Below are 96,533 nucleotides of genomic sequence, written 5' to 3'. Positions count from 1 at the left end.
TTCGTCTCATCAGGGGGATCAATGCTGGTTATTTTTGTTCTCCAGTGGGTCAATTTTATTTGCACAAAGTGGGTCAATTCTATTGACAATCAACACCCAGGAGGTATAACTCGATGATCTTGGCCGCATGAGTTTGACCGGGCCCCATATCGGCAATGTTTCCCCGAGTAGGCAAGACGATTCGATCGTGCTCTTTCATAAGACGCTGGATAACCCCGGGGGTGGACGCCTAGGAGAAAGGCGAGGTCCGGTTGAGTGAGAAGCCCGCCTTGGACCCTGGCCTGAGTGGTATAGCGCAGCATTCGTTCCCACTTCAATTTCGAGGAGGCGTCCAGGGTGGCTATCTCGAGGTCTCCCTCGCTGTAGTAGGATACTTGGACAGGTACGAGTTCACACTCACTGAGCGCCTTTCCAGGCGGCTCATGGTCTGCCACTGCGTAGTATACCACGACTTCCGGGGGTCGCTCCTGCGCCAGATTCTCCGCAGCCAGTTCCTCCAGTAGGGCTAAGTAGTTGTGGGCCTTGGCCGGTGAGAAGCCGTGTTGCGATTGCAACTCGGCCAGAAACAAGTTGCGAGCGTCATCAACCGCCAGGGGAAGAGGGTAGCCGTTAAGGAGTCGCCCGGGTAGCGAATCGGCCAGCTGGGTAGCGCCACCAGTCCGCTGTTCGAGTTCCTGGAACTCAGTGACCAGATTCGGATGAAGGCCAAGCTGCCGGCCAATGGTGCTGGCTTCCAGCCCGGCCCTGGTCAGTTGGGCTACGTGTAGGTAATCCATCTGATACTGCTGCCAGGTGGTGGGGCTTAACCAGAGCCGCTCACGGACTGTAGCAGGTTTTACACCGGCAAAGAACTGCTCCAGAGCGGCTGTGGCGCGGAACACCCGACCTTGGCGGTACTTCTTGGCCACCCCCGCTACCGGCAGCCGGATGCCCTCCTCCCATAGGGAAATAAGCCGTTCCCGGATGGACTTCGCCGTAATATTGGTGAGGAAACACAGCATGCTCGTGGACAGGGATGCATCTTGCCAGTAAGCCTCCTCGATGAGCCGGGCCAGACGGGCGTTCTGCAGTGCCTTCAGGCCGAATTCGCGGTATACCTCCAAGTCGTCGTGACTCCAGGGTGTGAGTACCACCTCCCGCCGGGGGAGTTCCTGGGCCGATCGCTTTCGGTGTACTTCTCGCCCAGCAGTGCGGGGAACACGATCTGTTCCTCGGAGCGCTTGACCAGCGAGCGCGTTAAGAGCAGGTACCCCTTCTGGGCTACAAGCCCTGCTTTGCCAGCCGCTACCCCAAAGCGTTCCCGCGTCTGGTGGAGCAGCCAGGAATACACGGTCTTAACGGCCACGGAGTCTACATGGCTGATGAGTTTCTGCCGGAAGAATTTGGCTCGACCCATGAGAGAACCGCCCCCTCTGTAAACTGGACACAAGCCTAGTATACCGGGGACGGTCCAAGAAGTCTATATTCTGTAAACGCCTTCTGGGCTCAATTCGGGCTATCTGGGTTGATGGCGGTGGTGTGAGAGGACGGGGGCTAGCCGCCCCCTCCTACTCGATTTGTTCTTGATTCTTGCTGGAAAAAGGAATATGCTACTAAGAGAAAATGGTACAAGCCCGACCGGACCCAAAAGACGGGTGTCTAGCTGTGGGCTGGTCATGTTTACTTATGTAAACACCTGTTTGGCGGCCCGGTGGCGAAAGCCTTTTCCGTCCATCCCGTTATTTCAAGCGGCACGCAATGTCTATGGCGAAGGCACGTTTTATCCCTCATTCCTCGTGGGGAAAGGCTTACAGGTTGTTGGAATTGCTGCCCTTGCAGGTCAAGTTAGAGTTTTCTAAAAAGTCAGGCATGGAACTTGCATGGGAGACTGATTGCCGGTTACCCAAAAGTTTTTATGGGGGAAAGGTGTTCAAAGCTCAAATTAAAAATCGAGACATAGAAAAGGGGAGAGATTTATGAACTTTATGCTCACGGAAGAACAACAATTGCTGCGCCAGACCGTACGCGACTTTGCCGAGAATGAGGTAGCTCCCAAGGCGGCCGAGATGGATGAAACGGAAGAGTACGACTGGTCTCTTTGGGATAAGATGGCTGAGATGGGTTTAACCGGCATTCCATTTCCCGAAGAGTATGGGGGAGCAGGTATGGACAACCTCAGTTATGCCATTGCGGTGGAGGAATTGAGCCGGGTTTGTGCTTCCACTGGGGTGCTGATATCGGCCCATACCTCCCTGTGTAGCTGGCCCATCTACGCTTTTGGTACCGAGGAGCAGAAGAGTAAATACCTGGTTCCCCTGGCGGAAGGGAAAAAAATTGGAGCCCTGGGTTTGACCGAGCCCTCTGCGGGTTCCGATGCCGGTTCGGTAAAATTAAGTGCCGTGCGGGACGGGGATGAGTACGTACTCAATGGAACCAAGATTTTTATTACCAATGGTGGGCGGGCGGACGTTTACGTTGTTATTGCCCGCACGGATCCGGACATGAGTAAAAAACACCGGGGTACAACCGCTTTTATTGTGGAAAAGGGTACACCCGGATTTACCTTTGGCAAGAAGGAGCACAAGATGGGTATCCGGGCCTCCTATACCTACGAACTGGTTTTTGATAATTGCCGCATCCCCAAAGAAAATATGCTGGGCAAAGAGGGTGAAGGCTTTAAAATTGCCATGGCCACTTTGGACGGCGGGCGGATCGGTATTGCCGCCCAGGCCCTGGGGATTGCCCAGGGGGCCTTCGAGCAGGCCCTGGCTTACAGTAAGGTGCGGGAACAATTCGGCCGGCCCATTTGTGCCAATCAGGGAATTGCCTGGATGCTGGCTGATATGGCCACCCGTATTGAAGCTGCCCGCCTGCTGGTTTACCAGGCTGCCTTTTTGAAAGACAACAAGCTGCCCTACGGTAAGGAGTCGGCCATGGCCAAGCTTTATGCCTCGGAAGTGGCCATGTGGGTGACCACCAAGGCGGTGCAGATTCACGGCGGTTACGGTTATACCCGGGAGTACCCCGTGGAGCGCATGATGCGCGATGCCAAGATTACGGAAATTTATGAAGGTACCAGTGAAGTACAGCGCATTGTCATTGCCAACTATCTGCTCAAATAGCTGATGCAAGGAGGGGGAAGATGAAGGTAGTAGTATTCACCAAACAAACCTTTGACACGGAAGCCAAAATCACCCTTGACGCGCAGGGCAAAATCAACCCGGAGGGCGTCAGCCTGATCATGAACCCCTACGATGAATTCGCCGTGGAAGAAGCCCTGCGCATCAAGGAAAAAGCCAAAGGGGAAGTAACCGTGGTCAGCATGGGCGGGCCGAAGGCCCAGGACGTCCTGCGCCAGGCCCTGGCCATGGGCGCCGACCGGGCCGTGCTCATCACTCCCGAACTGGAAGAAATGGACGAATACACCACGGCCGCCATCCTGGCCAGAGCCGTATCCCGGATGGAATACGACCTCATTTTAGGCGGCTGGCGGGCCATCGACGACGGCTCCGCCCAGGTAGCCGGGCGGGTGGCGGAAATCCTGGGACTGCCGGTGGTCAACATGGTGATCAAGCTGGAAATAGCCGGCGGCAAGGCCCTGGCCACCCGGGAAATTGAAGGGGGCAGCGAAGTGGTGGAAGTACCCCTGCCCGCGGTGATCACCGCCCAGAAGGGACTGAACGAACCCCGTTATCCCACCATGAAGGGCATCATGCAGGCCAAAAAGAAGCCCATGGAAAAACTAGCTTTGAGCGACCTGGGGCTTACTGCCGGAGAAGTAGCGCCCAGGGTGCGCGTTCTTAAATACTTCCTGCCCTCCCCCAGGGCACAAGGAAAAATCGTACCCGGAGAGCCGGCGGAAGCTGCCGCCGCCCTGGTACGGCTTCTGCGGGAAGAAGCAAAGGTAATCTAAGGAGGGTAGAAGGAAATGGGGAAAGGAATCTGGGTCTACGCCGAACACAAAAACGGCAAGGTTAAAAAAGTCACCTATGAAATGCTGGGTGCCGCCCGCCAGTTGGCTGACCAGTTTGCTGAAGAAGTCGCGGCTGTAATCATCGGCAAAGGGGTAGGCGAACTGGCGCCCGCCCTGGGGGAATACGGTGCCGACAAGGTTTACGTGGTGGAAAATGACGCCCTGGCCGAATACACCACCGACGGATATGCCAGGGCCCTGGCCCGGCTGGCCCTGGAACATCAGCCTACAGCCATCTTCCTGGGCTGCACCGTACAGGGGCGGGACATGGCCGCCCAGGTGGCCCAGCGGCTGCAGACGGGGCTGTGCACCGACTGCACGAAGGTGGAACTGCAGGACGGCCAGATTACCCTGACGCGGCCCATTTACGCGGGCAAAGCCTTTGTCCAGGCGATCTGTCCGGAAGCCCGGCCGGTGATGGCCACCATCAGGCCCAACGTTCTGCCGGTATCCCAGCCCCAGGGGGGACGCACGGCGGAAGTGGTACAGGTGGACGTGGAGCCGGGGGATATCCGCCAGATCATTAAAGAAGTAGTTCGCCAGGTATCTACCCGTCCCGAACTCACCGAAGCGGACATTATTGTTTCCGGGGGCCGGGGGATGAAATCGGCGGAGAACTTCAAGATACTGGAAGAGCTGGCGGACGTGCTGGGAGCGGCGGTGGGAGCCTCCCGGGCGGCGGTGGATGCGGGTTATGCCCCCCACAGCATGCAGGTGGGTCAGACGGGTAAGACCGTATCCCCGCAGCTATACATTGCCTGCGGCATTTCTGGAGCCATTCAGCACCTGGCGGGGATGGGCTCTTCCAAGGTGATTGTGGCCATAAATAAGGACCCGGAAGCCAATATCTTCAAGGTGGCCGATTACGGGATCGTGGGTGACCTCTTTGAAGTGGTACCCCTGCTTACCCGGGAGTTCAAAAAGCTCCTCGGGAAGGAAAAAGAGTGTTAGGAGATGAGCACCGGTGAAAGAAGTGGTTGTGGTTAGCGGGGTGCGTACGGCCATCGGCGCCTTTGGCGGTTCCTTAAAGGATGTACCGGTGGTCAAGCTGGGCAGTCTGGTAATTAAGGAAGCCTTAAAACGGGCCAGTTTAAGGCCCGCCTCCAGCCAGGAGCTTCTAAGTTACGGCCCCGACGCCCTGAAAGGTGAACCGGTAACGGATTTGGAGCAAAACTGCTGTGACTGGGATGACTCCCTGCAGGAAGTGCAGGTTGACGAAGTGATTATGGGGCATGTGCTCCAGGGTGGCAGCGGCCAGAACACCGCCCGCCAGGCCGCCATTTATGCCGGCATTCCCAAAGAATCCAGCGCCTTTACGGTTAACAAGGTTTGCGGCTCGGGCTTAAAGGCCATTGCCCTGGGCGCCCAGGCCATCATGGCCGGCGAGGCGGAGGTGGTGGTGGCCGGTGGTATGGAAAATATGAGCCAGGCGCCTTATGTCCTGCCCCGGGCCCGCTGGGGATACCGGATGGATGTAAACGCCAGGGGCGAATGCATTGACCTGATGGTTTACGATGGGCTGTGGGAAATTTTCTACGGCTACCACATGGGGAATACGGCGGAAAACATCGCCGCTAAATACGGAATCACCCGCCAGGAACAGGATGAGCTGGGCCTGCTCAGCCACCAGCGGGCCAGGGCAGCCATTAAAGAGGGGCTTTTTAAAGAAGAAATTGTGCCCGTACCCCTGCCCCAGAAGAAAGGCGAGCCGGTAGTCTTTGACACCGATGAGCGGCCCATGGATACCAGTATGGAAAAGATGGCTAAATTACGCCCGGTTTTCCGATCCGATGGAACAGTGACCGCGGGCAATGCCTCGGGCATAAATGACGCCGCGGCGGCAGTGGTGCTGATGTCCCGGGAAAAGGCGAGGGAGCTGGGGCTAAAGCCCTGGGTAGCGATTAAAGCCTACGCTTCCGGCGGGGTGGACCCGGCCTACATGGGCATCGGGCCGGTTCCAGCCGTCAGAAAAGCCCTCAAAAAGGCCGGACTAATCATCCAGGATATAGACGTGGTGGAACTGAATGAAGCCTTTGCCGCACAGGCCATAGCCTGTATGAGGGAACTTGGCCTCACTCTGGAAAAAACCAACCCGTTGGGCAGCGGTATTTCTCTTGGTCATCCCATAGGCTGCACGGGGGCCAGGCTTGTCGTCACCATTATGCACGAAATGAAGAGAAGAAATTTGCAAACCGGTCTGGTAACCATGTGCATTGGCGGTGGCCAGGGAATGGCCATGATTGTAGAGAATATTTAGGGGGGTTTAAAGGATTTATGGATGTAAAAAAGGTGATGGTTGTCGGTGCCGGCCAGATGGGTTCGGGCATTGCCCAGGTGGCGGCAGCGGCCGGTTGCCAGGTTATTTTAAATGATATTAAGGATGAATTTGTTCAACGGGGCCTGAGCAATATCGAAAAGAACTTAAGCCGGGATGTGAGCAAAGAGAGGTTGCAGGAGGAACAGAAGGCAGAAATCCTCGCGCGCATTACCCCTTCCACCAGTCTGGCCGATGCTAAAGATGTGGACCTGGTCATTGAAGCGGCTATAGAAAATATGGAAGTGAAATCCAGCATTTTTAAACAACTGGATGAAATTTGCCCCGCTCACACCATCCTGGCCACAAATACCTCGTCCCTGCCCATTACCCAGATTGCCGCGGCAACGAAAAGGCCGGAAAAAGTCATCGGCATGCACTTTATGAACCCGGTGCCGGTAATGAAACTGGTAGAAATTATCCGTGGACTGGCTACCTCCGATGAAACCTTTGCGGTGGTCAAGGCCATGAGTGAACGCATGGGCAAAGTGCCCGTGGAAGTCAACGATGCTCCGGGTTTTGTGTCCAACCGGGTGCTCCTGCCGATGATCAATGAAGCCATTTTCTGCGTTTACGAAGGAATAGCCACTCCCGAAGCAGTGGACCAGGTGATGAAACTGGGTATGAACCATCCCATGGGGCCCCTGGCCCTGGCGGATCTTATTGGCCTGGATACCTGTCTTTACATCATGGAAGTACTGCACAGGGAGCTGGGCGACAGCAAGTACCGGCCCTGTCCCCTCCTGAGAAAATACGTAGCCGCCGGCTGGTTAGGCCGCAAAACCGGCCGGGGATTCTACGTTTACAACCAGTGACTTCTGGCCTGAAGGTTTGCGGAACAGAGGAGGTTGGATAATGTCCTGGAACAATATTCTGGTGGAAAAGGATGGCCCGGTGGCCATACTCACCATCAACCGGCCGCAGGTGTTGAACGCACTGAATGCCGAGACGCTTACCGAAATTGACGGAGCCATTGAGGAGCTGGGGGCAGACCCGGCGGTGCGGGTGATCATTATTACCGGTGCGGGGGAGAAGGCCTTTGTGGCCGGGGCAGACATTGCCTTTATGAGCAAGCTGACCCCCCTGGAGGCTAAAGATTTTGCCCGGCTGGGACAGAAAGTATTGAGCAAGATTGAAAACCTGCCCAAACCGGTAATTGCTGCCGTCAATGGCTTTGCCCTGGGCGGTGGGTGCGAACTGGCCATGGCCTGTGATATTCGCGTTGCCTCGGAAAAGGCTAAATTCGGTCAACCGGAGGTGAATCTTGGTTTAATTGCCGGTTTCGGCGGAACCCAGCGTTTAACCAGACTGGTCAACCCCGGCCTGGCCAAGGAGATTTTATTTACGGCGGATATGTTTGATGCCGAAACCGCCAGGCGCATCGGCCTGGTGAATCATGTGGTTCCGGCTGAGGAGTTGCTTAACTTTTGCCGGGGGATGGCCGGGCGCATTGCCGCCCGGGGACCGGTGGCTGTACGGTTGACCAAGGAAGCCGTGAATGAAGGACTGGAAATGGACCTGGAAAAGGCCCTGGTCCACGAGGCCGATCTTTTCGGGCTGGTCTTTGCCACGGCCGACCGGGAAGAAGGTATTACGGCCTTTTTAAACAAGCGCAAGCCGCAATTCCAGGGACGTTAGCATTTGCGGTGCAAATTTGGGCTTTTGGGCAAAACAATTATTATAACTTCCGGTTCCTCCTTTTAACTCGGGAGCGAAAAAAATGCAGGCTGGGTTATCACCAGAACAGCCTGCTTTTTTTACATGCATACCCGTGTCTTAAAAAATGATATAGTATAATTATGATTAGAGATACTGCATGACAACGCGCCCGGGTAGTTCGGCAATGCTGGAGGGGGGTGGGGCTTGTGGATATCACCTGGCTTTTCCTGTTCCTGTGTCCGTATATGCTTTTGTATTTTTACCTGTGGGACTTTACAACCTGGAACCGCCGGAAAATAGTGATCTTCTGGGTGGCTGGCCTGTTTATTTTAATCGGCATCTATTCTTTAATTAATTATTTTAATCCCGTCCATCCAGTTTTTCCCGGACTTTTTTAGATGATTAGTTATCATATTTCCGTAACGGCATACTTGCAAAACCGCTTGCACTCGGGAACAAAATATTCGGAAACGCAGTACTCAGGAAAGCCGGGCAGGCTCTGGAAACATGCCGGTGTATTTTTAACCCTGGCCAGCGGACAAACGGCACAACTGGGAGAGCAGCCATAGCGTACGCATATCTCTCCCCGGGAGCCTACCGGTACCGGGTGGTAGCAGGGTGGGCAATTGGGGCGGTTTTCCTGAACCAGCGCTTTGGGGTCACTCAATGAGGTTCACCTCGCTTCCACATCTCTACCTGCTATTTTATCATATCTAAATGAGCCAAAGACACAAAAGTATCTAAAATTGAAGGCAAGCAACATATCTGAAGAAAGGCTGGATTTAAGCGGTGTCTCTTGCAATCAACAGAAGCAAAGACCGTTGTTTAATAAAATCCCCGCTGAAATGGGCCGGGGGAAAGGGGCAGCTTATTCCCCAGTTTGAACCCCTTTTCCCGCCAAATGTACGGGAAATGGCCGAGCCGTTTGTCGGTGGTGGTGCCGTTTTCTTTCACTTGCGACCCCCCCGGGCCTTTCTGGTAGACAGTAATGAAGAGTTGATCAACTTTTACCTTGTGATAAGGGATCGCCTGGAAGAACTGCTGGTGGACCTTCGCTGCCATAAAAACAGTGCCGAGTACTACTACCGGATCAGGGCGGTTGACCCGGCTACGTTGAACCCGGTACAGCGAGCATCGCGCTTTCTGTACCTGAACAAGACGGGTTATAACGGTTTATGGCGGGTAAACAAAAAGGGCCAGCATAACGTTCCTTTCGGTCGTTATAAAAATCCCAAAATCGTGGACGAGGAACAGCTCTCGAAGGCCAGCGCTGCCTTGAAAAATGCTGAAATTAGATGCGGAGATTTTTCTCTGGTGCTCGAGGTTGCCCGGCCGGGAATGTTTATCTACCTGGATCCCCCCTATCACCCCCTTTCGCAGACGTCCAATTTTACCAGTTATACCCCCGGCCAGTTTAACGAAAGGGACCAGCTGAGACTGGCGGACCTCTTCAGGGAACTTGATCGCCAGGGATGCCTGGTTATGCTCAGTAATTCGGACACTGAGTTTGTCCGGAATCTCTATGAGGGATATGATATTAAAACTGTGTATGCCCGGCGTGCAATCAATTGCCGGGGCGACAGGCGGGGGGCGATAACAGAGTTGGTAATCAGGAATTACGAATAAGGGAAACTTTATTAAACCAAAAGCCCGGCCGGTTTTATGTAGGTCGGGCTTTTTTACTCCTTTTCTTTGTTGTCATCGGCTTGTTCCTCTTCACTTTCCATTAACCTGCCAAACGATTCAAGTAGCAGTTTGGCCTTTTCCGGGCTGATACCGTATTTGGCCGCCACTTCCCTGACCTGCACCCAGTCGTCGGTTTGCCCGGCATAAACTCCCTCTGCCAATGTTGGCGGCTTTTTCTGGATTAAAACCACGATGCCGTGAATCTTTTTTACCCCGGGGCTAAAAGGAACGTCTTCATAATGGGGGTTGGTCGCACGCAACTTCCAGAGGCCATCATCGGAAACGATATATCTCACCGTTACCTCATCCCCGTTTATGAGAGCGACAACGATCTGGCCCGGCTCTACCGCGTCGACTTTCTTGCAAATGGCTATATCTCCGGGCATGATTCCGGCCCCGCTCATACTGTCGTCCCTTACCTTGAAGGCAAAATCAGCGTCAAGCTCCCTGTCGATGCTCACGTAACCAAGGATATCCGCGTCAGTGTAGGGAGGTGCTCCGGGGCTTATCGTACCCAAAAGGGGGATTTGTTTAATGGGCAGAAAGTCGGCCAGGGGTTTCTGGATAAGCGAACTGATGGTTTCCATTGGGGAAAGGCTTTCGCCCAAAAAAAAGGACAGGGGCTTGCCCAAAACATTTGATATTCTTTTTAGATCATCTATGGAAATCCGCCTTTTCCCTTTTTCGTAAAGGTTGATGGCGGTTTTAGTGAACCCCAGCTTTTCACCTAGCTGCTCCTGGGTGAGCCCGCGGTCTTCCCGGGCAATTTTTATTCTTTTACCAATTTCTTCATAATAATTTTTCATAATGTCACCTTAATTTTCACCAGGGAAGTGTAACTATATTATTCCTTATTATTCCTTAAAATTTCGGAAAAACCTCTTGACATCAAGTTATCAGTATGATAACTTTAGAATAAATGGTAGGAACTTTTATTTTTGTCATTAAGTTATCAAAAAGAAAACATTGTATACGAGGTGATAACGTGGCCGGTCGCAAAAGTAAAATGGCCGAAATTGAAGCCAGGTTTGGCGAGCCCGTAGCAACACTTATCAGGCACTATTACTACGAAAAAGGGTATACCCTGGACCAGCTGGCCCAGCTGTTTGGCGTGGGCAGGGCAACGGTTTCGGTATGGATGCTGAAACTCGGCCTTCCCACCAGGAGTTGGAAACTACCCGACCCCGACAGCGGCAAGCGCAATGCGGCTGCTGAAAAGGTTACCCTTCAAAAATAAGGGCATATATTTGGTGGCAAAAGGGGTAGGAAAAGAGAAAATATGAAAAGTTAAAGTCCGGGAAATGCACCGGTTGATAGGTATTATACCATAAAATGGTATATATGCCAGGGCGGGAGACGATCTTCCTTCTATAGTTGCTAAAATTGTATGCGGCAGTACGTAAGATTAAAGTAAAACGAGAAGGTTTATCAACATTTCCAGGGATAAGTGCGTGCTAAACACGCGGTTTTTTTATCTCGTTTCAATGACTGAGGAGGGGGCGAAAGCTTTGGATCGGAAGCTCAGGGTGCAAATTGAGCACCTGCGCCGGAGATTAAACGGCATGAACAGGGAGGATCAGGATAAGCTCCTGGCTTTAAGCCGGCGCCTGGACAGGTTGATAGTACAGTACCAGCGGCAGGTATTTGTGGCATTGAAGGAGAGACAGGGGTGCCCCGGGTTAAAAAAGTAAAGGGGTAACGCCAACTTTCGTTATTTCAGACGTTGCGTTCTCCGGGGGCAATGTTATAATAGAGGAAAGGCTTTGAGTGGGAGGTTTAAGCATGTTTGTACGGGATTACATGAGTACTTCCCCCATCAGCATCCACTCGGGGACTCCCATTTTGGAAGCTCTAAACATTATGAAGAAAAATAAGATCAGGCATTTGCCGGTGGTGGACAAGGGCCGGTTGGTTGGACTGATTACCGAGCGGGACCTGCTTACTGTTACTCCCTCCCCCGCAACCACCCTCAGTGTTTTTGAAATGAATTACCTGCTTTCCAAAATGGTAGTAAAGGATGTCATGAAAACCAAACCCATTACCGTGGGGCCGGGCTGCACCATTGAAGAAGCGGCCTTGATTATGCGGGAGCATAAGATTGGCAGTCTGCCGGTAGTTGAGGATGACGGGTTGGTAGGCATTATTACCCAGACCGATATCCTGGACGCCCTGATCCGCATCTTTGGCCTGCGCAAAGCGGGGACCCGCCTGGTGCTTGAAGTTAGCGATCGTATTGGCGCCCTGGCCGATATCCTGGCCGTGGTCAGGGAGCACCGGATCAATGTCATTGGCGTGGCCTGCCGGGAAAAAGAAAATCAACGGGTACAAATTATGCTGCGCCTAAGCACGGTGGAGCCTGAACTCCTGGTGCAGGATTTACAAAAACAGGGCTTCGAAGTGAAATCTGTTAGTTAACCAGTTTGGGGGGATGATATAGATCCTGGAAATCCGGCTCCCTGATGGGGCCGGATTGATTTTGATTTAATTTTTTGTCGGTGGTTACACTATATATTTGAATCAGGTAAGGAGAAGATCCCCATGGAATCTCTGGGCTCTCATGTTTTATCCCGTTACGCTACCATTGCCATCGACATAGCCACCCGCATCGCGCGGGGGGAATACCGTGAGGGGCAGAAAATTTTTGGCCGTTCTACCCTGGCCGGCAAGTACAACGTTTCGCCGGAAACCATCCGCCGGGCCTTAACCCTTTTGCAGGATACGGGGATTGTACAAGTCTCTCCGGGAGTAGGGGTGGTGGTTAAATCCCAGAAGGCGGCGGAGGCCTTTCTGGCTGAATGCGGCCAACGCCAGGTATTAAGAGATATGCAGGAACGGTTGCACCACTTGTTACGGGAAAGGGATCGGATTAACAGCGAAATTGAGAAGCTCATGAATGAACTGCTGGATTATACCTTTAAGATGGCCGGCAACCTGCAGCGGATAGAAGAAATCCGGGTACTGCCCACATCGCCCCTGGTGGGTAAATCCCTGGCCGAAGCGGAATTCCGGGCCAAAACAGGTTCAACCATCCTGGCCATTTACCGCGGAGGAGAGGAAATCCTCTCGCCCCAGGCCGACACGGTAATCCAGTCCGGCGATGTCCTGATTGTCCTGGCGCCGCCGGAATTGAAGGAACAGGTCTATAACCTGGTGAACGGTACGGCGGCCAAACAGTAAGAAAGCCCCTCCCATGGAGGGAGAGGCTTTCTTTTTAACTCTTTAACTCTGCTGCATTTTCTTGATGGCCTCGCGGATTTCGTCGACGGAGGCTTCTTCTTCAATGGTCGAGAGGTCGCCCAGTTCCCTGCCGACCCACAGGGATTTCATCACCCGGCGCATAATTTTACCGCTGCGGGTCTTGGGCAGGGAGCTCACAAATTGAATGTCCCTGATGATGACAATTGGCCCCATGGTGTTGCGTACGTGGGCAATTAAGTCCTTTTTCATTTCTTCGCTGGGCTGGTAACCCTGCTTTAACACTACAAAGGCGCAGGCCACTTCACCTTTCAGTTCATCGGGTACTCCCGAAACGCCCGCTTCAACCACTGCCGGGTGGGAGATGAGGGCGTTTTCAATTTCAATGGTGCCAATTCTGTGGGCGGCAATCTTGATTACCTCGTCGGAGCGACCGGCAAACCAGATGTACCCGTCCTCATCAAAGGAAGCGGCGTCCCCGCAGTAATACCTGCCCTGGGTAAAGGGTAGCCGCTCCCAGTATTCCTTCTGGTAGCCTTCCTCGTTGTTCCACAGGGTGGAGGTTAGTCCCGGGAACGGCCTCAGGATGGTGACAATTCCCTTCTCGCCGGGAGCTGTGGGCTTACCTTCCTTGTCATCCACAATTTCAGCGATGATGCCGGGTACTGGAATGCCCGCGGAGCCGGGTTTAATGGGAATCATACCCAGACCGTACGGGTTGGCAAAGATGGGGCCGGATGTTTCGGTCTGCCACATGTGGTCCATGACGGGAATTTTGTTTTCAAATACCTGTTCCTGCAGCCAGCTCCAGGCGGCAGGGTTTAATACTTCTCCGGCACAGAAGACTCTTTTGACCGAGGACAAATCGTGTTTTTTGGCGTGCTCAATGCCCAGTCTCATCAAGCCCCGTACACCGGTGGGGGATGTCCATATGGCGGTAACCTTGTTCCGCTCCACGATATCCCACCACATGTCCGGTCTCGGGTAGTCGGGAGTGCCTTCGTAAAGGACGCTGGTGGCTCCGACCAGGAGGGGGCCGTAAACGTTGTAACTGTGCCCCACAATCCAGCCGATGTCTGAAGTGCAGAACCACACGTCGTCTTCCTGTAAGGCGTAAATCCACTTGGCCATGGAGTAGATGTAAATCTGGTAGCCGCCGTGTTTTTGCACGGTGACTTTAGGCTTGGCCGTGGTGCCGGAAGTGGGCAGGAGGAAGAGGGGTTCGTTTGCTTCCATGAGTTCCACTTCTGAACTATGCCCTTCGCCCAGGGCCAGGAACTCGTCCCAGAGAATGTCCCGTCCGGCTTTCATTGGCGGTGCTTGCTCTTTATTTTTCTGTAAAACCACTACTTTGGCAATTAGATCCTCCGGGCATGTAGCCAGAGCATCGTCAATTATTTTCTTTAAGGGTACTGGTTTACCCCGCCGCAGGCTTTCGTCCTGGGTAAGGAGGTACCTGGCACCGGTAATCTGCAGGCGATCCGCCACCGCCCCGGCGGAAAAACCGGCAAAAATGACCACGTGGATGGCTCCAATACGGGCGCAGGCCAGCATGGCGGTAACGGATTCAATGCCCGTGGGCATGTAGATGGCCACCCGGTCCCCCTTTTTTACACCTAAACCCCTTAATGCAGCTGCATATTGTTTTACCAGCGAAAGGAGCTGGCCGTAGGTTACCACCCTTACCTCACCGGTTTCTCCCGATTCGGCAACAAATGCCGCCCGGCCCGCCTTCCCTCTTTTAACTTTGTAGTCCACGCAGTTATAGCAAATATTGGTCAGGCCTCCGGAAAACCACTGGAAGGTGGGATAATTCCAGGTAAATACTTTATCCCACTTTTTAAACCAGTGAATATCGTGGGCCGCTTTATGGGCAGCTTCCGCCCAAAAACCTTCCGGGTCCTCGGCCGCCCAGTCAGTGAAAGCTTTTACCTGCGGGGGAACCATCCCGGTACCCATTTTTTCAGCCATACGACATTACCTCCCTTTAAAAGTCAAAGCCTCTACACCTAAATATAAATTGAAAATATGGCAAAGATTAAGAAAATTCCGGCGGAATGTATTTTTTTAAGTCCGAGTGGATTTATAGCAGGAGCGAATGGATTGGCCAGTGAAAATGGAAGCTATTGTATGTTTTGTGGAGAACAGTTGCTGGTGCAAGAATAAAGCAATCCTCATAGCCAAAAAATATAGTAGAGGCCACCTTCCGGTGGCTTTTTTTTAATGGTGGGCCCAAAGGAGGTATGCGTGAAATTGGCTAGACTGTTTTTTCGCTTGTGCTTCCTTTCCGGCCGTAGCTTTCGCCGCTGCCTGCGGATGTTGCGCAAGCTATTGCTGGTGCTGGCCATTTTTTTCAGTCCTTTTATCGTTTTTTTAACTCTGGTGATTAACCGGGAAATAATCCATTACCTGGCCCGGGCCTGCTGGCTGACGGCTTTCTTTCCCGCGGCAGCGTCCACTATTTGGAAAGATGTAAGCAGCAACTGGTTTACCATGGGTTTTAACCAGGCAGTTCTCGGAGGGTTGCTCACCCTTTACGGAGTAGTTGTCACTGTATGGTACTATCATACAACCAGGCAGCAGGAAGTAGCAGAAAAAAGGTTATTTATTATTGAGGAATTGCTGGAAGAATTAAAAAGAAACAGGCGTGTTCTGGACGAGCTCAGCGAACATTCCAGTTGTTCTCTGCACGGAGAGAAAATAACCTTTTCCGTGGGGGCCTGGGAACGGTTGGGGGCTGATGTGGCTCTTTTGCCACGACGTCTGCACATGCGCTTGAGTGTGCTCTATGCTTGTTTGGGGGAATGCACCTCGTGGTCAGATTTCCAGAACCGCCGTGCCACGCTGGAACGCATTCCCGACGTAATGGCGGAACTAAACCGCCTGCGCAGCCGGTTAAGTAAACAGGAGCTGGACTTCTAGCTGTCGGCTGGGCGGCAGCCAATATTGACACCGGTGGTGAACGGGCCTATAATAACCTTAGTGGTTCTAAAAATTAAAGAGCCTTCGGGGACGGGTGGAATTCCCTACCGGCGGTATGGAAGTTAGACCTTCCGAGCCCGCGAGCCCTGCACTCATGAGGGTGATTGCAGGGTTGATCTGGTGAGAAGCCAGGGCCGACAGTAAAAGTCTGGATGGGAGAAGGCGTGAAGGCACTGCTTTTACCCAAAGAAGCAGGACCATGCTCCATTGTGCCCATTAGCCCTGAAGGTTGCTCGCCGAATCGGGGCTTTTTCTATTTTGTTTTGCAGGTGAGAGCGTTGGACGAATACTACATGCAAATGGCCTTGGATCTGGCCCGGCTGGCCCTGGGCAGAACCAGTCCCAATCCCATGGTGGGGGCGGTGCTGGTAAAAGACGGCCAGGTAATTGGCCGGGGCTATCATGCCCGGGCCGGTACCCCCCATGCAGAGATTCGCGCGTTAAATGAAGCCGGTGAGCAGGCTGCGGGAGCCACCCTTTATGTTACCCTGGAGCCGTGTTGCCACCGGGGACGCACGGGTCCCTGCACCGAGGCAATTCTGGCCGCCGGCGTCAAGCGGGTGGTAGCCGCCATGACCGATCCCAACCCCCTCGTTGCCGGACGGGGGTTGGAGCGGTTGCGCCAGGCCGGGGTTGAGGTGACCGTAGGAGTGATGGAGGAAGAGGCGCAAAGGTTAAATGAAGTTTTTGTAAAGTATATCACTACCCGTAGCCCCTTCGTGGTTTTAAAGGCGGCCATGAGCCTGGACGGTAAAATAGCCACCCGTACCGGGGAATCCCGCTGGATTACCGGACCCCGGGCCCGGCTGGCCGTACACCGCCTCCGGGATCGTTATGACGCCATCCTGGTTGGTGTAAATACAGTGCTGAAGGACAACCCTTCCCTGACTACCCGTATTCCGGGTGAGGATGGCAAGGACCCGGTGCGGGTCGTTGTAGACAGCCTGGCCCGTACTCCTCCAGACGCCCGGGTGATTACCCAGCAATCTCCGGCACCAACCATTGTCGCGGTGACGGAAAGGGCACCCAAAGAAAACCTTTGCCGGTTGGAGGAAGCCGGGGCGCAAGTACTGGTGGTACCCGGGCCTGGACCCCGGGTGGATCTCGCGGTTTTGATGGAGGAATTGGGTCGCCGGGAGATAACCAGCGTGCTTGTGGAGGGGGGCGGGGAAATTCATGCCTCTTTCCTGGAATCCCGGCTGGTAGATAAGGTAATCTGGTTTATTGCCCCCCTGATTATTGGCGGACGGCAGGCGCCCGGGCCTGTAGGCGGGGATGGGCCGGCCCGGCTCCTGGAAGCAGTGCGATTGAAGGATATTTCCTTTACCCGTTACGGGGAGGACTTCTGTGTGGAGGGGTACGTGGATGGCGGGGGTGAAGGTTAATGTTTACCGGGCTGGTAGAAGAAATAGGTGTTTTGTGCCGTATAACCCGGGGAAAGGATTCCGCCCGGTTGACCATAGAGGCCCCCAAAATTGCCGGTGATTTGCAGTTAGGGGACAGTGTAGCCGTAAACGGTGTATGCCTGACGGTGGTGGCCTTTGACCGTTCTTCTTTTACGGCAGACGTGATGGCCGAAACCCTGGCCAGAACCAATCTTGACCATTTAGAGCCAGGAGACCGGGTCAACCTGGAACGTGCTTTGCGCGTAGGGGATCGCCTGGGTGGTCATCTGGTTACGGGGCATATTGACGGCGTAGGCCGAATTTTACGTCGCCAGGAACATGATATAGCTATTTTGCTTACCATCGGAGCCGCACCTGAAGTGCTGCGTTATATAGTGAAAAAGGGTTCGGTGGCTGTTGACGGTACCAGTCTGACGGTGGTGGAGGTGGGTGAGGGGGATTTTTTAGTGTCCCTGATTCCCCACACTGCCCGTCACACCATCCTGGGCAATAAAAAAACGGGGGACCTGGTGAACCTGGAAACGGATATTATCGGGAAGTATGTAGAAAGGTTCCTGGCCCTCCCCGGCCAGGAACGGGATCAACGTAAAAAATCAGGCATTTCGCTGGATTTTCTTGCCGAGCACGGCTTTATATCAAGGTAGACGGGGAGTGACGGGACATGGAATTTCGTTTTAACACCGTAGAAGAAGCCATCGAGGATATTCGCCGGGGCAAAATGGTGGTGGTTGTGGATGATGAGGACCGGGAAAATGAAGGGGATGTGATCATGGCGGCAGAAAAGGTCACTCCCGAGGCGGTTAACTTTATGGCTACCCATGCCCGGGGGCTGATCTGCATGCCCATAACCAATGAGCGGGCAGACGAACTGGATCTGCCCCTTATGGTCACCCATAACACCGACAAACACGGTACCGCTTTTACCGTGTCCGTGGATCATAAAGATACCAGCACAGGTATTTCGGCCTACGAGCGGGCGCAGACCATCAAAGCCATTTTAGATCCGGCTACCCGCCCCGAAGATTTGCGCCGCCCGGGACATATTTTCCCCTTGCGTGCCCGGGAGGGAGGGGTGCTGCGCCGGGCCGGACATACCGAGGCAGCGGTAGATCTGGCCCGCCTAGCCGGCCTTTACCCGGCAGGGGTAATTTGTGAAGTTATGAAAGAAGATGGTACCATGGCCCGGGTACCAGAGTTAATGGCCTTTTGCCGGCAACACGGTCTAAAAATCATTACCATTGCCGATTTAATCAAGTACCGGCGGCGGACGGAAAAACTGGTGCGCCGGGTGGATTCCGCCCATCTGCCCACCAAATATGGTGATTTTACTGCCGTGGCCTATGAGAGCCTGCTTGATGGCAAGGGCCATCTTGCCCTGGTCAAGGGGGATTTAAGCCAGGTGGAGGCCCCCCTGGTGCGGGTCCATTCCGAGTGCCTGACCGGCGATGTTCTGGGTTCTACCCGCTGCGATTGCGGGGATCAGCTTGCCCGGGCCATGCAAATGATTGCCAAGGAAGGAGTCGGGGTGCTCCTCTACATGCGGCAGGAAGGCCGGGGTATTGGCCTGTTAAACAAGATCCGGGCTTACAAGCTGCAGGATCAGGGCAAGGATACGGTGGAAGCCAACGAGGCTTTAGGCTTTCCGCCCGATTTGCGGGATTACGGGATTGGGGCTCAAATCCTGGCTGATCTGGGGCTCAAGAAAATTCGTTTGCTGACCAACAACCCCCGGAAAATTGCCGGTTTGGAGGGTTATGGCCTGGAAGTTGTGGCCCGGATACCCATTGAGGTATGTCCTAGCAAATACAACCGGTTTTACCTGGCGACGAAAAGAAAGAAACTGGGCCACCTGCTCAATATCACCGATGAGGTCAGCTAACAGAGAGTGCCGTAGTCCGGAGCAATGGAGCAGCGCCGGCGGCTTACAGGTGCAGTACCAGGACTGCCGGGCACGACGGACCGGGCTGGCAGCAAGGTGCGGAGCGAATTGCGCAGGGCCGGGTAAGGGGCGCAGGCAGTCTGGGGGTAACGGTCACCCGGCCGGGTGTTTCAGGTGAAGGGGGGCAGGCGAGGTGCGGCTGGCCATAAACCCCGGCCGCTGGTGCCGTCCGAAAAGCTGCCTCAACCGTCCGGCCCGGAGTACCTGAGCGAAGCGCCGCTGCCAGGCCCGGCTTTATACCTTATCGTCGACCGCCGCCCGGGTAATGGGCAAAGAGTAAAAAGATAGAGGGGAGAAACACAATGCCGAAGGTATACGAAGGACATCTGGTTGGTCAGGGGTTGCGCTTTGGTCTGGTGGTGGGTCGTTTTAACGAGTTTATTACCAACAAGCTGTTGACGGGGGCCCTGGATGCCCTGCACCGGCATGGTGTTGCCGATCAGGATATTGAGATTGCCTGGGTGCCCGGGGCCTTTGAAATTCCCGTGGTGGCCCGGCGCATGGTGGCCATGCAGCGCTTTGATGCGGTAATTTGCCTGGGAGCGGTGATCCGCGGGGCCACGCCCCATTTCGATTATGTGGCCGCCGAGGTGGCCAAGGGCGTGGCCAAAGTGGGGCTGGATACCGGGGTGCCGACAATTTTTGGCATCATAACTGCCGATACCCTGGAGCAGGCCATTGAACGGGCGGGAACCAAGGCCGGCAACAAGGGTTGGGATGCGGCGGTAGGAGCCATTGAAATGGCCAATCTCATGCGTAGCCTTGGCTAGGAAAAGGGGGCCACACCGTGCAGGCGCCACATACAGTCCAAAACTTAAAGGAAGTGGCTGATTTTCGTGTACTTCCCGAACAGCGTCTTTTTTCTGCCGACGGTCATGAAATCCTTGCCGGCTGGACCACCGACATTTACTTTATCAAAACCAGGGAAATCCTGCGGGCCATGGGGCTTGCAGGTACGGAAGTAGTGGCCGAAGTTTTTGCAGGCAAAAAGGGTGTGCTGGCCGGAGTGCCGGAGGTAAAAAATCTTTTGGCCGGAACGGAGGTTGAAGTCTGGGCCTTACCCGAGGGGGAATGGTTTGGGGAAAAGGAAGTTGTTCTGCGTATTCACGGCCCCTACGACCGGTTTGGTATTTATGAAACGGCCATACTAGGTATTCTGGCCAGTTCCAGCGGCTGGGCTACGGCAGCCAGGCAGTGTAAGGAAGCCGCGGGCAACAAGCGGGTGATTTGCTTTGGTGCCCGTCACGTTCACCCGGCGGTGGCGCCGGTTATGGAAAGGGCGGCGGTGGTGGGGGGAGCCGACGGTGCCAGTTGTATTTTAGGGGCCAAACTGGCCGGTCAGGAGCCCGTGGGCACCTTGCCCCACGCCGTCATGCTCATTGTGGGAGACACCCTGGAGGTAGCCCTGGCCTACCAGCGGGCCATGCCTGCAGGTACGCCGGTGATTGTGCTGGTGGATACCTTTAAGGATGAGGCCGAAGAAGCGATGCGGGTTGCCCAGGCCCTGGGGAAAGATCTGGCGGCCATCAGGCTGGATACCCCCAGCGAGCGGGGAGGGGTTACTCCCGCTCTGGTCCGGGAGGTGCGTGCCCGGTTGGATCAGGCGGGATACAACCATGTGCAGATTCTGGTCAGCGGCGGTTTAACCCCCGAGCGGATCCAGTTGCTGGACCGGGCGGGGGCGGATGCCTTCGGGGTGGGCAGCTACATATCCGGTGCTTCACCAGTAGACATGACCATGGATTTGAAAGAAGTGAACGGGAAGCCCGTTGCCAAGCGGGGGCGCATACCCGGTATTACCCCGAATCCCCGTTTGCAAAGGATCCTTTAAAATTCTCCAACGACGTGGTCATAAGCGAGCAACGCAGCTTAAGCGCAGGTAACCCGCACTCACCGGAAGTGCTATACTTTTTAAGACTGATGTAACAAGTAGTAAACGCTGCTCTTTCCAGTAGAGCTTTTTGGGGAATACCGGGCCGGCTCGGCTCTCGAGGACGCGAGATGGACTGCCCGGAAGAAGAGCTTTTAAGGCATAAATACCGCCGTGGGTGACGGCCGTCACCGGGGAGCGCCCAGCACTCACTGGAGCTAATGACCTTCATAGGCCGTTGATTCATATTTGACTGTTTGCCACGTGTACATGAGGGTTGCTTCCGGTGAGTGCTGGGTAGCGAACCGGCAGCGCGGATCGCGCTGGTAACAGTAACGGTAGATAGAATAACGGCTGGAGCGCGACGTGGGACGGCCCTCACCGTGCGGAAGAGCCTGAGCCTGCCCGAAGCAAACCGTGGTGCGCATCTTACGCGGAAACCAGGGAGCGAGCGGAGGACGACGTCGTGCCTTCGCCAAAAAATAAAAAACGGCTTGACAGCCGCTTTTTCTAGATAGCTCTTTGCACCTTGCCGCTGCGCAGGCAGCGGGTGCACACCAGGATCCTTCTGGGAGTACCGTTGACCAGAGCCCTTACCCGCTGTAAGTTGGGTTGCCAGGTCCTTTTGGTCCGGATGTGGGAGTGGCTTATCTGCATCCCAACCACCACACCTTTACCGCAAACAGTACATTTCCTGGCCAATAGAGCCACCTCCTTTTGCAAGACCACTCCTTACATTCTAGCAAAAATACCACTGCCGTGCAAGGGTGGAACGGGTGAAGGGGTCCCCACATTTTTCTTGTCGGTAAATGTTTAGCAAAACGGTAGCAGTTGAAAAGGGGGTGAAGTCTTTTTTAGGCAAACCCAATGGCTGAAGTTGATTTTGAGCGGTATCCCGTACAATACATGAAAATGGTAGGCCCACGCCGTTTTGCCCTGCTGAAGAGATTGGGGATCAGGACGATAAAGGATTTGCTTTACCACTTTCCCCGGGAATACCAGGAGCGCACGGTAAGGCCGTCTTACGCCTGTGCCCATGGAGAACAGGTTACCCTGCAGGGAAGAGTTGTAGGGGTCAGCGAGCTTAACCCCAGAACCGGATTGTGGATCACCAGGGTGAAAGTGCAGGAACCAACGGGACACTTTTTTGCCGTCTGGTTTAACCAGCGCTACATAAAAAAACTGTTTACGGCCGGCAGCCGCGTACAGGTTACGGGGAAAATTGAACGCCGCTTTGGCGAAATCCAGTTGCTGGTTGCCGATTATGAATTGTTAGAGGGCGAGGATCCAGTCCTACAGGAGAGTATAGTACCTGTTTACCCCCTTACGGAACAATTAACCCAACGCTTCATGCGGTCCTTAATGCGTCTTGCCCTGGACGAGTGGACGCCCCGTATCAACGACTTCCTCCCCCCGGGAGTGCGGCAAAAGTTTTTCCTGCCCGAGCTTTCCAGCGCCCTGCGACAGATCCACTTTCCGGCCACCGAGAAGGAAGCCATCAGGGCGAGGAAACGCTTTATTTTTGAGGAGCTGTTTTTGCTCCAGATGGTCCTGGCCTTAAGGCGCAGGCAAATTACCCGGAAGTTGAAACCGCACCGTTACCACGATCACAAGAACTTAGTGGAGGGATTTCTTTCCAGTTTGCCCTTTACCCTAACCACCGCTCAGCAACGGACCTGGGAAGAAATCAAAGCCGACATGGATGCCCCCTGGCCCATGAACCGGTTGTTGCAGGGAGACGTGGGAGCGGGCAAAACGGTGGTCAGCACCCTGGCCCTGCTCCGGGCAGTGGGCAGTGGACTGCAGGGAACACTAATGGTACCCACGGAAATCCTGGCGGAACAGCATCACCTTACTCTCTCCCGGAGCCTGGCTTCCCTGGGAATAAAAGTTGGCCTGCTTTCAGGGAGCTTGAGAAAGAAGGAGAGGGAGAGACTGTTATCCGGTCTTGCCTCCGGGGAGGTACCTCTGGTGGTGGGTACTCATGCCTTAATTCAAGAAGAAGTGCAGTTTAAGTCACTGGCCCTGGTGGTTATAGACGAGCAGCACCGCTTTGGGGTGCGTCAGAGGGCTATTTTACAATATAAAGGACATTGTCCGGACGTGCTGGTCATGACGGCCACACCCATTCCCCGCACCCTGGCCCTTACCCTCTATGGGGATCTGGAGGTAAGCACCATTTCCGAACTGCCTCCCGGGAGGCGGCCGGTACAAACTTATGCCCTTCCTTCTTCTCGCCTGCCGGATGTTTATGGCCTGGTGCGGCGGGAAGTGGAAAAGGGACACCAGGCTTATGTGGTTTGTCCCCTGGTGGAGGAATCAGAAAAAATTGATGTGCGGGCCGCCGTGGAGTTGATGGAGGAACTTTCCCGGGGCCCCCTGGCCGGGTGCCGGCTGGGTTTGCTCCACGGTCGCTTGAAACCGGTGGAGAAAGAAGATGTGATGGAGGCCTTTCGTACGGGCCGGATCCAGGTACTGGTAACTACCACCGTGGTGGAGGTTGGTGTGGATGTACCCAACGCCACGGTAATGGTAATTCTGGATGCCGAGCGTTTCGGGTTGGCCCAGTTACACCAGCTGCGGGGGCGGGTGGGGCGGGGGAAAGCCCAATCATACTGTGTTCTGGTTTCCGACAGCACAACCGAAGAAGCCCGCTTCAGGCTACAGGCGATGACCTCCACCACCGACGGCTTTGCCCTGGCGGAAAAAGATTTGCAGTTAAGGGGGCCGGGGGAATTTACGGGCACCAGGCAATCGGGGCTGCCTGAGTTTAAAATAGCCGACCTGGTCCGGGACTGGCGCGCTCTACAGCTTGCCCGGCAGGAAGCGGTTGCTTTAATAAGAAAAGATCCCGAGTTAAAAGCGCCCGAACACCGCTCCCTGGCCCGGGAGTTGCGCTTGAGGTTTGGTGGGAAGGCGGGATACCTGGATATCGGTTAAAAAATAAAAGCCCACAGGGGTTTTTTCAAAATATGTTGAAATTCAGACCGGGAAAAGCCAAACCAAGACAGAACAAGGTAACACAGTTTTCTTAAGACCTTATGTTAAGGGGGCTGTGGCGGCATGCCGGGGTAAAATGTTCTAGACATAATCAATTGCAACAGGGCCATAATAAGAATAGCCTAAAGACAAGGAGGTGACGACAGATGGCGTTAGGGCAAAAGCGGAATAAGTTGATTCTTCCCCAGGCCGCCGCGGCCATGGAACAGTTCAAGTGGGAAACCGCTGCCGAGCTGGGCATCCAGGTTCCCCAGAGCGGTTACATGGGTGACCTGCCTTCCCGGGTGAACGGAGCCATTGGCGGTAACATGGTCCGGAAGATGATCGCCGCCTATGAGCAAAGCCTGGCCAGCGGTACCCAGCCTCCGACTCCTCAAGTAACCAACGCTCGCACCACTCCTTAACGGAGGTTAAGGTATGAGTTCTTTGGGTACACAGGGTCTGGTGCGGTGTACCGGTTGTTTATACAGTTCCCTTTCGGGGGCCCCAACTGGCAGGAAAGCCGGTCGAATCTGGTTCCCTGTTGGTTGGGCCCCCGGCAGGGACTGCCCAGCCCCAGAAACTTTGCTCAATTTTTAATGCAGATAATAGCTGTAGTCGTCCTCAGTTAAACCCGGGTGCAGGGCCAGGGAAATACCTCCGGCAATAACTTTAGCCGTAGTGGCAATTAACGCGTCTATTTCCTTGGGAGTTACCGTCAGGTTGCCGCCGAAAGGTTCTAAAACCTGTTCAATGGCCCGTCGGGCCAGGGCGGGGTTGAACCCCGCATTCACAGGCGTATTTTGCAGTTGTTCCAAATAGGCGTTAATGGTGTCCTGGCTGATGACGGCGGCATGTACCACAGTGGGTACCCCGATGGCTATTACAGGCACCCCCATGCTTTCCCGGTTGATTCCGGCCCGGCGGTTGCCAATGCCTGAGCCGGGACTGATCCCCGTGTCGGCTATTTGAATGGTGGTGCAGATACGGGTTACACTGCGGGCTGCCAGGGAATCTATGGCAATAATCAATTCCGGACGGATTTTTTCTACTACCCCTTTTATTATTTCTGCCGTTTCTATACCGGTTAACCCCAGCACTCCCGGAGCCAGGGCGCTGACGGAACGCATGCCGCCCTTTAATTCCTGGGGGGCGTAATTATACAGGTGCCTGGTTACAAGACTCATCTCAATAACCTTTGGTCCCAAAGCATCCGGGGTTGCGCGCCAGTTCCCCAGACCAACCAGTAAGATATTCCCATACTCCGGAATATGGGCCACAAATCTTTCCAGTTGCCGGGCGAGAATCTGGCTTACTTCATGATGGGCGGCCGGGTGATTTTCCCTCAACGCGGGAGCTTCGATGGTAATATATGTACCCACGGGTTTACCCATGATGGTTTCGGCAGCCTTCTCGACAATATGTACAATGGTTACTTCCCCATGTTCAAACCTTTCCCGATCCACCTGCACACCGGGGATTTCCTGTCCCGTTTCCCCCCGCACAATTTCCCGGGCTTCCAGCGCTAAATCAAGGTTGATTCCGAAAGAACGAAAAAGATCAAAAAGCACACCGTCGGCCCCCCTTCCATTAAAATCCCTCCAAGTTTCACCTATATATTGTCCGTCTTGAGGAGGATTATACACTACATATTTTGCCTGATCGATTTTTCTGGTATAATGTGCTATAATATTTGCGTCAAGACACAGGAGGAAAGGAATCGTCAGTATTGCGAGTTATTGCCGGCATTGCCAAAAATAGCCGTTTAAAAATTCCCCGGGGATGGAGCGGGCGACCCACTGCCGACCGGGTTAAAGAATCCCTGTTCAATATTATGGGCCCGCGGATTCCCGGTTCTCACTTCCTGGATCTTTACGCCGGTACAGGTAACGTGGGTATCGAAGCCTTGAGCCGTGGTGCCGCCCGGGTAGTATTTGTGGAGCGGGATAAAAGGGCAGTCAAAATCATCCGGGATAACCTTGTTCATGTGGGCTTGGCGCAAAGGGCTGAGGTGCTGGCGCAAGACGTTTTCCTGGCTTTGAGGCAACTGAGCGGACAGCAGTTCGATGTGGTTTTCCTGGATCCACCCTATGAACAAAACCTGGAGTTGCCCACCCTGGAGGCCATTGATCGTCATGGGCTGCTTGCTCGCGGCGGCATTGTAGTGGCCGAAAGCAGCAAACGGCAGGCACTTCCCGGTGAGGTGGGACGGCTGGTGCAATACCGGCAACATCAAGTGGGAGATACCATGCTTTCATTTTACCAGCCCGGCATTGCCGGAGAGGAGGATTAAATCTTTGCGCATCGCGGTTTATCCGGGCAGTTTCGACCCGATAACCAATGGACATCTTGATGTAATTGAGCGGGCGGCCTGTTTATTTGATCAGCTTGTTGTGGCGGTATCCCGCAATACCAGCAAAAAGCCGCTCTTTACCGTTAGTGAAAGATTGGAAATGCTGCGGGAGGTATTGCAGCCCTATTATAACGTGGTGGTAGATTCCTTTGATGGGCTGACGGTAAATTACGCGAAAAGGCTGGGTGCCCAGGCAATTATCCGGGGCCTGCGGGCCATTTCAGATTTTGAAAACGAGTTTATGATGGCCCTGACCAACAAGAAACTGGTTCCTTCAATAGATACCTTGTTCCTCATGACCAGGGCGGAATATTCCTTCATCAGTTCCAGTGCCGTAAAGGAAGTAGCTTACTTCGGGGGCTGTGTGCGTGACCTGGTACCCCCCGTGGTAGAACAGAAGTTGCGGGAAAAATTTATGGCCCTTCAACAACCGGTTAGGGAGGGGTAGGAGTGGAGCTGTTCCATATTTTAAATGAGATGGAGGAGATGATTGAAAATAGTCCCCGGATACCCATGACCAGGCGGGTGATGGTGGACGAGGATCGCCTGCTGGATTACCTGGACCGTATTCGCACCACTCTGCCCGAAGAATTGCGCCAGGCACGCTGGCTCCTCCAGGAACGGGAAAAGGTGCTGGCCGACACCCGCAAGGAGGCCGGGCGTCTTTTGGAGGATGCCCAGAAACAGCTGGAAAAACGGGCGGAAGAAAGCGAAGTGGTAAAAAAGGCCCAGGCTATGGCGGACGAAATTGTCCACAAGGCGGAACAGGTGGCCAGGGAAATCAAACAGGGTGCCCGGGAGTATGCCGATGAGATTCTGGGGGGGCTGGAAGAGGAACTGGACAAGATCATGACCCAGATTCGCAACGGACGGGCGGAATTAAGAGGAGTTAAGGTTAGTGACGGTGTTAATTCCCGGGCGGCCCAGGGCTAATCCGCCAGGGCCTGAAGTATGGCGGGAAAGTCGCAGTATTTTTCTATGTTTTCCCGGGCCAGGGCAATGCGTTTGCGGTCCCGGGGGCGGATACGCCGGCTAATCTCCGCCAGCTTTTCAATAGTGGTAAAGGTGTCGTAATGCACCAGAATAACCGGTACATTTTTTTCTGCTGCCCGGGCAATAACCTTTACGTCCGGATATAAACCACCGGTGAGGATTAGCACCGAGGTGCTGGTTTCCAGGGCCGCCAGGGCCAGGTCGGCCCGGTCACCCCCGGTAATTACCGCTTTATTGGGAGACCGCCGCAGGTAACCCAGGGCACTTTCAATAGTCATCGCACCGACAATCACGTCCTCTACCAGCCGGTCCATATTTTCCTCGCCGGCCAGGATTTCCCCGCCCAGTGTTTCGTAATATTCCGTCACTGTGGGCGAAGATATTTCCGGACGTTGGGGAATGATACCCAGGGTACGGTATCCCCGTTCGGCAAGGATGGACTTATAAATCCCTTTTGTTTTGGCCAGCAACGGGCGGGGGACGTTGTTAAAAACATTCCCCAGCACCTTGATGTTCTGATTTGCCAGGTAGCTGTTGATGAAAATGGCTTCATCCAGACTGAAATCATTCTCAATGCGGATCGTGAACAAGACCAGAGCTTCAAACTTTTTGGCCAGGGTGACGGCATCCAGGCCCCAGCACCCCATGATATGGGGGAAGGCGGTTCCCCCGATAAGCACCACGTCCGCCCCGGCACTGACCTGCCGGTAGCAGGATAAGATCCGTTCTAATGCCTCGCATTGCCGGTAGCCCGACAGATAGGACGGACCGGCGAGAAAGGGTGCGATTACATCCAGGGGTTGTTTTAAATCTAACACCTCCTGCATGAGCCGTGCGTCTTCATCATTCTGTTCCCTTAAGCCGGTGGGATGGCCCACCGGCTTAAAATAGGCTACCTTGTATCCATGCTGGAGCAGTTTTAGGGCCAGGCCCACCGCCATGGCTGTTTTCCCACTGCCCGCCGTACCCATGACATAAAGGTTTTTCACTGCTCACACCTCACGATATGGTGATTTTTATGTCCAGGGCAAAGGCCCCGTCCGGATAGGCAAAAACCGGGTTGATATCCATTTCCCCAATTTCGGGAAAGTCAAGCACCAACCTGGCAGTCCGGGCAATCATTTCCACGATTGCCCCAAGATCTTTTGGCTTTTCGCCGCGGTAACCCCGTAACAACGTGTAGGCCTTAGTTTCGGTAAGCATTTGCTGGATTTCCTGCCTGGTCAGGCCGTGGGCCAGGCGGAAGGAGACATCTTTTAAAAGGTTGACGTAAATTCCTCCCAGTCCAAAGGCTATCAAAGGGCCGAACTGTACGTCCCGGGTCATGCCAATGATTAATTCCGTTCCCTGGGGCATCATTTTTTGAATCTCAATGCCATGGATAACGACTTTGGGCAGGAAGCGCTGGACGTTTTCGGTAATCTCAATAAATGCTTTTTTCACTTCCTGCGGCGTTTCCACCCCTATTTTTACTCCCCCGATGTCGGTTTTATGTAAAATTTGGGGGGAGGCTACTTTCATGACTACCGGGAAACCAATTTCCTGGGCCCTGGCCGCTGCTTCATGGGGACTGGTGGCCAGGACAATGGGGGCCACGGCAATCCCATAGCAACCGGCCACCTGGCTGGCTTCACTGCCGAGAAGAGTTAACCGGCCTTCCTGGCGTACTTTTTGCAAGATTTCCTTAACCGGCTCGGGCTGGATACCACCCAGCTCGAGCTCCTTTTCTTTTTCCGGCAATTCCCTGGCACGGGCGTAGCGCACCATCCCGCTCAAGGCTCTGACCGCCGGTTCGGGGAAGGTGAAACAGGGTATGCCTTCTTCTGCCAGGAGCTTAGCTCCTCCCGCCAGGGTTTTTCCGCCCATATAGGCAGCAAATACCGGCTTGTTCGGGTAAATGCGGTGAGTTTCAATGATGGCCCGGGCGGTTTGTTCTGGTTCCGTGACTGCCGTGGGGCAGACCAGTACCACCGCGCTATCCACACTTTGATCACCGAGCACCTTTTCCAGAGCAGAGCGATAGCGGTTTTCGTCAGCGTCACCCAGGACATCCACCGGGTTGTAAATGGCCGCTTCCCGCGGCAGGTTGACCCTTAACTCCTGGCTGGTTTCCTTGCTGAAGCGGGCCATGGTCAGTTCGCTCATTTCGATGCTGTCCGTGGTTACAATGCCGGGTCCACCGGCATTGGTGACCACCGCCACCCGGTTTCCTTTGGGCACGGGCTGGTGAGCAAAGGCAACGGCTAAATCAAAAAGTTCGGCCATGCTCCGGGCGCGGATGATTCCGCATTGCCGGAAAGCCGTCTCATAGGCCAGGTCGCTGCCGGCAAGGGCTCCGGTATGAGAGGAGGCGGCCTGGGCCCCGGCCTGGCTGGCACCGCTTTTGAGGATGATCACCGGCTTTTTGCGGCTGGCCGCTCTGGCCACCTGTAAAAACTGCTGGCCCCGGGTCACGTCCTCGATGTAACAGAGGATGACCCTGGTGTTGGGGTCGTTGGCCGCGTCGGCTATAAAATCTGCTTCATTAAGATCGGCCTTGTTTCCCAGGCTGACAATCCGGGAAAAGCCCAGTCCGGTGGTCAGGCTCCAGTCCAAAATGGCTACCAGCATGGCCCCGCTCTGGGAAATGAAAGCGATATTCCCCTGCTTCGGAAAAACGGCAGAAAAGGAAGCGTTTATGGGTACGTGGGTATCCATCATGCCAACGCAATTGGGCCCTAAAAGGCCCATGCCGTAGCTGCGGCAAATGCGGGTGAGTTCCTTTTCCAGAATTAATCCTTCCTTGCCCACTTCCTTAAATCCTGCCGAGATTACCACCAGATTTTTGGCCCCCGCAAGGCCGCATTCCTGTGCTACGGCGATAACCCGGTTGGCCGGAACGGCGACCACCACCAGGTCCACGTTTTCTCCGATGGCGCTTAAATTAGGATAACAGCGAAGCCCTTCTATTTCTTCCTCTTTGGGATTGACGGGATAAATCCTGCCCGGGTAACCGCAGGCGATCATATTTTTCACCAACACGTTGCCAATTTTACCCGGTTTTTGGGAAGCACCGACAATGGCTACCGTTTGGGGGCAAAAAAAAGCATGCAGGTCCGCCAAGTATCTCACCTACTTTGAACCTGGTGTCGGTTGTGTTTATCATGTCCGGCTGGGGGAGAAAGCATACCCTTGGCGGCCTGCATTTGTGTTTCCCACTATTGGCATTCTAATAGAAGCAACTTATTGTTATTCTTAAGTTGTCTTTAAGGGGCTAAAAATAGCCCTTGGCGAGCAGGAGAAGCAATGTGTACACCTCCCGGGGTGAGGACAAGCGAACGGTTGCGGCGCTGGCGCGGGATTGGGGGCTCACCAGGATACCACAGCCTCTTTTAAGGGCCATAAAGGCATCCTCATCGGTGCGGTCGTCTCCAATATAAACAGGTAGTGCCCCGTCATATTTCCCGCAAAGGTACTGCACTGCTTTTCCTTTATTTACTCCCCGGGGGCGTATTTCCAGCACCTTCTTCCCCGGCAAGAGCTCCAGCCGGTTTTTGTCCATGATGGGGGCCACTTTTTCGATAAAACTAACCAGCACCTGCCGGGCCAGTTCGGGGTCCGCCTGGCGATAATGTAAGGCCAGTGAGATGCCTTTATTTTCCACTAAAAAGCCCCTGCTGTTGGCCACACATTCCCTGGCTACCCTTTCCAGGCTTAAAATGTTTTCTTCCAGCTTGCGATCCTCGATCAGGCGGTATAATTTGCCCCCGGTTTCCTGTATTTCTGCACCGTGGGAACCAGCCAGGTGCAGGCCGGTCAGGGGGAGTAATTTTTGTAGTTCGGCCAGTTTACGACCGCTGATCACTGCTACCACTCGACCGGGGGAAAGGGATAATTTTTGCAGAGTAGCCAGAAGTTCCGGGTCCGGCCGGGCCAGATCCGGGGTGGGGGCAATGGGTACCAGGGTGCCGTCGTAATCCAGCATGAGCAGCAACCGGGATGCCGCGGCCATCCATGCAGCCAGTTTTTCCGGGGTTGCCAGGGGCGGTTCCTTGCGCACCAGGGAACCTGGCCTCCCGGTTTACAGGTTGGCCGCGTTGGTGGTTGCCGGGGTGAGGCCGGAACCCAGGCTTTTAACCAGTTTCAAGTTGCTCTGGCACCACCAGCGCACATCCCGGCTTTTCACGATACGGCGCAAGGATTCCAGGCGGCTTTTTTGTTCCTGGAAAGGCATCTCCAGGGCCATTTTGATTTTGGCTGCCAGGTGGGCCGGTTCAAAGGGATTGGCCAGCAGTGCCCCGTGAAGTTCCTGGGCCGCTCCGGCAAAGGGGCTCAGGATAAGCACTCCCTTGCCATCAATGCGCGAAATCACAAATTCTTTGGCCACCAGATTAAGGCCGTCCCTTAAGGCTGTCACCAGCAGCACGTCGGCAGCCAGGTAATGAGCAACCAGTTCTGCCTGATCCAGGGATTGATAGCGGTAGCGCACCGGCACGGCTCCATACATCTGGTCGTACCGTCCGTTGATTTCGCCTACTATTCGTTCCACTTCCTGCTTTAAGGCTCCGTATTCGCCAATACCATTGCGGCTGGGCACGGCAATTTGTAACAGGGTGACCCTTCCGCGGTATTCAGGATACTTTTCCAAAAAGTAGGCCATGGCCCGTATCCGCTCGGGAATTCCTTTGGTATAGTCCATGCGGTCTATGCCCAGAAGCACCTTTTCCGCACCGAGGGATTTGCGTATTTCCTCCGCCCTGGCCCGCACGGCGGGATCGGCGGCCAGCTGTTCAAAGCGGTGGCAGTTAATACCTACCGGCAAAGCCTGCACCAAAATGCGGCGGTTGCGCAGGCGAATCAGGCCCTGTTCCGGGTAAATTCTAGCCGGGTAATAGCAGGCAACGGTATCAAGAAAATTCTGTACGTACCGGCTGGTATGGAAGGCGATCAGGTCGCTGCCCAGAAGACCGTAGATGATCTGCCGTCCCCAGGGGAGGATCTGGAAAAGGTCTGCCGGGGGAAAGGGAATGTGCCAGAAGAAGGCAATAGTAGCTCCCGGTGACAGGTGCCGCAAAAGCTGTGGTACCAGGGCAAGGTGAAAATCGTGTATCCAGTAAATTTCCTTTTTTGCTTCCAGGGTGATGCGGGCGAACTTCTGGTTGACCCGGCGGTAAGCATCCCAGTAAGCCTTTTCAAAGGAACAACGTTCGGGCAGTTGGTGGCACAGGGGCCAGAGACAGGCGTTGCAGAAACCGTGGTAGTAGTTGTCATGTTCTTCTGCGGAGAGAAAAACCTCCTGGATATGGTAGCGCGGCTCTCCCGGTGGGATGCCCAGCTTAACGCCAAGGTCCTTGCCGGTATTATCAATGCGCCCGCACCAGGAGATCCAGGTCCCCCCGTGGGCGGTCAATACCGGTTCCACCGCCGAAGCCAGTCCTCCTACCGTGCGCCTGGTAATTAATTGATCGTGACCATCCTGGAAGGTATAGGGTCCCCGGTTGGAAACTACAACCACCTGTACGGGATTTCGTCCATAGCCGTACACAACTTCCACCTCCTTTTTAATTTTCAACGATCACGCGGGTGTTGCCCGTGGCCCGCAGTACTCCGCAATAGGCTTTGCCCTGTTTGCGGGTAAATTCCAGATCCACCGTTCCGCAACCTGCGGCCAGGTTGCAGATCTGGATTTCCTGGACCCAGGGAGGCAGCTGGGGAGCACTCACCCGCACCTCGTTGCCCCAGCAGGAGATGCCCAGCATGGTACGTATGAGCAGGGGCATGGTCCCTACAGCCCAGGCCTGGGGATCACAGGCGGTGGGGTAATGTACGGGGCCGCCGTCTCTGCGCCTGGTGAAACCACAGAAGACTTCCGGCAGCCGGTGATAGGGAAAGGACATGGCCGCCTCGAAAAGGCCGGTGACCACTTTTTCCAGAAGGTCAAACTGGCGACAGCAACGTAACCCGTAGGCAATGATGGCGTTGTCATGGGGCCAGACCGAACCATTATGATAACTCATGGGATTATACGGCCCCATGGATTTGCTCATGGTGCGAATACCCCATCCGGAATACATGTCGCTGGTTAACAGCCGCCGGGCCACGGCTATGGCCAGTTCATCGGGTAGAATGCCGGTAAACAGGCAGTGGCCCGGGTTAGAGACAATGGTTTTAACCTGTTTTTTGTCACCATCAAGGGCAAAGGCCAGGTACTGTTCCTCTTCCATCCAGAAAGCCTCTAAAAACTTGCGTTGCAGGACCATGGCCTCCTCTTCCAGCTCCCGGGACCAGTCGTCCTTTCCCAGTACCCGGCCCATTTCAGCGGCCCGCTTTAAAGCAAGGTAATAATAGGCTTGTACTTCCACCAGGGCAATGGGACCGGTGGGCAGGCTGCCCCGGGGATCAATAACCCCGTCCCAGGAATCTTTCCAGCCCTGGTTTGTCAGCCCCCCGGGGGAACGGACGGTATATTCAATAAACCCGTCGCCGTCCATATCCCCGTATTTCCGGCACCATTCCACGGCCGCAAAAAGGTTCGGAGCCAGATCGAGGACCATCTGTTTGTCTCCAGTCCAGCGGTAGGTTTCGGAAAGCAGGATGATGAACCAGGGAGTGGCGTCCACGCTGCCATAGTAGGGAGTATGGGGAATTTCCCCGCAGGCAGCCAGCTCTCCCCGGCGGAGCTCGTGGAGTATCTTCCCGGGTTCTTCATCCCGCCAGGGGTTATCCTCTTTCCCCTGCAGGCGGGCCAGGAAGTACAAGCTTTTCCGTGCAATGTCGGGGTTGACAATTAAGGCCTGCCAGGAAGTAATCAGGGCGTCCCGCCCAAAGGAGGCCGCATACCATGGTATGCCGGCCTGCACAATGGTGCCCAGATCGGGATAGCATGTGCACAGGGCGTACAGGTCGGTCACGTTACGCCGGAGCATGTTGCTCAAAAAGACATTATCACTTTTAAACTGGGTACACTGCTGTTTCCACTTTTCATAAAGAGAATAGGTTTTGCGCACCGCCCGGCTGAATCCCGCGGCAATAGTTCCTTTCCCGCGGGTGCAGGCAGGATTGGGCTTGCTGCCAATAAAGGGCTTTACCTGCATGTAAAGGTAAACTTTGCGTCCGGGAGGCAGGGTGAGGGAGAACCGGGCAGTGGCCAGGTTTTTTCCCTCGTTTACCTCCACACTGTCGGGATAAGGGGAAAAGGAAACTCTGGTATAACGGCACAGGTTATCCCTTCCCCGGTATCCAAAGAGAACTCCCTCCCGGGTAGACACCGGGGTAAAAATTTCCCCCTTTTGGTCGCGGATAAAGCCCCGTACCTCAAAAATATCCCGAAAATCGGCCCCCAGGGTGATCTGCAGGGTGATCATCACGGGCATGGGATTGAAATTGATTAGCCGCACCCGTTGAAATAGGGCGTTATCCAGGACCCGCAGGGCACGGATGTGAATGGTGCTTGCCGGGATAACATGACTATCCCGGTTCAGGGCCGGGTTGGTAAGTTCGAATTGGGCAAAGTGGCTATCCTTAATGGAGGAGGAGAGGAATAAAAGGTTCCCTTCCGTTAGGCCCATTTCCAAACAGCTCAGAAAGCGGGTATCCCGGTAATAGAGTCCAAAGCCCCCGTTATGCTCATGGGACACCTCTCCCTCGGGTCCGCAAATGAAAAAAAGTTCTCCTTCTTTAAGCACTTCCTGGGAAAGGCATGTCCGGGTGGCTAACCCCGGTATGTGGGTGATATCAAGCACCGCATTACCTCCTAGGCAATTTGTGTTTGCTTGCGCAGGTAAAAGGCCAGTACTTTACCGTAAACCTGGAGTGTACGGGCGGTCATGACTTCGCGGGTAAAGTTTTTTTCCACCATTTGCCGCCCTGTTTCACCCATTTGCCGGGCCTTCTGGGGATTGGCCAGCAAATGGCAGCACCTTTCGGCTAAAGCCTCGTGATCGTGCATCGGCACCACGTAGCCGTTCATATCGTCCTGGATTACCTCGGGCATACCGCCGGCCCGGCTGACTACCATGGGGCGACCCGTGGCTAAGGATTCCAGCATGGCCAGGCCAAAGGGTTCCTCAAAGCAGGAGGGGTAGATGCAAATTTCTGCGGCCTGGTACATCAACGGTATTTCATCCCAGGAGAAGAAACGGATAGAAACATCCCGTTCCAGCCCCAGTTCCGTAATCAGGCGTTTGATCATGGATACGTGTTCGGGCTGCCGGCTGCCCCAGTCCACGGTTTTTTCCGTACCGGCCAGCACCAGCAGGGCATCCGGGAATTGTTCCTTGATGAGTTTGAAGGCCTTGATGCTGATATGGCAGCCCTTATCAAAACTCATGCGCGCCGGGTGGAAGATAACCCTTTTCCCTTTTAGTTCCGGATAGGTTTCCCATGCCTTTTGCAGATCCTCTTTTGTAGGAGGTCTAAATCTTTCCAGATCGATGCCGTGGTGAACCACGGTAATCCTGTCTTCCGGAAAACCGGCTTTAACCAGTTCTTTCTTGATGTAATGGCTTACCGCAATTACCGCGTCCCACTCGGAGGCATGACGGCACATTTCTTCCCAGACGGAGTCGGACCAAACGTTGTGGGCCGTTAGTACCAGGGGGATTCCCCAGCGCCTCTTTGCTTCCAGCAGGGCCTCAAGATGGACCGGACTGAAGTAATGCATGTTATGGGCATGGATAATGTCAGGGTGAACTTGCTGGATAAAATCGCCAATCAACCGGCGAATATCATTTCTTCTGTCCATGATTTTTTTTGCATCCAGGCTGTTCAGGTCCATAAGCCTGCGGCGTAAGATCCTTAATCCCCGCCAGGTGTAATCCATTTCTCCTTCCAGGGTGGACCCGGTGAGCAGGCTTACCTGGCAACCGTAGCGGGCAAGCTCTGGACACAACATGGCCAGATGGCTTTCCACCCCGCCGATAATCGGGGGAAAAGCCCAGTGTAACATAGCAACTCTCACACTGACACCTCCCCAAAAATAGTAATCCCGGCTGGTTTTCTGCTGCCGGGTATATTCAATGCAAAACTTCGTCCGGCGAGGAGAAAACCCCCAAAACCATAATTTTCTATGTTATTTTAAGACTATTATAAGCAATTGCCAGAAAAACTGTCAAGATTATCTAGGACGGAGTACAATGACGCGTATGTGGGTTAGTATGACCAGCACCGCAGCCAGCATAATCATGAGACCCAGGGATAGAAGGAGCAGGAACAGGGAGATAAGACTTGCTCTCCAAAGGGAAACGGGTTGAACCGTGGCGAGAAGCGGTGCAAAAACAGGCTGGATCAAAGACTGGTTTAAAGTTGCAGCCGGGCCAAACATCAGACAGGTATAAAAGGCGGCCAGGATGGCATGGGCTACCCGTGCCAGTATAAAAGGGCCTATGCGGATGTCGGTTCCGGCGATCATGCTGGCCGCCTGGGCCTGTATGGACAGGCCACTCCAGGCCAGGATCATGGCTACGGCAATCAACTGGTGAAGCAAAGGGGCAGCCGCTTCCGAAGCCAGCTTGGTACCCGTGGTCATTTCAAACAGTCCGCTGGCCAGGGCCGGGAGTACTGCCGGCGAGAGGCCGAGAGGCACCAGTACCAGCCCTAATGCCCGGGCCACTAAGTCAATGAAACCCGCTTGGGTGAGCAGGCGAATAATTACGGCGAAGAGAATGATAAAACCGCCTATATTTAAAAGATTATTGATAGCATTTTTTACGGCATCGCCAATAATCTGGCCCGGGGTGCGCTTATCCCGGCGCTGTCGGGTGGCCATTTCGATCAGGGCCCGTCTTAAAATCCAGGTATTCCTGTCGGCCGTAGGCCGGGGGATTACCTCCGGGTCGCGACGGCCGTAAAAACGCAATGCCAGGCCGAGGGTAAGGTTGGCCAGGTAATGGGCTCCGGCAATGAGGGGACCGAGGAAGGCGTTGTGAAACATTCCTACGGCTACCGCCGCCAGCATGAATAGGGGGCTGGAGTTGTTTGTAAAAGACATTAACCGTTCCGCTTCGATTCTGGTGCATAGCTTTTGGGCCCGCAGGCGGGCGGTAACCATGGCCCCAATGGGGTAGCCGCTGGTATAACCAATAGCCAGGACGAAGGATCCCGCACCGGGGACGTTAAAAAGGGGGCGCATAACCGGTTCCAGAAGAACACCCATAAAATGCACGATCCCAAAATTCATGAGCAGTTCGGAGACGATGAAAAAAGGCAAAAGGGAAGGGAATACTATATTCCACCAGGTACCAAGGCCGTAGACGGCTCCTTCATAGACGGTTTGGGGCTGCGTAATCATGCCCAAAACAAACAGAAGGGCACAGGCCGTCCAGAACAGACGCATGGTTTCCTGCTGTTTTTGCATTTTTGGTCACCCGCTTCACACCGCATTGATTACTGCCGTCCTTACCGCCTGGGATTTAACGACCCTTTTGATATTTCACTACCTTTTCTAGGCCCTTTTGATATATATGGGACTCTGTTGTTTAATAGACCACTTTCTAAAGCAATGTGAGAATAGTCACAGCCGGTGGAGGAAGAAGCGCACAGCGTTTGCGGGCAAGATCGGTTATTTTAACGGTAGGAAGTAATGTAATCTAGCAAGAGGGGGTTTTTTGATGCCTAAACGTCAGATCGTGCGCATAGACGAGGAAAAATGTACCGGTTGCGGTCTGTGTGTTACCCCTTGTGCCGAAGGGGCTATCCAAATTGTGAATGGCAAGGCCAGGATAGTTCGGGAAGAATTATGCGATGGTGCTGGTTTTTGTATCGGCGTTTGTCCGGTGGGTGCCCTTTCCATTGAAGAGCGGGAAGCACCGGCCTTTTCCGAAGAGGCAGCCCACGAGCACTTGAAGAGCAAGGAAAAAACCTACATTACCCAAACCTGCTTCCGCTGTGGCAATACCGAGGACCGCATTCCCCTGCTCCCTTGCCGGCACCGGGGCGAAAGCCTCTGGGTGTGCACCCGCTGCCTGCCGTCGCTTATTCACGGCTAACCTCTTTCAACGGTTCCCGGAAAAAGATGCGACTTCTGCCGAAAGTCGCATCTTTTTTTCCCCGTGCCAGGAGCAGGAGTCCGGGTAGATGTGTCGAAGAGGAATGCTGGGGCCGGGTTAACGGGAGTATTGACAGTAGCACTTAATGCATTTACCTCTGGAACCCTTGAACAGGTCGCGAAATAGCTGGTCCAGTTCTGCATGCTTTAAGCGAATCAAGCCTTCGGGATTGGCAAGGACATTGTTGACAAACAGGCGAATGTAAACGTGCTCCTGGGTTTCGACCACCACCACGAGTTTGTACTCATTCACCGGGTTACACCCCTTTGTTCTTTAAGTTCCCCCCCTTTTTCTAGCGCCCGGCCCCGGGCCAGGGCACGCTGGGTGGGAGAGTGAGACTAAAGTGAAAATATATGCTATCAGCGACTTACATTTATCCTTTTCCAGGACACCGGATCCGGCGAACTGGGGGGACAGTCCGGAATATAAGCCCATGGCCGAGGTAGATGAGTCGTGGGCCGCTCATGCATCCCGCATCTACGAAAACTGGACGCGGATCGTTGCTGACGACGATGTGGTGCTGGTAGGCGGGGACATCTCCTGGGCTATGCGTTTGGAGGAAGCCCGGCCGGACTTACATTTCCTCGGTTTGCTGCCGGGACTCATTGTGGCCGTACAGGGCAACCATGATTACTGGTGGCAGAGTATATCCCGGGTGCGGGCGCTGGCTCCTCCCAATATGCGTCTGATCCAGAACGACCACATACGGCTGGGTGATCTGGTCATCTGCGGTACCCGGGGATGGCTGTGCCCCAACGGCGCTTTTTTCAAAGATGAAGATATGAAAATTTACAGGCGCGAGCTCATCCGGTTGCGGAACTCCCTGGAAAGCGTGCAGGGGCCAGCGGGGGAAATCATTGTCATTATGCATTATATGCCAACCAATGAAAAACACGAATACAGCGGATTTATCGAAATTTTTCAAGAGTACGGCGTAAAACATGTGGTTTACGGCCACCTGCATGCCCGGGCTTGCCGTTACCGTTTGCCCGATCAGGCCTGGGGCATCAACTTTTATCTCACCAGCGCCGACTATTTATCTTTCACGCCGCGCCTGATTATGAATTGGCCCCCTTCTTAAAAGAAAAATTATTTTTTGCCTTTCCAAGGGAAAAATTCCATTTTAAAAGGAGAGCAGGAGTTTAATCTTTTATATCTAAATATAAACTGAAAAGAAAAGTTTTTAAAGACCTGAGTGAGGGAAAATAGGGAAGTGTTTTTTATGGGGGTAGAATAAGGGGGGGTTATATTTGGCTAAATTTATTTGTGACACCTGTGGCAAGGAAGTGCAGGTCATTGACGGGGTGGTTTCCTGGACCAGGGAAGAACAGGAGTTGCGCAATTTCAAGCTCACCCACAAAGAAAGCCTTGGTACTGGTTGCCAGCCGGATAACAACCGTTACCGGGAATTGTATACGCTAACCCTGGCCAGCGGGTTTATGGAGTTTGTGCAGTACCTCCTGGAACGGTGGGCGGATGGACTGGTCTTAAGGGATCCTGAAACTCTGCGCAGCGTCATGCGTCAGTTGAACCTGCATATGCATGAAAAATTGTTGATGCTGGTGGAGGAGTAAAACGGGTTGGAAAATTTGCCTCGAGAAGCTCTGCTTGTGCAGCAGGGCTTTTGATTTTTTATCAGGTCGGCAGCCTGGCCGGCCGCCGACCGTACCGTCGGCTTACTTAAGGCCAAGTTCCCGGGCCAGTTCTGTCCAGGCGGGCAAAGAATTGAGGATGATTTGTTTGCTTATACAATAGGAGATGCGGAAGTAGCCCGGCAAACCAAAACCGCTTCCAGGTACCACCAGGATATTATATTTTTGAGCCAACCGCGCAAATTCCAGGTCGTCGGGCAGGGGGGAGCGGGGGAACAGGTAAAAGGCCCCTTGAGGTTTTACCACCTCAAAGCCCAGGGAAACCAGGTGGTTATACAAAAGGTCGCGTTTTTCCTGGTAAGCGGCAATATCCACCTTTTCCCGCTGCAATTTGGCCACCAGCCGTTGCATCAGCGCGGGGGCATTGACAAATCCCAGGGTGCGGTTGCAGAAAACCAGCCCTTCCAGCAGCAGGTCACAATCGTCTATCTCCGGGTGAACGGCAATATAACCAATGCGCTCGCCGGGCAGGGCCAGGTCCTTGCTGTGGGAGGTGACCACAAGACTGTTGCGGGTGAAATGGAAGACGCTGGGTAATTCTATCCCATCGTAAACTATTTTGGCGTAGGGTTCATCGGAAATTAAAAAAATGGTAGTGCCCAGTTCTTCGCCTTTTTTATCCAGAAGCTTTCCCAATTCCGCCAGGCAGCCGACCCCGTATACCACCCCCGTTGGGTTATTGGGTGAGTTGATGATCACCGCCTTTGTCCTGGGGGTAATAGCTTTTTCCAGGGCCGCCAGATCCGGCTGAAAGCCGGGACCCGTGGGTACCTCTTTAATTACTCCGCCGTGGTTATCCACATAAAAGCGGTACTCTACGAAATAAGGGGTTAGTACAATAACCTCGTTCCCCTGATCCAGCAGGGTCTTTAATACTACGTTTAATCCCCCTCCGGCACCCACCGTCATTACCACATGCCGGGCGCTGAAAGGTAACCCCGTTTCCTCGGCCAGCACTTCGGCAACTGCCCGGCGGGTTTCCTCGTAGCCTGCGTTACTCATGTACCGGTGCATACCCGGGATGGGGTTTGCGGCCAGTTTACGTAATTCCTCTTTAAAGGCCGCCGGAGGTTCCACGTCGGGATTGCCCAGGGTAAAATCATACACCTTGTCGGCACCGTAAAAGGCGCGCAACCGCTCTCCTTCTTCAAACATTTTGCGGATCCAAGAAGCTTGGGAAAGAAATCCGGCAATCTTTTTGCTGATAGCCACAATTAACCCTCCTTTGGGTTTTGAAATTCGCCGTAGAGCAAAAAATACCTGCTTATCAACCGGCAGTTATGCTATACTGTTGAAGGAAAGGCAGGTATGAACCATGTGCATACAGGTGGCTTTGTTTGATCTGGACGGCACCCTGGCCGACTCCCTACCCCTGATTAAGCATACATACCGGCGGGTGTTTGATGAAATGGGCATCCCTTGGGGCAATGAGGATGTTATGCGCTGGATTGGCCGTCCCATCGTGGACATTGCCCGTCATTTTGCCGGGGAAAGGGCGGAAGAGTTTATCCAGCGTTACCAACACCACTACCACCGTGATCACGACCGTTATACGCGGCTTTTCCCGGGCACGCTGGAAATGCTCCAGAACCTGCGTACCAAGGGCATCCAGTTGGGTATCGTCACGTCCAAAGGGAAAACAGGTGCGTGGCGGACTGTTAACTTTACCGGCCTGGACCGCTACATTGATGTGATGATTACCGCCCATGACGTGGAGAAGCATAAGCCCCTGCCCGATCCGATCCTCAAAGCCATGGAAATTCTTCATGCCCAACCACACCGGACCGTCTATGTGGGAGACAGTCATTTTGATATCCAGGCCGGTCGGGCTGCCGGGACTAAAACCCTGGGCGTCACCTGGGGTATAACCGTGCGGGAAGAACTAGAACGTTTGAAGCCCGATGGGCTGCTGGATTGCTGGGGTGATTTGGAGCAATATCTAAAAGGTGGCAGGATATGGGAGCTTAAACAATGGTTGAAAGTTACAGAAAAAGCTTTGAAGGGAAATTACGACTGAAGGGGCAAAAGGATTTAAAAGGGGGAAGGCCGGGGAAGGGATAAGCTCCCCGGTCTTTCTTTTTACGGGTTGGCAGAGTATTTTCATTGTTTGACAGGGAGTACTTCCAGGAGGGAAGGATTTCCGCAATAAGAAAAAGGATAGGGTCACCTTTATTTGGTATCCCATCCCTTTCTGCTCTTCATTAAGTCATTCGCAAAGGTCCTTCTGATAGCAGGTGATCCCATTTTTCCGGCAGGTAACCGACCACGATATGGCCGTCCACATCGATGGTGGGGCACTCGGTGCGCCCGGTCTTGTAACGCAGCTCTCCTCTGGCGCCGGAATCCTGGATGCTTTTTTCTTCATAGTTGATCCCCTTGTTTTCTAAAAATCGCCGTGCCTTCTGGCAATCCTCGCAATCGGGTGATACATATAGAGTGACATGATAATCCCCCAACAGCAACACCTCCACATTTTTTGTTTTATTTTGTCCGGGTGCGGGGGAATTTTCACGGCAAAAGGATTTTTACTGGTTTGCAGGCCTGGATACCCAGGGCGGTCCTTCTTTGCAAGATTATCTGTTCTAACTGCTCTGCTGCCGGCCAGTGAGCATAAATGCCACCATTGTGGTAGTTCTAACCCCTTTTAACAGACCTTTGAAGAGCGGGCGTCGGTTGCTCAGGGTTGGCCAGTAAATATCGGTTGGGCAGGAAACCTTCTGTCACTTCTCACGGCGGGGACCGGACCGGAGCATAATAGCTGGTTTTAATCCCGTCCCCGTATTCCGGCAGCCAGCTCGGCAAAATTATAGTGTTTAAACTCCCGGATAATGGTTTCTTGAATCGACTCCAGGGCCCGGTGTACGGGACAGTGGGGCGGTCCCTGTTTGCTGCAGAAGTCAGGATCCACCAGGCAGCGGTTTATTTGTACCGGTCCCTCCACGGCCATCAGTACATCCAGCAGGGTGATCTCCCCGGGGGGGCGGGCCAGGGCGTAACCTCCGCCTACGCCGCGGTAGGAATCTACGATGCCAGCCTTGGTGAGCAGGCGTAAAATCTTTAACAAGAAACGCATGGGTATACATTCCCGCCTGGCGATGACCTGCGCTTCGACCACCTCTCCAGGGGGTAACTGGGCCAGATAGAGCACGGCTCGAAAAGCGTAATCTGTAGCCTGATTCAGTCTCATTTATTGCCCCCTCATTTCAAAGTATACTTAACTGGTTCACATTGGGGTATATTTTATCCTGTCGGCCTTTGTCTGTCAAGGGGGGAATCAGTGTTTCATTTCTCCATGGCCGGTGCTCACCGCTATCCTCCGCTCCCGGCCGCAGGCCGGGCAGGAAAAGAGATGCACGCAGACGGGCGCCTCAAAGGACAGGTTGAAGTAAGGGCTGTAGGGGCCGTAATAATCGGCCACCGGGCCGGCATCCTCCAGGGGGGTTCCGCACATGCAAATATGCCGGCCGGTGTAAATGCAGTTGCAGAGCGGGCAGGTCATCTGGAGCATCCCCTTTACCTGAAGTTTTAAACCGTTCCTGAAAACACAGCCTATACCTTGAATCAAGGGAGGGATCGCCCGTCAGGGTATATTTTACTCAAACACACCCTTACGGGAAAAAACCATTGCCTCTAATCTCACCATTAGCATATCGCATTTTGTCCAGAATATTGCACGAGATAATCAACGCAAAGTAGCGGGTACAGCAGGGCAAAGAATCGGTGCAGCAGCGAGCATTTTTGGTTTTTGGACGAACAGCCGGCGGCGACCTTGCCGGCAGGGACTTTTGAGCTTTCCTGCAGGCAAAATAAAAGCAACCTGGTATTAACCGGGTTGCCGCAAATCCCTGGAGCCGCCTGTTTAACAAAGCTAGCTTATAGCCGTGGAATGCTATGTACACCTGAAGATGAGAAACTGTTGGCGGCAGGCCGGAAGGTGGATAAGCTGGTCGTGAATACCCCCGGGAGAAGCCCGGTTCAAAAACAGCGTGGTCGGTAGCAGAAAAAGACTTTTCTGTTCCAGAGGAGGAACCTGCGATAGGAAGTAGAAAAAAATCAGGTAGTAACTCAAACTCCAAGAAGTGCTATCGCCCGGATTGTCAATGGGCGGAGAGATAGAACCATGAAACAGGGGTAGAGTTCCGGAGCGGGGAGGAAGCGGCTTACGGCGTGGGTATGTGCTGTGTAAGATATGCATGCTATAGGTGGGTAGCTTAAAAAAATCGGCCAAGAAGGGTGGCGGTTTGTACGATCAGGTTGAGGGGTCACCACTTGATTTGCCTGCACTTCTACCGGGGTGAGGGATACAGTCGGGAATTTGTCGAGAACCTGGAAGACGTAGTGCGCAGGGCTACGGAGGGAGAAGAAATAGCGGTAGTTGAAGGCGCGGACGACATCTGCCGGACTTGTCCGGCGCTCCAGGGAGAAAAGTGCGCCGCCAAGCCTGGAGCAGACGCAGAAATCAGGGAAATGGATGCGGAAGCGGCGACGCACCTCGGCATCGAAGTTGGGTCGAAGGTGCTCTGGCAGGAAATAAAAGCCAAATTGCTGGCAACGCCCAAAGAGTGGGTGACGGCTTTCTGCGAGGGGTGTGACTGGGGAGAAGTCTGCGCCGGGAAAAAGAAAGCGCTTGGGCTGGGTTAAACGGCATGCCTGAGTTTTTTTGAACAGAATCTTTAGAATCCAAGATTAAGTCAAGATTAAGTCTGGTAAAGGAGGATGGTGGAAAATGATAAAGGCAAAGGACATGACCCAGGAGCAGGTTACCCATTCCTTTTGCAGTTGGTGTAAGCATCGCCGCTTATTTTTAGGTCATACCTACTGGGGGTGCGGCCTGGAAGAAAATAAAATGGAAGAACACTGTCCATACAGGCAGGCGGTTCGGAAAGAAGAAAAGCAAAGCAAAACGGCGTGACTCATTAATTTTACCCTTTTTCCCTCCACCTGCGACCAGCATGGGGGACAGGTACACCTGCAAGCGGCTCCCCCCCCCCCCCCCCGCTTTTTTTTGTTGTTGAAACCATCCGTTCGGGAAAGCATATTCCCTCTTTTACTGGAAATAATGAGAGGGGAGGTGTCGGCAAGTGGCTGAGCAGGGAAATTTTCCTGAAATTGACGCCCTGGTGGAAAAGGCCAACCAGGCGGCCCGGGAATTTGCCCGCCTGGATCAGGAGGCGGTGGACCGCATTGTGCTCAATATGGCCCTGGCCGGGCTGGACAAACATATGGAATTGGCCCGCATGGCCGTGGAAGAAACGGGCCGCGGTATTTATGAAGACAAGGCGACCAAAAACATTTTTGCCACGGAGGCGGTTTATCACAGCATTAAATACGCCAAAACCGTGGGTGTCATCGAAGACAACGAGGAAGAGGGGTATCTGGAAGTGGCCGAGCCCGTGGGAGTGGTGGCTGCAGTGGTGCCCGTAACCAATCCCACTTCCACCACCATGTTTAAGTCCCTGATTTGCGCCAAAACCCGGAACCCGGTGATCTTCAGCTTCCATCCGGGAGCCCAGCGCTGCAGCGCCGCGGCAGCCAGGATCATGCTGGAAGCGGCGGTGGCTGCCGGGGCTCCCGCAAACTGCATTTCCTGGCTGGAAAACCCCAACTACGACACCACCGGTTATTTAATGCGGCACCCCGGCGTGGCCTTAATTGTGGCCACCGGCGGGGCCGGGCTGGTGCGGGCGGCCTACAGTACCGGGAAGCCGGCCCTGGGCGTTGGGCCGGGTAACGTACCGTGCTACATTGAAAAGACCGCTAATTTGAGGCGGGCGGTAACTGATCTGATCATTAGCAAAACCTTTGATAATGGTTTAATTTGTGCTTCCGAACAAAGTGTGATCATTGACCGGGAAGTGGCCGACCGGGTTATTGCCCTGATGAAGGAAAATGGCTGCTATTTCCTGAATGATGAGGAAACCCGCCTGCTGGAAGACTTAGCCGTGGAACAGGGGGGGTGCACATTAAATCCCCGGGTAGCCGGGCAATCGGCCCGGAGGATTGCGGAGATGGCCGGTTTTGCCGTGCCGCCGGACACAAGGGTCCTGGTAGTCCGCCTGGCCGGGGTGGGGCCGGAATACCCCCTGTCCATGGAAAAGTTAAGTCCTATCCTCTCCTGCTATATCGTGGAAAGTTTTGCCGAGGGAATAGAGTTATGTGAGAAAGTGGTGGAATTTGGCGGGCTGGGCCATACGGCAGTCATTCATTCCGAAGATCAAAAAGCCATTGAAGAGTTCTCCCGCCGCATTCGCACCGGGCGGATTATTGTCAATTCGCCGGCCACCCACGGGGCCATCGGGGATATCTACAACGTGAACGTGCCTTCCTTTACCCTGGGCTGCGGATCCATGGGCAGCAATTCCACCACCTCCAATGTCAGTGTGGAAAACCTGATCAACGTTAAGCGGGTGGCCAAGCGCCGGGCGAAATTGCAATGGTTCCGGGTCCCCGAGCGGGTCTATTTTGAACCCGGTTCCATACAATACTTGCGCAAACTGCCCGGCGTGGAGAGGGCCTTTATCGTAACAGATCCGGAGATTAAGCGCCTTGGTTTTGTGGACAAGGTACTTTATCATCTCAACTACCGTAATAACCGGGTGGTTACCGAGGTCTTCTACGAGGTGGAACCCGATCCCTCGGTGGAAACGGTACGCCGGGGCTGTGCGGTGATGAACCGGTTCTGTCCCGATACCATTATTGCTGTGGGAGGGGGTTCGGCCATTGACGCCGCCAAGGCCATGTGGCTGTTTTACGAATACCCGGAAGTGGAGTTTGAGTTTCTAAAGCTCAAATTCATAGACATACGCAAGCGTACCTACAAATATCCCAAGCTGGGGCGCAAGGCGCAGTTGGTGGCCATTCCTACCACCAGCGGCACCGGCTCCGAAGTGACGGCCTTTGCGGTAATTTCCGACAAAGGCGAACAGGTAAAATATCCCCTGGCAGACTACGAACTGACCCCGGATGTGGCCATCATCGACCCCGACTTTGCCCGCACCATGCCGGCTCAGGTGGCGGCCGACACGGGTATGGATGTGCTCACCCATGCCCTTGAAGCCTATGTTTCGGTAATGGCCTCGGATTATACTGATGCCATGGCTGCCAAAGCCGTGGAACTGGTTTTCCACTACCTGCCCCGTTCTTACCGGAATGCCGGGGACCACAAGGCCCGGGAAAAAATGCACAACGCCTCGTGCATCGCCGGCATGGCCTTTACCAATGCCTTCTTAGGCGTCAACCATGCGCTGGCTCATCAAATTGGGGCCGCTTTCAACATTCCCCACGGTCGGGCCAATGCCGTCCTGTTGCCCTATGTGGTGGCCTACAATGCGAGCCGGCCGGCCAAGTTTGTTTCCTTTCCCCAGTATGAGTACTTCCACGCCCCGGAAAAATACCGGCAGCTGGCCCGCCTGCTTGGTCTGCCGGCGGGAACGGTGGAAGAGGGGGTCAGGAGCCTGATTGGGGCCATCTTCCAGCTATTAAAGGAGCTGGATATGCCCCTCACCGTGGCTGATCTCGGAATTGAACGTTCAGAATATGAGCGCAAAATCCCCGAAATGGCCGACCGGGCCTTTGCCGATCAGACCACCACCACCAACCCCCGCTTCCCCCTGGTAGCCGAGATGGCCGACCTTTACCGCCTGGCCTACGGTCCCCCCCTGTCCCGGGAAGTGGATGAGGGGCTTTTAGATTTATCCCTCCTTCAGGGGTGCAGGGATGGTATGGCCGTCCCGTGGCCTTTCCGGGACGGGGATGAAACCAGGCCGGAAAATCCGCTGCAGTGATTGCCGCACGGCACTCACTTAAAAGGCCCTTGCTGTGTGCCGGGGGCAGCCATGCCAGACCAGAGACCGGTGATTGCCGGACTCTTTTTTATCCACCGGCAGGGAAACCCGCCGGCCTGTCGAATCCTCTTTGAATCTGCCGGAAAGTCTATCCAGAGGAGAGGCAGCCGCCCAGGGATTTGGCGCTACTTTGATCAGTTAACAGGGGGGCAATCAATTGGCGTTTCCAAATCTGCAGGTTATGCTGGCCGTCGGTATTTTCCTGCTCAGTTACGGCTTGATTATCGCGGAAAAAATTCACCGCACCGTGGTAGCCCTGTCGGGCGGGGCCATTCTGATCCTGGCCGGAATCGTTTCCCAGGAAGAGGCAGTGAAGGCCATTGATTTTAATACCATCGGCCTTCTGGTGGGCATGATGCTTATTGTGGGCATTACCCGCCGTTCCGGAGTTTTTGAATACCTGGCCATCAAAGCGGCCAGGCTGGCCCGGGGGGAACCGGCGGCCATTATGGTTTACCTGGCCACGGTCACCGCCATTCTTTCGGCCTTCCTGGACAACGTGACCACGGTACTGCTGATCGTGCCGGTAACCTTTGCCATTGCCGGGCAGCTAAAAATCAATCCCCGGCCCTTTCTTATTGCTGAAGTGCTGGCATCCAATATCGGCGGGACGGCCACTTTGATCGGTGACCCGCCCAACATTATGATCGGCAGTGCAGCGCGCCTGGGGTTCGTTGATTTTCTGGTCGGTCTTACCCCGGTGGTGGTGGTGATTCATCTCTTTACTGTGGCGGGCCTGTGGCTGATTTACCGGCGACAACTGGTGGTATTCCCGGAATTGAAAGCTGGAATCATGCAGCTTGATGAAAATGAGCAGATCAAAGACAGGGTGCTTTTGAAAAAATCCCTGGCGGTGCTGGCCCTGACCATCCTGGGCTTTCTTGGGCACCAGTATCTGCACCTGGAAAGCGCCACCATCGCCCTGGCCGGAGCCAGTTTGCTGCTGTTAATCACCAGAGAAGATCCCGCCTATGTGTTTCAGGCAGTGGAGTGGCCGGTCATCTTTTTCTTTGCCGGGCTGTTTATCCTGGTGGGGGGACTGGTAGAGACGGGGGTAATCGAAACCCTGGCCAGTGAATCCCTGCAATTCACCGGCGGCAGGTTGGCTGTCACGGCCATGCTCATCCTCTGGCTTTCGGCTATTGCTTCCGCTTTTATAGATAACATTCCCTTTGTAGCCACCATGATCCCTTTAATCCAGGACATGGGCCGCCTTGGTCACCTGCCGTCCCTGCTACCCTTCTGGTGGGCCCTTTCCCTGGGGGCCTGCCTGGGGGGAAACGGTACCCTCATCGGGGCTTCGGCCAATGTGGTGGTGGCCGGTATGGCCGAAAAGCGGGGGATTTTTATAAGTTTTGTTGACTTTATGAAGGTAGCCTTTCCTTTGATGATTATATCAATTGTCATCTCCACCCTTTACCTGTGGCTGTTTTACCTGCAATAAAAAAATGCCGGTGATTAACTGGCTAATTTGCATTGCAAGGTGGGAAGAGGGAGATATTAAAACGCCCACTACCGGTCGTTTGACTGAGTTTCCCGGGTGTAGGGCAGGGGGATATACTGTACCGACGGGCGGCGCTGGGCCGGCTGGGGGTAGAGGTCCATCAGGGCATAGATTTCCGGCGGCAGCTCGGCGCACACCGGGAAGCCCAGTTCCCGCAGTTGCTCACAGGTAAGGGGGTAATCGTGTGTCCATTGGCCGCTGGTAAGCAGGTGGCTGATCCGGCGGGCTTTTTCCGGGGACATTTTTTCCACCAGCAAACGGTAAACAAATTCCTCCACCTGATTCAGGGCCTTGGAAGCAATGTCGGCCAGCATCAGGGTGCGGTCATCCACCCGTTCCCGGCCTTTGATCTGTACCGCTTCCAGAATGGATGCCGCCGGCATATCGCCCAGTTGCGGGTCCACCGGACCGAGAACGGCGTTTTCGTCCATCATAATCTCGTCGGCAGCCAGGGCAATCATGGTTCCACCACTCATGGCATAGTGGGGGACAAAGACTGTCACTTTGGCTTTATGCTTTTGCAGCGCCCGGGCAATTTGTTCTGCCGCCAGCACCAATCCGCCCGGCGTATGCAGGACTAAGTCGATGGGCATATCGTCCGGGGTCAGGCGAATGGCGCGCAGAACTGCCTCCGAGTCCTCCACATTTATGTAGCGGGATATGGGAAAACCTAATAAACTCAGTGACTCCTGGCGATGGATCAAGGTGATTACCCGGCTACCCCTCTTCTTTTCCAGGCTCCGGATCAGGCGCAGCCGTACGGTTTCCAGGCGGTATTGCCGGGAGGCGGGTAGAAAGGCCAATAGAATAAAGAAAATCCACAACAGGTCGCTAAAGGAAAAGTTCATGCTCTTTTTCACCCCTTTTTTATTTTGAACTAAAAAGGTTTTTTCTATTGCTCGAGTCAATGGACTGTTGTATAGTAATTAATTAACTTCTGCCGCTGCAATTTGCCGCTGGGAGTGCGGGGGATGGCAGGTACCAGAAGATAGCGCCTGGGCTGCCTGTTCCAGGGGATTTCCGGGCGGCGGCAGATAAAATTCTTGAGTGCGGCCGGTGACAGTTCGGGGGTAGACGGTACCACATAAGCCACCAGCAGCGGCCGGCCTTTTTTGTCCCATACCAAATCCACGGCTGCATCTTTTACGGCCGGGTGCTGGAACAGCGCTGCTTCAATTGAGCGGAAAAGGGACTGCTCCCGGGTTATTCCCCGGGGAGTGGGACTGTTTTTAACCACCTTAAGCATGCAACCACTCCCTCTTGACGTATATGCATACATACTGAAAATTCGCGAAAAATCACCCTGATCCTCCTTTGAATTAGTTAAGTTTTGCCAGGCCGTCCATGCGGTAGTCCCCTTTCCCGTTGTGGAGGGCTGCACCGGGAGTCCTTAGCGTCAGGGTACCGTTGCCGGCTACGATCTGACGGTTGTCCCTTGCCGCCCTGAGAACTGGTGTTTGCATTAACAAAATAAGGCCAGGTTTGCTCCCCAACCCGTTTTCATGGTATTATATGCTGGGGCACAGGGGGGAAAGTGCCTGGCCTAGCGGGTTAAGGCTCGTATGGCCATGGATTATAAAGGGGGAGCAAAGTTGCCTTTCTGGTTAACCGCCCTGGTTACTCTTGTGTTAGATCAGGCTTCCAAAGAACTGGTTCAGCGCCTGATGTGGGAGGGGCAATCCGTTCCGATAATACCGCACATTTTTCATTTAACCTACATACGCAATCCGGGGGCGGCCTTTGGCCTATTTGCCTACCGCACCGGTATTTTTATCGCGGTTACCCTGCTCGTCGTGGCCGGGGCGCTGGTTGTCGCACTGCGCCTTTCCCCTGGGCGGCACATGCTTCGTTTATCCCTGGGATTGGTCATGGGGGGTGCCCTGGGCAACCTCATCGATCGGGTCCGTTTTGGGCTGGTGGTGGATTTTCTGGACTTGCGGGTATGGCCGGTTTTTAATCTGGCGGACACGGCCATAGTAATCGGGGTCTTTTTGCTGATCTTTGCATTCTGGCGGGAGGACCGGGAAAGGGAACGTGAAAGGGTGGGGCCCGATGAAGATTAGTTACCATCGGGTGGAGGAGGAAAATGCCGGGGAACGCCTGGATGTTTTCTTGGCTAAAGAAAATCCAGATTTCTCCCGTTCCCATATCCAGAGATTAATAGCCGAGCAGCAGGTAACGGTAAACGGTGAGCCCGCGCGCCCAAGTTACCGGGTTAAGCCGGGGGATGAGGTGGTGCTGAAAATACCATTGCCCCGGGAACTGGAAGTGGTTCCGGAAAACATCCCCGTGGACATCTATTATGAAGATGGGGATGTGGTGGTGGTAAATAAACCCCGGGGTATGGTGGTGCACCCGGCGGAAGGGAACTACAGTGGAACCCTGGTAAACGCCCTTTTATACCATTGCCGGGACCTGTCCGGGGTAAACGGTGTAATGCGGCCCGGTATCGTGCACCGGCTGGATAAAGATACATCGGGTCTGATTATGGTGGCTAAAAACGACTTTGCCCACCTTGAGCTGGCCCGGCAACTGAAAGACCGCCGGGTCACCAGACGTTACATTGCCCTGGCCCATGGAAACTTCAAGGAGAACCGGGGTATGGTGGATGCTCCCATTGGCCGCCACCCCCGGGATCGGCAGCGCATGGCCGTGGTGAGCCGGAGGGGGCGCCAAGCCGTAACCCATTATGAGGTCCTGGAGCGTTTCGGCCAGTATACCCTGCTGGAACTAAAGCTGGAAACCGGCCGGACTCACCAGATCCGTGTCCACATGGCCTACCTGGGACATCCCCTGGTGGGAGATTTAAAATACGGGCCGTCCCGGCCCCACTTCGGTCTGCAGGGCCAGTTTTTGCACGCGGCAACACTGGGCTTTCACCACCCCAGGCGGGGAGAATATCTGGAGTTTACCGCCCCATTGCCCGGGGAACTGGCGGATATCCTTGTCCGGTTGCGTCAGGGCTAGTGCTTTAACCAGGCAGCCAGCTCCATAAAAAGGGCGGTAATACCGGCAGCCATGAGGGGACCCACAGGCACGCCGCCTAAAAAGACAATACCAAAAATCGAGCCGATCATCAGGCCAAAGATAATTTCCGGCTGCAATTGCAGGAGCTTCAATCCCTCCCCATTGAGATGGGTGGCCAGCGCCCCGCCAAATAGAGCCAGCAACCCGGGCAGGGAGGTAAGGTTATAAAGCATTTCCCGCTCGCTGATTTTGCCCGTGGCTACGGGTACCAGGATGGAGAGCAAAAGAAACAACAGGCCCAGCTCCAAACCGCGCTTTTCGAGCAGAGGTAAGATAAAATTCAGGTTAGCGAGCTTGATGATGAGCAAAACACAGGCTGCCATGGCAATGAGATTGGAGCGAGCGACAATGCCGATCAACAACAGCGTGACCAATAGGGTGACTCCGGGCATGGCCTTCCCCTCTTTAAAGTTTCTTTGGTCTAAAATATGTGCGAGCCATGGGCAATATTACCAGTAAGGGGCAAAGCCGCCTCAGAGGCGGCTTTGCTTTTCACCGGAACAGCCCCGGGGATGCCTTTTGGGAGGCTTTATAAATTGGCTGGTTATCCAAATAACTTATACGTTATAAAGTGATTTTGAGTGTATCGGCCCGGAGACCAACCCGCAGGGCTTCCAGGGCCAGGACTTCGTTGGGGGGGATGTTGCCCAGGTTGACGTTGGGGCCAAAGCGCAGGATCAATTCTTCCTGCTGGTTCTTGCGCGGCGCTTCCCAGATTAGCACGCGGGGATCGCCGATGCCGCAAAGCAGTTCCTCCAGTTCCTCCTGGATGAACCGCCCCTGGCCATCATAAAGGCCCACGTTGATACCCGACTCCCGGCCTTCCAGGATGACCCGGTAAGCCCCGTGCTGGAGATCCCGGCGGATCTGCTCTACTAAATGCTGGACTGAGTGGTGTTCCTCATTCTTTTTGCCAACTTCCGTTAATACCTTAAAACCCAGATCGGCGGCCCGGGCAATGGCTTTTTCCCTTATCTCGTGGGGCAGGGTGATCGTGCCGTCGGATACTTCGATGGCTGTAAAGCCAATGGTTTTGGCCAGGTACAGGTACTCCTCAATTTTTCCCTGTAGTATGGCCACCTCAAAGAATGTTCCCCCGGGGTAGATATCTATGCCAAAGGACTTGACGAGATGAACTTTTTCCTCTAACACCTCCGGAGCGTATAAAGCGGGAGTACCGAATCCCAGCTTGAAGAAATCAATGTATTGACCGCATACATGCAAGATGTCCTTTGTTTCCACCAGGCCCAGGCCCTTGTCAATGATCATGGTCAAGCCCTGCTGCCGCGGTTTTTCCAGTCTCTTACCCAGGGGAAAGCTAAGGAATGCCTGCCATGTCCGGGTACCCTCCTGTTCGCTCATGCTCTCAAGCTCCTTTCGCGGATGGCAATGCACCTGTTTTTGCAGGTGCTTTGTCGGACACCTCCTTCCCAGGCCCGCAAAAGTTAGCCATTCATAGAAATATTACCGCGGGGAGGGAAAGGTTACCCTGGTAAAACTGCCAATGGTATCCACTAGAGGTCATGGTCCCCGTTCATCCGGGGGATTCCAGGGCTTGTGCGCGGCCAGTCCATAGGCCGGTTGGGGGGTATAAAGAGCGGGGCGATTTTTTTCTTCCGTCGCCGTGGGTGCTTTCATGTCCCTTACCCGGATCAAAAAAGCGGCCAGCAGAGCAGTAACCCCCGCCAGGGCTGCCATGCTCCAAAACATGAAGGGCAGGCCGTAACCCATTAACAGGCCGAAAAGGGGAGGACCCAGGGCTACACCCACGAACCGTACACCGCCGTACAGCGAAGTGACCAGACCCCGCCTTTCCGTGGCCGTGGAGCTGGTAATAATGGTGTTCAGGCAGGGGAGGGTCAGGCCGGTACCGATGCCGGCCAGGGAAATGGCGATAAAAAATAGATAGGTGGTGCGATAAAAACCTATCATGGTTAAAGCCCCGCCAATCAAGGCCAGACCTCCCACCACCAGCCATTTCATTAATGCCAGGCGCTTTTTAATGATCCGGCCGGTGAGGTAAGAAGTTGTACTCATAAATAGAACCGGTATGGCAAGAGCCCCGCCTTTGCGCACTCCGTTTAGCCGGAAAATCGTTTCCAGGTGTTCGGAGAGAAAAAATAACACTCCGAAAAGAATGAGTAACGCTGCAGCCCCACCCAGAAAGGAAGTAAGCAGCATAGCGGATTTTTTCTCAAAAATCCGGGCGATGGATTTTAAATACTGGTTTACACTTTGTGCCTGCCGGTTGCTTTCCGGCTCTTTGATCAGGAACCATAGCCCCAGTACCACTGGAATAACCACCAGGGGGAAAAAAAGAAATGTGGCATACCAGGTGATGAGTCCCAACAAGGCCCCTAGAATGGGGCTTACCACCTTGCCCAGGCCGTTGGCGGCTTCGATGATGCCCAGAGCGATGCCCCGCTGCTTACCGGTGAAAAGGTCCCCGGTAAGGGCCATGGCAATGGGGGCAGTCCCGGCCGCGCCGATGCCCTGCAAAATGCGCCCCCCGAGAATGGCTGGATAAGCCAGATTTTTCAGGAAAATGGCCGCCAGGCCGGCTACTATGCCGCCCAGACCGTAAAGGATCAGCGCCGGCGCAATTACATTTTTGCGGCCAAAGCGGTCGGACAAAAAGCCGGCCAGCGGAATGACAATTCCGGCGGGGATGGAAAAGAGAGTGATCAACAGACTGACCTTAAACTGGGTGAGGTGCAGTGTTTCCTTGATGGCGGGCAGCACCGGGATGAGCATGGAATTGCCCAAAACCATAATAAAGGGCACCCCACTTAAGGCAGCCAGCACCAGGGTATTTTTTTGCGGCTTCATGACTATCCCATCCTTTCGCCAAAAGTTTTCCCTGCCTCCAACCTCGCCTATGCATTTATCCATGCCGCCGGGCATATGAAATTTTAGTAAAAACCGGCAGGAGGGATTTTATGTTTCTGTTCCTGGACCGCATCGTTTTAAGTATGGCTCTTTTACGGCTGCTCTCTTCATCCATTGAATTTAGCGCGGCCATATTAATGTTGCACTTTAACCGGGTGGAAACGGCTTTTAAAATAAATAGTCTTTTGGCCCTTGTGGGTCCAACAGTACTGCTTACAACTACCAGCCTGGGACTGGTGGGCTTGGCGGGTAAAGTTTCCCCTTCCAGCATGGCCATTATCCTGCTGGGAGTCGCCCTGATCTTTATCGGTGTTAACCGGATGTAGCAGTTTTTTTAGTTTATCACTGTCAAGCGTCAGTGACTTTGTCAGTGAAATTCGTCAGTGAAAATGTCACTCAGACACATTACTTATCTCATTCATCTGGGCTAAGAAAATGTCACTCCTGGTTTTTAATAAGGCGGCGGTCTTGACAGCCACCCCTCACGTGGTTAAGTTAAAAATGCCGACGGGGCGGCTCCGGGGAACATGCAACAAAGACGTAGCACACCCCCGTCAGGTAGTCCATTGTACCACGTGAGGGGTCCCCGGCTATCAAGACTCCCCTTCGGCGCCGCCAGGGGAAGGCCTCAGGGGCTCATCAAAGAACATGCTAAAAACTGACGCCATGATTGATCTGACTTGATTTCCATGGCTTGCGCCATGGGTGGTCGGGGGCTGGTTTTCTGCCCATAGACTGCCCGCCCTTTTTCCCAGCTTCTTTATTCTTCGGTGACAAGGAACTCGCCGGAATCGGTTCAAGGGGGTAAATGTGGCCGTTCCAGCCAACAAAGAGACTGCCGTCAGCGAGCCTGTGCACCTCCACCACCGTGCGCAAAGGAATGACCGGAACACCTTTGGTATTCACCACCCTGTAGGTCTGTTTCTGGTACTGAATGGTGTAGCCAGGGTTCAAAACCCGGCGCTCCTTCCAGCAAAAGACGTGCTCCAAACGCAAATGGGCAGGAACGGGGCGAAAGGCAGACGCAGAGCTTTCCGGGGGTACCGCAAACTGTTTATTGCCACTGTCCCGAAACAAACAAGCGTCGCGAGATGGCTTTCGGGGGATTTGAAAAGGACCGGGGAACCTTGAAATATCGCTGTCCTGCCCGGCACTACGGGGTGAAGTGCCGGGGAATGGAGCAGTGTTCCGCAAGGGGTGGAGTACGTATTCCTCTGGCAGAGGACCGGCGGGTCTTCACGCCCTTAGCGCGGTCCAGTTACAAATGGAAGACAACCTATAAGAAGCGTACGGCCGTGGAAAGGGTAAATGCCCGTTTGGATGAAGTCTATGGATTTGAAAAGCATTTTATCCGGGGTTTGAAAAAGATGAAGCTGCGTTGTGCACTGGCCCTGATGGTGATGCTGGCGATGGCCGTAGGCCGGCTACGACAAAAACAAGGAATAAATTTGAGAAGCCTGGTAAAGGCGGCCTGAGAAGGACCAATCGGAAAAATTACACTACGGGAAGGGCACCCCCCCAAGGGGGTGTTAGGGTAAGTATGCCCTTTGACAGGGGTGGTAAAGGATATATAAGCCACTTGTCCCAATATAAGGTTATTCTCCCTGTCCTATGCCTTGGAAAACGTCCATGTCTGGTATGGGCGTTAGCCTCCCAGAGGGCAAAAATGTTTACAACGCAAATAGCTCCTTTAGTTTATCACTTGACATTTGGCGTGGATTTTTGTATCCTCATAAGGAGTGACAATAAAAGCCCTTGAAGTCGGTCCCGTGAGGCCGGCAAGGAACATAGGACATGGGAGTAAAGCGTTGACTATGCCTGCTTGCCGGTGGCAAGCAGGTATTTTTATGGGCAAGAGGGGGAAGGGTAATGAAATACAAGGCCCAGATCCTGGATAAAGAGGGAATCCGGCGGGCACTAACCCGGATAGCCCACGAAATTATTGAGCGCAATAAGGGAACGGAGGGTCTGGCCCTGATCGGCATCCGCCGGAGGGGGGTGCCCCTGGCGGAAAGGCTGGCGGCGAAGATCCTGGAAATTGAAGGCAGCACCGTCCCGGTAGGCACCCTGGACATCACCCTGTACCGGGATGACCTGCCCACCCTGGATCAGCAACCACTGGTGCACCGTACGGAAGTGCCGTTTCCCGTTTCGGATAAAAAAATTGTGCTGGTGGATGATGTAATATACACCGGACGCACCATCCGGGCGGCCCTGGATGCCCTTATGGACCTGGGCCGGCCCCGGGTGATTCAACTGGCGGTCCTCGTTGACCGGGGCCACCGGGAACTACCCATCCGGGCCGATTACGTGGGTAAAAACGTTCCCACTTCCAGGCGGGAAGTGGTCGCGGTGCGGTTGCAGGAAACCGACGGTGAAGAAAGGGTGCTCATTTTAGAAAAAGATTAAATGCTCCGGTGCCGTCTTTTAAGCAACGGTCCAGAGAGGCCGGCAAGGAGGGCACGCCCAGCGCTTGCCGGCCTCGTTCCGGGACTTATACCGGGCGGGGCTTTATTTTTAGGTGATGCGGAGGCTTGGCATGATGAACTGGAAGCGCAAGGACCTTCTCGGCCTGCAAAACCTGTCGGCGGAAGAAATAAAACTGATCCTTGATACGGCCGTGCCCATGAAGGAGATCCTGGGGCGCGCCATTAAAAAGGTGCCCACCTTAAGAGGGCGGACGGTGGTGACGTTGTTTTACGAACCCAGCACCCGCACCCGTACCTCCTTTGAGCTGGCCGCCAAGTATTTAAGTGCCGATAGCGTGAACATTTCAACCTCTACCAGTAGCGTGGTCAAGGGAGAAACCCTCAAGGACACTGCCCGGACGCTGGCGGCCATGGGCGCCGACGTGGTCATCCTGCGCCACCCCATGGCCGGGGCGCCAAACCTGCTGGCCCGCACCATCCGGGCGGCGGTAATTAACGCCGGGGATGGTGCCCATGAGCATCCCACCCAGGCCCTCCTGGACCTGTTTACCGTGCGGGAGAAAAAGGGAGGGCTGGCGGGACTCAACGTGGCCATTATCGGGGACATTTTGCACAGCCGGGTGGCCCGGTCCAACATCTGGGGTTTTACCAAAATGGGCGCCCGGGTGCGGATTTGTGGTCCCGCTACCATGATCCCTCCCGAGATAGAAGCCACCGGCGTCCAGGTGTGTACGCGTATAGAGGAGGCCCTGGACGGCGCCGACGTGGTGATGATGCTGCGCATCCAGCTTGAAAGACAGCAGCGGGGCCTTTTTCCCAGCATCAGGGAATACGCCCGTTTATTCGGTCTCAACCGGGAAAGACTGGCCCTGGCCCGTTCCGGTGCCCTGGTCATGCACCCCGGGCCAATAAACCGGGGGGTGGAAATAGCCCCGGAGGTGGCCGACGGGATTAACTCAGTGATTAACGAACAGGTTACCAACGGGGTGGCCGTGCGCATGGCTCTACTGTACCTGCTGAGTGGAGGGGGGATGCCGGATGCATAAACTGCTCATCAAGGGCGGCCGGGTGATTGACCCCCAGGCCGGGGAGATGATTCCCGCTGACATTCTTATTGTAGAAGGGAAAATTGCCGCCGTCGGTCCCGGTCTGGAACCGGGGGAAGGTGCTGTAATGGATGTTGCTGGCAAACTGGTTGCTCCAGGTTTAATCGACATGCATGTTCATTTCCGGGAACCGGGCTTTGAGGCCAAGGAAACCATTACCTCGGGCAGCCGGGCGGCGGCCCGGGGGGGCTTTACCGCTGTAGCCTGTATGCCCAACACTAATCCGGTAGCTGATAACCGGGCGGTTATTTCCTACATCAAGGCCAGGGCAAAGGAAGCGGGCCTAGTCAAAGTTTACCCCATCGGAGCCCTCACCCGGGGCAGCCGGGGTGAAGAGTTGACGGAAATGGCCGATTTGAAGGAAGCCGGTGCGGTAGCCCTCTCCGATGACGGCCGGCCGGTGGCCAGTGCGGCGGTAATGCGCCGGGCCATGCAGTATGCCCGGATGGTGGGGCTGCCCGTTATTTCCCACTGCGAGGAACCAACCCTGTCTGCCGGCGGTGTGATGCATGAAGGTTACATGTCTACCGTTTTGGGACTGCCGGGCATCCCGGCTGCGGCCGAAGAAATTATGGTCGCCCGGGATATCATTCTGTCCGAGTACACCGGTTGTCCCCTGCACATCGCCCACGTCAGCACCGCCGGTTCAGTGCGCCTAATCCGCGAGGCCAAGGCCCGGGGAGTGCCGGTGACGGCCGAGGTTACTCCCCATCATTTCACTCTTACCGACCGGGCGGTGGCTGATTATGATACCAGCACCAAGGTCAACCCTCCCCTTCGTACGGAGGAGGATGTGGCGGCGTTGAAAGAAGCTCTGGCTGACGGCACCATTGACGTCATTGCCACCGACCACGCCCCCCATACGCTGGAGGAAAAAGACGTGGAATACCAGATGGCTCCCTTTGGCCTGGTGGGCCTGGAAACCGCGCTGGGACTGGTCTGGACGGAACTGGTGATACCGGGTGTCTTAAGCCCGGTGGAGGCCATCCGCAAGCTGACGGTGAACCCCGCCCGCATCCTGGGCCTCCGGGAAGGGGTGATCAAGGTGGGGGCTGATGCCGATATAACCATCATCGATCCGCAGCTGACCGAAGTGGTGGATCCGGCTGCCTTTGCAAGCAAAGGGCGGAACACCCCCTTTGCCGGCAGGAGCTTGCAGGGCCTCCCCGTAGCCACCATCGTCAGAGGCCAGGTAGTTTATAACCGTAACCTGGCGGTGATAGCCTGAACGGGGCGCGACCGGCTAGTGGAATAATGTCATATAACCACCAGAATGCGAGGTGTTACGATGATGCAGGCCATACTAGCACTCGAAGACGGAACCGTGTTTACCGGCCGGGCCTTTGGGGCCAGGGGGGAAAGATGGGGAGAAGTGGTCTTCAATACCGCCATGACCGGTTACCAGGAAATCCTCACCGACCCTTCTTATTGCGGCCAGATTGTGGTGATGACTTATCCCTTGATTGGAAACTACGGCATCAACCGGGAGGATTTCGAAGCGAAAAAGTCCTATGTACGTGGCTTTGTGGTGCGGGAGGAGTGCGACCGTCCCAGCAACTGGCGGGCCAGCTACCGCCTGTCTGACTTCCTGGCCCGGGAAGGGGTGGTGGGCATTTCCGGTATCGACACCCGCGCCTTAACCCGCCACCTGCGCAACCAGGGGACCATGCGGGGAGTCCTGAGCACCGAATGCAACGATCCCGCCCTCCTGGTGGAAAAGGCCAAACAATGCCCCCACCTGACCGGGCAGGAGCTGGTACCCGAGGTGGCCACAAAGGAAATCTATACCCTGGAAGGTAAAGGGTACCGGGTAGTCTTGATAGATCTGGGTTCCAAACTGAATATAATCCGGCACCTGCGGGAGCGGGATTGCGAGGTAGTGGTGGTGCCTCCTACTACTACGGCCCGGGAAATTCTGGCCTTGCATCCCGACGGCATCCTGTTGTCCAACGGTCCCGGCGACCCGGTGGATGTTCCCTACGCCATCCGGACCACCAGGGAACTGATCGGGAAGCGACCCATGTTTGGCATTTGCCTGGGCCACCAGGTGATCGCCCTGGCCCTGGGGGCCAAGACTTATAAGATGAAATTTGGCCACAGGGGGGCCAACCACCCGGTAAAGGATCTGGCTACGGGCAAGGTGTACATCACCTCCCAGAACCACGGGTTTGCGGTGGATGCCGATTCCCTGGCCGGTTTACCCGTGGAAGTCTGCCACCAGAACCTGAACGACGGTACGGTGGAGGGCATCAGGCACAAGCACCTGCCGCTTTTCTCGGTACAGTATCACCCCGAGGCCTCCCCGGGCCCGCGGGAATCAGCCTATCTATTTGACCAGTTCATTGATTTAATGCATCGGGGGTAGGGAAAGCATGCCGTTGAAAAAGGAACTGCGCAAGGTAATGGTCATCGGCTCCGGGCCCATCGTTATCGGCCAGGCGGCGGAATTTGACTACGCCGGGACCCAGGCCTGCCGCGCTTTGCGGGAAGAGGGTCTGGAAGTGGTGCTGGTAAACAGCAACCCGGCTACCATCATGACCGATGCCAACATGGCCGACCGGGTATATATCGAACCTTTAACGCCTGAGTTTGTTGCCCGGGTCATCCGCAAGGAGAAACCGGACGGCCTTTTGCCCAGCCTGGGCGGCCAGGTGGGTCTGAACATGGCCCTGCAGCTGGCCAACGCGGGGGTGCTGGAGGCCGAGGGGGTGCAGCTTTTGGGCACGCCCCTGGAAGCCATCCGCCGGGCCGAGGACCGGGAAGAATTCAAGAACACCATGGAACGCATTGGCGAGCCTATTCCCGAAAGCACCATTGTGGAAAGCGTTGATGAAGCGGTGGCCTTCGCCCGGGAAATCGGCTTTCCCCTGGTGGTCCGCCCGGCTTATACCCTGGGGGGTACCGGCGGGGGCATGGTCTATGACATGGACGAGCTGAAGGCCACGGTCACCAGGGGCTTAAAGGCCAGCATTATTCACCAGGTGCTCGTGGAAAGGGGTCTGGTGGGCTGGAAGGAAATCGAGTTTGAGGTGATGCGGGACAGCGCCGACAACTGCATCATCATCTGCAGCATGGAAAATATCGACCCCATGGGCATTCATACCGGGGACAGCATTGTGGTTGCTCCCGTGCAAACTTTGAGTGACAAGGAATTCCAGATGCTGCGCACCGCCTCCCTGAACATCATTCGGGCTTTGGGGGTGGAGGGGGGCTGCAATGTGCAATTTGCCATGGATCCCAACAGCTACAAATATTATGTAATTGAGGTCAACCCCCGGGTATCCCGTTCTTCGGCCCTGGCCTCCAAGGCTACCGGTTACCCCATCGCCAAGGTGTCCAGCAAGGTTGCCGTGGGGTTGACCCTGGACGAGATTAAAAACGCGGTTACCGGTAAAACCTATGCCTGCTTTGAACCTTCCATAGACTACGTGGTGTTGAAATTCCCCCGCTGGCCCTTTGACAAATTTGCCCTGGCCGACCGCACCCTGGGCACCCAGATGAAGGCCACCGGGGAAGTTATGGCCATAGACCGGACCCTGGAAGGCGCCCTGTTAAAGGCGGTACGCTCCCTGGAAATCGGCCTGGCGGGTCTTCTGGTCCCGGAGATGGAACAGTTGAGCGATGAAGAGATTGAAACCAAGCTGTCCCGGGCTGAGGACATGCGCCTGTTTGTGGTGGCCGAGGCTTTGCGCCGGGGGATGCTTGTGGACAGGGTCCGGGCCTTAACGGGCATTGACCGCTTTTTCCTGGACAAGATCCAAAACATTGTGCAGCTGGAACAGAAGATCCGCCGCCAGGGACCGGCGGCCTTAACGCCGGACCTTTTGCGCCGGGCCAAGGAAATTGGTTTTGCCGACGCCTACCTGGCCCAGATCACCGGCCAGGACGAGGCCAAAATAAGGGCCCTGCGGGAGGATTGCGGAATCAAGCCCGTCTATAAAATGGTGGATACCTGTTCGGCAGAATTTGAGGCCGTTACCCCTTACTACTATTCCTGTTACGATCATGAGGACGAAGCGCAAAACACCGCTGTACGCAAAGTGGTGGTCCTGGGCTCGGGGCCCATTCGTATCGGGCAGGGTATTGAGTTCGACTACTGCTCGGTTCACTCGGTGTGGGCGCTGCGGGAAGAGGGCGTAAAAGCGATCATCATTAACAACAACCCGGAGACGGTCAGCACCGACTTTGATACCGCCGACCGGCTCTATTTTGAGCCCCTCGTTTTTGAAGACGTCTTGAACATCCTGAAGAAGGAACGTCCCGAGGGGGTAATTGTCCAGTTTGGCGGCCAGACGGCCATCAACCTGGCCGTTCCCCTGGCCAAAGCCGGCATCCCCATTTTAGGTACGGCGGTGGAGGATATCGACCGGGCGGAAGACCGGGAGCGTTTCGATCAACTGCTCGTGGAACTGGGTATTCCAAAACCGCCGGGGAGGACGGCTTTTTCCGTGGGCGAAGCAGTGGACATCGCCCGGGAAATAGGTTTCCCTGTCCTGGTCAGGCCCTCCTATGTTCTAGGTGGTCGGGCCATGGAGATTGTCTATAACCATGAAGAACTGCTCAACTACATGGCCAATGCGGTCAGGGTTACCCCCGAGCACCCGGTGCTGGTGGATAAGTACCTGCAGGGCGAGGAGCTGGAAGTAGATGCCATAGCCGACGGGGAGGCTGTGTTGATCCCGGGGATCATGAAGCATGTCGAGCGGGCCGGCGTTCATTCCGGGGATAGCATAGCCGTCTACCCGGCCAACAAGATCACCCCGGAAGTAAAGGCTCAGCTGGTGGACTACACCACCCGGTTGGCCCGGGCTTTAAACGTGCGGGGGATGATCAACATCCAGTACGTGCTTTACAACGGACAGGTCTACGTGCTGGAAGTCAACCCGCGGGCCAGCCGCACGGTGCCTTATATGAGCAAAATCACCGGCATTCCCATGGTCAACCTGGCCACGAAAGCAATTCTGGGCCGCAAGTTAAAGGAGCTGGGTTACAGCGGCGGACTTTACCCGGAAAGCCGGTATTTCGGAGTCAAGGCTCCGGTATTCAGCTTTGCCAAATTGCTTCAGGTAGATATCTCCCTGGGGCCGGAAATGAAATCCACCGGGGAGGTAATGGGGGTGGACAGCAGTTATCCAGCGTCTCTTTATAAGGCCCTAGTGGCCGCCGGTTACCACATCCCCCGGAACGGTACCATCCTGGCCACCATTGCCGATAAAGACAAAAAAGAGGCCCTGCCCCTTTTAAAGAGCCTGGCCGGTTTAGGCTACACCATTTGTGCCACCGCCGGGACGGCGGCCTTCTTGCGGGAGAACGGTCTGGAAGTGGAGCGGGTGAACAAGGTGCGAGAAGGTTCCCCCCATATCGTGGATCTCATCCGGGCAGGGAAGATCCATCTGGTCATCAACACCCTTACCCGGGGTAAGGCACCGGAACGGGACGGTTTCCGCATCCGCCGGGCAGCGGTGGAACACGGCGTCCCCTGCCTGACCTCCCTGGATACCGCCCGGGCCATCCTGGAAGTGCTTATCTCCATCCAGGAAGGCGCGGATATGGACCTGGCTCCCATCCAGCAGCTGGCTCATTGAACCAATTAACCCCGGGCGCACTACCCGGGGTTTTTCCGCTTTCTTTTTGTGGGACTTAACGTTTTAAATTGAGTCGAAGGTTACAAGGGCTGGCCCGAGCAGCGCCGGGTAAAGGGGTGAAAGGGCCAGGCACCACTGCCGGGCGGAAGTAAGCAAGGAGTACCTTTTGATGTTGCGGATCAAAATTTCCGGAGTGACGTCCGGGCTGCCTGCATTGATCCGCCTGATGGAACCGTCGGTGGTGAGCGGGTCGTTTAAGCCTTTGCGTATATAGTAAAGGTACTTGTAGCCAAGAGAGCGGGCAATTCTGGCTGCGGCGGGGCTATCCGCCCCGTAGGGCCAGCAAAACTGGTCCACAGGTCGACCCAGCTTCCTTTCCATTACTTCTTTTGCCTTGAGGAGATCTGTCCTCACCCGGGTTTCATATTCTTCCTGTGTTTCCCGCCGGTTTAACTTGCCCAGCCAGATTGGGCCTGCCAGGGCGGGCCTTATGTGCCGGCTGGCAGGCACGCCCGGGGCGAACCTGGCCTGGTAGTGGCTGTCATAGGAATGGGGGTAAAAACTCATGCCGTGGGCCTGCATCTCCCGCATTTGTTCCCAGGTGAGCTTGGGTATTCTCTCGTTTGGGTCACCTACCGACTTCACAATGACAAAACAGGTGGCCGGCATATTTCTTTTTTTTAATTCCGGGTAGGCGTAAGTATAGAAGGATTCATACCCATCATCAAAGGTAATGACCACAGCTTTTGGAGGTATGGTATCCTTCCCGGACAGAAACCGGGCCATCCTTTCCGTGGAAATAACATGGTAGCCTTCCTTTTTCAAAGTATCCAGATGTGCTTGAAATAGCCGGGGAGTAATAACCGCCGGACCCCGGTCGGTATCACTGATGTGGTGGTACATCAGCACCGCCACCCGGTTTTCATAACCCGGATGCGAACTAGAGGATACGGCGGAATGAGCTGGCGGAGAAAAGGAGATAAACCATAGTAAAGTGAATAGAAGTAACAGCCTAGCCACCCCCAAAGGGTTCATGATGTCGTCTCTCCTTTTCTGCTTGTTTTCTACATTACTGCTCAATCCCCAGGGGACCTGTCATTTTGGGGCAAAGCCAGAAGGGAATATTCGCCGCCAAGCGTCAAGTTCCCTGTTGCGCTATTCCCCCACGGAAAAATTTTCATTACCAGGAGGTAGTTTGTATGGTAGCTGATATACCCGCCGGTGTCGTACAGCAGGAGCAGGTGGGGCCGGGGCAATACCGGTTGACCCTTTACGCCCCCGTGATCGCTTCTTTGGCCGTTCCGGGCCAATTTGTTTACATACGCTGTACCGACGGCCTGGATCCCCTGTTACGCCGCCCGCTAAGCATCCACGGGGTAAACCGGGAAAGGGGGGAGCTATTCCTTCTTTACCAGGTGGTCGGAAGGGGTACCGCTTTGCTGGCCGCCAGGAGAAGAGGAGAGCGGCTTGGAGTAATGGGTCCCCTGGGCCGTGGTTTTACCCTGCCGGAGCCGGGGCGACGGGTGATTCTGGTAGGAGGCGGCATCGGTGTGGCTCCCCTTGTTTTTTTAGGGCAGGAATTGGTACACAGAAACAACCAGGTTTGCTTGCTGGTGGGTGTCCGCAGTGCCGACCAGTTGCCGGTGGGAAAGAAGGGGTATACTGTGCCGTTTGACTTTGCTGTGGCCACTGACGATGGTTCCTGCGGTCACCACGGTTCCGTTACGGACCTGCTGGAAAAAGTGCTGGCCGGCGAAGGGGTGGACATGGTTTACGCCTGCGGTCCCCGGGGTATGCTGCGCCAAACGGCTTCGCTTTTAGCCCGGTATAACGTGCCCGGGGAATTTTCCCTGGAAGAGCGCATGGGTTGCGGGGTAGGAGCATGCCTTTCCTGCGTCTGTAAAACCGCCGGCAAAGGCGGCGAACCCTCCCAGTACAGGCGGGTATGCGTTGAAGGACCGGTTTTCCCGGCGGAGCAGCTGGTCTGGGACTAGAGAGGGGATGTTTTTATGATCAAACCGAACCTTGCCGTAGACGTTGCCGGTATACGGATGAAAAATCCAGTGACCACCGCCTCGGGCACCTTTGGCTTCGGCTTCGAGTATGCCCCTTTTGTTGATTTAAACCGCCTTGGGGCCATTGTGGTCAAAGGTACCACCCTTTTGCCCCGCCGGGGAAATCCTCCACCGCGCATTGTGGAAACACCGGCGGGTATCCTGAACGCCATTGGTTTGCAAAATCCCGGTGTGGATTACTTCATCGAAGTAGCTCTGCCTTACCTGAGGCAGTTTGACCTGCCGGTAATCGTGAACATTGCCGGGGATACGGTGGAGGACTACGCCGCCCTGGCGGCCAGGTTGGACGGGGTGCCGGGCGTGGCGGGGCTGGAGGTAAATATTTCTTGCCCAAATGTCAAAAAGGGGGGCCTGGCCTTTGGTGCCGATCCCGATTCGGCTGCAGCCGTGGTGCGGGTAGTAAAGGGGGCTACCCGACTTCCGGTAGTGGTCAAGCTTTCTCCCAATGTGACCAGTATTGTCCGGCTGGCGGAAGCGGTGGTGGAGGCGGGGGCCGATGCCCTGTCCATGATCAACACCCTCCTGGGCATGGCCATAGATATTCGCCGCCGCCGCCCGGCCCTGGCCAACGTCATGGGCGGTCTATCCGGCCCGGCCATCAAGCCGGTGGCGGTAAGGGCGGTGTGGCAGGTTTACCAGGCCTTAAAGGTTCCCATTGTGGGCATGGGGGGCATCGTTACTGCCGAGGATGCCCTGGAATTCATCATGGCCGGGGCCACCGCCGTAGCCGTGGGGACGGCCAACTTCATCAACCCCCGGGCCACCATGGACATTATTGATGGGATTGAAAAGTTTCTAGTGGAAGAAAGGGTATCAGACATTCAAGAGTTAATCGGGGCGGCCCACATGTAATCTCTGGTAAGGAGTTATGTCGGAGCTAGTAACAACAGTCCAAAGCAGACTTATAAAGCGTCAGCCGGCAATGGTAGCATTGCCGCTAGAAAGAAGGTCACAAGGGACGGCCCGGTCCCTGGCGAGCGGTCTGCACGGCACACCGGGGTTGGCGGAGACCGGCGCACCGTCCCGTTTAAGGAGGGTTTTTGTGAACATCGACGAGGGCAGGAAAAAGTTAATTGTTGCTCTGGATGTGGAGTCTAGGGAACAGGCCCTTGATCTTGTAGAACAGCTCAAGCCCTGGGCGGGCATGTTCAAGATCGGCATGCGGCTGTTTTACAGCCAGGGGCCAGCGCTGGTGGAGGGATTGTGCCGGCGGGGAGTAAAAGTGTTTTTAGACTTAAAACTGCACGATATCCCCAATACCGTGTCCCAGGCAGCCCGGATTCTCGCCAGGCTGGGGGTGGCCATGTTCAACGTCCATGCCGCCGGCGGGCGCGCCATGATGCGGGCAGCGGTAGAGTCCTGCAGGGAGGAATCGACGGCCCTGGGCATTCCCAGACCGCTGGTCATTGCCGTTACCGTGCTTACCAGCATCGATCAGCCTGCTTTTAACCGGGAACTGGGTCTCTCCGGGCCTATTTTGGACCGGGTGGTGGCCTGGGCCTTGCTGGCTAAAGAGTGCGGCCTGGACGGCGTGGTGGCTTCAGCTCAGGAAGCGGCGGCCATCCGGCAGTCCTGCGGACCAGACTTTTTAATCGTTACCCCCGGTATCCGCCCCGCCGGGGCCGCCGGCGGCGACCAGAAACGAATTGTAACCCCTGCCGGTGCCCTGGCTGCCGGCGCCAGTCATCTGGTGGTGGGCCGCCCCATTATTGCCGCTCCGGACCCGGTAGAAGCCGCCAGGGCTGTACTGGATGAAATGGGAGCGAATGTATAAAAAGAGGGTGCGCTTCTATAGCGCAACCCCCTGCCGCTATTGTCCCTGCGTCATTGCCCGCTCAGCCCTTTCGATGGCCAGTCGGACCAGGTAACCGCAGTTCCGCGAGGAAACGCTGCCCCAGCCCTCCCTGCGCACCAGGTCGGCTACTCCCAGTTCTTGGGCTAATTCGTATTTCAGCCTGTCGGACATCAATCCTCCACGCCGTCTACCCATTAGCCTGCCTCCTCTTTGGCGGGCGGGTCAATGCGGCATTATTTATTATATGATTTGTGCCTGTGGGGCATTCCTTAAGCAAATGAACTGGTATAATATTCTCTAAATCGACATTCGAGGTGAATTAGCTTTGCTCAGCCGTGAAGAAATTCTTTCCATCTTTAAAAAAACCGGTGCCATGCTTACCGGTCACTTTGTGCTTACTTCCGGCCGCCACAGCGACCGTTATTTCCAGTGCGCCCGGGTGCTGGAACACCCCCGGTATTGCGAGTTGTTGTGCCGGGAACTGGCCCGGGGTTGGATGAATGCGGGGCTTGAGGGGGTGGATACTGTAATTGGCCCCGCCCTGGGCGGCATCCTTGTATCCTATGAAGTGGCCCGGGCACTGGGAGCCAGAAGTCTTTTTACCGAAAGGGAAAACGGGGTAATGACCCTGCGGCGGGGCTTTGGGCTGTCTCCCGGGGAGCGGGTGCTGGTGGTGGAGGATGTGATTACCACCGGCGGGTCGGTGCGGGAAGTGATTGCCGTGGCCCGGGAAGCCGGGGCGCGGGTTATGGGAGCCGCCGCACTGGTCGACCGCAGCAACGGGGCAGTTGATCTGGGTGTGCCCCTCCGGGCACTGTTAACCGTTCCGGCGGTTAGCTACACCCCGGAAGAATGCCCCCTGTGCCAGCAGGGTATCCCCGCGGTCAAACCCGGGAGCCGTCACCTCTCCGGCGCTGGCGGAACTCCGAGGGGGTAACCCCCTCCCGTTTTTTAAATACGGCAGTAAAATAGCTGTTGTTAAATCCCACTGCGCTGGCAATCTGGTCGATGGTTTTTTCCCCGGCCAGCAGGAGGGCCTTGGCTTCGTTAAGCCGGACCTCGGTAAGGTAATCGATAAAACTCTGGCCCGTGCGCTGTTTGAACAGGCGGGCGTCCACCAGTTCATTTCCGGCCCGTATGGCAGCTTCCCGATCGAGGTATTTGATGGCGTTACCAGGTCGGCAACCTGGGAATAAAGGGGAGGGGCGGTATCCAGGAGCCCCTCGATTCCCGATGCTCTTTTGGCCAGCTGGGACGTGACCTGTTCCAGGCACGCGGCCAGCTCATCCGGTTATACCGGTTTTAAAAGGTAATCGGCTACTTTATATTTAATGGCCTGCTGCGAGTAGGAAAACTCCCCGTGGGCGGTGATAATGATCACCTCCAAGGCGGGGTTTTTCTCTTTGATCGTCCTGGTGGCCGCGAGGCCATCCGTTCCAGGCATTTTGATGTCCATGAAGATGATTTCAGGCTGGAGAAGTTCAGCCAGTTCCACCGCTTCCCTGCCGTTTGTGGCCTCACCGGCCACGACCAGGGGGAGGCCGGCATTTTCCACCAGGTGGCGTAAAAATCTGCGTTCCAGTTCTTCGTCCTCGGCTAACAGGATTTTGTACACATAAATCACTTCCCCTACGGTGAAAAAAATAAGGTGCTCCGGTTACGCCTTTTGCTGGCCCGGGATTGTCCTATGAGATGTGATCTGGAGGCAATTTCAAACATACCCTTGTCCAACCCGGGCGGCTATCCAGGGAAACGCCGTATGAGGACCGAAATAGAGCTTCAACCTTTCGTCCACATTCTTAAGACCAATTCCCCGCGGCTTATCCGTTCCGGCTTGATTACTATCATTGAAAGCAGCCAGTACTTCCCGGGGAATGCCCACGCCGTCATCGGTAACACTGATTTCGCAGATCCCATCCTCGATTTCCCCGGTAATGATCAGGTGTCCCGGCCCCTCTTTAGGTTCCAGCCCGTGGATGCAGGCATTTTCTACCAGGGGCTGCAGGCTTAAAAAGGGTACCGGTAATTCCTGCAGGGCCGCTGGCACATTGATGGTCACATTAAGCCGGTTACCAAAACGGGTTTGTTGAATTAGTAAGGCAAAAATACAACACTGTTGGACAAAATATTAATGCTTTCCCTGGTACATGAAATTTACTGGTCAAAAATACGCAAAGAGTGGTATTAGAACTGTCAAGGGCAGGGGGATAAATTGTCGAAAATCTGATTTAAGTCTTACCAGTCAGGGAATTCCAAACAACAGGTTCCAACCATTTTTTACTGGGTGGGGGGTGAATGGTAAAAAAAATAATTGATTTTAAAACGGCTGGTGCCAACTACTTTTACTTACAACAAGGAGGTAGTTTTATGCTGGACAAAAATGCCGAAGGTTTGCACCGCGGCCTGAAGGAAAGGCACATTCAGCTTATTGCCATTGGTGGGGCCATTGGCGTGGGACTGTTTTTAGGTTCGGCAACGGCAATTAAAACGGCAGGTCCGGCCCTTGCCCTCTCTTACTTGATCGGCGGAGTGGCGATCTTTATCATCATGCGAGCTTTGGGTGAACTGGCAGTAGCCTATCCGGTGGCTGGTTCCTTCAGTGCCTACGCCAACGCCTTTTTAGGTCCTCTGGCCGGCCACGTGACCGGGTGGACTTACTGGTTTATGTGGGTGGTCACCTGTATGGCCGAGATAACCGCCGTAGGGATTTACGTGCAGTTCTGGTTGCCCCAGGTGCCCCAGTGGATACCGGCTTTAATTGCCCTGGTGGCCATGACCCTGGTCAACCTGATCAACGTGAAGGCTTATGGTGAATTTGAGTTCTGGTTCGCGCTGATTAAAGTGGTGACCATCATTGCCATGATTGTCCTGGGTGCGGGCATGATTTTCTTCGGTTTCGGCAATCAGGGCGTGCCCGTAGGTATAAGCAACCTGTGGTCCCATGGTGGCTTCTTCCCCCACGGCTTTAGCGGGGTAGTTATGGCCCTGGTAATGGTAATGTTTGCCTATCTGGGGGTGGAGCTTATTGGTGTCACCGCCGGTGAAGCCCAGAACCCGGAAAAAATCATTCCCGCTGCCATTGACAAGGTGCTCTGGCGGATTTTGATTTTCTACGTTGGTGCCCTGCTGGTGATCATGTCCATTTATCCCTGGAATGAAATAGGCACCAAGGGCAGCCCCTTTGTATTAACCTTCTCCAAGATCGGCATTCCAGCTGCCGCCGGCATTATTAACTTCGTGGTCATGACCGCGGCATTATCCTCATGTAACAGCGGTTTGTTCAGCACCGGGCGCATGCTTTATAACCTGGCTTTGCAGAAAAATGCCCCGGCGGTATTTGGGAAGCTTTCCCGCCCCGGCATTCCCTATGTGGGTATATTAGTTTCCTCGGCTTTCCTGCTGGTTGGTGTGGTTTTAAATTACCTGGTACCGGCCAAGGTTTTCATTTACATCACCAGCGTGGCCACCATCGGTGCCCTCTACATCTGGGGGATAATCCTGGTGGTACAGATGAAATTCCGCCAGTCGCTGTCGCCGGAGGAGTTTGCAAAAGTAACTTACCGTACCCCCCTGTGGCCCTATGCTTCCTGGGTGGCGCTGGCCTTCCTGGCCTTTGTGCTGGTGCTCATGGCCTTTGATTCCGGCACCCGGGTGGCCCTATACGTTGGTCCCGTTTGGTTTGTCCTGGCGGTGGCATCCTACTATTTCTTTGGTCTACACCGGCGCACCCCAGAGTGCAGGGGAGTGTTCCAACCTACCCCGGCGAAAAAAATTGCTAGAAAACAGTATTAGGACAAATTTACAATATAATTGGACAAAAAACCCTCAAGGGGAAACGGCTGGCTGGAAAAATAATAAGCACAAAAGTCGTTGAAGGTATGGGCAAACTTCAGAAATTTTTTGGGAGGAGGTACGGAAAATGATCGTTGGTGTGCCCAGGGAAATAAAGGATAATGAGAACCGGGTTGGTATCACCCCCTCCGGTGTAGAAACCCTGGTTAAAGCGGGACACCAGGTGGTCATTGAAGCCGGGGCCGGTCTGGGCAGCGGCATCACCGATGAGGAGTATGTAGCTGCCGGCGCCCGCATGTTGCCCACCAAGGCGGATGTTTACGAGCAGGCCGACATGATCATGAAGGTTAAAGAACCCCTGCCGGAAGAATACGATTTATTTAAAGAGGGTCAGTTACTCTTTACCTATCTGCACCTGGCTCCTGAGCCGGAACTTACCAGGGCCCTGCTGGCCAAAAAGGTTACAGGCATTGCCTACGAAACCATTCAAACCAACCGGGGTACCCTGCCGCTGCTCATGCCCATGAGCGAAGTGGCCGGTCGGATGTCCGTCCAGGTTGGTGCCCAGTTTCTGGAAAAACCCTACGGTGGTCGCGGGGTGCTCCTGGGCGGGGTTCCCGGCGTGCCTCCGGCTAAAGTGGTCATCATTGGCGGGGGTACCGTGGGTACCAATGCGGCCAAAATTGCTGTGGGCATGGGGGCAGATGTAACCATTATCGACAAGAATGCCGAACGTTTGCGCTATCTGGACGATATTTTCGGTTCCCGCATAAAAACCCTCATCTCCACAAGTTATAACATCAAGGAAGCCGTTAAGGAGGCTGATCTGGTCATTGGGGCCGTACTCATCCCTGGGGCCAGGGCTCCCAAGCTGGTCACGGAAGAGATGGTTAAAGCCATGCAACCCGGGTCCGTTATTGTGGATGTGGCTATTGACCAGGGTGGTTGTGTGGAAACTGCCGACCGGGTGACCACTCACTCCAATCCAATCTATATCAAGCATGGGGTCATTCACTATGCTGTGGCCAACATGCCCGGTGCGGTCGCCCGGACTTCTACCTATGCCCTGACCAACGTTACCCTGCCCTACGCCCTGGAGCTGGCCAGTAAGGGCCTGGCCCAGGCGGTCAAGGACGACATTGCCCTGGCCCGGGGCGTGAACGTAATGGACGGCAAGGTAACGTACAAAGCTGTGGCTGAAGCCCTGAATCTGGAGTACACCCCGCTGCATGAACTGATGGATGTGCCGGTGGATTTAATGCGCATTGCCTAACGCCGTGCTTGCCTGGTGGTTTACGGACAGGTAAAATAAAAAGGAGCCTCTCACGTGACAGTTTCCCCTTTTAAAAAGCAGATGTCTTTAATAGTTAAGAAAGAACCTGGCGGGCGTCTGGCCGGACACCGGTGTGAAAGGGACGACTGCCGCTTCAGGTTTAGCAATGGCATCAAAAAAGGGGTTCTGCTATGATCACCGGAAGCTGCAGTAATGGCCGTCCTGTTTGGGCAGAGGTGAACCTGGGGGCTGTTGCCCGTAACGTGCGGGAGATCCGCAAATTGCTTCAACCGGGTACAAAGCTGATGGCCGTGGTCAAGGCCGATGCTTACGGTCACGGGGCGCTGCCCGTGGCCCGGGTAGCCCTGGCCAATGGCGCCGAGTGCCTGGCCGTAGCTATTTTGGATGAAGCCCTGGCCCTGCGACGGGGAGGTATAACCGCCCCCATCCTGATCCTGGGTTATACCCCCCCGGAACAGGCGTCTCTTTTGGTGGAGCATGATCTGACCCAGACCGTTTTTTCCCTGGATGCAGTCCAGGCCATTTCTGCTGCTGCCGCAGCCGCGGGGAAAACCGCCCGGGTACACATAAAGGTGGACACGGGTATGGGCCGTATCGGTGTGTTTCCTTCTGAGGCACCGGATTTTGCTGAGGCCGTATCCCGGTTGCCGGGCATCTTTATCGAAGGGGTCTATACCCACATGGCCTGCGCCGACGAACAGGACAAAACTTACACCCGCTGGCAGTTCGACCTCTTTAAAGAAGCACTGGCCGGCATTGAAGCCCGGGGCGTAGCCATACCGCTTAAACATGTGGCCAACAGTGCCACCACCCTGGATTTACCGGAAATGCATCTGGATATGGTACGGACGGGTATTATTTTGTACGGCCTGTGGCCTTCTCCCGAGGTGAGGCGGGTGATTGATTTAAAACCGGCTATGCAGTTAAAAACCCGGGTAGCTTATGTTAAACAGGTGCCGGCTGGTACTTCCATCAGCTACGGTCGCAAATTTACCACCACCGGCCCCTCGATTATTGCTACTCTTCCCCTTGGCTATGCCGACGGCTGGTCCCGGCTGTTGTCCAATAAGGCCGAAGTGTTAATTCGCGGGCAGCGGGCTCCGCTGGTGGGCCGGGTGTGCATGGACCAGTGTATGGTGGACGTAACCCGGATTCCGGGGGTGCGGCCGGGGGACGAGGTCGTTCTCTTTGGAGTGCAGGGGGAGCAGTTTTTACCCGTTGAGGAAGTGGCCTCCCATATGGGCACAATTAATTATGAGATGGTTTGCTTGATCAGTAAGCGGGTACCGCGTATTTATCTTAATGATTGAACAGGATGACTGAACGGGCCGGGTCAAACCCGGCCCAATTTGCAGTTTTGCAGGCGACGGTTATCTGGGCCAAACAGTGCCCCCCAGGAGAACTGCCTCCCAGGAATAAGGCAATTTGGGTTGACTTGAGGAAAGGGTTTTTGTATATTATTTGTTAACTAACCATTTATCAATGGTTAACGATAGGAGGGATAGAGTTTTGCGGCTGTCGGTAAAAGAAATGGTTCTGGTGTCCATGTTTGCCGCCCTGACGGCAGTGGGAGCTTTCATTAAGATTCCCATTCCTTATGTGCCCTTTACCCTGCAGTTTCTCTTTGTCCTCTTTGCCGGGCTTTTGTTGGGCAAGCGGCTGGCTTTTTTGAGCCAGGTAATCTATCTTGCCCTGGGATTGGCCGGACTGCCCATTTTTGCCCAAGGTGGCGGCCCGGCCTACGTGCTGCAGCCCACCTTTGGTTACCTGGTTGGATTTGCCCTGGGTGCATACGTTATCGGGGCGGTTGTGGAAAAGGTGAGGGAGAAAGGAGTACCCGGTTATTTTTTGGCCAGTATGGCCGGGCTCGTGGTGGTTTACGTCCTGGGAGTAATCCACCTGTACATAATTTTAAATTACGTGGTGCAAAAACCCTTCACCCTGGCCCAGGCGGTATGGTTTGGAGCCATTGTCTGTGCACCGGGGGATCTGTTTTTATCCCTGGTAGCCTCCCTGGTTGGCGGCAGGGTATATAAGGCACTCCAATCCGTCAATCCGGTCCACCGGGAGGTGTTTTAATGGGCAGGGGATGTCTGGTTACCGGTACTGATACCGGTGTGGGCAAGACAGTCATCACCGCCGCCCTGGTGGGGGTCTGGCGTCGCCGTGGTATTGATGCCGTAGCCATAAAACCGGTACAGAGCGGGGCAATTGAGGCCAACGGGCAGTTAGTCCCCGAGGATGTAGTTTTTTACCGTCATGTGGCCAGCCTGCCCCAGTCCATAGATGAGCTGAACCTTTATCGTTTTACCCCTGCTGTTTCCCCTCACCTGGCCGCAAAGCTTTCGGGGGAAAGAGTTGAACCGTCACGGGTGGTGGATTTTTGCCGGAAAGTGCTTCAACGCCATGAGCTGGTCCTGATAGAGGGGGCCGGGGGCTTGTGTGTGCCCCTTTCCGGTCCCGACTTTACCGTGGCCGACCTGGCCCGGGAGCTTTCCCTGCCCCTGCTGGTGGTGGCCCGCCCGGGGCTGGGCAGTATTAACCATACCGTGTTGACCGTAGCCTATGCTCAAAACAGAGGTCTTCCCGTGGCCGGAATAATTATTAACGGCCTAAAAGCGGAGGAGGCGGGTCCTGCGGAAAAGGATAACCCGGGGATTATTGCAGCTATGACCGGCGTGTCCGTGCTGGGGATGGTACCCTACCTGCCGGGGGTCAGTGTGGAAAAGGGGAGTGCTGACGGGCTGGTGGAGACAGTGGAAAACACTGTGGTCTGGGAGGATTTGGTTTCCCGGATTTGCGGGTGCGCTAGTACAGGATAAACGTACTTACTTACTCCCCGGATGACACTTCAAGTCAGATGAGGAAAACGTTGCCGCTTAAAATGGGCGAGTGGACCCAGCACTCACCAGGATTACTGGCTCTTTTCGAAACTCGATTTGCCATTTAAACCTGGAACACCGGGATTATAGTCATACTTTGGTGACTGCTGGGCAATATCCAGTCTATTTCTACCGGAGGTGCTCGATTTGATTAAATACGATCCCGTCCTTTTGGAACAGTGGGATAAACAGTATGTCTGGCATCCTTTTACCCAGATGCAGCAGTATGCCCGGGAAAAACCTTTGATCATTGCCCGGGGCGAGGGGAGCTACCTTATTGATGTAGAGGGAAACCGCTACCTGGATGGAGTTTCGTCCCTCTGGGTGACCGTACACGGCCACTGTCATCCCGCATTAAACCGGGCCGTCAAAGAACAACTGGATAAAATAGCTCATTCTACCCTGTTGGGTTTGGCCAACATTCCCTCGATCCTTCTGGCCAAAAAGCTGGTGGAGATTACTCCCCCGGGACTCAATAAAGTTTTTTACTCCGACGCCGGGGCCACCGCCGTGGAGATTGCCTTAAAAATGGCCTTTCAATACTGGCAGCAAAAGGAAGGGGGGTGCTTCCGCAGCAAGACGAAGTTCATCTCCCTGGTAGAAGCCTACCACGGGGACACCATTGGTTCGGTCAGCGTGGGCGGCATGCCCCTTTTTCACGGTATCTTTAAGCCTCTGCTTTTTGAATGCCTGCATGCTCCCGCTCCCTATTGCTACCGCTGCCCGCTGGAAAGAGAAAGGGAAAGCTGCGGGATGGCCTGTGCGGACCGGCTGGAGGAGTTGTTAAAGGAGCACCAGCAGGAGGTTGCCGCCGTGATCATCGAACCCCTGGTTCAGGGGGCCGCCGGGATGATCACCGCACCGGACGGTTTCCTTCGCCGGGTGCGGGAACTATGCACCAGGTATAACGTTCTGCTGATTGCCGATGAGGTGGCGGTGGGTTTCGGCCGGACAGGTCGACTCTTTGCCTGTGAACATGAAGGGGTTTCTCCCGATTTAATGTGCCTGGCCAAGGGTATTACCGGGGGCTATCTTCCCCTTGCTGCCACCCTGACTACCGATGAGGTTTACAGCGCCTTTCTGGGTAAACCGGAGGAAGGCAAGACCTTTTATCATGGCCATACCTACACGGGCAATCCCCTGGCCTGTGCTGCCGCCCTGGCCAGCATTGAGTTATTTGAAAAGGAAAATTTGCTGGCCGCCCTGCAACCTAAAATAGAACTGCTGCACCGCAAGCTGGATGGTTTCTGGGAGTTGCCCCATGTGGGGGACATCCGCCAGCGGGGCATGATGGTGGGTATTGAGCTGGTAGCGGATAAAAAGACCAAACAACCTTACCCTATGGAGGAGCAAGTGGGCCACCGGGTGATCCTGGAGGCCCGCCGGCGGGGGCTGGTTATCCGTCCCCTGGGTAATGTGATCGTACTCATGCCCGTACTGGCCATGTCGGAAGAAGAACTGAACCAGGTCCTGGAGATCACTTATGAATCCATAGCCGTGGTCACGGGTAAGTAAAAAGTCACCTAATCCCATTTCGTAGTGAGACCGCCCCTTGCTGAAGGTGACGTGGTACCGTTCGATGAACAAGGGAAAAGTTCTTCCCAACCCTAAAAAAGCGGTTGTACCCCATGCCTGGACAATTAGTTGAGAATCTTTGGGGGGTTTTAGCTTATGTGGCAGGAGATAAAAAATAAGGTCCTGAGAGGGGAGGGCTTAACCCGGGAAGAAGCCTTTGCCCTGGCCGGCTGGCCGCCGGAGAAGCTGGGGGAACTGCTGGACTTGTCCCGGCAGGTACGCGAGCGCTTCGGGGGCCGGGAAGTGGAGCTCTGTTCCATCATTAATGCCCGGTCTGGTCTTTGCAGTGAAGACTGCCGTTTTTGCGCCCAGTCCTCCCGCTACCGGACCGGGGCGAAAACCTATCCTTTGATTGGGCCGGAAGAGGCCCTGGAAAAGGCCCGGCGCATGGAAGCCGCCGGGGCGCGGCGTTTTGCCCTGGTGACCAGCGGCCGGGGCATTGGAGAGCAGGATTTTGGGCGGGTGCTGCACATTTACCGGGTGCTGCGGGTCGAAACCCGCCTGGAACTCTGTGCTTCCCTGGGTATCATTGATGGAGATAAGGCCCGGCGTTTAAGGGAAGCCGGGGTAACCACCTATCATCACAATCTGGAAACCAGCCGGAGTTATTTCCCTCATATCTGCACCACCCATACCTTTGAGGAGAGGGTGACCACCATCCGGGCCGCCCAGGCGGCCGGATTAAAGATTTGTTCCGGCGGGATCATCGGCATGGGGGAAGCCATGGCCGACCGGCTGGAAATGGTCCTGGAGCTGCGGGAACTGGGGGTAACATCAGTTCCGGTAAACATTTTAAATCCCATTCCCGGCACGCCCCTGGCCGGACAAAAGTCCCTGCCGGTAGAGGAGATCTTCAAAACCCTGGCCCTTTTCCGCCTGATCATGCCCCAGGCCGTTTTACGCCTGTGCGGGGGGAGGGAGCCCGGTTTAGGGGAAAAGCAGCAAAAAGCCCTGGAGGTGGCCGTTAACGGGCTAATGATCGGCAACTATCTCACCACCCGGGGCAATGAAGTACAGGAGGACCTGGACATGATAGCCGCCGCGGGGTTAAGGCTGGCTGCCGGGGGCTGATCCTAAAAAAGGTGCGATTCCGGCGGTTACGCCTTGAGCCTTTCTACCAGTTCCTGATCGGGATTAACGGTGAGGGTGCGCTGTCCGGTATATATAACGTAGCCGGGACGGGCTCCCCGGGGTTTGTGTACGTTTTTGCACAGGGTATAATCCACCGGCACGTTTTGCGATTCCCTGGCCCGGCTGAAGTAAGCGGCCAGGGAGGCAGCTTCGGCCAGGGTGGTTTCCGGTACTGTCCGTCCGCCGGTACGAATGAGCACGTGGGAACCGGGGATGTCCTTGGTGTGCAGCCAGACGTCTTCACCTTTGGCCAGGCGCAGGGTGAGGTAGTCGTTTTGCTTGTTGTTCCGTCCCACTAAAATGGTAAAACCATCGCTGGAAGTAAAAACAAGGGGCCGGGGTTTTTCCGGTTCCCTTTTCTTTTCCCTGCTTGCCGGCTTCAAGTAGCCCTGCTCCTCCAGTTCTTCCCTGATTTCCACCAGTTCCGGTACGGTTGTGGCCTGGATAATGGCCGTTTCTACGCCTTTTAAATATTCCAGCTCCCTTTGGGTTTGCTCGATCCGGTTCCCGGTTTCCTCCCTGGTTTGTTTGGCTTTGGTATATTTTTTAAAGTAGGCCTGGGCATTTTGCACCGGGTTCAGGCGGGGATCGAGAGAGATGATTACCGTCTTTTTTTCCGGATCGTAGAAATTTTCCAGGGTAACCTCGCTAAGACCTTTTTCCAGGCGGTACAGGTTGGCCATGAGCAGTTCCCCAAAGATTCTATATTCTTCCGCCCGTTCGGCTTTGGCCAGGCTTTCCTCCTGCAGGGAAAGCTTTTGGGATAGGCGACCCATCTCCCGCCGCACAACGGTAAGCAGGGATTGTTTTTTACTTTGATAATCCTGATCTTCTTCCCTGGCCGTATAAAAGAGATCGACTAAAGCATTCATGTTGCCCTGCCGGCGGGTGAAAGCGTGAAAATGGGTTAGATCAAAGGCGGCAAATTCCCTGGGCCTGCCCTGTTCGTCCAGCACCAGGGAAGGTTGGAATTCTCCCCGGGCAATGGCGCCGGCCATTTGTTGAATTGCCTGCCACAAAACCACTAGTTCATGTTCCCCGCAATGATCCAGAATAAGGTCTTGCGCCAGTCCGGCCCGGTAAAGGATCTCCCGGGCCATCACCTGGCTGATTCCATCCAGGTTACGCTGCAAGACAGCGGCTACGGGGGTTTCCAGGGGAGCTTCGAGCAACGCCTGGCGGAATTCCTCTTCTTTCAGTTCAAGGGGATTTAGTTTATGCTGTTCCGGCGGGGGTATATATTCCCGTCCGGGCAAAACCTCCCGGTGGCGGCTGACGGCGTAGGTATAGCGCTTTATGGCGTCAATAATTTGCTTTGTACCGGGGTTAACCAGAATAATGTTGCTGTGCCGCCCCATGATTTCACATACCAGTTCCTTCAAGCAGGGTTCTCCCAGGTCGTTGTAGCTCTGAACCTGGAGAACCAGTACCCGGTCCAGCCCCCGCTGGTGGATTCCCCGGATGCGGCCTCCCTCCAGGTGCTTGCGCAGGACCATGCAAAATACCGGTGGGGATGGGGGGTTTTCCCTTACCCGCCCGGTTAAGTGTACCCGGGCGTTTTCCGGATGAGCGGAAAGCAACAGGCGGGCCCGGGTGCCCGGGCGGTGGATGAGCAAATGTATCTCCAGGGGAGAAGGTTGGTAGATTCTGTCAATGCGTCCATCGAGCAGTTTGCTTTCCAACTCTTTGCGTACCGCTGCCATTACCAGTCCATCAAAGGGCATAGAAGACTTCCTTTCCTCCACTGACATGTTACCAAACAGTTTATCACTTCCGGCCGGCGGCCTGCAAGGTACGGGCAGGAATCCCGCTACCGTTTTCCCTTACCGCACCAATATCGACGGGATTACGCAAGGCACGCGGTTTGTTTTACCCCCCCACGCTACGTTTCGTAAACGGTTTTTTGCTGCCCCGCTCCCTTTGCCAACTTTAGCAAAGGGATAGTTTGGACCATGCCCCCCGGAGGTTATTTTTGCCAGGTAATGCGCATATGTTTAAGTGGGACAAACCGCAATGGTAGGGGTGAGGGCCAATGCCGGAACAATGGTATTCCTTAACTGGTGAAGAAGTGGTAGCGGTGTTCCAGTCCGATCCGCACCGGGGCCTGGATGAGCGGGAGGTCAGGGAGAGGGCTGCCCGCTTTGGTCCCAATGAACTGGCCAGGGCAACGCGGGTGCCCTTATGGCGGATGCTCGTGGAACAGTTTAGAGATTTCATGGTTTTAATTTTGCTGGCGGCTACCGTGATTTCCGGCTTTCTGGGAGAGTTTGTGGACGCCGCTACCATCATGGTCATTGTGAGCATCAATGCTATCCTGGGCTGTATCCAGGAATACCGGGCCGAGCGCTCCATGGAGGCTTTAAAAGAGCTCACCGCTCCCGAGGCCCGGGTAATCCGGGGGGGGATGGAACAAAAGATCCCTGCCGCAGGACTGGTGCCCGGGGATGTGGTTTTACTGGAGGCGGGAGATCGGGTGCCGGCAGACCTGCGGCTATTGGAGGCGGTAAACCTGGAGATAGAGGAGTCTGCCCTTACCGGTGAGTCCGCCCCCGTTAAAAAGAAGGTAGAACCCATTCCGGGCAGGGTCACCCCTGGAGATGCCCGTAACATTGCCTACCTGGGGACAGTGGTAACCCGCGGCCGGGGTAAGGGGATAGTGGTGGCTACGGGAATGGCCACCGAGATGGGTCGCATTGCCGGATTAATTCAAGAGGCGGGGAGTGAAGAGACCCCCCTGCAGCGCCGCCTGGCCCAATTGGGACGGGGACTGGTGGCTTTTTGCCTGCTAATTTGTGCCCTGGTGGTGGCGGTGGGTATTTACCGCGGTGAGCCGGCCTACCAGATGTTCCTGGCCGGAGTGAGTTTGGCCGTAGCGGCCATTCCCGAGGGGCTCCCCGCTATTGTTACCGTCGCCCTGGCCATTGGGGTGCAGCGCATGATCCGGCGCCGGGCCATCATTCGCAAATTGCCGGCGGTAGAGACCCTGGGCTGTGCTACGGTGATCTGTTCTGACAAAACCGGCACCCTGACTCAGAATGAAATGATGGTGCGCCGGGCCCTGGTGGGCCAGGTTCCCCTTGAGTTTACTGGTGAAGGATATGATCCCAAGGGGCAAGTCATCACCTCGCTGTCCCCCCGTGCTGAGGAGCTCCAATTATTTTTCAAGATTGCCGCCCTGTGCAATAATGCGGTGCTTACCCGCAGCGGGATTTCCATAGGCGGATTGTTTCGCAGTTTGGCCCGCCGGGAATCCCCCGCCTGGTCCATCAGCGGCGATCCCACCGAAGGGGCGCTGCTGGTCATGGCGGCCAAGGGGGGCTTCTGGCGCGAAGAACTGGAACGCCACGAACAGAGGGTTATGGAGTTTCCCTTTGATTCCGAGCGCAAGCGCATGTCAGTGGTGTACAAGCAAGCTGACGGCACCCTGGTTGCCTACGTCAAGGGGGCGCCCGATGTGGTACTGGAGCTCTGTACCCACCAATACCGCCATGGTCGCATAGTTCCTTTAACACTCCGCCAGCGGGAAGAAATTTTACGGCAAAATGCCGCCATGGCATCCGACGCCCTGCGGGTCCTGGCCCTGGCCTGGCGCAGGCTGGGGCCAGCACCCGCAGGGGAGTTGACGGAAGCGGAGGTAGAACAAAATCTCGTTTTTGTGGGCCTGGCGGGGATGATCGACCCGCCCCGGCCGGCGGCAGTGATGGCCGTGCAACGCTGCTGCCGGGCAGGAATCAAGGTGGCGATGATTACCGGCGATCACCGCCTGACTGCCGCGGCCGTAGCCAGAGAGCTGGGTCTTATGGGAAGCCAGGGGCGTATTTTAACCGGAAGCGAACTGGACCAGTTGGACGATGAGCAATTGGGGCGGATGGTGGGGGAAGTGGCGGTATACGCCCGGGTGTCACCGCGTCACAAATTGCGCATTGTCCGGGCACTGAAGCAGGCCGGCCATGTGGTGGCCATGACCGGAGACGGGATCAATGATGCCCCGGCAATTAAGGAAGCGGATATCGGTATTGCCATGGGTATAACCGGGACGGACGTAACCAAAGAGGCTTCCTCCATGGTTTTGGCCGACGATAATTTTACCACCATTGTGGCCGCCGTGGAGGAGGGGCGGGGTATCTATGATAATATCCGCAAATTTATCCGTTACCTGCTTTCCTGCAATGTGGGGGAAGTACTGGTCATGTTTTTTGCTGTGCTGGCCGGACTGCCTTTACCCCTTTTACCCATTCAGATATTATGGATGAACCTGGTTACCGACGGGTTGCCGGCCATGGCCCTGGGGGTAGATCCGCCTGATCCCGACATCATGTACAGGCCGCCCCGGCACCCCCGGGAGAGTATTTTTGCCCACGGCTTGGCCTGGCGTATCCTGGGCAGCGGCCTGGCCATCGGCCTGGGTACATTGATCGTTTTTGCCGGCGTTTATTCCCTGGGTCACGGCCACCTGGATCTAGCCCGGACCATGGCCTTTAATACCCTGGTTTTTTCCCAGCTGTTTTTTGTCTTTACCTGTCGTTCGGAACATCACACCATCTGGGAAGTGGGGTTGTTCTCCAATCCCCACCTGCTGGCGGCAGTACTCTGTTCCATACTTTTGCAACTGGCGGTTACTTATGTACCCTGTTTGCAGCCGGCATTTCATACCGTACCCCTGGATGCCCCGCACTGGCTGGTTGTTATTCTGGTCTCCCTGACCCCGCCCCTGTTTAATACTGCCTTCAGGCACCTGCAGTTGCGGGCCAGGGAAAAAATAATGTATATTAAAGTCTGAGGCCCGAATTTTGGTTGTTTTGCAGGAAAACTGCCGGGCAGGGCGAAGTATTAATTTTGTCCCTTCCGCCTAAGGAAATAATACGATTCAGGAGTACTGTCGCCAAACGCAGGGAGGGGTAGGCGGCAGATCCTAAGGGGGCTTACCTGATTGCATTTCTTTAAAGTACACGGTTTGGGAAACGATTTTATCCTGGTCGATCTGGTGAAACAGGAGTGGCCGGGTGGGGAGGATTTATCTGAAATAGCCCGGCGGCTCTGTCACCGCCAGTTTGGTATTGGGGCCGACGGCCTGGTGCTCCTCCGCACAAGCCCCAGGGCCGATGCCTTCATGCAGATCATTAACGCCGATGGCAGCGAGGCAGAAATGTGCGGCAACGCCATTCGCTGCGTGGCCAAATATCTCTACGAGCGGGGCGGGATCAACAAAGAAGTAATGCATATCGAAACCAGGGCCGGCGTGATGGTGCCCCGGCTGGTGCTGGAGAACGGGCTGGTGGCCGCGGTACGGGTGGATATGGGCATTCCCCGTTTGGAACGGCAGGACATACCCATGATCGGCCCTCCGGGGCGGGTGATCAGTGAACCCCTGGTTCTTGAGGGGCAAGCCTTCCATATAACTGCTGTCTCCATGGGCAATCCCCACTGTGTGCTTTTTGTTCCCGATGTGGAGCTGGTAGACCTGCACGGGTTGGGGCCAAAACTGGAAAAACATCCCCTTTTCCCCCGCAAAACCAACGTGGAGTTTGTGCAGGTTTTAAACAGGGGCGAAGTAAGGGTGCGGGTTTGGGAGCGGGGCGCGGGGCCTACCCTGGCCTGCGGTACCGGGGCCTGTGCCACGGTGGTGGCCGGTGTGCTGAACAATTACACGGACCGTGTGGTCAAGGTTCACTTACCGGGGGGAACCCTGTTCATTGAATGGAAGGAAGACGAACATCTATACATGACCGGGCCGGCGGAGGAGGTCTTCTGCGGCCAGATCCCTTGTCCATAGTAGTTGTTTAAAGGAGGTATTGATTTTGCGGTTCGAACAGGCGCAACGCATAAAAAACTTACCCCCCTATCTTTTTGCCCGCATTGAGCGGCTGATCGAGGAAAAAAAGGCTGCCGGGGTTGACATTATCAGCCTGGGGATTGGCGATCCGGACCAGCCTACTCCGGACCATATTATCGAGGAGCTGATTAAGGAAGCCCGCAACCCGGCCAACCACCAGTACCCTTCTTCCGTAGGTATGCTAAGCTATCGCCAGACAGTGGCCAGCTGGTATGCCGGACGTTTCGGAGTACAGCTTGATCCCAAAACCGAAGTGGTCACCCTTATTGGTTCTAAGGAAGGCATCGCCCATATTTCCTGGTGCTATCTCAACCCCGGGGACACGGTGCTGGTACCAGACCCGGGTTATCCTGTTTATGCAGGGGGAGCCATCCTTGCCGGGGCGGAGCCCTACTATATGCCCTTAAAGGCCGATCGGGGGTACCTTCCCGATCTGGCTGCCATCCCCACAGAAGTGGCCAGGCGGGCTAAAATGATGTTTATCAATTATCCCAACAACCCCACGGGGGCGGTGGCCAGTGAGTCTTTTTTTGCCGAAGTGGTGGCCTTTGCCCGGGAGTTTAACGTCCTGGTCTGTCACGACGCGGCCTATTCGGAAGTGGCCTTTGATGGTTACCGGCCGCCAAGCTTTTTGCAAGTCCCCGGCGCCAAGGAGGTAGGCATTGAGTTTAGCTCCGTTTCCAAGCCCTTTAATATGACCGGCTGGCGGATTGGCTGGGCCGCAGGCTGCGCGGAAGTCATCGAGGCTCTGGGCCGCCTGAAGTCAAACCTGGATTCCGGACAATTTCAGGCCATCCAGTATGCCGCCATGGCGGGGTTAAACGGGCCGCGGGAAGTTATTGACCGGGTTAACGCCCTTTACCGCGAACGCCGGGACATCCTGGTGGACGGCTTGAACTCCCTGGGCTGGAAACTGGAAAAACCAAAGGCTACCTTTTATGTCTGGGCTCCCGTTCCGGCGGGGCACACCAGCGAATCCTTTACCGAGCTGGTTTTGGAAAAGGCCGGGGTTGTGATAACGCCTGGTACCGGTTACGGTGCCAATGGAGCCGGGTATTTCCGCATGTCCCTCACTGTGGATACTGCCCGTTTAAAAGAAGCAGTGGAACGCATTAGGAAAAACCTCGGGCCAGTAAGATTCTAAAAACGCGTTGCAGGAGTGATCAGCCGTGAAACTTGCCGACAGGGTCAAGAACATCAATCCTTCACCCACCCTGGCCATCGATGCCCGGGCCAAGAAAATGATTGCTGCCGGAGAGAAGGTTATTAATTTTGGTGCGGGGGAACCGGACTTCGATACTCCAGAGCATATAAAAGAAGCGGCCATGGCCGCCATCCGCAAGGGTATGACCAAATATACCCCGGTGGGCGGTACCATGGAGTTAAAGGAAGCCATCGTGCAAAAATTGAAGGCCGACAACGGACTGGAGTATACGCCGGAGCAAATTGTGGTTTCCGCCGGGGCCAAGCATTCCCTTTACAACGCCATGATGGTACTCCTTCAGCCGGGGGATGAGGTTATCTTGCCGGCACCCTACTGGGTCACCTACCTGGAGCAGATCAAGCTGGCCGGTGCGGTACCAGTAATCGTCCAGACGCGCCAGGAAAACGGGTTCAAATTGACCGCCGAGGAACTGCTGTCGGTAGTTAGCCCGCGCACTAAGATGGTGATTATAAACTCTCCCGGCAACCCCACCGGGGCAGTATACACTAAGGAAGAATTGGTGGAGTTAGGAAAGGTAATTGAAGACCACGGGCTGGTGGTTATTTCCGATGAAATCTACGAGAAACTGATTTATGACGGTTGCGAACACGTGAGCATAGCTTCCTTAAGTACGGCTTTAAAGGAGCAAACGGTGGTCATTAACGGAATGTCCAAGGCCTATGCCATGACGGGCTGGCGCATTGGCTATGCTGCCGCCCCCACGGAGGTGGCCAGGGCCATGGTTGATTTGCAAAGTCACTCCACCTCCAATCCCACCTCCATTGCCCAGGCGGCCAGTGTGGCTGCCCTGACCGGCACCCAGGAGCCCTTGAAGGAAATGGTGGCGGAATTCCGGCAGCGGCGTGATTACATGCTCCAGCGGTTGAACGCTATACCGGGAATTTCCTGTAACACTCCGAGCGGTGCCTTTTATGTTTTTCCTTCTATGGCCAGGTATATTGGCCGCCAGTATAAAGGGAGGCAGATTAACGGAGCCAGCGATCTGGCCAGCCTTCTTTTGGATGAGGTCAAGGTGGCGGTGGTTCCCGGGGTGGCTTTTGGCGATGACCGCTGTTTCCGCCTTTCCTACGCCACCTCCATGGAAAACATTGTGGAAGGACTCAACCGCATTGAACAGTTTTTCTTCCAGATTGATTAAAATTAATTAAGGGGAACGAGGGCTGATCGTTCCCCTTGCGCTAACAATTAATACATTTTTGGAAAGGAGCAGGATTTTTGCTTAGGAGCATGACGGGCTTTGGCCGGGGTGAATCGTGCGGGCAGGGCAAAAAATTTACGGTGGAACTTAAATCTGTGAATCATCGTTTTTGTGAAGTTGTCCTGCGCCTGCCCCGGAATATGGTTTCTCTGGAGGATCCAGCCAGGAGGCTGATTCAGTCCCGCATCTCCCGCGGGCGGATTGACGGTTACTTTTCCGTGGAGGAATGCGGTGAACAAAGTCCAGTTGTAAAAGTTGACAAAGCCCTGGCTACATCGTATTATAAGGCAATGGAGGAATTAAAGGTCACCCTGGGGTTAACAGATCCCGTCACCATACAGCATCTGATTAATCTACCGGGAGTGCTGGTGGTGGACGAGCCTGTTGAAGATGATGATGCATGGTGGCCCCTGGTTTCCGAGGCCCTGGAACAGGCGCTGGATGGTTTGGTGCAAATGCGCCTTTCCGAAGGTAGCCAGCTTAAGGTGGACTTGACCCGCCGCCTGGAACGGATTGCGGAACTGAACGAGCAAATCAAAGCCAGGGCACCACAGGTGGTCACGGAGTACCACAACCGCCTGACCCAAAGACTGCAGGAGTGGTTGCGCGATATACCGCTGGATCAGGCCCGGCTGGCTACGGAGGTGGCAATTTTTGCCGAGCGTTCCAGTATTGCCGAGGAAGTGGTACGCCTGGCAAGTCATATAGCCCAGTTCCAGGACTTTCTGAACGAGGGTGGCCCCGTGGGCCGCAAGCTGGACTTCCTGATCCAGGAGATGAACCGGGAGATCAACACCATTGCCTCTAAAGCGCCTGACCTTGAAATCAGCCGGGTGGTGGTGGAGGTAAAAAGCGAACTGGAGAAGATGCGGGAACAGGTGCAGAATATCGAATAATCCCGTGGCAGGGGGGAAAATGATGGAGATTAGATTAATTAATATCGGCTTTGGTAATATTGTTTCGGCAAACCGCATTGTGGCTATTGTCAGCCCCGAATCGGCACCTATCAAGCGCATTATTAACGAGGCCCGTGATCAGGGCAAGCTGGTGGATGCCACCTACGGGCGGCGTACCCGGGCAGTGATTATTACCGATAGCGATCACGTAATTCTCTCCGCCGTACAGCCGGAAACGGTAGCCCATCGTCTGGTAAACAAGGAGAGCACTCCTGCCCACCCGGAAGAGCGGCCGGATGAATAATCATGAAATCAGAGGGCATATTGATGGTACTGTCCGGTCCTTCGGGGGCCGGTAAAGGTACCGTTTGCCGTGCTTTGCTGGAAAAACAACCGGGGATTCACCTTTCCATTTCCGCTACGACCAGAAAACCCCGGGCCGGTGAAGTGGACGGGGTTAATTACTTTTTTGTCTCCCGGGAAAAGTTCCAGCAAATGATCGATGCCGGGGAATTGCTGGAGTGGGCGGAAGTATATGGCAACTATTACGGTACGCCGCTAAAAACGGTAGAGGATGCCCTGGCCAGGGGTGAGGATGTGCTCCTGGAGATTGATGTTCAGGGGGGCCTGCAGGTAAAAAAGAAGTTTCCCTCAGCGGTACTGGTTTTTCTCCTACCCCCTTCCCGGGCTGCGTTGGCCGAGCGCCTTACCGGTCGCGGTACTGAACCCGTCGAAGAGATTCAAAGACGGTTGCACTGGGCTAACACGGAATTAGAGTTCCTTTTCCGTTACGATTATGTGGTGATTAACCGGCATGTTGAGGAAGCTGTAGCTGCCCTTCAATCAATTCTTGTGGCCGAAAAATGCCGTCCTCAGCGCATAAAAATGGATGAAAGCTGGGGTAATTTAATGGATTTTAAAGGGAATTCCTGGTGAGTGCGGGGGATCGCCATGAACCAACCATCTTTGGACGAACTAATGAAAAAAGTTGATAGCCGCTACACGCTGGTCGTGGTGGTGGCGAAAAGAGCAAGAATGCTGACGGAAACAGGCGAAGAAGAAGGAGATAACCCGGCAGTAAAGCCGGTTACCAGGGCATTACACGAAGTTGTCCGGGGTCAGATCCGTTACCGCCGGACCAAACATGGCGTTAAGTAGTGCATGGGGGGGCGAAAAGCATGCTTGAGGGCAAGTCCGTCATCCTAGGCGTAACCGGGGGAATTGCCGCCTATAAAGCCGCGGAGTTAGCCAGTGCCCTCGTCAAGGCCGGTGCCCTGGTGGACGTGGTCATGACACAGGCGGCACAGGAATTTGTGCGACCCCTAACCTTTGCCGCCCTTACCGGGCGACCGGTGCATACTGCCCTGTTCGGCCCCCCTGCCGGTGGAGCTATTCCCCACATTGAGCTGGCCACCAGGGCCGATTTAGTTGTGATTGCCCCGGCCACGGCAAATATACTGGCCAAGCTGGCCCACGGCCTCGCCGATGATCTTTTAAGCTCCCTGGTTTTAGCGGCTACCTGCCCCGTGCTTCTCTGCCCGGCCATGAACGCCAGCATGTATGCGCATCCGGCGGTGCAGGCCAACCTTAAACGGCTTGTTGGGATGGGTTACCATGTTTTAGAACCGGAGGTGGGCCGCCTGGCCTGCGGTGTGGAAGGTCGCGGTCGCATGCCTGCCCCTGAGGTCATCCTGGGACATATCAAAGGCCTGTTCTCTTTACCGGATGATCTTGGTGGATTAAAAGTACTGGTTACCGCCGGAGGGACCAGGGAGCCCCTGGATCCGGTGCGTTATATCTCCAACCGCAGCTCGGGTAAAATGGGCTATGCCCTGGCCGCGGCAGCTATACAGCGCGGGGCTGTGGTTACCCTGGTATCCGCTCCCACCAGTTTGGACCCGCCCGCCGGCGTGGAGCTGGTTTCCGTCGAAACCGCCCGGCAGATGTACGAGGCTGTAATGGAACGCTTTTCCACCCAGGATGTGGTGATTAAAGCGGCAGCAGTGGCCGACTACCGCCCCAAAATAGTAGCGGGCCAGAAAATAAAAAAGACCGGGGAAACTCTGATCCTGGAACTTGAAATAAATCCCGATATTTTATATGAATTGGGGCAACGCAAAGAACCACACCAGACACTGGTGGGTTTTGCTGCTGAAACCGAAGATTTGGAGGCCAATGCCCTGCAAAAGCTGCGCAAAAAAAATCTGGACCTGCTTGTGGCCAATGATGTTACCCAACCGGGTGCGGGCTTTGGCACCGACACCAACATTGTCAAGCTGTTCTATCGCGACGGACGTGTCCAGTCCCTGCCTGTGATGGACAAAAAAACACTGGCACACCGCATTCTCGATGCGGTTGTAGAGCTGCGTTCCCAGACGCACAGCTAAAAGGTCTTTATCTTACCATAAAGTGAGGTATACTTGATTTCCTTCTTTGGTGGCTCTGATCAGTTCACAATGGCGCAAAACCGCAAACTGTTTTTCCAGTTCCCACTGGGGCAGATCAAAGGTACTGGCCAGTTCTTCCTTGGTTGCCTTTCCCTTTGTTTTGATGTATTCATAAATTCTCTTCTGGAGCGGGGTCAACCCGTCGGTGCCTATCTGTCCCAGATGTGTTCTGGTGGCTTTAGCGCTGGCCACGGCTGCCGGGTCGCAGGGTTTCGGAGGTTGCAGGGCGGCAATATAACAGTCCTCGCATAAAGTTTGCCCGTAATATTCGTAGCTATCTTGGGGTAATACTTCTTCCTCACATCTGGCGCACTTCAAAGCGATCAGCCTCCTTAACAAAAGTGTTAAATTTCCGCCCGTTTGTGGCCGGCGGCTTCAAAGGCCTTTTACAATTTATCCAGGCCCTGTTGCAGTTTAACTAAAAGACGGATAAGGGTTTCCTTTTCTTCGATGTTTAAGCTGGATGTGGCTCGTTTAAGCAGGTCCATGTGCAGGGGTAAGACCCCGTGGATAAGCTGTACGGCCCTGGGAGTGATTTGGGCGCGGATCACACGCCGGTCTTTAGGATCAACAACACGGACTACCAGCCCGTCCCTTTCCAGCCGGTCCACCAGGCCGGTAATATTGGCCCGGCTAACCAGCATGCGCTGCCCCAGTTCGGAAAGGGGAAGACCCTCTTCCCCGGCATAATAAAGTTCCATCAGGGCATTAAATTTGGGCTGGGAAAGGTTGAAATGGGCAAAGTGCCTGGCCAGCAAGTCTTCCAGCAGATCCATGGTTCGGGTAAGCTCAATTACGGTACGTACGGCCAGGTAACCTTCTCCCTGGGTCTGGTTTTTTTCTGGAGGCAAGCGCATTCCTCCTAAAATGTTCTTGTACTTTAATTGTAAATATATTAAATACTTCCGTCAATGGTTAATACCCGTTCATATATTCCCTGCGGGCACAGGATTGCTTAATTTTTGACACTTGTAAGGTTGTAAATGTATCCTTTCAGCGCTATGGGCAGTAAAATATACCAGGGGGTGAGTCCCATGTTCTTCCATCCCTGGTTTTGCGCGCCTTATTGTCCGGAGCGGCATAAGTGGCGCCAGGTCGACAAAGTCGACATCCGGCTTGGGGAATTAACCATGCGCATGAGCCGTCGCAACAAGATAAGTGTGCCGGCGGAATTTTCGGCCTTTATTCCAAGGGCTGAATTGCGCCGGCGTTATTACAGCGGTGGAGAGCTGACCCGGGAAGACGAATTCATTTTAAGCAGCATTACCATTACCCACGCCCCCCGTTTTCCCTCGGAGGAAGGACAGTTACCGGTACCGGTGCCGCCGCCCGGGATGCTGGAGGCGGCCGCCAAGGGTGCGGAAACGAAAAAACCGGTATTTACCATAAATTGGCAGTTTGAGAGACCGAAAAAAGAGCCCCCACCGGAGGTTTCTGCCCCGCCCCCCCGGGCCTGTGTACCCCGCCTGAAGTTTGGTAGCAGGGAGAGATAAGGTTGCACGCGGAAGTGCTGGTGTCTTTAGCTCTCCGCCAGGTGGACAAGGTCTTTCATTATAACGTGCCCCCTTCCCTGGCCGGCAAGGTGCAGGTTGGCAGCCGGGTGCTGGTACCCTTCGGTCGCCGTAAAGTAGAAGGCTATGTGGTTGGTTTTAGTCCGGCACCGAACCCTGCCGATTTAAAGGATGTGGCTGCCCTTTTAGACGAGGGGCCCCTATTCACCCCCTACCAACTGGCCCTGGCCCGCTGGATGGCGGCCTATTACCTCTGCCCTACGGTTAAAGCACTGCGAGCCATGATCTGGCCCCTTTTACAGGTAAAGGGGCCGAAAAAGGTACGGGGATTGTGGCCGGCGGCCTGCTGCGAGGTTCCCGATCCCCGGCGAGCACCAAAGAGTGCTGCGGTGTGGCAGGTTATTCAGGCCCGCCCCGGCCTGTCCAGGAAGGAGCTGGCAGAAGCGGCCGGCGTTTCCCCCCGGGTGGTGGATGCCATGGTTGCCAGGGGGCTTTTACGCAGTGAGGAGCGCATTGAGTCCCGGGACCCGTGCCAGGATCTGCCTGAAAAAAGGATAAAACCACCTGTTCTCCATGGGGAACAGATCCGGGCGGTAAGTAAGATTATTGAGGCCCTGGATCAAAAAGGTGGACGGCAGGTTTTTTTGCTCCACGGGGTAACGGGCAGCGGGAAAACTGAGGTTTACCTCCACGCCATCGCTGCGGCCCTGGCCCGGGGAAAACAAGCCATGATGCTGGTTCCGGAAATTGCCCTTACCCCCCAGATGATTGATATTTTCAGGGGGCGTTTTGGCCGCCGGGTGGCTGTGCTACATAGCCGCCTTTCTGACGGGGAAAGATATGATGAATATCAGCGCCTTCGTACCGGGGAGGCCGGGGTGGTGCTGGGTGCCCGCTCGGCCATTTTTGCCCCCCTGGAACAACCCGGTTTGATCATTTTAGATGAGGAACACGAACCCTCCTACAAACAGGAGGAAAGCCCTCGCTATCATGCCCGGACGGTGGCCCTGCGTTTGGCCGGGTATGCCGGGGCGGTGGTAGTTCTGGGTAGCGCGACCCCCTCCCTGGAATCATATTGCCAGGCCGTTGGTGGGGGAGCGTACCATTTACTAGAAATGACCCGGCGGGTAGGCGAACTCCCCTTGCCTTCCGTGCGCCTTGTCGACCTGCGGCGGGAGTTGCAGGAAGGGAACAAGGGCATCTTTTCCCGTGCTCTCCAGGAAGCCATCGCCCGGCGATTATCCCGCCGGGAACAGGTTATCCTTTTTTTAAACCGGCGGGGTTATTCCACGCTTGTGGTTTGCCGGGAGTGCGGTCTGGTGCTGAAATGCCCCCACTGCGATATTTCCCTCACCTATCATGTCAGCGGGCGGCTACGCTGTCATTATTGCAACTACAGTGTGCTGGCTCCCTCCCTGTGTCCCGGTTGCGGTAGCCGGCATGTAGCCTATCTTGGTATGGGCACCCAAAAGGTAGAACAGGAAATCCGGCGATTATTTCCCACGGCCCGCGTCCTGCGGCTGGACAGCGATACCGTAGGCCGGCGGGGTGCCCACAGGGAGATCGTAGATAGTTTTCGTGAGGGTGAAGCGGACATCCTCATTGGTACCCAGATGGTGGCCAAGGGGCTGAATATTCCCGGCGTAACCCTGGTTGGAGTAATCAATGCCGATATTTCCCTTTATATGCCCGATTTTCGGGCCAGCGAACGTACTTTTCAGTTGCTCACCCAGGTGGCCGGTCGCTCCGGCCGGGGAGAGCAGGGGGGAGAGGTGCTGATCCAGACTTATTCTCCGGAACATTATGCCGTAACCTGTGCCCAAAACCACGATTACCAGGGGTTTTACCGCCGGGAAATGGCTTTAAGGCGGACCCTGGGCTACCCTCCTTATACCCACCTCGCCCGGTTGCTGGTCACCGGGAGGATGGAAAAGGAGGTCCAGGAGGCGGCAGGTTTCCTGGCCCAAGCAGTCCATGCTGCTGGCGTGCCGGTTGAACTGCTGGGGCCGGCCCCTGCTCCCCTCACCCGCATTAAGGATCGCTACCGCTGGCACCTGGTATTGAAAGCTTCGGCGCAGGGCGTTCTGCGGGAAGCGGTAACGGCCGCCCTGGACAGTTTCTCCGGAACGGGCCGGTACCGCCGGGTTCAGGTTTCCGTGGACATTGCCCCACAGAGTATGATGTAATTGAGGAGGTTTAAGGGGTGGCAGTTTTTAAGATCGTCCTTTATGGAGATGATGTTTTGCGCGAAAAGGCCAGGCCGGTTGCCAAAATTACCCCCAATATTCATAAGCTGCTGGATAACCTGCGGGACACCATGTATTACGCCCGGGGAGTAGGGCTGGCCGCACCCCAGATCGGGGTGTCAAAGCGGGTAATTGTTGTGGATATTGGAGAAGGCTTAATTGAGTTAATCAATCCTGAAATTGTAGAGGCCCGGGGAGAAGAAACTGATACCGAAGGATGTTTGAGCCTACCCAATGTAGTAGGGGAAGTGACCAGGGCCACTGAAGTGCGGGTCAAAGGGCTGGATAGGCACGGTAACCCGGTAGAACACCATGCCAGGGGTTTCCTGGCCAGGGCATTGCAGCATGAAATCGATCACCTGGATGGTATACTATTTATTGACCGGGCCGTGCGCATCCGGCGCGTCAAACCAGGGGCCTGATAAGGGAGCGAAGGATTTATGCGTGTTGTGTTCATGGGTACTCCCGGCTTTGCCGTGCCCGCCCTGAAGGCACTGGTGGGTGCCGGATACCCGGTGGTGGGAGTGGTTACCCAGCCCGATCGTCCCAAAGGAAGGGGCAAAAAAATTCAACCCTCTCCGGTGAAACAGGCTGCATTGCACATGGGACTACCGGTCCTGCAGCCCGTCCGGGTACGGGACGCTGCCTTTGTTGAGCAGCTTAAACAGCTTGGGCCGGAAGTAATTGTGGTGGCGGCCTTTGGACAGATCCTGCCGCCCTCCATTTTGCACCTCCCTCCCCGAGGGTGTATCAATATTCATGCTTCTTTACTGCCCCGTTACCGTGGAGCTGCTCCCATTCACCGAGCGATCATGAATGGGGAGAGGGAAACGGGTGTAACCATCATGCTCATGGACGAGGGTCTGGATACGGGTGACATCCTGTTGCAGCAGGCCGTAGTTATTAATGAAGCGGATAATGCCGGGGCGATTCACGACCGGCTGGCCCAACTGGGGGCGGAGCTTTTGCTGCAAACCCTGAACCTCTTAAAACAGGGACGCCTTCATCCCCGTCCCCAGGAAGACAGTCTCGCCACCTATGCACCCCCCTTGACCCGGGAGGATGAAATAATTGACTGGGAGAGACCCGCCCGGGATTTATACAACCAGATCCGGGGGCTGGACCCCTGGCCAGGTGCCCGGACCTGGTGGGGAGAAAAGGTGCTCAAGGTCTGGCGGGCGGGGGTGAAGGAGGAAGCTGCTCCAAAAGGAGCCTTGCCCGGCCAGGTGATAGCCGCCGGTGAGGAACTGGTGGTGGCCACGGGCAGGGGGTGTCTATCTTTGCAGGAAGTGCAACTGCAGGGGGGGCGGCGTTTGCCCGTGGCGGAGTTTTTGCGCGGCCACCCCCTGGCTCCGGGGACGGTTCTGGGCCGGTCAAAGGGCGGTTGCTATTCATGAACACTCATAAGCGGCTATTCTTAGGGCTTTTAGGAGCCAGCCTGTTATTGGTAGCTTTACTGGCGGCGGGTACCTGGTACTTGATTTTTAACCCGGCCCGTTCGATTGCCTACCAGGTGATTCTTTTTACCATGGTTTCCCTGCTGGTAGGGGTTGTCTTCTGGGCTTTTGGCGGCCTGGCGGGAATAGTAATTACCCTTCTGGCAGCCCGTACCTTTGAGCCGCTGCAGGGACCCATGCGGGTGGCCGTAAGTTTGTTTTTCCCGGTGGCCCTTGCCCTTGGCCGCCTGCTGCGCATAGACTCCAACCGGATTAAAAGATCCTTTATTGAAGTCAACAACCAGCTGGTACAGGCCAGGCACCTGAAGGTGCAACCAAAAGAATTGCTTTTGCTTGTACCCCACTGCCTGCAGTACAGCGAATGTCCCCATAAAATCACGGTCCATGTTGACAACTGCCGCCGTTGTGGGAAATGCTGTATAAGCAAGTTGCTGGAATTAAAGGATAAATACGATTTTAATATGGGACTGGCTACGGGGGGTACCCTGGCCCGCAAATACGTGCGGGAATACCACCCCCGGGCGATTGTAGCCGTTGCCTGCGAACGAGATTTGGCCAGCGGTATTCTGGACAGCAATCCCATTCCCGTTCTGGGGGTGACCAATGAGCGACCCTACGGACCCTGTTTCAATACCTGCGTGTCCATACCCATGGTGGAGGGAGCCATTCGCTGCTTTTGCGGGTTGGATAAGGAGTGATTTGTTTTGGCCCGGATCAATGCCAGGGAAGTGGCCTTAAAGGTTTTATATGCCGTGGATCAGGAGGAGGCATATGCCAACCTGGCCCTG

The 96,533-nt window shown here is 55.1% G+C and carries 100 protein-coding genes, 1 pseudogene and 1 riboswitch (1 of these 102 only partly in view); of the genes and pseudogenes, 65 read left to right on the top strand and 36 right to left on the bottom strand.

The features are described from left to right. Positions 1-79: 79 nt before the first annotated feature. The 3 genes and pseudogenes from J2Z49_RS14825 to J2Z49_RS04865 all read right to left on the bottom strand — a co-directional run bounded on the left by J2Z49_RS14825 (position 80) and on the right by J2Z49_RS04865 (position 1,396). Complete coding sequence (locus J2Z49_RS14825) at positions 80-199, bottom strand: DUF1670 domain-containing protein (RefSeq protein ID WP_407650045.1); 120 nt, start codon at positions 197-199, stop codon at positions 80-82. 34 nt (positions 200-233) lie between these two features. Continuing rightward, positions 234-1,133: pseudogene (locus J2Z49_RS04870) on the bottom strand (DUF1670 domain-containing protein); the annotation flags it as partial. Beyond that, the gene (locus tag J2Z49_RS04865) at positions 1,076-1,396 is read right to left on the bottom strand and encodes a hypothetical protein (protein WP_307400332.1); all 321 of its coding nucleotides are present in this window, start codon (positions 1,394-1,396) and stop codon (positions 1,076-1,078) included. The gene J2Z49_RS04865 and the pseudogene J2Z49_RS04870, both read right to left, overlap by 58 nt. A 559-nt stretch (positions 1,397-1,955) precedes the next feature. Here J2Z49_RS04865 and J2Z49_RS04860 point away from each other — a divergent pair. The 7 genes from J2Z49_RS04860 (at position 1,956) to J2Z49_RS04830 (ending at position 8,323) form a co-directional block, all read left to right on the top strand. Next, entirely contained in the window at positions 1,956-3,101 is a 1,146-nt protein-coding gene (locus J2Z49_RS04860) for an acyl-CoA dehydrogenase (RefSeq protein WP_307400330.1), read from the top strand. A gap of 20 nt (positions 3,102-3,121) precedes the next feature. Beyond that, entirely contained in the window at positions 3,122-3,892 is a 771-nt protein-coding gene (locus tag J2Z49_RS04855) for an electron transfer flavoprotein subunit beta/FixA family protein (protein WP_307400328.1), read from the top strand. 15 nt (positions 3,893-3,907) lie between these two features. After that, a complete protein-coding gene (locus J2Z49_RS04850) occupies positions 3,908-4,903 on the top strand; it encodes an electron transfer flavoprotein subunit alpha/FixB family protein (RefSeq protein ID WP_307400326.1) in 996 nt (331 codons plus the stop codon). A gap of 13 nt (positions 4,904-4,916) precedes the next feature. Further along, a complete protein-coding gene (locus J2Z49_RS04845) occupies positions 4,917-6,209 on the top strand; it encodes an acetyl-CoA C-acetyltransferase (protein ID WP_307400324.1) in 1,293 nt (430 codons plus the stop codon). A gap of 17 nt (positions 6,210-6,226) precedes the next feature. Then, positions 6,227-7,081, top strand: coding sequence for a 3-hydroxybutyryl-CoA dehydrogenase (locus tag J2Z49_RS04840; protein WP_307400323.1), 855 nt, complete (start codon positions 6,227-6,229; stop codon positions 7,079-7,081). Between the two features lie 40 nt (positions 7,082-7,121). Then, complete coding sequence (locus J2Z49_RS04835; RefSeq protein ID WP_307400321.1) at positions 7,122-7,904, top strand: enoyl-CoA hydratase-related protein; 783 nt, start codon at positions 7,122-7,124, stop codon at positions 7,902-7,904. Positions 7,905-8,131: 227 nt separating this feature from the next. Continuing rightward, positions 8,132-8,323, top strand: a complete 192-nt coding sequence (locus tag J2Z49_RS04830; protein ID WP_307400319.1) for a hypothetical protein — start codon at positions 8,132-8,134, stop codon at positions 8,321-8,323. Positions 8,324-8,334: 11 nt separating this feature from the next. Here J2Z49_RS04830 and J2Z49_RS04825 read toward each other — a convergent pair whose 3' ends face one another. Next, the gene (locus tag J2Z49_RS04825) at positions 8,335-8,592 is read right to left on the bottom strand and encodes a hypothetical protein (protein ID WP_307400318.1); all 258 of its coding nucleotides are present in this window, start codon (positions 8,590-8,592) and stop codon (positions 8,335-8,337) included. Positions 8,593-8,714: 122 nt separating this feature from the next. Between J2Z49_RS04825 and J2Z49_RS04820 the strand changes: the two genes are divergently transcribed. Then, positions 8,715-9,551, top strand: a complete 837-nt coding sequence (locus J2Z49_RS04820) for a DNA adenine methylase (protein WP_307400317.1) — start codon at positions 8,715-8,717, stop codon at positions 9,549-9,551. Positions 9,552-9,604: 53 nt separating this feature from the next. Here the strand turns inward: J2Z49_RS04820 and J2Z49_RS04815 are convergent, their stop codons facing one another. Then, entirely contained in the window at positions 9,605-10,417 is an 813-nt protein-coding gene (locus J2Z49_RS04815; protein ID WP_307400316.1) for a LexA family protein, read from the bottom strand. A gap of 179 nt (positions 10,418-10,596) precedes the next feature. On the opposite strand from J2Z49_RS04815, the gene J2Z49_RS04810 reads away from it, so the two are divergent. From J2Z49_RS04810 to J2Z49_RS04795, 4 genes are all read left to right on the top strand, one after another. After that, entirely contained in the window at positions 10,597-10,848 is a 252-nt protein-coding gene (locus tag J2Z49_RS04810) for a hypothetical protein (RefSeq protein ID WP_307400315.1), read from the top strand. Positions 10,849-11,119: 271 nt separating this feature from the next. Further along, the gene (locus tag J2Z49_RS04805) at positions 11,120-11,302 is read left to right on the top strand and encodes an aspartyl-phosphate phosphatase Spo0E family protein (RefSeq protein ID WP_307400313.1); all 183 of its coding nucleotides are present in this window, start codon (positions 11,120-11,122) and stop codon (positions 11,300-11,302) included. A gap of 91 nt (positions 11,303-11,393) precedes the next feature. Continuing rightward, positions 11,394-12,026, top strand: a complete 633-nt coding sequence (locus tag J2Z49_RS04800; protein ID WP_307400311.1) for a CBS and ACT domain-containing protein — start codon at positions 11,394-11,396, stop codon at positions 12,024-12,026. A 123-nt stretch (positions 12,027-12,149) separates the two neighbouring features. After that, positions 12,150-12,788: a TrkA C-terminal domain-containing protein gene (locus tag J2Z49_RS04795; protein WP_307400309.1), complete on the top strand. Its 639-nt coding sequence runs from the start codon at positions 12,150-12,152 to the stop codon at positions 12,786-12,788. Between the two features lie 42 nt (positions 12,789-12,830). On the opposite strand, the gene J2Z49_RS04790 is transcribed toward J2Z49_RS04795, so the two are convergent. After that, the gene (locus J2Z49_RS04790) at positions 12,831-14,777 is read right to left on the bottom strand and encodes an acetate--CoA ligase (RefSeq protein ID WP_307400307.1); all 1,947 of its coding nucleotides are present in this window, start codon (positions 14,775-14,777) and stop codon (positions 12,831-12,833) included. A 282-nt stretch (positions 14,778-15,059) separates the two neighbouring features. On the opposite strand from J2Z49_RS04790, the gene J2Z49_RS04785 reads away from it, so the two are divergent. From J2Z49_RS04785 to J2Z49_RS04760, 6 genes are all read left to right on the top strand, one after another. Next, positions 15,060-15,728, top strand: coding sequence for a hypothetical protein (locus J2Z49_RS04785; protein ID WP_307400305.1), 669 nt, complete (start codon positions 15,060-15,062; stop codon positions 15,726-15,728). 76 nt (positions 15,729-15,804) lie between these two features. Beyond that, positions 15,805-15,956: riboswitch (FMN riboswitch) on the top strand. Between the two features lie 125 nt (positions 15,957-16,081). Next, the gene (ribD, locus tag J2Z49_RS04780; protein WP_407650046.1) at positions 16,082-17,173 is read left to right on the top strand and encodes a bifunctional diaminohydroxyphosphoribosylaminopyrimidine deaminase/5-amino-6-(5-phosphoribosylamino)uracil reductase RibD; all 1,092 of its coding nucleotides are present in this window, start codon (positions 16,082-16,084) and stop codon (positions 17,171-17,173) included. Continuing rightward, the gene (locus tag J2Z49_RS04775; RefSeq protein WP_307400303.1) at positions 17,173-17,838 is read left to right on the top strand and encodes a riboflavin synthase; all 666 of its coding nucleotides are present in this window, start codon (positions 17,173-17,175) and stop codon (positions 17,836-17,838) included. Before ribD ends, J2Z49_RS04775 begins: the two co-directional genes overlap by 1 nt. Before the next feature lie 17 nt (positions 17,839-17,855). Continuing rightward, a complete protein-coding gene (locus J2Z49_RS04770) occupies positions 17,856-19,073 on the top strand; it encodes a bifunctional 3,4-dihydroxy-2-butanone-4-phosphate synthase/GTP cyclohydrolase II (RefSeq protein ID WP_307400300.1) in 1,218 nt (405 codons plus the stop codon). Positions 19,074-19,435: 362 nt separating this feature from the next. Further along, on the top strand, positions 19,436-19,903 hold the full coding sequence (gene ribH, locus J2Z49_RS04765; RefSeq protein ID WP_013822345.1) for a 6,7-dimethyl-8-ribityllumazine synthase: 468 nt from the start codon (positions 19,436-19,438) through the stop codon (positions 19,901-19,903). Positions 19,904-19,920: 17 nt separating this feature from the next. Further along, positions 19,921-20,964: a nicotinate phosphoribosyltransferase gene (locus J2Z49_RS04760; protein WP_307400296.1), complete on the top strand. Its 1,044-nt coding sequence runs from the start codon at positions 19,921-19,923 to the stop codon at positions 20,962-20,964. A gap of 549 nt (positions 20,965-21,513) precedes the next feature. On the opposite strand, the gene rpmB is transcribed toward J2Z49_RS04760, so the two are convergent. Beyond that, entirely contained in the window at positions 21,514-21,705 is a 192-nt protein-coding gene (gene rpmB, locus J2Z49_RS04755; protein ID WP_307400294.1) for a 50S ribosomal protein L28, read from the bottom strand. A 165-nt stretch (positions 21,706-21,870) separates the two neighbouring features. Here rpmB and recG point away from each other — a divergent pair, with 165 nt between their 5' ends. Both recG and J2Z49_RS04745 read left to right on the top strand, forming a co-directional pair. After that, on the top strand, positions 21,871-23,943 hold the full coding sequence (gene recG / locus J2Z49_RS04750) for an ATP-dependent DNA helicase RecG (protein ID WP_307400292.1): 2,073 nt from the start codon (positions 21,871-21,873) through the stop codon (positions 23,941-23,943). Positions 23,944-24,149: 206 nt separating this feature from the next. Continuing rightward, the gene (locus tag J2Z49_RS04745) at positions 24,150-24,407 is read left to right on the top strand and encodes an alpha/beta-type small acid-soluble spore protein (RefSeq protein ID WP_027356684.1); all 258 of its coding nucleotides are present in this window, start codon (positions 24,150-24,152) and stop codon (positions 24,405-24,407) included. 171 nt (positions 24,408-24,578) lie between these two features. On the opposite strand, the gene gpr is transcribed toward J2Z49_RS04745, so the two are convergent. Then, entirely contained in the window at positions 24,579-25,553 is a 975-nt protein-coding gene (gene gpr, locus J2Z49_RS04740; RefSeq protein ID WP_307400288.1) for a GPR endopeptidase, read from the bottom strand. Between the two features lie 122 nt (positions 25,554-25,675). Here gpr and rsmD point away from each other — a divergent pair, with 122 nt between their 5' ends. The 3 genes from rsmD to J2Z49_RS04725 are packed head-to-tail and all read left to right on the top strand — an operon-like array spanning position 25,676 to position 27,268. Beyond that, a complete protein-coding gene (rsmD, locus tag J2Z49_RS04735) occupies positions 25,676-26,275 on the top strand; it encodes a 16S rRNA (guanine(966)-N(2))-methyltransferase RsmD (RefSeq protein ID WP_307400285.1) in 600 nt (199 codons plus the stop codon). A gap of 4 nt (positions 26,276-26,279) precedes the next feature. Then, complete coding sequence (gene coaD / locus J2Z49_RS04730) at positions 26,280-26,783, top strand: pantetheine-phosphate adenylyltransferase (RefSeq protein WP_307400283.1); 504 nt, start codon at positions 26,280-26,282, stop codon at positions 26,781-26,783. A 2-nt stretch (positions 26,784-26,785) separates the two neighbouring features. After that, complete coding sequence (locus tag J2Z49_RS04725) at positions 26,786-27,268, top strand: ATPase (RefSeq protein WP_307400281.1); 483 nt, start codon at positions 26,786-26,788, stop codon at positions 27,266-27,268. On the opposite strand, the gene J2Z49_RS04720 is transcribed toward J2Z49_RS04725, so the two are convergent. The 7 genes from J2Z49_RS04720 to ylbJ all read right to left on the bottom strand — a co-directional run bounded on the left by J2Z49_RS04720 (position 27,265) and on the right by ylbJ (position 37,661). After that, complete coding sequence (locus J2Z49_RS04720) at positions 27,265-28,317, bottom strand: phosphotransacetylase family protein (protein WP_307400279.1); 1,053 nt, start codon at positions 28,315-28,317, stop codon at positions 27,265-27,267. The two genes, J2Z49_RS04725 and J2Z49_RS04720, sit on opposite strands and share 4 nt — an antisense overlap. Before the next feature lie 10 nt (positions 28,318-28,327). Then, positions 28,328-30,430 (bottom strand): acetate--CoA ligase alpha subunit, encoded by a 2,103-nt coding sequence (gene acs, locus J2Z49_RS04715; protein WP_307400352.1) that lies wholly within the window; start codon positions 30,428-30,430, stop codon positions 28,328-28,330. A gap of 151 nt (positions 30,431-30,581) precedes the next feature. Continuing rightward, positions 30,582-31,367 carry a trehalose-phosphatase gene (otsB, locus tag J2Z49_RS04710; protein ID WP_307400277.1) on the bottom strand — a complete coding sequence of 262 codons (786 nt, stop codon included), beginning with the start codon at positions 31,365-31,367 and terminating at the stop codon, positions 30,582-30,584. 21 nt (positions 31,368-31,388) lie between these two features. After that, positions 31,389-32,852 carry an alpha,alpha-trehalose-phosphate synthase (UDP-forming) gene (locus J2Z49_RS04705; protein ID WP_307400275.1) on the bottom strand — a complete coding sequence of 488 codons (1,464 nt, stop codon included), beginning with the start codon at positions 32,850-32,852 and terminating at the stop codon, positions 31,389-31,391. 16 nt (positions 32,853-32,868) lie between these two features. Further along, a complete protein-coding gene (locus tag J2Z49_RS04700; protein ID WP_307400274.1) occupies positions 32,869-35,049 on the bottom strand; it encodes an amylo-alpha-1,6-glucosidase in 2,181 nt (726 codons plus the stop codon). A gap of 11 nt (positions 35,050-35,060) precedes the next feature. After that, a complete protein-coding gene (locus tag J2Z49_RS04695; RefSeq protein WP_307400272.1) occupies positions 35,061-36,266 on the bottom strand; it encodes a glycosyltransferase family 4 protein in 1,206 nt (401 codons plus the stop codon). Between the two features lie 156 nt (positions 36,267-36,422). Next, positions 36,423-37,661 (bottom strand): sporulation integral membrane protein YlbJ, encoded by a 1,239-nt coding sequence (gene ylbJ / locus J2Z49_RS04690; RefSeq protein ID WP_307400270.1) that lies wholly within the window; start codon positions 37,659-37,661, stop codon positions 36,423-36,425. A 253-nt stretch (positions 37,662-37,914) separates the two neighbouring features. On the opposite strand from ylbJ, the gene J2Z49_RS04685 reads away from it, so the two are divergent. Further along, entirely contained in the window at positions 37,915-38,292 is a 378-nt protein-coding gene (locus tag J2Z49_RS04685) for an ATP-binding protein (protein ID WP_307400269.1), read from the top strand. Between the two features lie 117 nt (positions 38,293-38,409). Here the strand turns inward: J2Z49_RS04685 and J2Z49_RS04680 are convergent, their stop codons facing one another. After that, entirely contained in the window at positions 38,410-38,604 is a 195-nt protein-coding gene (locus tag J2Z49_RS04680) for a hypothetical protein (RefSeq protein WP_013822362.1), read from the bottom strand. A 91-nt stretch (positions 38,605-38,695) separates the two neighbouring features. Here J2Z49_RS04680 and J2Z49_RS04675 point away from each other — a divergent pair, with 91 nt between their 5' ends. Then, positions 38,696-39,433, top strand: a complete 738-nt coding sequence (locus tag J2Z49_RS04675; protein WP_307400267.1) for a metallophosphoesterase — start codon at positions 38,696-38,698, stop codon at positions 39,431-39,433. A 169-nt stretch (positions 39,434-39,602) separates the two neighbouring features. Next, positions 39,603-39,926, top strand: coding sequence for a hypothetical protein (locus tag J2Z49_RS04670; RefSeq protein ID WP_121451761.1), 324 nt, complete (start codon positions 39,603-39,605; stop codon positions 39,924-39,926). A 102-nt stretch (positions 39,927-40,028) separates the two neighbouring features. On the opposite strand, the gene J2Z49_RS04665 is transcribed toward J2Z49_RS04670, so the two are convergent. Continuing rightward, positions 40,029-41,216 carry a pyridoxal phosphate-dependent aminotransferase gene (locus J2Z49_RS04665; RefSeq protein ID WP_307400265.1) on the bottom strand — a complete coding sequence of 396 codons (1,188 nt, stop codon included), beginning with the start codon at positions 41,214-41,216 and terminating at the stop codon, positions 40,029-40,031. 115 nt (positions 41,217-41,331) lie between these two features. Here J2Z49_RS04665 and J2Z49_RS04660 point away from each other — a divergent pair, with 115 nt between their 5' ends. Further along, positions 41,332-42,021, top strand: coding sequence for an HAD-IA family hydrolase (locus tag J2Z49_RS04660; RefSeq protein WP_307400263.1), 690 nt, complete (start codon positions 41,332-41,334; stop codon positions 42,019-42,021). 184 nt (positions 42,022-42,205) lie between these two features. Here J2Z49_RS04660 and J2Z49_RS04655 read toward each other — a convergent pair whose 3' ends face one another. From J2Z49_RS04655 to J2Z49_RS04645, 3 genes are all read right to left on the bottom strand, one after another. Continuing rightward, a complete protein-coding gene (locus J2Z49_RS04655; RefSeq protein WP_307400261.1) occupies positions 42,206-42,475 on the bottom strand; it encodes a glutaredoxin family protein in 270 nt (89 codons plus the stop codon). A 293-nt stretch (positions 42,476-42,768) separates the two neighbouring features. Next, a complete protein-coding gene (locus tag J2Z49_RS04650) occupies positions 42,769-43,191 on the bottom strand; it encodes an RrF2 family transcriptional regulator (RefSeq protein WP_307400260.1) in 423 nt (140 codons plus the stop codon). Between the two features lie 87 nt (positions 43,192-43,278). Further along, positions 43,279-43,503, bottom strand: a complete 225-nt coding sequence (locus J2Z49_RS04645; RefSeq protein WP_307400259.1) for a hypothetical protein — start codon at positions 43,501-43,503, stop codon at positions 43,279-43,281. Between the two features lie 755 nt (positions 43,504-44,258). On the opposite strand from J2Z49_RS04645, the gene J2Z49_RS04640 reads away from it, so the two are divergent. Continuing rightward, positions 44,259-44,645 (top strand): DUF1284 domain-containing protein, encoded by a 387-nt coding sequence (locus J2Z49_RS04640; RefSeq protein WP_307400258.1) that lies wholly within the window; start codon positions 44,259-44,261, stop codon positions 44,643-44,645. A gap of 163 nt (positions 44,646-44,808) precedes the next feature. Here the strand turns inward: J2Z49_RS04640 and J2Z49_RS04635 are convergent, their stop codons facing one another. Further along, positions 44,809-44,979 carry a hypothetical protein gene (locus J2Z49_RS04635; RefSeq protein WP_307400256.1) on the bottom strand — a complete coding sequence of 57 codons (171 nt, stop codon included), beginning with the start codon at positions 44,977-44,979 and terminating at the stop codon, positions 44,809-44,811. A 106-nt stretch (positions 44,980-45,085) separates the two neighbouring features. On the opposite strand from J2Z49_RS04635, the gene adhE reads away from it, so the two are divergent. Both adhE and J2Z49_RS04625 read left to right on the top strand, forming a co-directional pair. After that, on the top strand, positions 45,086-47,788 hold the full coding sequence (adhE, locus tag J2Z49_RS04630; protein ID WP_307400254.1) for a bifunctional acetaldehyde-CoA/alcohol dehydrogenase: 2,703 nt from the start codon (positions 45,086-45,088) through the stop codon (positions 47,786-47,788). Between the two features lie 241 nt (positions 47,789-48,029). Beyond that, positions 48,030-49,292 carry an ArsB/NhaD family transporter gene (locus tag J2Z49_RS04625; protein WP_307400350.1) on the top strand — a complete coding sequence of 421 codons (1,263 nt, stop codon included), beginning with the start codon at positions 48,030-48,032 and terminating at the stop codon, positions 49,290-49,292. A 68-nt stretch (positions 49,293-49,360) separates the two neighbouring features. On the opposite strand, the gene J2Z49_RS04620 is transcribed toward J2Z49_RS04625, so the two are convergent. The 3 genes from J2Z49_RS04620 to J2Z49_RS04610 all read right to left on the bottom strand — a co-directional run bounded on the left by J2Z49_RS04620 (position 49,361) and on the right by J2Z49_RS04610 (position 50,815). Continuing rightward, positions 49,361-50,200, bottom strand: a complete 840-nt coding sequence (locus J2Z49_RS04620) for an SDH family Clp fold serine proteinase (protein WP_307400252.1) — start codon at positions 50,198-50,200, stop codon at positions 49,361-49,363. Between the two features lie 56 nt (positions 50,201-50,256). Next, positions 50,257-50,598 (bottom strand): AMP-binding enzyme, encoded by a 342-nt coding sequence (locus J2Z49_RS04615; RefSeq protein WP_307400250.1) that lies wholly within the window; start codon positions 50,596-50,598, stop codon positions 50,257-50,259. 73 nt (positions 50,599-50,671) lie between these two features. Then, a complete protein-coding gene (locus J2Z49_RS04610) occupies positions 50,672-50,815 on the bottom strand; it encodes a hypothetical protein (protein ID WP_307400249.1) in 144 nt (47 codons plus the stop codon). Between the two features lie 129 nt (positions 50,816-50,944). Between J2Z49_RS04610 and lspA the strand changes: the two genes are divergently transcribed. Together lspA and J2Z49_RS04600 are read left to right on the top strand one after the other, a co-directional pair. After that, positions 50,945-51,415: a signal peptidase II gene (gene lspA, locus J2Z49_RS04605; protein WP_307400247.1), complete on the top strand. Its 471-nt coding sequence runs from the start codon at positions 50,945-50,947 to the stop codon at positions 51,413-51,415. Beyond that, positions 51,405-52,319 carry an RluA family pseudouridine synthase gene (locus J2Z49_RS04600; protein WP_307400245.1) on the top strand — a complete coding sequence of 305 codons (915 nt, stop codon included), beginning with the start codon at positions 51,405-51,407 and terminating at the stop codon, positions 52,317-52,319. Before lspA ends, J2Z49_RS04600 begins: the two co-directional genes overlap by 11 nt. Here J2Z49_RS04600 and J2Z49_RS04595 read toward each other — a convergent pair. From J2Z49_RS04595 to J2Z49_RS04585, 3 genes are all read right to left on the bottom strand, one after another. After that, entirely contained in the window at positions 52,316-52,771 is a 456-nt protein-coding gene (locus J2Z49_RS04595) for a DUF441 domain-containing protein (protein WP_307400243.1), read from the bottom strand. The two genes, J2Z49_RS04600 and J2Z49_RS04595, sit on opposite strands and share 4 nt — an antisense overlap. A 172-nt stretch (positions 52,772-52,943) precedes the next feature. Beyond that, on the bottom strand, positions 52,944-53,741 hold the full coding sequence (gene comA / locus J2Z49_RS04590) for a phosphosulfolactate synthase (RefSeq protein WP_307400242.1): 798 nt from the start codon (positions 53,739-53,741) through the stop codon (positions 52,944-52,946). A gap of 159 nt (positions 53,742-53,900) precedes the next feature. Then, positions 53,901-55,208 (bottom strand): MFS transporter, encoded by a 1,308-nt coding sequence (locus tag J2Z49_RS04585; RefSeq protein WP_307400348.1) that lies wholly within the window; start codon positions 55,206-55,208, stop codon positions 53,901-53,903. A 110-nt stretch (positions 55,209-55,318) separates the two neighbouring features. On the opposite strand from J2Z49_RS04585, the gene J2Z49_RS04580 reads away from it, so the two are divergent. Continuing rightward, the gene (locus J2Z49_RS04580) at positions 55,319-55,594 is read left to right on the top strand and encodes a YqhV family protein (RefSeq protein WP_307400241.1); all 276 of its coding nucleotides are present in this window, start codon (positions 55,319-55,321) and stop codon (positions 55,592-55,594) included. A 325-nt stretch (positions 55,595-55,919) separates the two neighbouring features. Here J2Z49_RS04580 and J2Z49_RS04575 read toward each other — a convergent pair whose 3' ends face one another. Then, positions 55,920-56,222 carry a hypothetical protein gene (locus J2Z49_RS04575; RefSeq protein ID WP_307400239.1) on the bottom strand — a complete coding sequence of 101 codons (303 nt, stop codon included), beginning with the start codon at positions 56,220-56,222 and terminating at the stop codon, positions 55,920-55,922. A gap of 137 nt (positions 56,223-56,359) precedes the next feature. Between J2Z49_RS04575 and J2Z49_RS04570 the strand changes: the two genes are divergently transcribed. The 6 genes from J2Z49_RS04570 to carB all read left to right on the top strand — a co-directional run bounded on the left by J2Z49_RS04570 (position 56,360) and on the right by carB (position 64,388). Next, on the top strand, positions 56,360-56,743 hold the full coding sequence (locus J2Z49_RS04570) for a transposase (protein WP_307400237.1): 384 nt from the start codon (positions 56,360-56,362) through the stop codon (positions 56,741-56,743). 394 nt (positions 56,744-57,137) lie between these two features. After that, entirely contained in the window at positions 57,138-57,677 is a 540-nt protein-coding gene (gene pyrR, locus J2Z49_RS04565) for a bifunctional pyr operon transcriptional regulator/uracil phosphoribosyltransferase PyrR (RefSeq protein WP_307400236.1), read from the top strand. 133 nt (positions 57,678-57,810) lie between these two features. Continuing rightward, positions 57,811-58,743, top strand: coding sequence for an aspartate carbamoyltransferase catalytic subunit (locus tag J2Z49_RS04560; RefSeq protein WP_307400346.1), 933 nt, complete (start codon positions 57,811-57,813; stop codon positions 58,741-58,743). Beyond that, positions 58,736-60,031 carry a dihydroorotase gene (locus J2Z49_RS04555; protein ID WP_307400234.1) on the top strand — a complete coding sequence of 432 codons (1,296 nt, stop codon included), beginning with the start codon at positions 58,736-58,738 and terminating at the stop codon, positions 60,029-60,031. Before J2Z49_RS04560 ends, J2Z49_RS04555 begins: the two co-directional genes overlap by 8 nt. A gap of 63 nt (positions 60,032-60,094) precedes the next feature. Next, complete coding sequence (carA, locus tag J2Z49_RS04550; RefSeq protein WP_307400344.1) at positions 60,095-61,168, top strand: glutamine-hydrolyzing carbamoyl-phosphate synthase small subunit; 1,074 nt, start codon at positions 60,095-60,097, stop codon at positions 61,166-61,168. A gap of 7 nt (positions 61,169-61,175) precedes the next feature. After that, positions 61,176-64,388, top strand: a complete 3,213-nt coding sequence (gene carB, locus J2Z49_RS04545) for a carbamoyl-phosphate synthase large subunit (protein WP_307400232.1) — start codon at positions 61,176-61,178, stop codon at positions 64,386-64,388. A 63-nt stretch (positions 64,389-64,451) separates the two neighbouring features. Here the strand turns inward: carB and J2Z49_RS04540 are convergent, their stop codons facing one another. Then, the gene (locus J2Z49_RS04540; RefSeq protein ID WP_307400230.1) at positions 64,452-65,291 is read right to left on the bottom strand and encodes a polysaccharide deacetylase family protein; all 840 of its coding nucleotides are present in this window, start codon (positions 65,289-65,291) and stop codon (positions 64,452-64,454) included. 296 nt (positions 65,292-65,587) lie between these two features. On the opposite strand from J2Z49_RS04540, the gene J2Z49_RS04535 reads away from it, so the two are divergent. The 3 genes from J2Z49_RS04535 to pyrF all read left to right on the top strand — a co-directional run bounded on the left by J2Z49_RS04535 (position 65,588) and on the right by pyrF (position 68,237). Continuing rightward, entirely contained in the window at positions 65,588-66,382 is a 795-nt protein-coding gene (locus tag J2Z49_RS04535; protein ID WP_307400229.1) for a dihydroorotate dehydrogenase electron transfer subunit, read from the top strand. Positions 66,383-66,397: 15 nt separating this feature from the next. Next, on the top strand, positions 66,398-67,315 hold the full coding sequence (locus tag J2Z49_RS04530; protein ID WP_307400227.1) for a dihydroorotate dehydrogenase: 918 nt from the start codon (positions 66,398-66,400) through the stop codon (positions 67,313-67,315). Positions 67,316-67,505: 190 nt separating this feature from the next. Beyond that, positions 67,506-68,237 carry an orotidine-5'-phosphate decarboxylase gene (pyrF, locus tag J2Z49_RS04525; RefSeq protein ID WP_307400225.1) on the top strand — a complete coding sequence of 244 codons (732 nt, stop codon included), beginning with the start codon at positions 67,506-67,508 and terminating at the stop codon, positions 68,235-68,237. Positions 68,238-68,273: 36 nt separating this feature from the next. On the opposite strand, the gene J2Z49_RS04520 is transcribed toward pyrF, so the two are convergent. Beyond that, a complete protein-coding gene (locus J2Z49_RS04520; protein ID WP_307400224.1) occupies positions 68,274-68,453 on the bottom strand; it encodes a small, acid-soluble spore protein, alpha/beta type in 180 nt (59 codons plus the stop codon). A 178-nt stretch (positions 68,454-68,631) separates the two neighbouring features. On the opposite strand from J2Z49_RS04520, the gene pyrE reads away from it, so the two are divergent. Continuing rightward, positions 68,632-69,195: an orotate phosphoribosyltransferase gene (gene pyrE, locus J2Z49_RS04515; RefSeq protein ID WP_307400342.1), complete on the top strand. Its 564-nt coding sequence runs from the start codon at positions 68,632-68,634 to the stop codon at positions 69,193-69,195. On the opposite strand, the gene J2Z49_RS04510 is transcribed toward pyrE, so the two are convergent. The 3 genes from J2Z49_RS04510 to J2Z49_RS04500 form a co-directional block, all read right to left on the bottom strand. After that, on the bottom strand, positions 69,143-69,376 hold the full coding sequence (locus tag J2Z49_RS04510; RefSeq protein WP_307400222.1) for a helix-turn-helix domain-containing protein: 234 nt from the start codon (positions 69,374-69,376) through the stop codon (positions 69,143-69,145). The two genes, pyrE and J2Z49_RS04510, sit on opposite strands and share 53 nt — an antisense overlap. A gap of 173 nt (positions 69,377-69,549) precedes the next feature. After that, a complete protein-coding gene (locus J2Z49_RS04505) occupies positions 69,550-69,873 on the bottom strand; it encodes a response regulator (RefSeq protein ID WP_307400220.1) in 324 nt (107 codons plus the stop codon). A gap of 96 nt (positions 69,874-69,969) precedes the next feature. Further along, entirely contained in the window at positions 69,970-70,317 is a 348-nt protein-coding gene (locus J2Z49_RS04500) for a sensor histidine kinase (RefSeq protein WP_307400217.1), read from the bottom strand. Positions 70,318-70,625: 308 nt separating this feature from the next. On the opposite strand from J2Z49_RS04500, the gene J2Z49_RS04495 reads away from it, so the two are divergent. From J2Z49_RS04495 to bioB, 7 genes are all read left to right on the top strand, one after another. After that, entirely contained in the window at positions 70,626-72,050 is a 1,425-nt protein-coding gene (locus J2Z49_RS04495; RefSeq protein ID WP_307400215.1) for an amino acid permease, read from the top strand. 127 nt (positions 72,051-72,177) lie between these two features. Continuing rightward, positions 72,178-73,323: an alanine dehydrogenase gene (ald, locus tag J2Z49_RS04490; protein WP_307400214.1), complete on the top strand. Its 1,146-nt coding sequence runs from the start codon at positions 72,178-72,180 to the stop codon at positions 73,321-73,323. 191 nt (positions 73,324-73,514) lie between these two features. After that, positions 73,515-74,654 (top strand): alanine racemase, encoded by a 1,140-nt coding sequence (alr, locus tag J2Z49_RS04485; protein WP_307400212.1) that lies wholly within the window; start codon positions 73,515-73,517, stop codon positions 74,652-74,654. 199 nt (positions 74,655-74,853) lie between these two features. Beyond that, positions 74,854-75,423, top strand: coding sequence for a biotin transporter BioY (locus J2Z49_RS04480; RefSeq protein ID WP_307400210.1), 570 nt, complete (start codon positions 74,854-74,856; stop codon positions 75,421-75,423). Further along, positions 75,423-76,166, top strand: coding sequence for a dethiobiotin synthase (gene bioD / locus J2Z49_RS04475; RefSeq protein WP_307400208.1), 744 nt, complete (start codon positions 75,423-75,425; stop codon positions 76,164-76,166). Before J2Z49_RS04480 ends, bioD begins: the two co-directional genes overlap by 1 nt. A 207-nt stretch (positions 76,167-76,373) precedes the next feature. Then, positions 76,374-77,741, top strand: coding sequence for an adenosylmethionine--8-amino-7-oxononanoate transaminase (bioA, locus tag J2Z49_RS04470; protein WP_407650043.1), 1,368 nt, complete (start codon positions 76,374-76,376; stop codon positions 77,739-77,741). A gap of 156 nt (positions 77,742-77,897) precedes the next feature. Beyond that, the gene (gene bioB, locus J2Z49_RS04465) at positions 77,898-78,872 is read left to right on the top strand and encodes a biotin synthase BioB (RefSeq protein WP_307400204.1); all 975 of its coding nucleotides are present in this window, start codon (positions 77,898-77,900) and stop codon (positions 78,870-78,872) included. A 26-nt stretch (positions 78,873-78,898) separates the two neighbouring features. Here bioB and J2Z49_RS04460 read toward each other — a convergent pair whose 3' ends face one another. After that, positions 78,899-80,677 (bottom strand): Rqc2 family fibronectin-binding protein, encoded by a 1,779-nt coding sequence (locus tag J2Z49_RS04460; protein ID WP_307400203.1) that lies wholly within the window; start codon positions 80,675-80,677, stop codon positions 78,899-78,901. A 287-nt stretch (positions 80,678-80,964) separates the two neighbouring features. Here J2Z49_RS04460 and J2Z49_RS04455 point away from each other — a divergent pair, with 287 nt between their 5' ends. From J2Z49_RS04455 to coaBC, 9 genes are all read left to right on the top strand, one after another. Then, on the top strand, positions 80,965-83,712 hold the full coding sequence (locus tag J2Z49_RS04455) for a calcium-transporting P-type ATPase, PMR1-type (RefSeq protein ID WP_307400202.1): 2,748 nt from the start codon (positions 80,965-80,967) through the stop codon (positions 83,710-83,712). A gap of 150 nt (positions 83,713-83,862) precedes the next feature. After that, positions 83,863-84,705, top strand: coding sequence for a diaminopimelate epimerase (gene dapF, locus J2Z49_RS04450; RefSeq protein ID WP_307400201.1), 843 nt, complete (start codon positions 83,863-83,865; stop codon positions 84,703-84,705). Between the two features lie 25 nt (positions 84,706-84,730). Continuing rightward, entirely contained in the window at positions 84,731-85,909 is a 1,179-nt protein-coding gene (locus J2Z49_RS04445; protein ID WP_307400200.1) for an LL-diaminopimelate aminotransferase, read from the top strand. Between the two features lie 25 nt (positions 85,910-85,934). Further along, complete coding sequence (locus tag J2Z49_RS04440) at positions 85,935-87,128, top strand: pyridoxal phosphate-dependent aminotransferase (RefSeq protein WP_307400198.1); 1,194 nt, start codon at positions 85,935-85,937, stop codon at positions 87,126-87,128. Positions 87,129-87,205: 77 nt separating this feature from the next. Beyond that, on the top strand, positions 87,206-88,084 hold the full coding sequence (locus J2Z49_RS04435) for a YicC/YloC family endoribonuclease (RefSeq protein WP_307400196.1): 879 nt from the start codon (positions 87,206-87,208) through the stop codon (positions 88,082-88,084). A gap of 22 nt (positions 88,085-88,106) precedes the next feature. Further along, on the top strand, positions 88,107-88,388 hold the full coding sequence (gene remA / locus J2Z49_RS04430; protein ID WP_307400195.1) for an extracellular matrix/biofilm regulator RemA: 282 nt from the start codon (positions 88,107-88,109) through the stop codon (positions 88,386-88,388). 2 nt (positions 88,389-88,390) lie between these two features. Continuing rightward, positions 88,391-89,020: a guanylate kinase gene (gene gmk, locus J2Z49_RS04425; protein ID WP_307400194.1), complete on the top strand. Its 630-nt coding sequence runs from the start codon at positions 88,391-88,393 to the stop codon at positions 89,018-89,020. A gap of 15 nt (positions 89,021-89,035) precedes the next feature. After that, on the top strand, positions 89,036-89,242 hold the full coding sequence (rpoZ, locus tag J2Z49_RS04420; RefSeq protein ID WP_072867167.1) for a DNA-directed RNA polymerase subunit omega: 207 nt from the start codon (positions 89,036-89,038) through the stop codon (positions 89,240-89,242). 20 nt (positions 89,243-89,262) lie between these two features. Further along, complete coding sequence (coaBC, locus tag J2Z49_RS04415) at positions 89,263-90,471, top strand: bifunctional phosphopantothenoylcysteine decarboxylase/phosphopantothenate--cysteine ligase CoaBC (protein ID WP_307400191.1); 1,209 nt, start codon at positions 89,263-89,265, stop codon at positions 90,469-90,471. Positions 90,472-90,483: 12 nt separating this feature from the next. On the opposite strand, the gene J2Z49_RS04410 is transcribed toward coaBC, so the two are convergent. Beyond that, positions 90,484-90,849, bottom strand: coding sequence for a hypothetical protein (locus J2Z49_RS04410; RefSeq protein WP_307400189.1), 366 nt, complete (start codon positions 90,847-90,849; stop codon positions 90,484-90,486). A 68-nt stretch (positions 90,850-90,917) separates the two neighbouring features. After that, a complete protein-coding gene (locus J2Z49_RS04405; protein ID WP_242656210.1) occupies positions 90,918-91,382 on the bottom strand; it encodes a MarR family winged helix-turn-helix transcriptional regulator in 465 nt (154 codons plus the stop codon). Positions 91,383-91,565: 183 nt separating this feature from the next. Between J2Z49_RS04405 and J2Z49_RS04400 the strand changes: the two genes are divergently transcribed. The 6 genes in view from J2Z49_RS04400 to rsmB are tightly spaced (at most 18 nt apart) and all read left to right on the top strand, a layout consistent with a single transcriptional unit that may run on beyond the window. After that, positions 91,566-92,024, top strand: coding sequence for a hypothetical protein (locus J2Z49_RS04400; protein WP_307400187.1), 459 nt, complete (start codon positions 91,566-91,568; stop codon positions 92,022-92,024). A 2-nt stretch (positions 92,025-92,026) separates the two neighbouring features. Then, positions 92,027-94,228, top strand: coding sequence for a primosomal protein N' (priA, locus tag J2Z49_RS04395; protein WP_307400186.1), 2,202 nt, complete (start codon positions 92,027-92,029; stop codon positions 94,226-94,228). Between the two features lie 17 nt (positions 94,229-94,245). Continuing rightward, on the top strand, positions 94,246-94,710 hold the full coding sequence (gene def / locus J2Z49_RS04390; RefSeq protein ID WP_307400184.1) for a peptide deformylase: 465 nt from the start codon (positions 94,246-94,248) through the stop codon (positions 94,708-94,710). 18 nt (positions 94,711-94,728) lie between these two features. Continuing rightward, positions 94,729-95,685: a methionyl-tRNA formyltransferase gene (gene fmt, locus J2Z49_RS04385; protein WP_307400182.1), complete on the top strand. Its 957-nt coding sequence runs from the start codon at positions 94,729-94,731 to the stop codon at positions 95,683-95,685. Then, positions 95,682-96,443, top strand: coding sequence for a DUF116 domain-containing protein (locus J2Z49_RS04380; protein ID WP_307400180.1), 762 nt, complete (start codon positions 95,682-95,684; stop codon positions 96,441-96,443). Before fmt ends, J2Z49_RS04380 begins: the two co-directional genes overlap by 4 nt. Positions 96,444-96,449: 6 nt before the next feature. Continuing rightward, on the top strand, positions 96,450-96,533 hold the 5' portion of the coding sequence (gene rsmB / locus J2Z49_RS04375) for a 16S rRNA (cytosine(967)-C(5))-methyltransferase RsmB (protein WP_307400178.1). It continues 1,278 nt past the right edge of the window; only the first 84 of its 1,362 coding nucleotides appear in the window; the start codon lies at positions 96,450-96,452; its stop codon lies off the right edge, out of view.

Origin of the sequence: Desulfofundulus luciae (assembly GCF_030813795.1) — a bacterium.
GTDB classification, from domain to species: Bacteria; Bacillota; Desulfotomaculia; order Desulfotomaculales; family Desulfovirgulaceae; genus Desulfofundulus; species Desulfofundulus luciae.
This window is presented reverse-complemented; position numbering and strand designations above follow the sequence as displayed.

What these genes read in the sequence shown, in the direction of transcription:
- J2Z49_RS14825 (WP_407650045.1), bottom strand. Translation starts at nt 199, where the DNA reads ATGAAAGAGCACGATCGAATCGTCTTGCCTACTCGGGGAAACATTGCC.
- J2Z49_RS04865 (WP_307400332.1), bottom strand. Translation starts at nt 1,396, where the DNA reads ATGGGTCGAGCCAAATTCTTCCGGCAGAAACTCATCAGCCATGTAGAC.
- J2Z49_RS04860 (WP_307400330.1), top strand. Translation starts at nt 1,956, where the DNA reads ATGAACTTTATGCTCACGGAAGAACAACAATTGCTGCGCCAGACCGTA.
- J2Z49_RS04855 (WP_307400328.1), top strand. Translation starts at nt 3,122, where the DNA reads ATGAAGGTAGTAGTATTCACCAAACAAACCTTTGACACGGAAGCCAAA.
- J2Z49_RS04850 (WP_307400326.1), top strand. Translation starts at nt 3,908, where the DNA reads ATGGGGAAAGGAATCTGGGTCTACGCCGAACACAAAAACGGCAAGGTT.
- J2Z49_RS04840 (WP_307400323.1), top strand. Translation starts at nt 6,227, where the DNA reads ATGGATGTAAAAAAGGTGATGGTTGTCGGTGCCGGCCAGATGGGTTCG.
- J2Z49_RS04835 (WP_307400321.1), top strand. Translation starts at nt 7,122, where the DNA reads ATGTCCTGGAACAATATTCTGGTGGAAAAGGATGGCCCGGTGGCCATA.
- J2Z49_RS04815 (WP_307400316.1), bottom strand. Translation starts at nt 10,417, where the DNA reads ATGAAAAATTATTATGAAGAAATTGGTAAAAGAATAAAAATTGCCCGG.
- J2Z49_RS04800 (WP_307400311.1), top strand. Translation starts at nt 11,394, where the DNA reads ATGTTTGTACGGGATTACATGAGTACTTCCCCCATCAGCATCCACTCG.
- J2Z49_RS04795 (WP_307400309.1), top strand. Translation starts at nt 12,150, where the DNA reads ATGGAATCTCTGGGCTCTCATGTTTTATCCCGTTACGCTACCATTGCC.
- J2Z49_RS04790 (WP_307400307.1), bottom strand. Translation starts at nt 14,777, where the DNA reads ATGGCTGAAAAAATGGGTACCGGGATGGTTCCCCCGCAGGTAAAAGCT.
- ribD (WP_407650046.1), top strand. Translation starts at nt 16,082, where the DNA reads ATGCAAATGGCCTTGGATCTGGCCCGGCTGGCCCTGGGCAGAACCAGT.
- J2Z49_RS04775 (WP_307400303.1), top strand. Translation starts at nt 17,173, where the DNA reads ATGTTTACCGGGCTGGTAGAAGAAATAGGTGTTTTGTGCCGTATAACC.
- J2Z49_RS04770 (WP_307400300.1), top strand. Translation starts at nt 17,856, where the DNA reads ATGGAATTTCGTTTTAACACCGTAGAAGAAGCCATCGAGGATATTCGC.
- ribH (WP_013822345.1), top strand. Translation starts at nt 19,436, where the DNA reads ATGCCGAAGGTATACGAAGGACATCTGGTTGGTCAGGGGTTGCGCTTT.
- recG (WP_307400292.1), top strand. Translation starts at nt 21,871, where the DNA reads ATGGCTGAAGTTGATTTTGAGCGGTATCCCGTACAATACATGAAAATG.
- J2Z49_RS04745 (WP_027356684.1), top strand. Translation starts at nt 24,150, where the DNA reads ATGGCGTTAGGGCAAAAGCGGAATAAGTTGATTCTTCCCCAGGCCGCC.
- ylbJ (WP_307400270.1), bottom strand. Translation starts at nt 37,661, where the DNA reads ATGCAAAAACAGCAGGAAACCATGCGTCTGTTCTGGACGGCCTGTGCC.
- J2Z49_RS04685 (WP_307400269.1), top strand. Translation starts at nt 37,915, where the DNA reads ATGCCTAAACGTCAGATCGTGCGCATAGACGAGGAAAAATGTACCGGT.
- J2Z49_RS04650 (WP_307400260.1), bottom strand. Translation starts at nt 43,191, where the DNA reads ATGAGACTGAATCAGGCTACAGATTACGCTTTTCGAGCCGTGCTCTAT.
- J2Z49_RS04645 (WP_307400259.1), bottom strand. Translation starts at nt 43,503, where the DNA reads ATGACCTGCCCGCTCTGCAACTGCATTTACACCGGCCGGCATATTTGC.
- J2Z49_RS04625 (WP_307400350.1), top strand. Translation starts at nt 48,030, where the DNA reads ATGCTGGCCGTCGGTATTTTCCTGCTCAGTTACGGCTTGATTATCGCG.
- J2Z49_RS04620 (WP_307400252.1), bottom strand. Translation starts at nt 50,200, where the DNA reads ATGAACTTTTCCTTTAGCGACCTGTTGTGGATTTTCTTTATTCTATTG.
- J2Z49_RS04615 (WP_307400250.1), bottom strand. Translation starts at nt 50,598, where the DNA reads ATGCTTAAGGTGGTTAAAAACAGTCCCACTCCCCGGGGAATAACCCGG.
- J2Z49_RS04610 (WP_307400249.1), bottom strand. Translation starts at nt 50,815, where the DNA reads ATGCAAACACCAGTTCTCAGGGCGGCAAGGGACAACCGTCAGATCGTA.
- J2Z49_RS04600 (WP_307400245.1), top strand. Translation starts at nt 51,405, where the DNA reads ATGAAGATTAGTTACCATCGGGTGGAGGAGGAAAATGCCGGGGAACGC.
- J2Z49_RS04595 (WP_307400243.1), bottom strand. Translation starts at nt 52,771, where the DNA reads ATGCCCGGAGTCACCCTATTGGTCACGCTGTTGTTGATCGGCATTGTC.
- comA (WP_307400242.1), bottom strand. Translation starts at nt 53,741, where the DNA reads ATGAGCGAACAGGAGGGTACCCGGACATGGCAGGCATTCCTTAGCTTT.
- J2Z49_RS04585 (WP_307400348.1), bottom strand. Translation starts at nt 55,208, where the DNA reads ATGAAGCCGCAAAAAAATACCCTGGTGCTGGCTGCCTTAAGTGGGGTG.
- J2Z49_RS04580 (WP_307400241.1), top strand. Translation starts at nt 55,319, where the DNA reads ATGTTTCTGTTCCTGGACCGCATCGTTTTAAGTATGGCTCTTTTACGG.
- J2Z49_RS04570 (WP_307400237.1), top strand. Translation starts at nt 56,360, where the DNA reads ATGGCTTTCGGGGGATTTGAAAAGGACCGGGGAACCTTGAAATATCGC.
- pyrR (WP_307400236.1), top strand. Translation starts at nt 57,138, where the DNA reads ATGAAATACAAGGCCCAGATCCTGGATAAAGAGGGAATCCGGCGGGCA.
- J2Z49_RS04560 (WP_307400346.1), top strand. Translation starts at nt 57,811, where the DNA reads ATGAACTGGAAGCGCAAGGACCTTCTCGGCCTGCAAAACCTGTCGGCG.
- J2Z49_RS04555 (WP_307400234.1), top strand. Translation starts at nt 58,736, where the DNA reads ATGCATAAACTGCTCATCAAGGGCGGCCGGGTGATTGACCCCCAGGCC.
- carA (WP_307400344.1), top strand. Translation starts at nt 60,095, where the DNA reads ATGCAGGCCATACTAGCACTCGAAGACGGAACCGTGTTTACCGGCCGG.
- carB (WP_307400232.1), top strand. Translation starts at nt 61,176, where the DNA reads ATGCCGTTGAAAAAGGAACTGCGCAAGGTAATGGTCATCGGCTCCGGG.
- J2Z49_RS04540 (WP_307400230.1), bottom strand. Translation starts at nt 65,291, where the DNA reads ATGTACCACCACATCAGTGATACCGACCGGGGTCCGGCGGTTATTACT.
- J2Z49_RS04535 (WP_307400229.1), top strand. Translation starts at nt 65,588, where the DNA reads ATGGTAGCTGATATACCCGCCGGTGTCGTACAGCAGGAGCAGGTGGGG.
- J2Z49_RS04530 (WP_307400227.1), top strand. Translation starts at nt 66,398, where the DNA reads ATGATCAAACCGAACCTTGCCGTAGACGTTGCCGGTATACGGATGAAA.
- J2Z49_RS04520 (WP_307400224.1), bottom strand. Translation starts at nt 68,453, where the DNA reads ATGGGTAGACGGCGTGGAGGATTGATGTCCGACAGGCTGAAATACGAA.
- pyrE (WP_307400342.1), top strand. Translation starts at nt 68,632, where the DNA reads ATGCTTACCGGTCACTTTGTGCTTACTTCCGGCCGCCACAGCGACCGT.
- J2Z49_RS04495 (WP_307400215.1), top strand. Translation starts at nt 70,626, where the DNA reads ATGCTGGACAAAAATGCCGAAGGTTTGCACCGCGGCCTGAAGGAAAGG.
- ald (WP_307400214.1), top strand. Translation starts at nt 72,178, where the DNA reads ATGATCGTTGGTGTGCCCAGGGAAATAAAGGATAATGAGAACCGGGTT.
- alr (WP_307400212.1), top strand. Translation starts at nt 73,515, where the DNA reads ATGATCACCGGAAGCTGCAGTAATGGCCGTCCTGTTTGGGCAGAGGTG.
- bioD (WP_307400208.1), top strand. Translation starts at nt 75,423, where the DNA reads ATGGGCAGGGGATGTCTGGTTACCGGTACTGATACCGGTGTGGGCAAG.
- bioB (WP_307400204.1), top strand. Translation starts at nt 77,898, where the DNA reads ATGTGGCAGGAGATAAAAAATAAGGTCCTGAGAGGGGAGGGCTTAACC.
- J2Z49_RS04455 (WP_307400202.1), top strand. Translation starts at nt 80,965, where the DNA reads ATGCCGGAACAATGGTATTCCTTAACTGGTGAAGAAGTGGTAGCGGTG.
- remA (WP_307400195.1), top strand. Translation starts at nt 88,107, where the DNA reads ATGGAGATTAGATTAATTAATATCGGCTTTGGTAATATTGTTTCGGCA.
- gmk (WP_307400194.1), top strand. Translation starts at nt 88,391, where the DNA reads ATGAAATCAGAGGGCATATTGATGGTACTGTCCGGTCCTTCGGGGGCC.
- rpoZ (WP_072867167.1), top strand. Translation starts at nt 89,036, where the DNA reads ATGAACCAACCATCTTTGGACGAACTAATGAAAAAAGTTGATAGCCGC.
- coaBC (WP_307400191.1), top strand. Translation starts at nt 89,263, where the DNA reads ATGCTTGAGGGCAAGTCCGTCATCCTAGGCGTAACCGGGGGAATTGCC.
- J2Z49_RS04400 (WP_307400187.1), top strand. Translation starts at nt 91,566, where the DNA reads ATGTTCTTCCATCCCTGGTTTTGCGCGCCTTATTGTCCGGAGCGGCAT.
- fmt (WP_307400182.1), top strand. Translation starts at nt 94,729, where the DNA reads ATGCGTGTTGTGTTCATGGGTACTCCCGGCTTTGCCGTGCCCGCCCTG.
- J2Z49_RS04380 (WP_307400180.1), top strand. Translation starts at nt 95,682, where the DNA reads ATGAACACTCATAAGCGGCTATTCTTAGGGCTTTTAGGAGCCAGCCTG.